The organism is uncultured Pelagimonas sp., from assembly GCF_947498515.1.
In the GTDB taxonomy this organism is placed as follows: domain Bacteria; phylum Pseudomonadota; class Alphaproteobacteria; order Rhodobacterales; family Rhodobacteraceae; genus Pelagimonas.
The window spans coordinates 111047-222965 of record NZ_CANMKO010000008.1 but is presented as its reverse complement, the minus strand read 5'-3'; the positions used below and the strand labels follow the sequence as shown (position 1 = coordinate 222965).

Sequence of the window (111919 nt, the reverse complement as noted above, 5' to 3'; positions counted from 1 at the left end):
TCTTGGGTGACGGATATTATCGTTGAAAACGCAGCGGAATTTGGCCGTTACCCGGTCAACGAAGGCACGCCGGAATTGCGCGCGGCCATCGCCGATTGGCTCCATCGTCGCTATGGGGTGGCGGTTGATCCTGACACGCAAATCATGGCGCTCAATGGCACCCGCGAAGGGTTGTACAACGCCGGGATAGCGCTTTGCCCGCAAGGCAGCACCGTTTTGATGCCGAACCCGTTTTATCAGGTTTACATGATTTCGGCGATCTCGGCCGAGGCCGAGCCGGTCTTTGTGCCCGCTACGGATGCCAGCGGGCATTTGCCCGATTTTGCCGCCTTGCCGGTGGATCAACTGGATCGCGCCGCACTGTGCTACATCTGCTCTCCGGCCAACCCACAAGGGGTTATGGCCGATGACGCCTATTGGCAGGCCTTAATAGACTTGGGCGAAAAGCACGATTTTCAGATTTTGGCGGACGAATGCTATTCCGAGATTTACCGCGACGCGCCACCGCCCGGTGCCTTGCAGGTGGCCCAAGCTATGGGGGCAAGCCCCGAACGGGTGTTGACCTTCCATTCGCTGTCTAAGCGTTCAAACCTGCCCGGGTTGCGGTCTGGTTTTGTGGCCGGTGGTCCCGAAAGCATCAAACGAATGAAACAATTGCGCGCCTATTCCGGTGCGCCCCTGCCGATGCCGCTTCAGCGGGCGGCGGAACGGCTTTGGGCCGACGAGGCGCATGTGGTGGAGAACCGCGCGCTTTATAAAGCAAAATATGAACTGGCTGATCGCATCTTTGGCAATGTGCCGGGTTACATGTCCCCCAAGGCGGGCATGTTCCTTTGGCTTCCTGTTGAGGATGGCGAGGCCGCGACCCTGAAACTCTGGAAGGAAACCGGTGTGCGTGTGCTGCCGGGGGCCTATTTGTCGCGCGATACGGACGCGGGCAACCCGGGGCAGGGATATATTCGGGTGGCGCTTGTCGCCCCCTATAGTGACACCGAAACAGGTCTGACCCTCATCCGGGACTGCCTGTTTGGACAAGAATAAAAAGACGAGGCACGGTATGGCATCTTTTCAGGCACGGGGACGCGACCCATTGTTCGACACCGATACGGCGGCGACGCTGGAACGACGTGGGCGCGAACTGATTGGTCTGACACTGATTGTGATGGGGCTGATCGCCGCCGCTGCAATCGGAAGCTATTCGCCAAACGATCCTTCTTGGTTTAGCGCCTCTGACGCGCCGATCCAAAACTGGATGGGTCGCCCCGGTGCTTTGTTTGCCGCGCCTCTTTACACAATTTGTGGGCTGGGAAGCTGGGCGATTGCCGTGACGCTTTTGGTGTGGGGCCTGCGGTTTGTTCTGCACCGTGGTGAAAACCGTTTCTTCTGTGCGGTGTTCTCACCGATCTGGATTGCCATGTGCTCGGTCTATGCCGCGGGTCTGCCCGAGGCGGCCAATTGGGGCCATAGTTTTGGCATGGGCGGATTGTTTGGCGATATGGTTATGGGCTCCATGCTCAACATCTTGCCGTTTTCCGCCGCTGTTGGGTTGAAAATCATGCAGCTTCTGCTGGGCGGTGCCATTCTTGCGATGGGGGCCTTCGTGCTTGGCTCTACCCGCGAAGAGCTGCGCCGCATGGCCCGCTTTTTGGTTGTGGGCGTCGTTGTCACCTATGCCACATTGATGAAATTCGCTGGTCGTGGGGCCGTTGGCGCGGTTGGTGCTGCACAGCGTATGCAAGCCGCGCAAGCCGAACGTCGCGAAGCCCGCAAGGCCGAAGAGGCCGATGCCGTGGCATGGGCCGCCGCCCAAGAGGCCGTTCCGGTTGCGCCCCGTGTTCAACGCGCTGACATCCCACAGGATGCGGTGAGTGAGGATGACCTCCTTGTTGATGACGGCGAGTATGACGATCACGTGCCGGTTGCCGCACCGGAGAAATCTGGGTTCCTGTCGCGGATGCCATCGCTAATCCGTCGCGGCGCTGCTGAGCCAATGCCCGAGCCTGAAATGGTGTCCAATGTCATGGATCATGACGTCGAAGCGCCAAGCCAAGACCGGATCAAATCCAAGATCGCCGACGCAGTTAAAACCAAACGCCGTGCCAGCCCGGTTGCCGTGCGTCCGCAACATGACCCCAACAAACCACTGACCAAAGGGCGCGGTCATGGTCCTCAACCCTTGATCGTCGATACCGCGCCGCGTGTCGGTGGCTTGCCGCCTGAACCACCGCTCACAGCCGGAGCCGCGGCCGCCTTTGTGCCCGAGGCCCCAATGATGGATGCGCTTGAAGAGATCGCGCCGTCTGTGCCGCCCATGGCCGAGGTTTTGGCCGAAGAGCCGCAGATTGATCACTATGCGGAAATGGGTGATTTTGACGACTACGGGGCCGAATTGCCCGCGTCAATTCCGGCGGCACCGGTTGCCGAAGAGGTAGCTGAATTGGCCCCCGAACCCGCGCCAGCGCCACGCATGGCCCAACCACATATGCCAATTCCTAAGGCCGAGCCGAAAAAGGCCGTTGTGCAACAGCCAGTGCGCAAACCGATTGTGCCATCCAAACGCGCTCAGGCCGAAGCCCAGCCCAGCCTGAAATTTGACGACAACAAGCCAGATTACGAATTGCCGCCTTTGGGCTTGCTTATGTCGCCGGATCAGATTGAGCGTCACCACTTGAGTGATGAGGCGCTGGAAGAAAACGCCCGCATGCTCGAAGCGGTTCTGGATGACTATGGCGTCAAAGGCGAAATCGTCTCGGTTCGCCCCGGTCCCGTTGTCACTATGTATGAACTTGAACCGGCGCCGGGCTTGAAAGCGTCGCGCGTGATTGGCTTGGCGGATGACATCGCCCGCTCGATGTCGGCCCTTTCTGCACGTGTTTCAACCGTGCCAGGTCGCAGCGTCATTGGTATCGAATTGCCGAATGATTTCCGTGAGATGGTTTGTTTCCGGGAAATCCTTGCGGGGCGTGAGTTTGGTGATGGCAATCACAAGCTGCCACTGGCGCTTGGCAAAGACATTGGTGGTGATCCGGTTGTTGCCAACCTCGCAAAGATGCCTCACCTTTTGATTGCGGGGACCACCGGGTCGGGTAAATCGGTTGCGATCAATACGATGATCCTGTCGCTTCTTTACAAGCTGACACCGGATGATTGCCGGTTGATCATGATCGACCCCAAGATGCTGGAACTGTCGGTTTATGATGGCATTCCGCACCTGCTTTCCCCGGTTGTGACCGATCCGAAAAAGGCCGTGGTTGCCTTGAAATGGGTCGTCGGCGAAATGGAAGATCGCTATCGCAAGATGTCGAAAATGGGTGTGCGTAACATTGACGGCTACAATGGTCGCGTTGCGGATGCACAGGCCAAGGGCGAGATGTTCTCGCGCACGGTGCAGACCGGTTTTGATGATGAGACAGGCGAACCCGTGTTCGAAACCGATGAGTTCGAGCCCAAGAAAATGCCCTATATCGTTGTGATCGTTGACGAGATGGCCGACCTGATGATGGTTGCGGGCAAAGAGATCGAAGCCTGCATCCAGCGTTTGGCGCAGATGGCGCGGGCCTCGGGTATTCACCTGATCATGGCGACTCAGCGTCCTTCGGTTGACGTGATCACCGGTACGATCAAAGCCAACTTCCCCACTCGGATTTCCTTTCAGGTGACGTCGAAAATCGACAGCCGCACCATTTTGGGTGAAATGGGCGCCGAACAGCTGCTTGGCATGGGGGACATGCTTTATATGGCGGGTGGCGCGAAAATCACCCGCTGTCACGGGCCGTTTGTCTCGGATGAAGAGGTTGAAGAAATCGTCAACCACCTCAAGGCCTTTGGCCCGCCGGAATACGTTTCGGGTGTCGTTGCGGGGCCGGATGAGGAAAAAGCCAGCAATATCGATGCTGTGTTGGGGCTAAACACCGGTGGCAACACCAACGGTGAAGACGCGCTTTATGATCAGGCGGTTGGCATTGTGATCAAAGATCGTAAATGCTCGACATCCTATATTCAGCGGAAACTGGGTATCGGTTACAACAAAGCCGCGCGTTTGGTTGAACAGATGGAAGACGAAGGCGTGGTGTCGTCGGCGAACCATGTCGGCAAACGCGAGATCTTGGTGCCAGAGCAATAACGGCGCGTCTACGCACCAAAAAGTTTTGCAAAACTTTTGTAAATTCCGTGCACGGAATTTGGGGCGGTTCCTATTTGGGGCTGCCTCTTTTTCTGACGTTCTTCTCGCCTGAAAAGGGGGCTCCCCCTGTGCCGCTATGGGATATGCCAGAGTTGCAGCTTTAGGCCAATCTCTCCCCTTGATCGGCGCCCTTCCGCCCCTGATATCCTGTGAAAGGTCGATGCTATCGCATATCCGCGTGGATCATGCGACAAAGCAGATAATACGAGCAGAAGGACCCAACGATGATCCGTATTCTTGTTGCTTCACTGGCGTTTATGATCGCGGCTCTGCCCGCTCAGGCGCAGAAGCTTTCTTTGAACGAAATCTCGCGCTATCTGAACACGATCAAATCTGCCGAAAGCAGTTTCACTCAGATTAATGCCGATGGAACAATTTCCACCGGTAAGATTCTGATCAAACGCCCGGGTAAGGTGCGGTTTGACTATAATCCACCTGAACGGGCCTTAGTTTTGGCCTCTGCCGGGGCCGTCTACATCCTTGATCGCAAACTGGGTGGCCAGCCGGAGACCTATCCCCTGCGACGCACGCCCTTGTCGATCATCCTTGCCAAGAAGGTGAACCTTGCACAGGCCGGGATGGTTACAGGCCACAGCTATGATGGTACAGCGACCATCGTGACCGCCCAAGACCCCAAACACCCCGAGTACGGGAACATTCAGCTCAAGTTCACCGGAAAACCGGTTCAGCTACGTCAATGGGTTATCAATGATGGCAATGGATCAACCACCACAGTGGTGCTTGGTGGGCTGGCCCAAAAGAGCCTGCCCAACCGGATTTTCTATATCGAACCTGAGATTGAAAAACTGAAATAATCCTGACGCAAGCGGCGCGCTGGTTAGCGCGCTGCCCGACAGTTTTGCAGCTGTGACTTGTAGGTGACGGCGCGTTGCCCCACCTCGGACGACACCCGCAACAACCACGCCTTGGAGTTATAGGTGCCGCGGCGATAGCCTCCGCGACCCTCGTGATAGGCGAGGTATTGCTTGCGTGCATCCCAAAGCGGAATGCCAAGTTGGTTTTTGGTGCCAACCATGTACCACCCCATGAAATCGGTGGCATCTTTGATGTTGTTGCGCTTGGCACCACGACGACCTTGGTCCTCAAGATACTCTTTCCAGGTTCCGTCCAACGCCTGACTATACCCATAGGCCGAGCTTTGCCGCCCCATCGGAATCACCCCAAGCTTGTAGCGCAGCGGTGTGCGTGCATCGGACACGAATTTGCTTTCCTGATAGATGGTGGCCATTTGCACATGCACTGGCACACCCCATTTGCGCTCGGCGGCGCGGAAGGCTCTGTAATAGGTTGGACGCTGCTTTAGAATTTCGCATGCGTTATCAAGATTGCGCGGTGCCTGACCCGTACCGCCTCCTCCACAGGAAGCGACGAGTGCCAAAATCACCATTGCGCGAAGCCACTTGCTCATATGCCTCTCGCTTTTTGTATTTGTTCTTTTGGCATAGTTTAGCCGATCCGACAGCGCGTGAAAATCACAATTCCGAAAAGGGTATGGAATCCCGCCGACTGGGCGGGTATCAGGGCAATTCAGTTGCGCTGAAGGATGCCATTCCACACAGTGTTTCCTAAAAAGCAGCCCCAAAAGTTGGACAAGCCACTCGCTTTTTCGGTAAAATAGGGGTTAAAGAGGCGGATGATGCAACATAAACGCGCGAAATATCACCTGGGCCAGGTTGTTCGGCACCGCAAACATCCGTTTCGTGGCGTTGTTTTTGATGTGGATCCTGAGTTTTCCAATACCGATGAATGGTACGAGGCTATTCCCGAGGATTCGCGCCCGGCAAAAAAGCAGCCATTTTATCATTTGCTCGCGGAAAACGATCAAAGTTTTTACGTGGCCTATGTGTCGGAACAAAACCTCGTGGCGGATTATTCCGGTGAGCCGGTTGACCACCCGGACATTCCCGACTTGTTCGGGGCGTTCCACGATGGCAGCTATGAGCTGCACTTTCAGCTGAACTGATCGCTGTGGTGGGGTAAAACCCCACCCTACATCACGGTTTTAAGTTTGGTCAAAAACGTCTCGGCCCCGGTTTGTCCAATCGACCAATCGCACACCAGACGCCCGGCTACGATTGTATCGTCCGGCCCGCTGTCATCACCCATCAAGTAATAGGTCGCGCCCGCGGCGAATAATGCTTTGTGCTGGCCAAGGGTCAGGTTGAAAAAGATCACATTTGCCGGGGTTTGGGTGATCACCTCAACACCAAGCTCTTGTAAGCCAGCATAAAGACGCGCGGCCGTGTCGTTGGCTTGTTGTGCCAAGTCGCGCCAGAGATCATTGGCCAGATAGGCTTGCATCTGGGCGGCCAAAAAGCGGTTCTTGGAAAACAAATGGCCACCGCGCTTGCGGCGCAGTTCGAACTCATAGGCGCGTTTGGGGTCAAAGATCACCACCGCTTCAACACCCATCAACCCGTTCTTCGTACCGCCAAACACCGCAACGTCGATCCCGAGCTTCCAACTCATCTCGGCCGGGGTACAGTTCAGCTTGGCACAGGCTTGGGCAAAGCGCGCCCCGTCAAGGTGAACGGGCAGGTCAAATTCCTTGGCCACGTCACACAGCGCGCGCATTTCTTGCAGGGAATAGGTATTCCCGAGCTCCGCCACATTGGTGATCGACACCGCGCCACGTTGCGGTCCATGTACGCCTCGGTTTTCTTCGGCTTTGATTGCGGCGCGCAATTCGTCCGGAGTCATCTGATCACCGGACCCAACAAGCGTTAGCTTGGCCCCGCCGGTGTAAAACTCCGGGGCGTTGCATTCATCTTCGTGGATGTGGGCACGGGCCGAACAGAACACCGTGTCAAAGGGCTGACACAGGACCGCCAAAGCCAACGAATTGGCGGCGGTACCGGTGGCGACAAAGTAAACTGCGGCGTCAGGAGCTTCGAACAACGTGCGAATCTGATCAGATGCATCGCGGGTTAGATCATCGTTGCCGTAGCCCAAAGTATAACCTTGGTTGGCGCGGGCGAGGGCCTCCAAAACGGATGGATGCGCCGGGCCGGAATTGTCAGAGGCGAAAAACATCACACAGGCTCCTCGATGATATGATCTTCCCAGTCCTCATCGGCGATGTCGAACTCGGACACTGTTTGGCCCTGCATTGACACGCCCGCCTCGTGCACGCTTTCGGCGCGACCGGTCAACAATGGGTGCCAATCGGGCAGGGCATCGCCATTCCAAACACGCTTGTAGGCGCAGGTCTCAGGCATCCAATACAGGTTCTTTTCGATGTTGGACGGGCGCAGCACGATACATTCGGGCACAAATTGATGCCGAATTTCATATTGGGCACACAGACATGTGGCATCGTCGAGCAAGCGACAGGCCACGCGGGTTAGGGCGACCTCACCGGTGTCCTCGTCTTCCAACTTGTTCAAACAGCACTTGCCACAGCCATCACAAAGCGCTTCCCATTCCGCGTTGTTCATCTGATCCATACGTTTTTGTTCCCAAAAACGTTTGCCCAGACCGTCGCGGTTGATTTGGTCGCTCATAGCGCGGCCAGAATGGCGCGGGCCTGATCACAATCGGCGTCCATCTGGGTGACCAAGGCGTCCAATCCGTCGAATTTCAGCTCGGGGCGTAGGTAGTCGACCAAAGCTACCGAGAGGGTGGCGCCATAGAGATCGCCAGTGAAATCGAACACAAAGGTTTCGATATTGGGGAATTGCCCGTCAAACATCGGGCGAACCCCGACCGAGGCCGCGCCGTGATAGGTGCCCTTGTGGGGGCCATCCATGACTTCGACCAACACGGCGTAAACGCCAAATTTCGGCGGATGTAGCCCGTCGATTGACATGTTGGCAGTTGGATAGCCAAGCTCGCGGCCGCGTTGTTCGCCGCCGATGACCTCGCCCTCGATGCGGTGCCAATGGCCCAATTGTTGGGCGGCGTCGCGTGGGCGGCCCTCGCTGAGCGCGGTTCTAATCGCAGTGGATGACACCTGAACGCCTCCGGTTTCCAAAAGCTCGGCGATGGTGACGCCAAATCCCATGTCCTGACCAAAGGCTTTGAGGTCTTCAACCGTACCTTGCCGGCCTTTGCCAAAACAGAAATCAGCCCCGACCACGATATGGGACAAGCCAAGCCCGTCGCAAATGACGTTTTGGGCAAAGTCGCGGGGTGTCAAAGATGCCAATGCCGTGTTGAAGTTCAGCTGAAACAGATGATCAACGCCCAGCTTGGCAAGGCGCGAGGCGCGGGCCTCGGCGCTCATCAAGCGAAAGGGCGGCGCATCCGGCGCAAAGTATTCACGCGGGTGCGGTTCAAAGGTCATAACCCCAAGTGGCGCATCGGGGGCCGCCCGTCGCGCAAGGTCAATAACCGCCTGATGGCCAAGATGCACACCGTCAAAATTGCCGATGGCTGCGCTTGCGCCTCGGTCTTTTGGGGTGGTGAATTGATAGTCTCTGATAATCCGCATGTGGGGGGCTTAGCCTTGCTTTTTCTTTTGCGCAAGCGCTGTCCCGATGCGCGCGATACCTTCTTCGATACGCTCCGTTGGGATCGAGCTATAGCCGAGCCGGTAATAGTTATGTGGCCGATTTGGTCCGGCGAAAAACGCCTCGCCTGGTTCGATCAACACCCCTTGTTCGCGAAGCCGTTCGGCAAATTTTCGGGTGTCGCAATTTTCGGGGGCCTGCATCCATAGGGCAGAGCCGCCATGTGCACCTTTGCCCGCAATCTCTAGCCCATGGGCCATGATTGCCGATTCCATGGCCCGGCGACGTTCGGTGAGTGTCAGACCAATGCGGCGGACAAGCGCATCGTAATGCCCAAGGGATAGGAAATAGGCCGCAGTGCGTTGGATATGGCCGGGCGGGTGACGCAGTACACTGGCGCGTAGGGCGCGGGCCTCGCGGATAAACTCAGCGGAACCAACCATGTAGCCAAGCCGCAACCCCGGAAACAGCGATTTGGAAAAGCTCCCGACATAGACCACCCGGCCATCTTCATCGAGACTTTTGAGTGCCGGACTAGGGGGCGCGAGAAAGGACATTTCGAACTCGTAGTCATCCTCGACGATGATTGCGTCGATTTCAGCGGCGCGTTTAAGCAAGGCGTCGCGCCGATCACGTGGCAAGGTGGATGACGTCGGGCATTGGTGGCTTGGCGTCGTGAAAATTACCCGGCTGTCTTTGGGGATCGCGTCGGGCGGCAACCCTTTTTCATCCACCGAAACAGGGGTGATTTTGGCGCCTGTTTGGCGCAGCAAGCTGCGCAGCTCAGGATAACAGGGGTCTTCGATCGCAACCTTGCGCCCATCCGAGGCCAAAAGTTGCGCCGCCAGCCAAAGCGCATTTTGTGCGCCAAGCGTGATCAGAATCTCTTCCGGCCCGGCGATGATACCCCGACGCGGAAGGCTATGACGGGCAATAAAGGTGACAAGTTCTGGATCATCAAGGTCAAACTGATCTTGGGTCAGCGACACAAAATCCTTGGCCCCAAGCGCCTGCATCGCGCACAGCCGCCAATTGGCGTGATCAAAAAGCTTTTGATCGGTTTGGCCATAGATAAACGGGAATCGATAGCGCGCCCAGTCACTTGGCCGGGCAAGGCCCAAGGGCCGGTCCGATGCAAACCGCCGGGCAAGGGCACTGTCCCAATCGACCTTGTCCTCGACTTGGGTCAGGGGGCCAAAATCGGGGGGCTCTGGGGCGTTGTCACTCACGAAATAGCCGGAACGACCGCGCGAAATCAGGTAATCATTGGCCAGCAATTCCGTATAGGCCAAGGTCACCGTGATCCGGCTAACGCCAAGATGCTTGGCCAATTGCCGCGTCGAGGGGAGCTTTTCTCCACGCCGAAACCGCCCCGACAAAATCCCCTCGGCGACCATCTGTTGGATGCGCGCCTGAAGGGTGCCTTGGGTGTTTTGCGACAGAAAGAATGTTTCGACAGGGATGGCCATTCGATCAAGATAAGCTGGCTTTAAACCGGCTGCAATCTGGATATACGTTTAGGCGTCAGGTTTTACCCGGTCACCAAAAATCGCCGAACCGACACGTATATGGGTGGCGCCAAAGGCGATCGCCTGTTCGAAATCGGCACTCATTCCCATCGACAATCCGGTCAATCCATTGCGTTCGGCGATCTTGCGGAGCAATGAGAAATGCAGGCTTGGGGTTTCTTCGGCGGGTGGGATGCACATCAACCCTTTGATCGGAAGGTCGAGCGCGCGGGCCTCAGAGATAAAACCATCGGCATCGGCAGGGAGAATGCCGGCCTTTTGCGGCTCTTCACCGGTGTTCACCTGAATAAATAGATCGGGGCAATGGCCAAGCTCTTGGGCAAGGCGGGCGATTCCATTGGCCAGCTTAGGGCGATCAACCGAATGGATTGCGTCGAACAACTCCATGGCTTGTCGGGTTTTGTTGGATTGCAGTGGCCCAATGAGATGAACCGAGACATTTGGGAAGCGAGCTTTGAAATCGGGCCACTTGTCGGCGGCCTCTTGAACGCGGTTTTCACCAAATAGGGTGTGGCCCTGTTCCAAAACCGCTTCGACGCGGTCAAGGGGCTGGACTTTGCTGACTGCGATAAGTTCGACCTCAGACGGGGCGCGGCCGACCTCTTGGCAGGCGTTGGCAATGCGGTCGCGAATATCCATCAGTCCCATGTCAGCTCTCCGTCGTCAGCTTGATTTGACACATCAGCTAAATGGCTTTGCCCCAAAAGAAAAGAGCGGGCCGAAGCCCGCTCTCTCTTAGTCTAAGTCAAGCAGTCCTTAGAAGGACATTGCCAGACCCAAGGACCATGTGCTGTCGTCGATCGAGTCGCCGTCGAGCTCGATTTTCGAGTCGCCGTAACCGAACTGAGCGGACAGACCGCCACCGAGGTCGTAGTCTGCTGCCAGACCCCAACCGGAGGCTTTCAGATCTTCCAGACCCAGGAAGTTTTCGTACTCACCGTAGTTAACACCAACGGTCAGAGCGTTCATGCTGTAACCGAACGCCAGACCCCAATGGGATTCGGAGTTGCCGGTGAACTCAGCAAGGTCGCCGCCGTTGTTGGCTTCAGCGTATTCTGCAACCGAGTAGTTGAAGATGGCCTGAATGCCGTTGTTGAAGGTGGTGCCGAGCGACAGACCCCAAACGGAGCTACGTGCAGCCGCACCCAGATCGCCAATTACGTCAGACAGTGTGTCTTCGGAGTCGATTTCTGCGCCAACAGTGTCAAAGATCGAGCCGTACTGACGCTCTGCGTGATCTTCGTCACCGGACTGGTAACCAAGGCCGATGTTCAGAGCAGTGCCGCCGAGGTCGGCAGTGTACTTAACACCAACACCCCAGATAGGCGAACCGTACTCTTCGTCGTCCGATGCGTCGAGCCAGCCAGCGTCGTCTAGTTCAACCGACAGATAGCCGGTGAAGCCAGAAGCAGAGTAAGCGAACTGAGCGATCTGACCGTCATATGCACCGTCAAGACCACCGTTACCATTGTAACCGATGTGCTCGTGGTTGTCGCCGATCGAAGAACCGATGATGGCTTCTTGCATTGCTGCGTCGAATGCGCCGTCAACGTCGCCCATGGTCAGCTTGGCTGGACCGTATGCGATGAAGATGGTTTCGCCACCTTGGGTGGATGCACCGAATGCGTCTGTGTCGTTGGACTCGTCCAGATCGATCGAAGCACCGAATGTCAGACCGTTGTCGGACTCACCAGTCATGGTGAATGTGACGTCGATGTCTGTGTGGAATTGGGTCTCGGTGTGTTCGCCACCGGCGATGCCCATTTCAGCGGAGCCGGACAGCGCGATTTCTGCCGAAGCAACGCCAGCGGTTGCAACCAGTGCAGTGGTGGCAAGCAGGATATGTTTCATTGTTTCCCTCATGTGTTCTAAAGGCACTACCAGGCCGACAGTCCGGCCCTGATGCGTGATCTATGCGCTTGCTGACCCCCGCAATGCAACCCGTCTGAAATTGAGAATGGCCAACAAGCAATGCAGTGATGCGCAATTGTCACAAGGTTTTCCGCCCATCTCGGTTTTTCACTGTCCCTTGCGCAACTTCCTGCCGATCGGCCCCTGATACCAGCATGTCATAATGACGACTTGCCGCTTTGGCGCGCCCCGAGTATTGAAAGGGAAACATCCTCGGTGGGAGAAAAGGCGGATGAGCATGTCGCGAATCTTATTAGGTATCGGTCTTGCAGTGGCTTTGCTTGTTCAATCAGGCTGTGGGTCGTCAGCTAACCGCGCCCCGGTGGACACGCCGCCGGCTGATGAGCTGATGGATGAGATTCTCTATGCAGATGATCCAAAGCCACGTGGCACCGTCTGGGATATTTTCCGGGCGCGCAAAGATCAGGGCCAAATTGGCGCTGTGAACAAGTATATATGGAACGCGTCATTGGATACGTTGGATTTTCTACCGATCCAGACCGTTGATCCCTTTACAGGTGTGATTGTCACCGGTTTTGGCACCCCGCCGGGCGGTGGCCGCGCTTATCGTGCCACTATACATGTGAATGACCCAGCCTTGGACGCGCGGTCGTTGAACGTTGCCTTGATGACAAAGTCCGGTCCGGCCAGCGCCGCAACGGTCCGCGCCATCGAAGACGCTATCCTAACGCGGGCCCGGCAATTGCGGGCGCAAGACAGCCGTCTGTAACGACGCTTCTAGTCGCTTGGAAAAGCAAAACCTCGACTTGCTTGAGCAGGTCGAGGTTTTTTCTTGGTTTATCGCGGGGTGCCGCAGGTCAATCGAGAACGGGGCGGGGCTCTAGTTTCGACAAGCGATCAACCCAATCCAAATGCTGTGGCAGGCAAATGCTCCGTAAATCGTATTTCTCTCGGATGAATTGGCGCGCGGTGTCACCCATGCGGGCGCGCGTTTCAGGATCGTCCAAAAGCGCGCAGAGCCGTTCAACCAGTGCATCCTTGTCAAAGAAGTCGGTCATCCACCCGTTTTCGCCCTCGGTCATGACTTCGCGCACCGGGGCGGTGTTGCTCGCTAGAATCGCACAGCCTGCGCTCATGGATTCGAGCAGCGACCAAGAAAGGACAAAGGGATAGGTCAGATAAACATGGGCGCGGCTCACCTGAATCATCGACAGGTAGGTGTCATAAGGAACGCGCCCCATGAAATGCACCCGGTTCCAATGGGGTGTTGGAATGCGTCCGCGCACCTCATCGATGAAAATCTGTTTCCAAGTCTGCCCTTTGGGGGCCTTGGCTCCATAAGATACCTCGTCCCCGCCAAGCAAAACAACATGGGCATTGGGCCGCTTTTTCAGGATCTCGGGCAACGCGCGCATAAAGATGTGATAGCCGCGATAGGGTTCGAGGTTGCGGTTGATAAAGGTGATCACCTCATCATCCCGTGTCAGGGTCAAATCATCGGACACCTTTAAGGCAGCGTCGGCATTGGGACAGACGAGATCGGTATCGACCCCGTCATGGGCAACGGTTATCCGGTCGCGCCACCGCTTAGGGAAGGTATCGGCCTGAAACTGCGTCGGGCTAAGGCCGGCATCCATGATTTCCTCATGAAGGCGGTTGTTCATGTTCTTCATCCGAATCCGCAGCTTGTCTGCTTCGGGGCTTTTGGACGGAAATTCCGGATCGTAGTTCAGGAAATCCCCACCGGTCAGATGGTAAAGCTCGCAATAAAGACCAAGGCGCGCGTTGGGCCAGACATCTTTAAGGAACATCGGTTCGCCCCACCCGTGGTGGGCGCAAATGACATCCGGCTCAAACCCCTGATTCTTGAGGGACATGGCCCCGCGATAGCAGGACGTCGCGCGCAAAAGCTTGGTCTCAAAATCCGACAGCCACGGGTGAATGTTGGGTGTCGAGCCACCTTTGACCTCGTAGGGGACAATTTGAACACCCTGCCATTGGGTGGGCTGTTTCACCTTACAGGTCAACGCAACAACTTGATGCCCTTGTTTCACGAGGGCAGGGGCCAAGTGTTTATATTGGCCGGGGAAATTCTGGTGGATCAGAAGAATTTTCATCCGTATCGCCTCAAATGCTCTTTTTCGTTGTTTTGCCATGTGTGGCTGCCCGCGCCAATGGTTTGCACCAGATTGTCTGAATTGGGTTGCCAAAAAGACGCCAAAGACTGGACGATTGCGCGCCATGCGCCTATCACAGCGGCAAAATCTGCCCTTTTGGGCCTGCCCAAGCCCGTATGAGGAAACCACATGTCCGTTTATGATCCCGCATCCATAGAACCAAAATGGCAATCCGCTTGGGATGAGGCCGGTACATTCACCGCCACCCGCGAAGGCGACAAGCCCAAGTATTACGTGCTGGAAATGTTCCCCTACCCGTCGGGCCGCATTCATATTGGCCATGTGCGCAACTACACGATGGGCGACGTGATTGCGCGTTACAAGCTGGCCACCGGTCATAACGTCTTGCACCCAATGGGGTTTGACGCCTTTGGCATGCCGGCGGAAAATGCCGCGATGGCGATTGGCGGGCACCCCAAAACCTGGACCTACGAAAACATCGACACCATGGTTGGCCAGATGAAGCCGCTTGGTTTTGGCCTTGATTGGTCGCGTATGTTCGCGACTTGTGACCCGGAGTATTATGGTCAGCAACAGGCGCTGTTCATTGATTTCCTTGAAAAAGGTCTGGTCTATCGCAAAAACGCGGTGGTGAACTGGGATCCGGTTGATATGACCGTTTTGGCCAACGAACAGGTCATCGACGGCAAGGGCTGGCGGTCGGGGGCCGAGGTTGAGCGCCGCGAGTTGACCCAGTGGTTCTTTAAAATCTCCGATTATTCCGAAGAGTTGTTGGAAGCGCTCGACACGCTCGACAACTGGCCCGCCAAGGTGCGGCTGATGCAGGAAAACTGGATCGGCAAATCGCGCGGTTTGGAGTTTGGTTTTGAACGTGTGGACGGCGAAGAGCCGATCACCGTTTACACCACCCGTCCTGATACATTGATGGGCGCGTCATTTGTTGGCATCTCGCCCGATCACCCGATTGCAAAACAGCTTGAGGCACAAAACCCCGAAATTGCGGCGCAAATCGCCGAGATGCGCAAAGGCGGCACCACCGCAGAAGCCCTTGAAAAGGCCGACAAGCTTGGCGTTGATACCGGTATTCGCGCCAAACACCCGCTTGATCCCAACTGGGAATTGCCGGTTTGGATCGCCAACTTTATCCTGATGGATTACGGCACCGGCGCGATTTTCGCTTGCCCGGCCCATGACCAGCGCGACTTTGAATTCGCAACAAAATACGACCTGCCGATCATCCCGGTCTTTGGCGAAGAAGAGATTTCCGAGGCCTATGTGCCCGCCAAAACCGATAAGGTCACCTTCCTGCGCGGGTTCGCCGGAGAGACCGAGCAAACCGGCGACCAAGCCGTGGACGCCGCCATTGATGCCGCCGAAAAGGACGGTTGGGGCACGGGTGTGACCAAGTTCCGCTTGCGGGATTGGGGCCTGTCGCGTCAGCGGTATTGGGGCTGTCCGATCCCGGTTGTGCATTGTGATGATTGCGGCGTTGTTCCTGAAAAGAAAGAGAACTTGCCGATCGAACTACCCGATGATGTGTCTTTTGACATTCCGGGCAACCCGCTTGATCGCCACCCAACATGGCGCGATTGTGCCTGCCCCGCTTGCGGCAAACCGGCCAAGCGTGAAACCGACACGATGGACACCTTTGTCGATAGCTCGTGGTATTTCGCCCGCTTCACGGCGCCAGATGCAACAACGCCAACCGATCCAGAGGCCGCAGCCTATTGGATGAACGTCGATCAATACATCGGCGGCATCGAGCACGCGATTTTGCACCTGCTCTATTCGCGCTTCTTTGCCCGCGCGATGAATATCTGTGGCCACTTGCCCGATACCGCGCGCGAACCGTTCAATGCGCTGTTCACCCAAGGCATGGTGACCCACGCGATTTATCAAACCACCGGCGACGATGGCCGCCCGGTTTATCACTACCCAGAGGATGTTGAGCTGCGCGACGGTGGCGGCTTCCTTAAGGATGGCACACAGGTGAAAATCATCCCCTCGGCCAAGATGTCGAAGTCCAAAAACAACGTGGTCGATCCGGTTGAGATCATCAAAGCCTTTGGTGCCGATACCGCGCGTTGGTTTGTACTCTCTGATTCTCCGCCCGAACGTGATGTCGAATGGACAGCATCGGGGGCCGAAGCGGCCAGCAAACATTTGGCGCGGGTTTTCCGCATCTGTTCGGAAATCGCGGGTGGCGATGTACCGTCGACCAAAGAAGACGACCCGCTTTTGCGGGAAACCCACAAAGCCATCCATGATGTGACAATGGGCGTTGATAGCTTTGGCTTTAACGCCTCGATTGCCAAACTGTACGGTTTCACCAATGTTTTGCACAAATCGCGTGCTGGTTCCGAAGTGAAAACCTTTGCGGCGAAAACGCTTGTGCAGCTGATGTCACCGATGACGCCGCATTTGGCCGAAGAGCTGTGGTCGCTTTTGGGCGGCGAGGGCCTTGTAGCCAACGCGCCTTGGCCCGTTGCCGATGAGAAGATGCTGGTTGAGGATAGTGTTACACTTCCGATCCAGATCAACGGCAAACGCCGCGGCGAAATGAAGGTTCCGCGCGATATGCCCAAGGAAGAGGTTGAAAAAGCCGCCCTTGCGCACGAAGCTGTTGTTAAGGCGCTCGATGGTGGGCAGCCCAAAAAGCTTATCGTGGTACCGGGGCGGATTGTGAATGTGGTTGTCTGAACGACGTAAATTTCTCGGGAAATGTCTGGGGGGGATGGCTTTGGCCTCCCTGTCTTTGACCGCCTGTGGTTTCACACCTGTTTATGGGCCGCAAGGAACCGGCGATCGGCTACAGGGTAAGATCACCCTTCAGGCCCCTGAAACGCGTGACAGCTATCAGTTCAATCGTCATTTCGAGACACGCATGGGGCGTCCGGCCAATGCGCCCTATGTGCTCAAGGTGAAACTCAGCACCGAAGAGCTCGACCAAGGTGCGACGTCGACCGGGAACACCACACGATTCAAGGTGACGGGACATGCGAATTATGTCCTATCCGAAGGAAAGACCCAGCTTTTGAGCGGTTCGACCAGCGCCTTTACCGGTTATTCAAACACCGGATCAACGGTTGCGACAATGGCATCCGAGAATGACGCCTATGAGCGTTTGATGGTCATTCTTGCCGATCAAGTGATCGACGATCTGATCTTGTCCGCGGGTAACCTGCCGGAATGAAGCTGTCTCCGCGCGACGCAAATGGGTACTTCAAAAAGCCAAATCCCGATTCCGCCGGTCTTTTGATCAGCGGCGAAGACACCATGCGCGTGGCGATGAAACGCCAAGAGGTTGTGGCCGCCTTGGTTGGCCCCGAGGGCGAGGCCGAAATGCGGCTCACCCGGATACCGGCGGCGGATTTGCGCAAAGACGCGGCGGCGTTGTTGGATGCGGTCAAGGCGCAAGGGTTTTTCCCCGGTCCACGGGTGGTTTTGGTCGAAGAGGCCACGGATGGTTTGTCCAAAACCTTCAAAGCGGCGCTCGAAGATTGGCAGGCGGGGGACGCGCAGATCATTGTCACCGCCGGGCAGCTAACGGCGAAATCTGCGCTTCGCAAAGTGTTCGAGGGCGACGGGCGCACCTATGCGGCAGCGCTCTATAACGACCCAATGGGGCGGGCCGAGATCGAATCCGAACTGGCCCGTGCCGGTTTGAAAGAGCTGGATCGCGACGCGATGGGCGCTTTGGAAGAGCTGGCCCGAGGTTTGACGCCCGGTGATTTTCGACAGGTTCTGGAAAAGATCGCCTTGTACAAGCTGGACGATGCGACGCCTTTGACCCCGCAAGAGGTTGAGCTTAATGCACCGGCGTCGATTGAGGCCGAAATAGACCAGATTTTTCACGTCTTGGCAGAAGGGCGTACACCCGAGATTGATCCGGTCATGCGAAGATTGACCGCGCAGGGTGTCAATCCGGTGACCTTGTTGATCATGGGGATGCGCCATTTTCGGACATTATACGCGTTGGCAGCGGCCCCCGGCGGGCCCGCACAGGGTATTTCACGGATGCGCCCGCCAATCTTTGGCCCGCGCCGGGACCGGATGTTACGACAGGCACAACGCTGGTCGGTTGAGCGGCTCGAAGATGCGTTGGATGTGTTAATGGAAACTGACCTGACCCTCCGCTCAGCGGGGCAAAAGGCCCCGGCGGGGGCTTTGGTCGAACGCGCATTTGTGAGGTTGGCCTATCTTGCGCGCCGCTAACGGCACTGCCACGTTGTGATCAACACAACAAAAGAGAGCGAGCCGTATGAGCTACACACTATATGGAAGCCCCAAAAGCCGAACGTTTCGGGTGATGTGGATGATGGAGGAGTTGGGGCAGGAGTATGACCTTGTGCCTGCGGCCCCGCAATCCGATGAAATCCGGGCGGTGAGCCCGCTCGGCAAGGTGCCGGCTCTCAAGGCGGGCGACGAGGTGATTCCAGATAGCTCTGCGATCCTGACTTATTTGGCCGACAAACACGGGGCACTTACTGCCCCGGCGGGAACCGTGGCGCGGGCCAAACAGGATGCCATGACCTTTCGCATTCTGGACGATATCGAGGCCCAGCTTTGGACCGCGGCGCGGCATAGTTTTATTCTACCCGAAGGGGAGCGCGTTGCGGAGGTCAAACCCACGTGCCGGGCCGAGTATCAGCGCAATGTCGACAAGCTGATGGCGGAAGTGGATGGGCCATTTTTGATGGGCGAGACGTTCACAATCCCCGATATCATCCTAACTCATCTCGCCAATTGGGCGATCAGCGCCAAGTTCCCCGAACCATCGGCGGACTTCGCAGCCTATCTGAAACGCACACGGGCACGCCCGGCGTTTAAGGCCGCGCGCGACAAGCAATAAACGGACAGGGCGGGGTTATCCCCCGCTCGCTTTCATTCTTTGTCGGTAACGTTTTCTTTGAACGCGACCTCAAAAGCCGCCTGCTTTTCCGGGCTGGCGGCGGATTGGTGGCTGTTCTTCCAGTCATCATAAGGCATACCGTAGAAAGCCTCGCGGCCTTGGGCCTTGTCCATGTCGATGCCACGTTCATTGGCAGCTTCTTGGTACCAGCGTGACAGGCAGTTGCGGCAAAATCCGGTCAGGTTCATCATGTCGATGTTTTGCACGTCTTTGCGGTCTTCCATCAGATGTTGGCGCAGGCGGCGGAACGCAGCGGCTTCAACCTCAATCCTTGTTTGATCATCCATGTCTGTCTCTCCCTTGTGGTGTTGTGCCCAAATTCCGTTCACGGAATTTGCAAAAGTTTTCATTGAAAACCTTTTTGCGCCCGGCCTGACGCAAAGCGTTATTCTGGAACCTGTCGCAACGCATCTTCGAGCAATGGCGCAAGGCGTTGGCCCCAATGCTGTTGTTGCTCGGCGGTTTCGATCAAATCGTTGCGCAACTCGATCAGTGTATTGTTGCGCCCGTGTTTCAACGCATGCCGATCAACCGCATCACCGGGCAAATGCCCCGGATAGGGTTCATTGCGACCAACGGTCAGGTCCGGTTCCGCCTCAAGGGCGGCGATAAACGGGTCGCTCAAGCGGCTGTCCCACGCGTGTAGGATGCCAACATGCCACGGTCGAGTCGGGCGACCGCGCAATTGTCGAGTAAAGGAGTGCACAGCAACAATCACCGTGTCCTCTTGGGCCGCGGCGAGTTTTGCATAGGTGTCATGGTAGGGCCGGTAGTAGGCGTTCAATCGGCGTTCCCGTTCGGTATCATCTGCATGACGGTTTCCGGGAATGACCGACCCATCATAAAGCTTCATCAGCAGCGTCGGGTCGTCTTCGCCCCGGTTGGGGTCAATCACGAGCCGAGAGAAGTTCCCCAGCAAAACTGGCGCGCCGAGGGCTTCGCCAAGCGCCAGTGAGACTCCTTCGGCTCCGGGGTCAAAGGCAATGTGGCGTTCCATGTCAGAATCGGGCAAGCCCAATGTCCCACCCAAATCCGGCGGAACGGTATTGCGCGCATGGTCACAGGTGATGAGCCAGCGGCTTTTGCGGCTGGCACCTTCGATATGATAGGGGTGATATGTCATGGTGTCGTCATCTCTTGTTGCCAAGACATAGGGCAGTTGCGCGGTGAAGGGAAATAGGCAATAAGCACCATGAACCGTTACCGCTAACAAATAGTGGTTTATGAATACGCTGACCGCACGGCAATTACGGCAGGCAATTGATGCCGCCACATGAGGAACTGGGGAAAAACATGAAGCGCAATCGCAAGATCAAAATCGTGGCCACATTGGGCCCGGCATCGTCAACATACGAAATGATCCGCGCATTGCACGAAGCGGGGGCCGATGTCTTTCGCCTGAATATGAGCCACGGTAGCCACGACGAGATCTCGGAAAAGCACAAGATCATCCGTCAGGTTGAAAAGGACCTTGATAGCCCAATCGCGATTCTGGCAGACCTTCAGGGGCCAAAACTGCGTGTTGGAACATTTGCGGATGGGCCGCAAGATTTGGAATGGGGCGAAAACTTCCGCCTTGATCTTGACCCGACGCCCGGCGACAAAACCCGTGTTTCCCTTCCACATCCCGAGATTTTTCAAGCGCTTCAGCCTGGCTCGCATCTCTTGGTCAATGACGGAAAAATTCGTTTGCGCGTAGAGGATTGCGGTGATGATCACGCCAATTGCACGGTTGTTACCGGCGGTGTGATTTCCGACCGCAAGGGTGTGAATGTTCCTGATGTTGTGCTGCCTTTGGCGGCGCTTTCGGAAAAAGACCGTGCCGATTTGGAATTTGTCTGTGCCTTGGGCGTTGATTGGCTAGCGCTGTCCTTTGTTCAGCGTCCTCGCGACGTTTGGGAAGCCCGCGAATTGGCCGATGGCCGCGCGGCGATCCTCTCCAAAATTGAAAAACCTCAAGCCGTCGAAAGCTTTGATGAGATTCTAGAGGTCTCGGATGGCATCATGGTCGCCCGTGGTGATCTGGGTGTTGAACTTCCGGTTCAGAATGTTCCGCCAATCCAGAAACGCTTGGTGCGCAAATGTCGCGCCGCCGCCAAACCGGTGATCGTGGCGACGCAGATGCTCGAATCGATGATTGAATCGCCGATGCCAACCCGCGCCGAAGTGTCGGATGTGTCCAACGCCATCTACGAAGGCTCGGACGCGGTGATGTTGTCGGCGGAATCGGCGGCGGGCGATTACCCAATCGAAGCCGTGAGCACCATGGATGCCGTGGCGGTTGAGGTCGAAGCAGACCCAACCTATCGCGATATCATCGAAGCCAGCCGCAAAGCCGAGCGTCATTCGGTGGCCGATGGGATCGTTGCTGCCGCGCGTGAGATCGCTGAGACAACAGACATCAAAGCCATCTGCTGCTTTACCTCTTCAGGGACCACCGCCGCCAAAGTATCGCGTGAACGCCCACGGGTGCCGATCATTACAATGACGTCATCGCGCGGCACGGCCCGTCGTCTGGCCCTAAGCTGGGGGACCCATTGTGTCATGACCGGTGATCTTGAGCGGTTCAAACAGGCGGTGGTGAACGCCGCCCGCGCCACGCGCAAGGCCGGTTTTGCCGGAGAAGGTGATCAGATCGTTGTGACCGCGGGTGTGCCATTTAACATCCCCGGAACAACCAATATCTTGCGCGTTGCACCCTGCGATGAACGTTTGATTTATAGCACCGATCCGGAATAACCTGTTCTCAGGTTAATCACGGGGGTCTGGTGTTATGGATCCAGATATTTCATTGGTCGCAGGGTTGATCCTGGCGGTTTTAGCGCTGCCAGCGGTCGTCTCTGCGTTTTCAGATGGCCGCACCCCTCGGGTGGCGGCCATTGTCATGATTGCGGCTGGCGGGTTGGTGGTTTTTGCCCTTACCAACAAGCCCGGTGGGTACCAAATGCAGGACATTCCACAGGTGTTTTTCCAAGTGGTTGGCAAATTCACCAATTAGGCCCTTGAATCCCGTGTGAGTATCGATTCAAGGCTTGCCAATAACGCGATCCGCCCCTATACGGCCCGTCTAAACCGCGCGTCCGGCTCAAGTGGCATGCCGAGTCGCGCAAAAAGACGGAGACCGAAATGCCCAAGATGAAGACGAAGTCGAGCGCCAAAAAGCGCTTTAAGGTCACTGCGACCGGTAAAGTGATGGCGAGCCAAGCTGGTAAACAGCACGGCATGATCAAACGCACCAAGAAATTCATCCGCGACGCTCGCGGTACCACGACATTGTCTGCTCCTGATGCGAAAAGCATCAAGCAGTTCATGCCGTACGACCGCTAAGAGGAGATTAGAACATGTCCCGAGTAAAAGGCGGAACCGTCACACACGCGCGTCACAAGAAGATCGTCAAGCAGGCCAAAGGTTACTACGGTCGTCGCAAGAACACCTTCAAGGTTGCAGCTCAGGCCGTTGATAAGGCCAACCAGTACGCAACACGCGACCGTCATAACCGCAAGCGCAACTTCCGCGCTCTGTGGATCCAGCGTATCAACGCTGCTGTCCGTGCCCATGACGAAGCCCTGACATATTCCAAGTTCATCAATGGTCTGAATCTGGCCGGTATCGAAGTTGACCGTAAGGTTCTCGCCGATCTTGCCGTTCACGAGCCCGAAGCATTTGCTGCGATCGTGGATCAGGCCAAAGGCGCGCTGCCAGCGTAAGCTGACCCGCGTTGAAAAGATTAGAAAAGCCGCTCGATTTGGGCGGCTTTTTTCGTTTCTTGACGCCAAGTTGGGCATGCAAACATAATTGTTGGCTAGGGCAGGAAAACGTGTCCAGATTGGCCTCTTTGGGAATGCCTTGTAAGGTTTCTCATGCCGTTTGGATCAGTATTGCCAAGAACCTATTCTTTATCGAATTCTCTTGTGCGATCGATACAGATAGGCTCCGATCCTAAAATGTCTGACCGGCCACTATCCGGTGTGGGCCTTGCCCTTGGATGTTCGAGACAAGGCCGAAAACAAGCGCCCATCCGTCACAGCAAAGCCAAGTGCGATGATGGCAAAGCCAATCCACGCTTCGAAGCCCATGTCTTCTCCTAGAAAAAGAACACCAAGCCCAATTGCAACGGCGGGGATGAGCAAAGTAACCAAAAGCAAATTGGCGGCCCCGGCACGTGCAAGGATGGCAAAGTAGAGAACGTAGGCCAATGCCGTCGACACTGTCGCCAAGCCCAACAGAGCAGCCCATGTTGTTGCAGAAAGGTCGACACTTGGCCGACCATCAAAGATCAACACAATTGGTATCATCAATGCCGTGCTGCCAATCAACATACCAAGCGCATTCATAAGAGGCGGCTGGCTGGCCAGAGCGGTCTTTCCCCAAACACCTGCAAAGGCGTAGGATAGTGTCGCGCCAAGGATGGCGAGCTGGGCAAGGTTACTGGGATTAAACTCGGTCAACGCGCTTGGCCCCATGATGAAAGCCACTCCGGCTATACCCAAGGTCGCGCCGATAATCTTCTTTGCAGTCAATGGTTCATCACGAAGCAATAGGCCCGCCACAACGGCGGCAAACATTGCGGTTGTCGCGTTTAGTATCGAGGCCAATCCACTTTCGATTTGGGTTTGCCCCCAAAAAATCAACGAAAACGGTAGGGCGTTGTTGAGTGCACCCATCACAAGATAGGCGCCCCAAATCCGCGGTGACCGCGGGAGCGGAGTTTTGTTGTAGACCGCAATCGATGCCAAAAATGGCAAGGCCCACATCACCCGATGAAGGGTGATTGTGAGCGGTGGAACCTCGCGGAGAGCGAGCTCTCCTAAGAAGAATGACCCGCCCCACATCGCGGCCAACACCAGCAACATGAAGGTGGATTTTGCATCCATTTTAAGTGTTGGGGGTTTTGACATGCCGCGAAATCCAAATCAGGTTTCTCTCTTTTTGTCGCATTATTATCCGACGTGGCGACCCGTTTCCTGCGGTTTTAGACGGAAGGGAACACATCTTGCCCTGTGATCTCTGCGCTTGCGCAAAAGAGTCAGGTCGCCAGAATATCGGTTATCAATATCTTTGGGGTGAAGATCCGGCACAATCGTTTCGGTATGGCGGCGCGACATCTTCCCCAAACACCACTTTCACAACGCCGACGTTTGCAAAGCGTGGCGAGCGGCGGTGAAAAGCGCGCCTATTGGGTGGGATGGCAGTATGGCCAGCGCTTCTGACGGCTCAATCCCAAGGCAAGCTTGAGACGTTCCGGTCCGCTGTAAAAGCGGCCATCTCTGCTACACTGCCTGAACTCGTTTTAGCGGTGGCCTGCCTTACCCGACGATCAGCTGCTTCAGTTTCAAGGCCTCGTATTCCAACGTTTTCAGGCGATGGTTGACCACGTCGCCAATCGAAATCATGCCAAGCAGCTGCCCGTCTTTCAGGACCGGCATGTGGCGAAAACGCCCGTCGGTCATTCGGCGCAACACACTTACAAGCAATTCATCAGGCGTGGTGGTTTCAACCTTGGCTGACATCAGCTGATCAACCTTTTGCGGCAGTGTTTGACCGGGTGTTTCCGCCAAACGACGCACGATGTCGCGTTCTGACAAAATGCCAACTAATTTGCCGTCATCGTCCGTGACGACCAATGCGCCGATCCGCTTCTCAGCGAGAATGGCGACCGCCTCCGAAACCGCATTTTGCGGACCGATCCCGAATAGTTCGCCGCCCTTGTCCGACATAACCTCGGCAACAGAGGCCTGTGCCACCGATACGTTGGTCTCTAGTGACTGACTATGAGTGGCCTCATTCGCGTCACCTCGGGTCTTGGGTTTATATGATCCGACCATGGCAATCCTCCCGTGTCCTGACTATAGGATAAGGAGAAATGCCTGCGGGTAAACAGTTTCTGCCAAAAAGGGACGAAATGACAGACCTGACCCTGACACCCGGTATCGCAACGGTGCTGTTCACAGTTGCCTGTTTGGCGGGCTATCGCTATCGCCGAGTATGGAAGGCCGAAGGGCCGCGCAGCCAGTTGTGGCTATCGGGATTGGTCGCGGCAGGGACGCTTTTGATACTTGGGTTTGTTCCGCTATCAAGCGGGTAAAGTCAGCCTGCAGCGCGTTCTGCGGCTTCGCGACGCGCACGCTGGCGAGGGCATTCCAACCGTTCGCGCAGCGGGCTGTTTGGGTCGATTTCCTTTTTGCAGACCAAACAATGGTCCGCACCTTCGACGGCGTTCAATCCGCCACAGCTGCCTTTGATCGTACGACCCGACAGAATGACACCGATCGCCATGCCCACCATGACGATGGAAAACAGTCCAAAGGCTAGGATAAAGGTCGACATGGCGCAGTGCCTTTCCCGCGTTATGCGGTCAGTGAGGTGAACTTGTCCGATGCAGTGGGTACAAGACCCTTGGATGCATCAGCCGAGCGTTCGATAAACAACGCCGCCAGTCCGCGTTCATTGGCGAGCGCAAGACCACGGTCACGACCAAGAACCAGCAGGGCAGTTGCCCAGGCGTCGGCCAGCATCGCGTTGTCGGTCAACACGGTAACCGAAGCGGTATTGTGGGTGACGGGACGCCCGGTTGTGGGGTCAATCATATGCGAATAGCGCTGACCATCGACCTCAAAGAAGTTGCGATAGTCACCCGAGGTCGCCATGCCCATGTTCGACAGGCCTACGACCTGCATCACGCCACGATCAAAGCTTTGCGGTGTTTCGATACCAATTTGCCACGGCTGGCCTTCGGGATTCTTGCCTGCGGTGACAAGATCGCCACCGATTTCGACCATATAGTCGGTGATACCATGAGCCGCCATAGTTTTTGCGACGAGGTCCACGCCAAAACCTTTGGCAATGGACGACAGATAAATCTGTGCACCGTCGTTCAATTTGCCCAAGGCACCATTGTGCAACGCGATCGATTGTTTCTGACCGCAGCAGCCCAGAGCGTCCGCGATTTGGGCATCTGTCGGCATGGAACCGGTGTTGTGCTTGGTACCAAAGCCCCAAAGATCGAACAATGCACCGGCGGTGACGTCGAAACGCCCGTCGCTGGCGGCGTTCACATCAGCAGCGGACTGCATAACATGATAGAATTCAGCAGAAACGGTCAGGCTGTCGCCAGCGGAAGCCGCATTGAAACGCGAGATTTCCGAGGCATCATCCCAGTTCGACATCTGGGCAGTCACACGCGCCAGAGCAGCATCGACATCGGCCTGCAGTGCCGCTTGGTCCACCGCTTGGCTGTGGTCGATGGCGACAATCTTGTAACCGGTGCCCATCGTCAGTCCGGCCAATTCTAGTACGGACCAGCCCTTCTTACAGGCGGCTGCAAAAGCAAGCGGCATTACCAAGAAGCTACGGCGAGAAAATAGAAGAGGGTTCGACACGGGCGTCTCCGCTGGGTTGCGCATTTCCACTGTAAGATCGGCACGCTTCTGAGGCAGATCAGCAAAAAGTTCAACAGAGTTTTGAAAGTTTGCGCTCACACACCTTCCAAAACCTGTCCTTTTCTCGCATAACGCAGCCGAAAACCGACAGGACACATGTGACGTGCAGCAATTCAAATTGAAAAAAGGTCTGAACGTGCCGGTGCTGGGGGCGCCTGGTGACGGGATAGAAGACGGAGCCGATATCCACACTGTAGCGGTGTTGGGACAGGATTTTATCGGTTTGAAACCGCGCCTTGCCGTACAGGAAGGCGACGTGATCGCCGCCGGTGCGCCGATCTTTGCCCACAAAGATACGCCCGAGGTTCAGGTGACCGCGCCTGTTTCAGGGCGAATCAAGGCGATCAACCGTGGCGCGCGTCGTGCGCTAATTAGCGTTGAAATCGAAATCGACCCCGCCGCGGCCGAATCAGTAGACTTCTCGCAAGTGGGCGATGACAGCACCGCCGATGGGATAAGCACCCGTCTTTGTGCCGCCGGTCTGTGGACAGCGTTTCGCACACGTCCCTATTCCAAGGTGCCCGGAGCCGAAGACCGCCCCGCCGCAATTTATGTGACTGCGATGGATAGCGAACCGCTGTCTGGCGATACAGCTGTGATCATTGGGGATGACCCGGCGGCCTTTGCCCGTGGTTTGGAGACCATCGCCAAGCTAACCGAAGGCGCGACCTATCTGTGTCAGGAAACCGGGGCCGACATTCCGGGAGCCGATGTGGCAGGCGTCACCGCCGTTGGATTTTCCGGGCCGCATCCGGCTGGCTTGGCTGGCACGCATATGCATTTCCTAGAGCCGCCACGCGGTGACAAAACCGTCTGGACCATTGGCTATCATGATGTGATCACCATTGGCCGCCTGATGCAGTCGGGAACATTGGACAGCCGCCGCATTATTGCGCTGACGGGACCGATGTGTTCGAACCCGCGTCTTGTACGGACGGTTGCCGGTGCCTCGATGATTGACCTTTGTGCTAACGACTTAAAGGGCGAAACGCCGATCCGCGTGATCTCTGGCTCGATCCTGTCGGGCGCTGCGGGCGCGGGACCAACCGCCTATTTGGGTCGCTATGCGCGCCAGATCACCCTTATTGAAGAGGATCACAAGCAGATCCCGATGGGGTGGATCCGGCCGATGTTCTCGAAATACGCCTACCAACCGGTTCTAGGTTCGGCCATGTCCAAACGGTTGCATGCCTTGACCTCGAACTTGAACGGCGGGCGCCGAGCCATGGTGCCGATCGGGACGTTCGAAGAAATCGTTCCACAGGATTTCTTGCCAACGCAGCTTCTGCGCGCGCTGTTGGTGATGGACACTGACCAAGCTCAGGCGTTAGGTGCGCTGGAACTGGACGAAGAAGATTTGGCCCTGTGCGGTTTTGCCTGCCCAGCCAAGTATGAATACGGTATCGCCCTGCGCGACAGCCTCACCAAGATCGAGAAGGAGGGGTAGGGCCGATGGGGCTAAGAGCATTCTTCGACAAAATCGAGCCGAGCTTCACCAAGGGCGGCAAGTATGAAAAGTATTTCCCCATCTATGAGATGGTCGAAAGCTTTATCTATACGCCCAAAACGGTGACCACGGCCGCGCCTCATGCGCGCTCTTACGTGGATATGAAGCGGATCATGACCTATGTGGTTCTGGCGACTGTGCCCGCGATCCTGTTTGGTCTTTATAATACCGGTCTGCAGACCAATCAGGCGATTGCCGAATATGGTCACTCAGGCTGGCGTGCCGCAATTATCGAGACGTTGGGCATTGGCTTTAATGCCAACAACCCGGTGGCCAACATGCTGCACGGGCTTTTGTATTTCCTCCCGATTTACATCGTGACGCTGGTCGCGGGTGGCATCTTTGAGGTGATCTTTGCGGTCGTGCGCAAGCACGAAGTGAACGAGGGCTTCTTGGTGAGCTCGATGCTCTACACGCTGATCCTGCCCGCTTCGACGCCTTTGTGGCAGGTGGCTTTGGGCATAATCTTTGGCGTTGTCATCGGCAAAGAAGTGTTTGGCGGTACCGGCAAGAATTTCTTGAACCCGGCTCTTGTTGGCCGCGCCTTCCTATACTTTGCCTATCCGGCGCAAATGTCAGGTGAATCGGTCTGGACGCCGGTCGATGGCTTTACCGGGGCCACCGCACTGGCGGTAAGTGCTGCGGATGGGGTTGCCGCTTTGCCCGAGCGTGGGATCGAATGGATGGATGCGTTTGTTGGTGTCATCCAAGGCAGCATGGGGGAAACCTCGACGCTCGCTATCATGATCGGCATGGTGTTCCTTTTGGCGACCAAGATTGCCAACTGGCGTCTGATTGTTGGCTGTCTTGGTGGGATGATCGCCTTTTCGAGCCTGCTCAACTGGATCGGGTCGGACACAAACCCAATGTTCGCAATGCCATGGTATTGGCATCTCGTCATCGGCGGCTACGCCTTTGGTTTGGTCTTTATGGTGACCGAGCCGGTTTCGGCGAGCCACACAAATACGGGCCGCTTTATCTATGGCGCTCTGATCGGCTTCATGGTCGTGATGATCCGCGTCGTTAACCCGGCCTTTCCCGAGGGCATGATGCTGGCGATCCTATTCGGCAACGTCTTTGCTCCGCTGATTGACCATTTTGTCGTCCAAGCCAACATCAAGCGGAGGGCCAAGCGCAATGCCTGAAGCAACTGAAAATAAAGGCGTTCTGCGCCGTTTCCTAGATGCCCCGCCTGACAGTGTCGGCAAGACGATCTTCGTTGCAGTGACTCTATGTCTGGTGGCGTCCATGGTGGTGTCCGCCGCCGCTGTCGCCCTGCGTCCGGTGCAAGAGGCCAACCAGCTCAACGACAAACGGGTGAACATCCTGCAGGTTGCCGGGGTATATAACCCCGAGGTGCCTGTCGCCGAGGCCTTTGCCGCCTTCGAGCCGCATGTGCTGGATTTGGCAACTGCAGAGTATTCCGACCAATTCGATATCGACACCTTTGACGCGCTGGCCGCCAGCGGCGATGCGTCGGTGATGCGTGTGCTTGAGGACGATCCCGCCGGATTGGGCGGCCAGATGCAAGCCTATCGCATGGTGTATCTGCTGCGCGACGAAACCGGCGCGTTGGACAAAGTCATCTTGCCGATCGAAGGCTACGGGCTGTGGTCGACGCTCTATGGCTTTATCGCCTTGGAAGAGAACGGCAACGACATCTTTGGCCTGCAATTCTATCAGCACGGCGAAACCCCCGGCCTTGGTGCCGAGGTGGACAACCCACGTTGGAAAGCACTGTGGAACGGCAAGCAGCTGTTCTCCGAAGATGGCGCGCTCGCGATTACCGTCGCCAAGGCCGCTCCGCCTGCCGGGGCTGAGCACCATATTGACGCGCTGGCCGGCGCAACGCTGACCACCGTTGGAGTGGATAACCTTGTACGCTTCTGGATGGGCGAAGCCGGTTACGGTGCCTTTCTGGAACGACTGAAGGCAGGAGAGGCAGGCTAATGGCACAGACATACCGGTCCCAACTGATTGACCCGTTGGTCGACAACAACCCGATCACGCTTCAGGTGCTGGGCATTTGTTCGGCGCTGGCGGTGACGTCATCAATGAAAGTGGCCTTTGTTATGGCCATCGCGGTGACTTTGGTTACGGCATTTTCGTCGATGTTCATCTCGATCCTGCGCAACCAAATCCCGAACTCGATCCGTATCATCGTTCAGATGGTGATTATCGCGTCGCTGGTGATCTTGGTTGATCAGGTGCTCAAGGCTTATGCCTATGAGATTTCCAAGACCCTGTCGGTCTTTGTTGGCCTGATCATCACCAACTGTATCGTGATGGGCCGCGCCGAGGCCTTTGCGATGAAGAACCCGCCAATGGCCAGCTTTGTCGACGGTGTCGGCAACGGGCTGGGTTATGGCGCGCTGCTTATGGTGGTGTCCTTCATCCGTGAATTGTTCGGCTCGGGCTCTTTGTTCGGCATCACGGTGCTCGAGACCGTGAACAACGGTGGCTGGTATCTGCCTAACGGCTTGCTGCTGCTGCCTCCTTCGGCATTCTTCGTGATTGGCCTGTTGATCTGGGCCATCCGGGCGTGGAAGCCCGCACAGGTCGAAGAACGTGAATACAAGATCCAGACGGTGGAGACGCACTGATGGAAGACCTCCTTTCTCTCGCGGTCAAGGCGATCTTCGTCGAAAACCTTGCGCTGTCCTTCTTTCTGGGGATGTGTACTTTTCTGGCGGTCTCCAAGAAGATCCCAACGGCCATGGGTCTTGGTATCTCGGTGATGATCGTTCAGGCGATCACTGTGCCCGCCAACAATTTGATCCTGACCTATCTCTTGGCACCCGGTGCGCTGGCTTGGGCTGGCTTTCCGGATGTGGACCTGACCTTCTTGGGGTTGATCAGCTATATCGGTGTGATTGCCGCGCTGGTGCAGATCTTGGAAATGGTTCTCGATAAGTATTTCCCACCGCTTTACAACGCGCTGGGTGTCTTCTTGCCGTTGATCACAGTGAACTGCGCTATCTTGGGTGGATCGTTGTTTATGGTTGAACGCAGCTATGACTTTTCCGAAAGCGTCACCTATGGCGTGTCTTCGGGCTTTGGTTGGGCGCTGGCAATCACCGCTATGGCGGGTGTGCGCGAAAAGCTGAAATACTCCGATATTCCGGATGGGCTGCAGGGTCTTGGTATCACCTTCATCACCGCGGGATTGATGGCGATGGCCTTCATGTCCTTTAGCGGCGTGAAACTGTAAGGGTAGGGGCTAGACATGGCGACTTTCGGACTTGGCGTCCTTCTCTTCACTTTGATCGTCATCGCCTTGGTGATGATCATTCTGGCCGCGCGCTCCAAACTTGTGAGCACGGGCAATGTGGACATCACCATCAACGGTGAAAAGACCATCTCGGTTCCGGCCGGTGGGAAGCTGTTGCAAACACTGGCGGCGGAAAAGCTCTTTGTGCCGTCGGCCTGTGGCGGCGGCGGTACCTGTGCGCAGTGTCGTGTGCGGGTACATTCGGGCGGCGGGTCGATCTTGCCGACCGAAGAAAGCCACATCACCAAACGCGAAGCGGCCTGTGGCGACCGCCTGTCTTGTCAGGTGGCCGTCAAACAGGACATGAACATCGAAGTTCCCGAAGAGGTCTTTGGCGTCAAAAAATGGGAATGCACGGTTCGCTCGAACGAAAACGTGGCGACCTTTATCAAGGCCTTGATTTTGGACCTGCCCGAGGGAGAAGATGTGAACTTCCGCGCCGGTGGCTATATTCAGATTGAGGCCCCAGAGCACCAGTTGAAATACACGGAATTCGACATCGAAGAAGAGTACCGTGAGGACTGGGACAAGTTTAATCTGTGGCAATATGAGTCGACCGTGACTGAACCGGTCGAACGTGCCTATTCCATGGCCAACTACCCGGATGAAAAGGGCATGATCATGCTCAACGTCCGTGTGGCCAGCCCACCACCCGGATCATCCGGTATCCCCGCGGGCCAGATGTCGTCCTATATCTTCAACCTGAAGCCGGGTGATAAAGTGACCATTTCGGGCCCGTTCGGCGAGTTTTTCGCGCGTGAAACCGAAAAAGAGATGGTGTTCATCGGTGGTGGCGCGGGTATGGCTCCGATGCGCAGCCACATCTTTGACCAACTCAAACGTCTGAAGAACAAAGATCGCAAGATCACCTTCTGGTATGGCGCACGTTCCAAGCGTGAGATGTTCTTTGTTGAAGACTTCGACGAGCTGGCCAAGGAATTCCCCAACTTCACTTGGCACGTGGCCCTATCCGATGCCATGCCTGAGGATGATTGGGATGGCTATACCGGCTTCATCCACAATATTCTTTACGAAGAGTACCTCAAGAACCACCCGGCCCCCGAGGATTGCGAATTCTACATGTGTGGCCCGCCGATCATGAACAGCTCAGTCATCAACATGTTGTTGGAACTTGGCGTAGATCGCGAAGACATCATGCTAGACGATTTCGGCGGCTGATCACGGGTTTAAGACGTTGGAAAGGGGGGCGGTTTCGGCCCCCTTTTTTGTTATCCCTCGAACACCTAAACCGGGCTAGAAAAGATCTCTCTCATTGGGGCAAACGTTCACGTGGACCTCACCCAATCAAGACGATCAAGTTCGGCTTTTAAGCAAGCCGTGTTTCTCATAGGGGTAGTTCTTCGATTTCTTAGAACCGGAAGACTTCGACAAGATCGAAGGATGAGGCCCAATGTAGAATTTATCGGGAAACGGGATAGGATCGGCCAGTTAGGGCATGACCCAATCCGCATTTTAGACCAATAAGAAAGGATGGCGCGGTGCTCTCCACAGTAGAGCGGGGTTAAAACTTCGCTTTGCATGTGTTCAGGGACCCTATCGTTGGAAGCCGAGCCACCGGCCTGACCAGAAGATTGGCCGTGAAAAATTATTATCGCGACCCATCAGGACCTCAGGAGCTTGAGGGCAAGCCGGCCAATTGGAACCGGCTGAGTAGATGCTGGCCTTTTACAGCGCTTCCATGGACTGTGCCGACGTTTTTTTCATCACCCAGATGAGGCGCAATTGTTCCCCCAGTCCAGAATGACACGGGCCATCCTCGGTTACCTTTTGGAAATTTCAAACACGCTTGTCGGGGCTTTAAGGTGGGGTGCGGTGCTCCAACCCTTGCAACCAACTCCGTCCTGCGCCATCTAGCATGCAACGCAACCGCAACTGGCGGAGGATAAAATTATGTTGGAACTGGGTGGCGCCGCACCTGTGGCGGGTGACTTGATCAAGGATGTGACCGAAGCGGACTTCATGAAAGAGGTTGTTGATGCCTCGATGGAGACCCCGGTCATCGTTGATTTCTGGGCCCCTTGGTGTGGCCCGTGCAAAACGCTTGGGCCCCAGCTTGAGGCGGCGGTGACGGCGGCAAATGGCGCGGTCAAAATGGCCAAGATCAATGTCGATGAGGCACAGATGATCGCCGGTCAGTTGCAAATTCAGTCAATCCCGACGGTCTATGCCTTTTGGCAGGGGCAGCCTGTTGATGGTTTCCAAGGCGCGGTGCCTGAGTCTGAGATCAAAGCCTTTGTTGAGCGTGTGGTTGAAGCCGGTGGCGGGGATGCCTCCGGTGGTCTTGATGCTGCATTGGATGCAGCGGACGAAATGCTGGAAGCCGGCGAAGCGTCGGATGCGGCCCAGACATATGCGGCCATCCTTGGCGAAGATGCCAATAATGCGCGCGCCTATGCGGGCATGGTTCAAGCGCATCTGGCGCTGGATGATCTCGATCAGGCCGAAGCGATCCTGAATGGCGCGCCTGCCGAAATATCCAATGCACCCGAGCTTGAAGCCGCCCATGCGCAGCTTGAGCTGGCCAAACAGGCCGCTGATGCCGGCCCTGTGGCCGAGTTGAGTGCGCAGGTTGAGGCCGAGCCGGACAATCATCAGGCGCGTTTTGACCTTGCTCAGGCGTTGCATGCCAATGGCGATGCCGAAAACGCCGTCGCGCAGTTGTTGGAATTGTTCCGTCGTGATCGCGAATGGAATGACGGGGCGGCCAAGGCTCAATTGTTCACAATCTTTGATGCGCTCAAGCCTAACGACCCGGTGGTTTTGAACGGTCGGCGCAAGCTAAGCTCGATGATCTTTGCCTAACGCCGTGCCTGCGCTAGATTGATTGGTATGACACGTCTCAAAGACCTGCCTCAGACCTTACCGGTCTTTCCGCTTCCGGGTGCATTGATGTTGCCCCGGGCGCGGTTGCCGTTGCATATATTTGAACCGCGCTATCTTGCGATGCTGGATGATGCGTTGAAATCTGACACGCGGTTGATTGGCATGATCCAACCCTGTCCAACCCCAGAGTCCCAAGAACCGCGTCTTCATAGCATCGGCTGTGCCGGGCGGATCACCCAGTTTTCGGAAACCGAAGACGGGCGATATATGATTACCCTGTCGGGCATTTCCCGCTATCGCGTAGTCGAAGAACTTGAGGGCTTTCAACCCTACCGGCGCTGTCGCGTTTCTTGGGATGGGTTTGAGCGGGATCGTGAAGACGCAGAGGCGGATCGTGGTTTTGATCGCCGTGGTTTTATGAGCTTGTTGGAACGTTATTTCGATGTTCAGGAACTGTCGGTTGATTGGCCGACCCTGAAAGAGGCAGATGATGAATTGTTGATCAATTCCTTGTCGATGTTGCTGGACCTAAGCCCGGAGGACCGGCAAGCCTTGTTAGAGGCTCCGTCTTTGACGACCCGCCGCGAAACCCTTGTAACACTGATAGAATATTCTCTGCGTGGCGGAGAAGAGGATTTGATTCAATGAGCCCCAACACCACAATTGACCGCCGCATGTTAGAAGCGCTGATTTGCCCTGTGACGCAAGGCGGCTTGACCTACGACGCGGATAAGCAAGAGCTTGTGAGCCGCGCGGCCAAACTGGCTTTCCCGATCCGCGATGGCATTCCGGTGATGTTGGTTGACGAAGCGCGCCAGTTGGACGACTAAACGCGCCGCTTTTTCTAGAGCGTTTGTAGCGCGCGTGCGAAGGTCTCGGGATCAACATTTCCACCGGAAATCGTGGCGATGATCGTGTCGCTTTCGATCTCTTGGGCGTGAAACAACGCGCAGGCCAGCGCAATGGCTCCTCCGGGTTCGGAGACCACCTTGAGATGGCGAAATGCTAACGCCATGGCCTTTTGAGCTTCGGCTTCGCTGGCCACCAATCCGGGACCACAGAGGCGCGACATGATCGGAAAGGTGATCTCGCCGGGCATCGGTGTGAGGATGGCGTCACACAACCCCCCGGCTTCTGTGGCATTGCGTTCCCGCGTGCCGCTCTGCAAGGATCGCGCCACATCGTCGTAGCCTTCGGGTTCGGCGGGGTGAACGCGCATGCCCGGAGCCGTGGCCGCGAGCGCAAGCGCGATCCCGGAGGTGAGGCCGCCTCCACCGCAACACACCAAAACATCGGCCTTTGTGACACCCAACTCTGCCGCTTGCTCTGCGATTTCCAATCCACAGGTGCCTTGCCCGGCGATCACTTCGGGTTCGTCAAAGGGTTTGATCAAGGTGAGACCACGCTCTTTGGCAAGATTTTTGCCAATGGTTTCGCGGCATTCCCGCGCCGCACGATCATACAAAACCACCTCGCCGCCAAGCATCTTGGTGCCTTCGATTTTGAGGGCGGGGGCGTCGGCGGGCATGATAATCACCGCAGGGATGCCAAAGGCACGGGCAGCGGCGGCGATACCTTGCGCGTGGTTGCCCGACGAAAAGGCGATCACACCCTTTTTGCGGGTTTCTTCATCTAGCGCCGAAACGGCGGACCAGCCACCACGGTATTTGAAGCTTCCGGTGTGTTGCAGGCATTCCGCTTTGACCAAAATGCGCTTGCCAGCGATGGCGTCCAGCGCCGGGGATGACAACAATGGTGTGCGGCGCACATGGCCTTGGACCCGCGCGGCGGCGGCGGTGATCATGTCAAAATTCATGGCTTTGTCCTGCTATTCTCGCGTCGTTAATGGGCCTCATGATCTCCAAACTGTCAACGGGTCTTGAACCTCTGCCGCGCATTGGGCAGCTTGCCGATATGATCGAACGCCATGCCGACCAAGACAGCCAGCGCAGCACCGCTTTTTATTCGCCCTGCGAGACCTATCGCTATGGGTTGCGGCGGGTTTGGGCGGCAGGACCCGAGTTGATGTTTGTGATGCTCAACCCGTCAACCGCGACCGAAGAAAAGAACGATCCGACGATTGAACGATGTCAGCGGCGCGCCATGCAATTGGGGTTTGGTGGGCTGCGGATTGCCAATCTGTTTGCCTATCGCGCAACCTTGCCGACGGATTTGCGCAAGGCCGCCGATCCCGAAGGGCCAGAAAACGCTGCATTGTTACGTGATTGGTCCGGGTGCTGTGCGATGACGATTGCCGGGTGGGGAACGCATGGGGCCTTGCTGGGGCAGGGGGCAAAGGTTGCGCCCGAGTTGACGGGAGATGTGCACCATCTCGGTTTGACCAAAGAGGGCCACCCGCGTCATCCCCTATATGTATCATATGCAACACAACCTGTTCCCTGGCCCCGAGAGCGCCGCTATGCTTAAACTGCTAGGAACACCAAATTGATGAAATTGCCATGCTTTTCAGAAGGTACGTGTTAACCACAGAGTGTGAATTTCGTTGAATGAGCCGATACAATCTGGGATATTCCAGATGGCTCCGTGTGAGGTTTGATACGATGTTCTTTCTTGCTGGTCTTCTTGGGATGATGGCTCTCGGCTCTGTTGTTGTGGTCAGCACGACCATGCCAGAAGACGAAGTGTCCGATGAGGATGACCATACTCAAGAAAGTACGACTGCCGAGGCAGATAGCCAAACCGGGTCGCTATTTGAGCAGATGGGTTTGATCGAAAGCGGGTCCGAAGGTGATGACACCATGGCCGGTTCTGACAATACAGATGTTCTGATCGGCATGGACGGCGACGACGTTATTGAAGGCGGCGGCGAAGACGACGAACTTCACGGCAACGATGGGACCGATACGGTTCTGGGTGGCGACGACGACGACACCATTCACGGCGAAGACGGTGATGACCTTCTAGATGGCGGCGATGACGATGATGATCTTTATGGCCATCATGGGGACGACGCGATGCAAGGCGGGGACGGCGACGACCACCTAGTTGGCGGGCTTGGCAATGATATTATGGATGGTGGCATCGGTGACGATGCCCTTGGCGGTCGCGAGGGTGAGGATACCCTGCATGGCGGATTGGGGTCTGACACGCTCTTTGGCGGGTTTGACAACGATCTGGTCAATGGTGTGGTCCGTGGTGAGACCGGCGAAGACATTGATGATCAGGATTTCCTAAACGGTGGCGATGGTGACGACACTATTGCGGCCGGATCCGGTGACATTGTCACGGCTGGCGAAGGGGCCGATACCTTTGTGCTTGGCGATTGGATCACCGGCGATGCCGCCCAATTCATGGATTACGACAATAGCGAGGATCAGCTTGTTATCGTCTATGACGATAGCATGGGTGGCGAAGACCCGGAGCTTGATATTCGCGTGTCCGCCGATGATCCAAATATGACCGAGGTTGTTGTTGATGGGGCGGTTCTGGCCACGATGGCAAGCGAAAACGCGCCGTCTATCGACTCTGTTGTGCTTGTCGGTGAAAGCATGGCCGACGAATTGGCGGTTGCCTAACGGATTCTATTTCGTTTTTGGGGCAACCCTCACAAACTCCCTTTCCTTTTGATCAGGAATCGCGTATCCGCAGCCATCCGCTTTTGCGGATATCTCCACGGGCCTTGCTGGACGACATCCCGGCTTGCGCCATAACCTTTATCTTCTGAAAGGAGACCCCGATGTCGATTACGCCCGAAGAAAAAACACGCTTGATGAAAGAATTCGGCACCAAAGAAGGCGACACAGGTTCGCCCGAAGTACAGGTTGCCATCCTCACCTCGCGTATCTCGACACTGACCGAGCACTTCAAAACCCACAAGAAAGACAACCACTCACGTCGTGGTCTTCTCAAGTTGGTTGCTCAGCGTCGTAAGCTGCTGGACTACACCAAAGCCAAAGATGTGGCCCGTTATCAGGACCTCATCAAGCGCCTCGGCATCCGCCGCTAAGCCAAGCTGGGTTCGCCCAACTTGTAGACATAGAAACGCCCGCTCTGGACTAGAGCGGGCGTTTTTTGGTTTAGAGCATCTTTTTGATCAAAGCTTGATCATCTTGCCATGCGCGTTGCGTGGCAGGGCGAGCCATCATGCGATTGTGCCAATCTTGAATGCCGGTGTGATCGGGCAAGAGGTCGGGCATCCACGAAAAGGACGAATGCACGATGATGTCGGCAACTGTGAACCTGTCACCCATCAACCAATCGGAGCCGTCCAATGCCGTTTCAAGACGGCCGATCACCTCATCCCAGCCCCGGAACGAGGATTGCAGGCCAGGATGTTCGATCCCAGAGAGCTTGGCGACCAGAACAGGTTCAACAACTCCGGCATTCCAAGCCAGCCATTGAAGACAGGCCCCGCGCTCAGGCGTGCCGACCTCTGGCATCATGGCCGCCTTGGGGAACAGATCGCATAGGTGAATCGCAATCGCGATGCTTTCCGTGATCACCGTGCCATCGTGGTCAAGAACCGGCACCTTCTTTTCGGGGTGTGGGTTGTCGGGGTCAACGGCCCCTTGGCCGTCGCGTCGTTGAACATTGACGATACGAATATTGACAGCGTCACGCGCGGACAGCTCATCAACCAAAGTCACCAACCGGGTGGAACGGGACATGGGCGCGTGGAACAGGGTAAGCATATGTGTGCCTTTCATGAGGTTATGGGCACGGCTTACCGATAGAGGCTGGCAGAAACTGTCAGGAGCCTGCCAGCCGCAAGGATATAACCGCTAGACCAAGTCAGGTTCGCGACCGACCTTATTGGCCAGTTTCGCAACAGTGAGGCCCTGAACGATAATCGAGAACACGACGACCACATAGGTGGTGGTGAGGATCAGCGGTTTCCATTCGTTTTCGGGTAGGGATAGCGCCAAGGCCACCGAGATACCGCCCTTGAGGCCGCCCCATGTCATGATCTGAATGACACCGGGGCCAAAGGTGCGGAACGGTTTGAGCATCAAAACCGGCACGGCGACGGCCGCCAGACGGCCAACCAAGGCAAGCGCAATCGACATGACCCCAGTCAGAAGGAAGCTTTGATCCAGCTGCACGGCAAAAACTTCGATCCCGATCAATAGGAACAAGACAGCGTTGAGAATCTCGTCGACCAACACCCAAAACTTGTCGACATATTCGCGGGTTTCGCCCGACATGCCGTGTTTTGCGCCAATGTCGCCAATCAACAGACCGGCACAAACGGCGGCGATGGGGGCGGAGACATGCAGCCAAATGGCCAACTCGTAGCCGCCAAATGCCAGCCCCAAGGTCAAAAGAACCTCAAGCGAATAGTCGTCGATCAAACGCATCACCCGGAAGACCAGCCAACCAAGCGCGATGCCCAAAACGGCTCCGCCCAGCGCCTCTTGGAGGAAGAGTTTGGCGATCGCTGCGGCCCCGCTTTCGTGATGGGCGTCACCCGGAAAGGCAAGACCAACAAGCACCAGAAACACCACGTAAGCAACACCGTCATTAAAGAGGCTTTCCCCGGCGATCTGAGTCTCCAAAGACTTGCGCATGTTGGCTTCTTTAAGAACGCCAAGCACCGCAACCGGATCAGTAGGGGTGATCAGCGCGCCAAATACCAACGCGATCATGATCGGTGCACCGGTCATCCAGCTAAAGCCAAAGCCAACAATCGCCGTGGACAAACCAACCCCGATTGTGGCCATCAACAAAACGGTCGGCCACACGGCTTTGAGGTCCGATAATTTGACATGCAGCGCCCCGGCAAAGAGCAACAGACCCAACATGCCTTCGAGCAGGGCATCGGAAAAATCAATGCCCAGAACGACGCTCCGTACTTGATCGGAAATGCCCCATTCGGGAACAATCAAATCAAAGCCCATCGTCGCCATCGAGGCGAGCAAAGCCACGACCAAGATGCCAATGGCAGAGGGCAGTTTGAGGAAAAGATAGTTAATGGTGCCGAAAACCCCGGCCATAACAATCAACAAAGACGCAATTTGCAGAATATTCATAACAGTCCCGGAAATCTGAGTTTCAAACGCCTGTTAACACGCCCGGCTGCTATTGGCAGGGGGAAATTGGTCGTGGTTCTGCGGCTATTGGTGCCTTTATTGATATTGGGCCGAGGTGATGAACTCCGAAAAAGCCTCGCACCAGATAACAACGGTGGTGTAGTCGGCCACGTTGATACCGTCCGGAATAGTCAGGATCGCCCCGTCAAAGCTTTTGACGCCCCCGATGCGGGCGGATTGGCTTTTGATGGCCACAAACCCGGCTTCGTCATCGACAAATTCCGATGTTAGATAAAGCATGTAATCCGGCCCCGGAGCCAATTTGCCCATATGCACGATTTCCGTGTCGGACAGGCTTATTGTGCCTTCGCCCCAGTGCAAAAAATCGCTTCCGGCGCGGTCGCGATCAAACGTGCCGCTGAAACTGGCCGATTTGGCTTTTTCCTCAAGCATCGCAATGTCGGGCGCGGGGGGCGCGGTTAACACCGGCAATAGATAAACGCCCAAAGCAAAACCGAACCCAACGGCCAGAAGGTGGGACAACACTAAAAGGATACGACGCATGGGACCTCCGCAACAAAACGATAGCGGAAAGGATGACGCAAACCGGCGCTTTGGTCCAGCAAAGGCGCGAAAATCGGCCTTTTAGTGTTGGGGATTTCACGATGGGTTCACAAGTTGATCCCTTTCAGCTATGGACGCGCCATCTGAGACGTGACGCATTGACCCCGGCGCATGACAGGATGAAGGGGTCGGCGGCAATGGGGCCGTCATGCAAACGGGAGACCCGGAGGGCCGGGTGTGCTCCCAGACAGGATACGATGATGTTCAAAGAAACCAAAAAATCCATGCAGTGGGGCGAAGAAACGCTCACACTGGAAACCGGCAAGGTTGCCCGTCAGGCAGACGGTTCCGTGATCGCGACGCTGGGCGAAACCAGCGTCATGGCGAACGTGACATTTGCCCGCAAGCAAAAGCCGGGTCAGGATTTTTTCCCTCTGACCGTTCACTACCAAGAAAAATACTATGCCGCCGGTAAAATCCCAGGCGGTTTTTTCAAGCGTGAAGCACGCCCAACCGAAAAAGAAACACTGACCGCGCGCCTGATCGACCGTCCGATCCGCCCGCTGTTTGTGCCCGGCTTCAAAAACGAAGTTCTGGTCATGTGTACCGTTCTGAGCCACGACCTTGTCAACGACCCTGACGTTGTTGCGATGATCGCGGCCTCTGCTGCTCTGACCATCTCTGGTGCGCCATTCCGTGGCCCAATCGCTTGTGCCCGTGTTGGTTTCGAAGAGGGTGAATACGTTCTCAACCCAACCGTCGAAGACATGGATCAGCTGCGCAACAACCCCGAGCAGCGTCTCGACCTTGTTGTTGCAGGCACCAAAGACGCCGTGATGATGGTTGAATCCGAAGCGTACGAGCTTACCGAAGAAGAGATGCTGGGGGCTGTTGTTTTCGCCCACGAGCAGATCCAGCCGGTTATCGACCTGATTGTTGATCTGGCCGAAGATTGCGCCAAAGAGCCGTTTGAATTCGAAGCGCCCGATTATTCCGAGCTCTACGAAGTTGTCAAAGCCGCTGGCGAAGAAGGTATGCGCGCAGCCTATGCCAACACCGACAAGCAAGAGCGTGTTGCCGCCGTGTCCGCAGCCAAAGACGCCATCCTTGCCGGTCTGACCGAAGAGCAGCTTGAAGATGCGAACCTTGGTTCCGCTATCAAAAAACTGGAATCGGTTGTTCTACGCGGTGACGTTGTCAAAAACGGTCGTCGTATTGATGGTCGTGCGCTAGATCAAATCCGCCCGATCGTTTCGGAAACTGGCCTGCTGCCACGGACCCACGGTTCGGCTCTGTTCACCCGTGGTGAAACACAGGGTCTGGTTGTGACCACGCTGGGCACCGGTGACGACGAACAGTTCATCGACGCGCTGCACGGCAACTTCAAATCCAACTTCCTGCTGCACTATAACTTCCCTCCCTATTCGGTTGGTGAAGTTGGTCGTGTGTCTGGCCCCGGCCGCCGCGAAATCGGTCACGGCAAGCTGGCTTGGCGCGCGCTTCAGGCGGTTCTGCCTGCGGCAACGGATTTCCCATACACCATCCGCTTGGTGTCTGAGATCACTGAATCCAACGGCTCGTCTTCGATGGCGTCGGTTTGTGGTGGCTCGCTGTCCATGATGGACGCTGGCGTTCCGCTCAAAGCGCCGGTTGCCGGTGTTGCGATGGGTCTGGTTCTGGAAGACGATGGTGATTACGCGATCCTGTCCGACATTCTGGGTGACGAAGATCACCTCGGCGACATGGACTTCAAAGTGGCCGGTACCGAAAACGGCATCACCTCGCTGCAGATGGACATCAAGGTTGCGGGCATTACACCTGAAATCATGTCCAAAGCCTTGGCTCAGGCCAAAGCCGGCCGTCTGCACATCCTAAGCGAGATGTCGAATGCCTTGACCGAAGCGGGTGAATTCAGCGTTCACGCGCCACGCATCGAGACCATGCAGGTTCCAACCGACAAGATCCGTGAAGTTATCGGTTCTGGTGGTAAAGTGATCCGAGAGATCGTCGAAGTGTCGGGTGCCAAAGTTGACATCAACGACGACGGCATCATCAAGATCGCATCGCCAGATGGCGAAAGCATCAAGAAGGCCTATGAGATGATCCACTCGATCGTCGCTGAGCCGGAAGAAGGCGCGATCTACAAAGGTAAAGTTGTCAAAATCGTCGACTTCGGCGCATTTGTTAACTTCTTTGGCAAGCGCGACGGTTTGGTCCATGTGTCCCAGATTGAAAACCGCCGCCTGAACCATCCTTCGGACGTTCTGAAAGAAGGTCAGGAAGTCTTCGTCAAGCTCTTGGGTTTTGACGATCGCGGCAAAGTGCGTTTGGCCATGAAAATGGTTGATCAGGCCACCGGCGAAGAAGCCGCGCCTGAGCCTAAGAAAGAAGACTAAGTCAAAATGGCAGGGCCGGAGCAATCCGGTTCACCATCTGATTTTAAAAGGGCATCCAATTGGGTGCCCTTTTTGTGTTTTTGTGGGAAACCCGTTGTTTTGAATGGGTTTAAAGGGGGGATTTGGCTATCCTCTTCAATTCTGTTTCATCGAAATTCGCAAAAGCAGGGACGGACAATACGAACGTTTAAAACTGTAGACGGCCCCTGCTGATATCAAAGCTCTCCGCTGTTCCCACACTGGCCTCTGCCTCGATAGGAGGCGCTGGCTGCGTCAAGGAACTATCGGTGACGGACCCTATCCTGACGGATAGCTAGGGGGGAAGTTAAGGTTTTGTTTACCCCTGAAGATGTATTTCCTTTGTGTCAAAAGACCGCATCGGTTGCGGTTCCTTTTACACACTCACGGGATGCGCCGCGGGGGTTTTGGACAGGGGTTCAAAACCCCCAAATCGTTTCTGGGGCTTGTTTGGCCCGACGCGCGCCGCTAGGCCGGGGGCATGAACGTTCTGGAAAACATCATCTCGGACCGTGGATCGCGCTACGCGGTATCAGGCGGACCATGTGCCTCGGAGGTTGAGGCCAAGGCCTTTCTAAAAGAGCTGAAACGCCGCAAGAAATTTGCCAAAGCTACGCATAACACTTGGGCCTGTTTGACGGATGCCGCACGGTTGAAGAATGACGACGGAGAAAGCGGTGCCGGTATGGTGATTTTGCGCATGCTTGAGCGTGAAGAGCTTCGAAATCACATCATTGTTGTCACGCGTTGGTATGGTGGCAAGCATCTAGGCGGGGATCGGTTTCGCCATGTTCAAGATGCAGTACGGATTTATCTGGGCGAAATCGATGTCTAACCATGACCTCTGAGGTAATTGATTGAGCGCATCGCAATAGCGAAACCTTGCGGCATATGTCGCGAAAGGAAACGCTATGAGTAAAAGCACGATGGCCAAATGGGCCCTTGGGGCGAATGCCACTTTTTCTGTTCTCTGTGGGGGGCTGCTGTTGGTCATGCCCGATACTGCTGCACGGACAATTCTCGCTGATCCCGCGGGATGGGGAAAGGGCGCGGCGGTTGCACTTGGCCTTGGACTGCTTGGGTTTGCCGGGCTTTTGGCCGCGTTGGTCAAGGGCAAGCACCTATCAGCCCGCCGGGTGAATGAGGTTGTCTGGGCTGATATCGCTTGGGTGTTGGCGACGGCAATTTTTGTCACTGTTGGTGCTGATATCTGGACATCTGCCGGGCGCCTGTTGGCTGTTGACGCAGCTTTGGTTGTTGCGGGATTTGCGCTTTGGCAGTGGATCGGCGCACGGCGTTTGCCCGAAGTTCTTTCAATGGTTTCGGTGACGTTGCGCCAGGGCGAGATCATCGCCGAACTGCGCCGTCCGGTACAGGCCCCGTCAGCGGTCATATGGCGGGTGATGACCGACCATGGCCGTTACTCAGAAGTCGCCAGCAACATTCGCAAAAGCGAGGTGTTAGAAGGTGAGGGGGTGGGTATGATCCGCCGGTGTGAAGGCCCCAAGGGTGAAAGCTGGACTGAGGTTTGTGACGGCTATGAGGAGGGCAAATCCTATAGTTTCCGCATCAACACCGAGGCCAAGGATTACCCCTATCCCTTTGCCAAACTGCACGGACAGTGGACGTTGCAACAGGGGTCGGATGCGCCGATGTTCTCGATCAAAATCAGGGCGACACCCAAGGGCGGTGCGTTGACGGCCATAATGATGTTCACGCTGTCCAAGGCCAGTTTCCACGGCATTCTGATTGACCTCGGTGAAGCATGGGCGGTGCGTATGGAAAAGGAAGCTGAAGACGGTTGGAGCAATGCGTCAAACGCGGGTTTGGCGACGGCCTAAAGGGGGCCATCGATTGGGCAAAAAAAGGCCGGGCACAAAGGCCCGGCTTAGTCCAACAGGGAGGTGCATGTGATAACCCGCACATGCGACGGGAACTGTTCTTGACCTTGATAAAGATGTACGAAGCGTATCTCTTTGATCTGGGTCAACTAAGTTAACCCTAGGTCAAAAGGGTTAATTTTAAGCTACTAAGCGATACCCACCCGATTCAGTGACCAACAAACGGGCATTTGAGGGATCGGGCTCAATCTTTTGGCGCAGGCGGTAGATGTGGGTTTCCAGCGTGTGGGTGGTGACCCCGGCGTTATAACCCCACACCTCATGCAGCAGCATATCGCGCGGAACGACGCCTTCGGTCGAACGATAGAGGAACTTCAGAATGTTGGTTTCTTTCTCGGTCAGACGGATCTTGCGATCGTCCTCTGTCACCAACAATTTCATCGATGGTTTGAACGTGTAAGGGCCGACGGTGAACACGGCATCTTCGGATTGTTCATGCTGACGCAGCTGGGCACGGATGCGCGCCAAAAGAACCGGGAACTTGAACGGTTTGGTGACGTAGTCGTTGGCACCGGCATCAAGGCCCAAGATGGTATCGGCATCGGTGTCATGCCCGGTCAGCATCAGGATCGGTGCTTTGACGCCCTGTTTGCGCATCAGGCGGCACAATTCGCGGCCGTCCATATCGGGCAACCCAACGTCAAGAATGACCAGATCGTAAATCTGCTCTTTGGCACGCGCCATGGCATTTGCGCCATTTTCGGCTTCAAAGACCTCAAAATCCTCGGTCATGATCAATTGCTCGGCCAATGCCTCGCGCAGGTCGTCGTCGTCATCGACCAAAAGGATGTTCTTAAGCTGTGCCATTTGCTGGGCTCCCGTGTTGCCTTTTTGGGCAGATGTGCTCATTTTGGCACCTCGACAAGGATTGCTGCAACCACTTCACGCGCTCGTGTCCGATCTGGGTGAATGTTTCAGGATTTAGGCCGAATTGTTACAAGGAGATAAGGCCTTGGGGCTGGGACCGGAGCTAAACGATATTCTGGCGCGTGCGCGGGCCGATCTGCGCATGGGCGTACCTGTGATCCTAACCGGGCACGGGCAGGCTTTGATTGTGATGGCGGCTGAAACGGCTGGCCATGATCGGTTCGAGCTGTTGCGCAGCACTGGTTCGGTCGATTTGGTTCTGACCGGACGGCGGGCCGAAACGCTCAAGGCACGGGCTTATGATGGCGATGTGGCGCGTGTTGTTCTTCCGGATGGGGCGCAATTGGATTGGGTTCAGGCCTTGGCAGATCCGGCGGACGATTTGCGCGTTCCGATGAAGGGGCCATTGCACACACGCCGCGATGGCAATTGCGATTTGCACCGATTGGCGATCACTCTGGTGAAATCGGCGCGCTTGCTTCCGGCGGTTTTGGTCCAAGATACCGGCGAGGCGATTGCCCTAGCGGCGCGCGAGAACCTCACCTTGATCCCCGGTGAGGCGGCAACGCCCCATGTCATGGAATTGGCAACGCTGAATAATGTGGTGGCGGCGCGGGTTCCCTTGCAGGCCGCCAACAATGCCCGGCTGCATATTTTCCGCCCCGAGGATGGCGGCGAGGAACACTATGCCGTCGAAATTGGTCGCCCGGATCGCAGCAAGCCCGTTCTGGCGCGGTTGCATTCGGCTTGTTTCACCGGCGATGTCTTGGGGTCTTTGAAATGTGATTGCGGGCCGCAATTGAACGCCGCGCTGGCGGCAATGGGCGACAACGGTGCCGGCGTGTTGTTGTATCTCAACCAAGAGGGGCGGGGTATTGGCCTTGCCAACAAGATGCGCGCCTATGCCTTGCAGGATCAAGGGTTTGATACGGTAGAGGCCAATCACCGGCTTGGGTTTGAAGATGATGAGCGTGATTTCCGCCTTGGAGCGCAAATCTTGCAAAAGCTTGGCTTTTCGAGCGTGCGTTTGCTCACCAACAACCCCAAAAAGATCGCGATGATGGAACGCTGTGGCGTCGCGGTAACCGAACGGGTGCCGCTCAAGGTTGGCAAAACCGATGAGAACGCCAACTACCTTGCGGTCAAGGCGGCAAAGTCCGGCCATCTGCTATAAGGAGCGATCATGTCCGACATGGTTTTGACCCGAATGGGGCTGCGGTTTCGCGGACGAATGTGGCCGTGTACCATTGGCAAAGGTGGTATTCGGACGGACAAGCGGGAAGGTGATGGAGCCACGCCCGTAGGGACCCATCAGATTGTTGGCCTACTTTACCGGCCTGATCGGATGGCGCGACCGGCCCCATGGGCTTTGCCCATTCGTCCGGGTGATTTGTGGTCTGATGATGTGCGGGATGCCGGCTACAACCAACTTGTGCGCGCGCCCTATAAGCCGAGCCATGAAACCCTGCGCCGCGCTGATCCACTTTATGATTTGATTTTGCTGACCGATTGGAACTGGCCCAACGCCGAACCGGGGCGGGGATCGGCGATTTTTCTGCATCGGTGGCGACGACCGGGGTTCCCCACCGAAGGTTGCGTGGCGTTTCGACCAGACCATTTGCGCCAGATTGTGCGCTTTGCCGAACCGGGCACCAAGGTGGTTGTGCCCGAAACCCTCGCTTAACTGACGCTCCGTTAGCGCTAAATTCCAGAAAACCAAAGAATCGGCCTTGGGATATTGTTCTGTTTTGCCGCGCCAATATGACGATTTACGCTGTGAAATGCCGCAAATCTGCGCGCATGACCCGTAAACGCCAATTGTCAGAGCATTTTTTACCGAATTGGTTGCAACGACAGCCCGGACAGGGTTTAGTTTGCCCTTAAGACAGCGGAGAAAATCCGCGGATACATAGGGAGTGTGCCTTTGGCCGATTCGGGAAACAGCGACGCGTTTGTCGCATTTGAACGCGTGCAAAAGAGCTATGACGGCGAGGTGCTTGTTGTCAAAGATCTGAACCTCTCGATGCCTAAGGGCGAATTTCTGACGATGCTTGGGCCCTCGGGGTCGGGCAAGACCACATGCCTCATGATGTTGGCCGGTTTTGAAACCGCCACCCATGGCGACATCCTTTTAGATGGCGTTAGTATCAACAACATCCCACCGCACAAACGCGGCATCGGCATGGTGTTCCAAAACTACGCTTTGTTCCCGCATATGACGATTGCAGAGAACCTCAGCTTTCCGCTTGAGGTGCGCAAGATCGGCAAATCCGAGCGCGAGCAAAAAGTCAAACGCGCGCTAGATATGGTTGAAATGGGCGCCTTTGGCGGCCGTCGTCCTGCCCAACTTTCGGGTGGTCAGCAGCAGCGTGTCGCGCTTGCCCGTGCTTTGGTGTTTGAACCTGAGCTGGTGTTGATGGACGAACCGCTTGGCGCGCTGGACAAGCAGCTGCGGGAAAAGATGCAGTTCGAAATCACCCATCTGGCGCATCAGCTTGGCATTACAACCGTTTACGTGACCCACGACCAAACCGAAGCTTTGACCATGTCGGACCGTGTTGCGGTGTTTAACGATGGCCGTATTCAACAGCTGGCTCCACCTGATCTGCTTTATGAAAAGCCCGAGAACAGCTTTGTTGCCCAGTTCATCGGTGAAAATAACACGCTTGAGGGTGTGGTGACTGAGATCAAGGGCGACACATGCGTAGTGCGTCTTGATGACGGCGAGGAACTTGATGCGACGCCGGTCAATGTGACCAAGGTGGGCGAGAAAACCCGCGTGTCGATCCGCCCCGAACGGGTAGAGATCAACAAAGATCGTTTGCAAGAGGGCGTGCATACGCTCAAGGCCGAAGTGCTTGAATTCATTTACATGGGTGACATTTTCCGCACCCGCTTGCGCGTGGCTGGCAACGACGATTTCATCATCAAAACGCGGAATGCGCCGGATCAGGTTAAACTTGAGCCCGGTACAATGATCGACATTGGCTGGCTGCCCGAAGACTGCCGGGCTTTGGACGCGACATAACGATAGTAGCCCTGCGCCCAACGTGGTGCGGGGTTTTGCGGAGAGGTCAGATGTGCTGCCCGTGCTCTGATTTCCACTCATCAAACGGGTAACTAAGGGAGTAATCCATGAAACTCACCAAAACTCTTATGGCGACAACGGCTCTGACCGTGGCTGCGAGCGCAGCTGTCGCCGAAGATATGGCAATGGAAATGACACTTGTGTCTTGGGGGGGGTCCTATCAGGCCAGCCAGCACAAAGCCTATGTAGAACCCTATTTGGCGGCGAACCCCGGCGTCACAGTTACATGGGACGAAAGCTCGGCCGAAGCGGTTGCCAAGCTGCGCGCCATGGACGAAGCGGGTAACGTAACCTGGGATCTGGTTGACGTTGTTGCGTCTGACTCCATGCGCCTGTGCGACGAAGGTCTGGCGATGGAACTGGACGCGGACACCGATCTGGCCGATGCGCCTGATGGCACCAAAGCCTCTGAAGACTTCGGCGACCTGCTGGTTTCTGAGTGCTTTGCGCCTCAGATCGTTTACTCGACCACATTCGGCTACCGTACCGATCTGGTTGGCGACACGGCTCCAACAGACATCTGCGCGATCTTTGATCTCGATGCCTATCCTGGCAAACGTGCGCTGCAGAAGCGCCCTATCGATAACATGGAATGGGCTCTGTACTGTGATGGCGTAGAAAAGTCGGCCATCTATGACACGCTGGGCACAGCCGAAGGTGTAGACAAGGCTCTGGCCAAACTCGACACCATCAAAGACCAAGTTGTTTGGTGGACCGCTGGTGCGGAAACACCTCAGCTTCTGGCCGATGGCGAAGTTGTGATGGGCTCGACATTCAACGGTCGTCTGTTCTCGGCCATCGCCGAGCAGAACCAGCCGATTGGTATGCTCTGGGACATGCAGTCCTTTGACCTTGACGGTTGGGTTGTTCCTGCAAACCTGCCAGCAGACCGCAAAGCGCGCGTGATGGACTTCCTCAAGTTCGCCACCGACACTCAGCGTCTGGCAGATCAGGCCAAGTACATCTCCTACGGTCCTGCGCGTAAGTCGTCCGCACCACTGGTTGGTCAGCACGCCGAGCTGGGTATCGACATGGCACCACATATGCCAACCGATCCAGCAAACGCCGGTAACGTGCACATCTATGACTACGAATGGTGGGCAGACAACCGTGATGATCTGGATGCGAAATTCCAGTCTTGGTTGGCCAAGTAATCCCATTCGGGAGGTGAGGCATACCCTCACTTAGCAACATTCACCCGGCGGTTCGCTGCCGGGTGATCGACCAGACGGAGGCCACACATGCCCAAGGGTTACATCATCGCTCACATCACAGTGAAAGAACCAGAGGCCTACAAGGAGTACGTCGTCAAAGACACGCCGATCCTTGAAAGCTTTGGGGCAAATTTTGTGGTCCGTGGCGGGCAATCGCAAACCGTCGAAGGCGACGCACCGGCCACTCAGCGCCACGTTGTCATTGAATTTGAAAGCTACGCAAAGGCGCTCGAGGCGTATAACGACCCGGATTATCAGCAAGTTGCCGATATTCGCCGTCGCACCGCCGATAGCCTGATCTACGTCGTTGAGGGCGCATAATGAGCAAAGCTGAACCTATGCTGGCGGCTGATGGCACGCCGCTAAAGAAATCTCTGGCCCGCGCCCTGCGCCGCCAAAAAATGCGCGCGTTGATGCTTATTGCTCCGCTGCTGCTGTTTATCTTGCTGACATTCATTCTCCCGGTGGCGGACATGCTGTACCGGTCGGTCGAGAATGGCATTGTCTCTGAAACCCTGCCGCGCACCGTTGTTGCGCTGGCCGATTGGGACGCTGACGGGGGGGAACTCCCGGACGAGGCGGTTTATGCGGCCATGGCGGCCGATCTTCATGATGCGGCCAACGCCAAGACACACACCAAGGTCGGTGTGCGATTGAACTATGAACAACCGGGTATCTCATCACTGTTCCGCAAGGCGGGTCGCAAGGCCAAAAAGTGGGATCCGGTTGCCGATGGTCCGTGGAAAGACCAGATGATCGATCTGCACAAGGGCTGGGGTGATCCGGCGATCTGGCGCACGATCCAAACCTATTCGCCTCCTGTGACCCAGGGCTATTATCTAAACGCGGTTGATATGCGGGTTGGGCCCGATGGGGCCGAAATGCGCCCGGAAAACGAACAGATTTACGGTATTCTGTTCGGCCGGACGATGAAAATGTCACTGATGATCACGCTGAGCTGTATCATGCTCGGCTATCCAGTGGCCTGGTTGCTGGCCAACCTACCGGCCCGCAAGGCCAACATGTTGATGATTCTTGTGCTTTTGCCATTCTGGACCTCTCTGCTTGTGCGGACCTCTGCTTGGAAAATCATGCTGCAACAGCAGGGGGTGATCAACGATGTGTTGGTTTGGATAGGGCTAGTGGCCGATGAAAACCGGCTTGTGATGATCAACAATCAGTTCGGCACCGTGGTTGCGATGACGCATATCCTTCTGCCATTCATGATCTTGCCGATGTATTCGGTGATGCAGACCATTCCGCCAAGCTATCTGCGCGCGGCCAAATCGCTAGGCGCGACCAACTGGACAGCGTTCTGGCGGGTGTATTTCCCTCAATCTGTGCCGGGTATTGGCGCGGGGTCGATCCTCGTCTTTATCTTGGCGATTGGCTACTACATCACCCCGGCCTTAGTCGGCGGCACAACCGGGACATTCATTTCCAACCGGATTGCTTTCCACATCTCGACCTCGCTCAATTGGGGCCTTGCGGCGGCACTTGGTGCAATCCTGCTCGCTGTGGTTTTGATCCTGTATTGGGCCTATGACAAAATCGTCGGCATCGACAACGTAAAGCTAGGGTAACTGATATGAGCGGAATTCCTCCTTATGCCACGATGCCCCAACGGGTTTGGTACTATACGTTTCGGGTGATTTGCGGGCTGATCTTTGCCTTTTTGATCACGCCTATTCTCGTGGTGATGCCCCTTAGCTTTAACGCTCAGGACTTCTTTACCTTTACGCCTGAAATGCTCCGGCTTGATCCTGAAGGTTACAGCCTCAAACACTATCGCGATATGCTCGGGGATGATGGCAATCCGTGGACCGGCCTATGGATTGGTTGCGCCCTTGGGGTGGCTTGGGCGGCTTTTGGTGTATATCGACGTGGGTCTGTTTCGCTGATGTCGCTTCTTCCGGTTGTGGTCCTAAGCTTGTTTGGGCTTATCATCGGCAAACTGACCGGCGCGACGGGCGACTGGATGGTGGCTCTGCGCAATTCTCTGTTGATTGCACCGGTTGCGACGGTTCTGTCGGTTGGGTTTGGCACTTTGGCGGCAATTGGTCTTAGCCAACCGCATGTGCCGTTCCGACGCGCGATCATGGCGATCATGATCTCTCCGATGATTGTTCCGCTGATCATTTCCGCGGCTGGCATGTACTTCTTCTATAGTCGAATTGGCTTGCAAGGCGAGTATCTCGGCGTTGTTCTGGCACATGCCGCTTTGGGAATTCCCTTTGTGATCATCACGGTTACGGCAACCTTAGTTGGTTTTGATCGCTCGCTCACCCGCGCGGCGGCCAATATGGGGGCTGATCCGGTGACGACGTTCTTTCGGGTGCAAATGCCACTAATTCTGCCGGGCGTGATTTCCGGTGGTCTATTCGCCTTCATCACATCCTTTGACGAAGTCGTGGTGGTGATTTTTGTCGGGTCGGCCAAACAACAGACGCTGCCATGGCAAATGTTCACGGGACTACGAGAGCAAATCAGCCCAACGATTCTAGCGGTTGCAACGGTTTTGGTTGGAATTTCAATTTGTTTGCTCGCAACGGTTGAGTTTTTGCGCCGCCGGTCCGAACGTCTGCGCGGTATGAGCCCAAGTTAACGCCGCGCCGTTACATTCAATTGTCGGTAAAATTTAGCCGCAGGTCCCAAGTCGGGCCTGCGGTTTTCATTTTTTCGAAAGGCTTGCAGGGGATGTTTCTGGGAAACCCGTGTCTGAGGAACCTGCAATGACCGAACTGAACCCCCAATTCGCTGCCGAGGCAAAAGCAACCACCTCGGAGGCGATGTTTCAATTGTCCGAGCTTTTTTACACGCGGACGGATGAGCGTGGGGTTATTGAGGCCGGCAATACCATTTTTCAACGCGTTGCAGGGTACGAATGGGATGAGCTGCTTGGTGCGCCGCATAAACTTGTCCGCCATCCGGATATGCCCAAGGGCGCATTTCAGCTTGTTTGGGATGAGCTAAAGGCCGGGCGAACCGTTGCGGCATATGTGAAAAACAAACGTAAGGACGGGCGCTTCTATTGGGTTTTTGCGTTGATGTCACCGGCGGGGAATGGGTTCATTTCTACCCGTATGAAACCCAGTTCTGAACACTTGCAAACCATGACCGGCATGTACCAAGACATGTTGGCCGAGGAAGAAGGTGGTCTTTCGCCCAAAGCAAGTGCTGAGCTGCTGCTAAGCAAGTTGGCTGAGAATGGATATTCGAATTACGCGGCATTTCAAGCGACAGTGATTGCGGCAGAGTTTGAAATGCGTGCGCGTAGCCTTGGCCGCCCCGTTGATCAACTTCAAAAGCGCTTTTTGGATATGTCTCGGGCGATTGAGCAAGTCGAAACTGAAACCACGGAAATGACCGAGGCTTTTAAGGCGATCCGAACCGTTCCTATGAACATGCGTATCATCGCGTCGCGTTTGGAAAATGCCGGAGGCCCGATTAGTGCGATTTCGGTAAACTATAGCCAGATGCTCGAAGAAATGTCGACTTGGGTCTCCACCTTTGTGGACGGAGATGCCTGTGTCTTCGCCCGAATTCGGGATGCGATCTTGCAGGGCCAATTCCTAGGCTTTGCCATGGCGCTAGAGCAAGAAATGATCGAAATTCTTAAAGGGAGCGGGGCAGAATACCCCGAGCAGGTAAATCTACAGGAAGAAACGAAGATGCTAGAAGGCATGCGAGCCAAATACCTTGAACAAACCAGTGACGCATTGAGTAGTGTTGAAAATGAAGCCAAGCGTTTTGGGCGCAGCGTTCTAGACATGAAACGATACGTGACGGGCCTAAGCTCGACCCGGATGATGTGTAAGATTGAAAGCGCGTCACTATCCAACTCTGGAACAGCCCTTTCGGGGATCGTAGATCAATTGGACGCCTGCCAGAACGAAATTGAGCAACGCCTTGCACGTATTGTTGAGCTGAACTCCGTCATTCAAGGCAATACGTCAATGCTTCGTTCCTTGATCTAAGTAAGCATACAGGCAACGAAAAAGGGCGGGGAAATCCCCGCCCTTTGCGTGTTTAAACCGTTTAGCTACGAACAAGTTTCTCGTAGCTATCAACGATATCTTTGGTTAGGTCACCGACCTCAAACATGTACTCGCCGATCTGACCAACGGGTGTGACTTCGGCTGCGGTGCCGGTGAGCCAGCACTGTTCAAAGCTTGCCAGTTCATCGGGCATGATGTGGCGTTGATGAACCTTGATCTGTTTTTCTTCCAGCATCTTGATGACCGTCTGACGGGTCAGCCCGTTCAAGAAAACATCGGCTTTGGGTGTGTGAACTTCCCCGTCCTTAACGAAAAAGATATTCGCCCCGGTCGCTTCGGCTACATAACCGCGATAGTCCATGAACAAGGCGTCCGAACAGCCTTTGGCCTCGGCCTCATGTTTGGAGATCGTGCAAATCATGTACAGACCAGCGGCCTTGGCATGCACGGGAATGGTCTCGGGGCTTGGGCGTTTCCATTTCGCTATATCGAGCTTTGCACCCTTGAATTTGGCATCGCCATAGTAGTTGCCCCATTCCCAGGCGGCGATCGCCAAGCGAACCGGGTTGCGCGCAGACGCGACACCCATGTCTTCACCTGCGCCGCGCCAAGCTACCGCGCGAACATAGGCATCGGTCAAACCGTTGACCTTCAACACCTCGGCTTTGGCAGCTTCAATCTCATCAACCGAAAACGGAATTTTGAAATCCAATTCACCGGCAGAAAAATGCAATCTTTCGGAATGCTCGCGTGACAAGAAAATCTTGCCATTATAAGCGCGCTCTCCTTCAAACACCGAGCTGGCATAATGCAACCCGTGCGTCAGGATATGTACGTTCGCCGCGCGCCAGTCCACCATCTCGCCATCCAGCCAGATTTTTCCGTCGCGGTCGTCATATGCTCCATCAGCCATCCTGTGTCTCCTCAGGCTACAATTTGCGAATGTTGCGCTCAATCGGTCCACTTCGGACATAAAGTTGCGCAAAAACTGAGATTCGCTACCAGTTCCGTCTTGGAATGTCAACAAGGCTGACTTAAAATGAGGCAAACGACAAACTATGAGGTCCACGATGGCAGATCAAAATACCAACAGCGGTGAGACTCTGCTTTTCCTGACTGACGAACAATTGCGGCAAGGGGCAGAGGCTATGTTCTTTGCTTATCGCGGGTTTACTGCCGATCCCGATCGCATTTTGGCCGGGCTTAGCTATGGGCGGGCGCACCACCGTGCATTACACTTCATTCACGCGGGCCCCGGCACGACAGTCAATAACCTATTGAATATGCTGGGCGTGACCAAACAATCGCTTAATCGTGTGTTACGCACGATGATTGATGATGGTCTCGTCGAGAGCAAGGTTGGGCGCAACGATCGGCGCGAACGGCATTTGTATCTAACCGAAGAAGGGGCGGCCTTGGAACGTCAATTGTCCGATGCGCAGCGCGCCCGTATGCGCGCGGCCTATAAACAAGCGGGCCCCGAAGCCGTTGCCGGTTTTCGAAAAGTGCTTGAGTCGATGATGGACCCCGAGATGCGTAGACAGTATCACCGTCTGAGGGAGGGTCGATCATGAGTGAACTCGACGCACATTTGTTGATTGTTGATGATGATGAACGCATCCGCACCCTGTTGCAGAAGTTTCTGATCCGGAACGGTTTTCTTGTCAGTGCCGCGCGAGATGCGGCGCATGCACGACGCATTTTGTCAGGTCTCGATTTTGATCTGATTGTTTTGGATGTGATGATGCCCGGCGAAGATGGCGTGAGCCTGACACGCGGCATTCGCGAAACGTCGGGTACACCGATTCTGTTGCTAACCGCGCGGGCAGAGACCGAGGATCGCATCAAAGGGTTGGAAGCAGGGGCCGATGACTATCTCGCGAAACCGTTTGAACCCAAAGAGTTGCTGTTGCGGATCAATGCCATCTTGCGTCGCATGCCGGAAACCACGTCTGATGATGCGGTTCCCAAGCTTCTGAATTTGGGCGATATTCGTTACGATATCGAACGTGGTGAAATGTGGCGTGGTGAGGACCTTGTGCGCCTGACTGCCACAGAAAGCCAGTTGATGCGGATTTTTTCCGCCCGTCCCGGAGAAGCAGTGAGCCGCGCCAATTTGGTCGAAGAGCTTGGCCGCGACAAAGGCCAGGCCCAAGAACGTGCAGTCGACGTTCAAATCACACGTTTGCGTCGCAAGCTCGAGGCAGACCCAAAACAGCCGCGTTACCTGCAAACGGTACGCGGCGCTGGCTACATGCTGGCACCTGATTGAACTCAAAACACCTAGGGGATACGTCATGATGACTGCACTCATCACGCATGCTGATTGTCTTGAACATGTGACGCCAGATGGCCACCCGGAACAGGTGGCCCGGTTAGAGCATATTTTACACGCTTTGGCGGGGCTTGATTTGGAACGGGTCGGGGCACCTTTGGCCGAAGATGGAGACATTTTGCGGGTCCATCCACAGTCTCATATTGATCGTATCAAGGCGGCGTTGCCCGGTGCGGGACATCATCAATTGGATGCGGATACATGGTTGTCGCCGGGGTCGGTTACAGCGGCCTATCGTGGTGTTGGGGCTGTGGTCAAAGCCGTCGATATGGTTTTGGCCGGTGAAGTACAAAACGCGTTCTGTGCTATTCGACCGCCCGGGCACCACGCGGAAACGCAAACGCCGATGGGATTTTGCCTGTTTGGCAATGCGGCTTTGGCGGCGAAATATGCGTTGGATCACCACGGCCTAACCCGCGTTGCGGTTGTTGATTTCGATGTGCATCACGGCAATGGCACTCAGGATTTGCTGTGGGATGAAGAGCGCGCCTTGGTTATCACCAGCCAACAGATGCCGCTTTGGCCGGGCACGGGCGATCGCAATGAACGAGGCAAACACGGTCAGATCGTCAATTTCCCTTTGCCGCCTGAAAGCACCGGCACCGAGATGTGGGCCGCCTATGAGGCCAAGGTTTTCCCGAAGCTGCGGGAATTTGCGCCTGAGCTGATTATTATCTCTGCCGGTTTTGACGCCCATCAAGATGACCCTTTGGCCCAGTTGAATTGGTCTACTGACGATTTCCGTCGGCTTACGCAAGAACTGTGCAAAATCGCCGGAGAATGTGCACAAGGGCGCGTGGTATCGACTTTGGAAGGCGGGTATGATTTGCAGGCCCTCGCGGCGTCAACTAAGGCGCATGTTGAGGCATTGATGGAGGCAGGCGCATGAGCGACGACACATTGGCAGAGATGACATTTGAACAGGCCATGGCCGAGTTAGAACAGGTGGTTGGCCAATTAGAGCGCGGCGATGTGGCGCTTGAGGCGTCGATCAACCTCTATGATCGCGGGGCAAAATTGCGCGCCCATTGCGAGGCCAAGCTCAAAGAAGCCGAAGAAAAAGTTGCCGCGATCACTTTGGATGGCGATGGCAATCCGGCGGGCTTGAAACCATTGGACGCTGGGTGACTCCTTGGACAAGCTTACGATCAAGCGCGTGCCTGACATTACCGCGCTTCCTTTCCAAGACGCTTTGAAATTGGCTCAGGCGCATGCCCAAAGCCAGACCGATTTGCGCCTGAGTGGCGTACAAAGCCAAGTTGCGGAGGCGATGCGTTATTCTTTGGACGGCGGGAAGGGGTTACGTGCCTTTCTTGTGATTGAGGGCGCGCGGTTGCATGGCTTCGATCGCGGAGCGTCGGCCCCGGCGGCCGCAGCAATTGAAGCGTTGCATGCTTATTCATTGATACACGACGATATGCCGTGCATGGATGATGACGATTTGCGTCGGGGCAAACCCACTGTTCACAAAAGATGGAACGAAGCCACCGCTGTTTTGGCTGGGGATGCGCTGCAAGCCTTTGCCTTTCAATTACTTTATTCGGTAGACTGTTCAGCGGAACAGCGCTTGAAACTGTGTTTCGACCTTTCTGTTGCTGCCGGCGTTTGCGGTATGGTGGGCGGTCAGGAAATGGATATGGCGGCTGAAATTGCCGACACCCCGCTTAGTTTGGATGACATCACCCAGCTGCAAGCGGGTAAAACCGGCGCGTTGATCACGTGGTCTGCGACTGCAGGGGCGGTGATGGCTGGTCAAAATGGGAAACCGGTTCGCGGCGGTGAACTAAAAGAATATGGCGATGCTCTCGGCCTTGCCTTTCAAATCTGGGACGATGTCTTGGATGTTGAGGGTGACGCCGCCGAAATGGGCAAGGCCGTGGGCAAGGATGCGGGACGTGGCAAGGCGACATTTGTCTCCCACCTTGGTCTAGACGGGGCGAAAAGCCGCGCTTCTGATCTGGTGACCCAGGCCTGTGATGCGCTATCTGTTTACGGTGATGATGCCGAATGCTTGCGAGAAGCGGCGCGCTTCGTTATCTCGCGACGTACCTAACGCCACCCCGGAGGCAGCCATGTCAACCAAGCCAGAAACCCCGCTTTTGGATCGCGTGCATGTGCCCGCCGACCTCAAAAAGTTCTCTGATGCAGAGCTGACACGGCTGGCGCATGAATTGCGAGCCGAGACAATTTCGACGGTCTCCGAAACCGGTGGCCATTTGGGCGCGGGGCTTGGAGTGGTCGAATTGACCGTCGCCTTGCACGCCGTGTTTGATACCCCACAGGACAAGATCATCTGGGATGTGTCGCACCAATGTTACCCGCATAAAATCCTGACCGGGCGACGCGATCGGATGAAAACCATCCGCCAAGAGGGCGGTATTTCCGGCTTTACCAAGAGGAGCGAAAGCCCCTATGACCCGTTCGGCGCGGCGCATAGTTCAACCTCGATCAGCGCGGCTTTGGGCTTCAAGGTTGCCGCCGATTTGGGCGGGCATAGCGCCACGGGCCACGGTGACGCGATTGCGGTGATCGGCGATGGCGCGATGACCGGCGGCATGGCCTTTGAGGCGATGAACAACGCCGGGCACCTGAAAAAGCGCATGTTTGTGGTGCTGAACGACAATGAAATGTCGATTGGCCAACCCACCGGCGCGCTGTCGTCTTACCTGACGCGGCTCTATTCCGAAGCACCCTTGCAAGATTTCAAGGCCGCTGCCAAAGGCGCGGTAAGCTTGTTGCCGGAACCCTTCCGGGAAGGGGCGAAACGGGCCAAAGAAATGCTCAAAGGCATGGCCCTTGGCGGAACTTTGTTCGAAGAGCTAGGCTTTAGCTACGTCGGGCCGATTGATGGCCACGATATGGATCAGCTTTTGCCGGTTCTGCAGACCCTGCACGCCCGCGCCACCGGGCCGATCTTGCTGCATATCGTCACCAAAAAGGGCAAGGGTTATGCCCACGCGGAACACGCGCCCGACAAGGGACATGCCCGTGCTAAATTTGATGTGGTGTCCGGAAAACAGCACAAGTCACCGTCAAATGCGCCAAGTTACACCAAGGTTTTTGCCGACCAGCTGATCAAGCAAGCCGCTGATGATCAACGCATTTGTGCGATCACGGCGGCGATGCCGGATGGCACCGGGCTTGATCTATTTGCCGAACGCTATCCTAGCCGAACGTTTGACGTTGGGATTGCCGAGCAACACGGCGTGACCTTTTGCGCGGCCCTCGCGGCGGGTGGGATGAAGCCGTTTTGTGCGATGTATTCGACGTTTTTGCAGCGTGGATATGATCAAGTTGTGCATGATGTCGCGATCCAACGTTTGCCCGTTCGCTTTGCGATTGATCGCGCCGGACTGGTGGGCGCCGATGGCGCGACACATGCCGGATCTTATGACATTGCCTATATGGCCAACCTGCCGGGCATGGTGGTGATGGCGGCGGCGGATGAGGCCGAGCTATGTCACATGGTGGCGACGGCGGCGGCCCATGATGACGGGCCAATTGCCTTTCGCTATCCGCGTGGCGAAGGTGAAGGCGTGGATATGCCCGAACGCGGCGAAGTCTTGGAAATCGGCAAGGGCCGGATGATCCAAGAAGGCGCGCGCGTTGCGATCCTGAGCTTTGGAACGCGATTGGGTGAAACCCTTAAGGCTTGTGAGGCGCTTGAGGCGCGCGGGATCAAACCCACCGTTGCCGACGCCCGTTTCGCCAAACCGCTGGATCGCGACATGATCCTACGCCTCGCACGAGAGCACGAGGCGTTGATCACCATCGAAGAGGGTGCGGTTGGCGGCTTTGGCAGCCATGTGGCCCAACTTTTGGCGGACGAGGGCGTATTTGATCGCGGGCTGAAATATCGTTCGATGGTTTTGCCCGATACCTTCATCGATCAAGCCAGCCCCAAGGCGATGTATGATGTCGCTGCGATGAATGCCGAACATATCGAAGCCAAGGTGCTCAACGTTTTGGGTGTCGAGGTGTTGGACAAACGCGCCTAAGAGCGCAAGCTCATAACGGCAACGCCGAGCATTGCATGGATCGCCAGAGTGAAACTGCTACGCAGGCGTTTGACCCTTTTGATCACAAAATCATCCCCAAGGATGTAGACGGGGAGCCGTTGAGGTGCCGTGATGCTGAGCCATTGGATGTGGCTCATTTCATTGAACCAGTTCGGAAATGGCCATCCACCTAGTCGTTCGCCGAGGCTTTGGTCTTGCATGATCGTGTCGATAGCGTTCGGGTATGTTTTGCGAATATGCCGACGCAGTCGCCAAAGCGTGAATAGGTGGAACAAGGACAGAAGCGAGTTGATAAAACTCATGGTGTTTCGGATCGAAGCAGCGCCGTCAAACCGCTTTTGTAGTCCGGATAAAGCAAATCGACACCCAGCTCTTCTTTGATCCGGGTGTTTGAGACTTTCTTGTTTTCCGCGTAAAAGCTTCGCGCCATGGGCGACAGATTGGCGGTTTCAAAGTCGACCTCTTCGGGGAGCGGCAGGCCCAATAGTTCGGCGGCATAGGCGATGACGTCTTGCGGCGGGGCCGGATCATTGTCGCAGACGTTGTAGATTGCGCCGGGGTTTGGGGCGTTGATCGAAGCCGCAAGAACCTGGGCAATGTCATCCACATGGATGCGGGAAAACACTTGATCCTTTTTGATAATGCGCCGCGCCGTTCCTGCGCGCACCTTGGCGAACGGTCCGCGACCGGGGCCGTAAATCCCGGCGAGGCGAAAGATATGGAGCGGCAGGTCGGGGATGGATTGCCATGCGGCTTCGGCGGCGACCCGGATGTCACCTCGATGCGTCGACGGGGTGAGGGCGGTGGTTTCATCCACCCAGGCCCCATCGTGATCGCCATAGACGCCGGTTGTCGATAGATACCCGACCCAAGTCAGCGCCTTTGCGCGGGTTTCTATGTCGGTCCCAATTGTGTTGAGCGTTGGATCGCCCGCGTCATCCGCCCCGGCAGAAATCAACACATGGCTGGCTTGGTCCAAAGCCGCGGTCATGTCTTTGGGCGTCCAAAGAACCGGCTCGACGCCTTGGGCGCGGACAGAATCAGCTTTGTTTGGGTCGCGTATCGTTCCGAGCACGCGCCAGCCTTGTGGGATCAATCGGCGGGCGAGAGCGCTGGCGGTGTAGCCATGGCCCAAAGAAAAAAGTGTTTTGGTCATAGGACATAGGTGGCCTGAAACAGGTTTCGTTGCAAGTGTTACGAAAAATGCTTTTCAGATTGGATTTCGTAACATATCCTATCGAGGAAGGTTTAGGAGGAAAGCCGCATGTACTCCCAGGGATTGATCGGTGCAGACGGATCTACTGAGGAAACTCAAGAGTTTCTGGATGCGTTTCAAAAACGCATCGACGCAGAAGAGAAAATTGAACCCAATGATCCGATGCCGGAAGGGTATCGGCGGACATTGGTGCGCCAGATTGGCCAGCACGCGCATTCCGAGATTGTTGGCATGCTGCCTGAGGGCAATTGGATCACCCGCGCGCCGTCACTACGCCGCAAGGCCGCGCTGTTGGCCAAGGTGCAGGATGAGGGTGGGCACGGGCTTTACCTCTATTCAGCGGCTGAAACGCTGGGCGTGAGCCGGGAACAGATGACCGAGGAACTTTTGAGCGGGAAGGCGAAATATTCGTCGATCTTCAACTATCCAACGTTGAGCTGGGCGGACATGGGCACCATTGGCTGGCTGGTGGATGGCGCGGCGATCATGAACCAAATCCCGCTGTGCCGGTGTTCCTTTGGGCCCTATGCGCGGGCGATGATCCGGGTGTGTAAGGAAGAGAGTTTCCACCAGCGTCAGGGTTATGAGATTGTCATGTATTTGGCGCGGGGCACCAAAGAGCAGCGCGACATGGCGCAGGATTCATTGAACCGCTGGTGGTGGCCATCCTTGATGATGTTTGGCCCACATGATGCGGATAGCGCCCATTCCGAACAGTCGATGGAATGGAAAATCAAACGCTTCTCGAATGATGCACTGCGTCAGAAATTCATTGACGCGACCGTGCCGCAAGCAGAGTTCCTTGGCCTGACGCTGCCTGATCCGGACCTGAAATGGAACGATGAAAAGGGCGGATATGATCACGGCCCGATCGATTGGGATGAGTTTTGGCGTGTCGTCAAAGGCGACGGTGTGATGAACCGTGACCGGGTCAAAGCGCGCAAGAAAGCTTGGGATGACGGTGCTTGGGTCCGTGAGGCCGCATTGGCACATGCCGTCAAGCGCGAGGCCCGCATGCAGGCGGCTGAGTGAATTTGAGATGGCTGGGTGACGTGCGTGTAAACACGACACCCCACCCGCCATCCCGCAGCGGCATCACACGCCGTCGATTATAGAATTTGGGAAGAGGATAGAGGTCATGGCAAACGAAACGCCACTCTGGGAAGTATTCATTCGGCCACGCAACGGGTTGAGCCACAAACATGTTGGGTCGCTTCATGCCGCGGATGAGGTTTTGGCGCTAAATGCCGCGCGTGACGTGTACACCCGTCGCAGCGAAGGCACGTCGATATGGGTTGTACGGTCGTCACAGATCGTTGCAAGCGACCCCGATCAGGCAGAAGAAAACTTTGAGCCAACAGGTGACAAGATTTACCGCCACCCAACGTTTTACGACATCCCCGAAGAAGTGGGGCATATGTAATGGCCCTGTTTGATGCGGTGTTAGAGCTGGCCGATGATCATCTGGTGCTTGGCCATCGGATTTCGGAATGGTGCGGTCATGCGCCGATGTTGGAAGAAGACCTTGCCATGCCGAACATGGCGCTGGACCTGATTGGGACTGCCCGGGTGTTGTACGACCATGCCGGCAAGCTTGAAGGGCAGGGCCGGGACGAAGACGTGTTGGCCTATACACGCGGCGAACGCGAGTATCGCAATTGCCTTTTGGTGGAACGCGAGAACGGTGATTTTGCGGTCACCATGTTGCGCCAATTCTATTTTGCCGCCTTCATGGAGCCCTATTGGCAAGCCGCTGCCAATAGTTCCGACGCGGTGATCGCCGGTGTCGCTGGCAAGGCTGTGAAGGAAATGGCCTATCACATTCGCCATGCGGGTGAGTGGGTGATCCGCTTGGGCGATGGCACCGAAGAAAGCGCCGCCAAAATGCGCGATGCGGTTGATGAATTGCACCGCTATACCGGCGAGCTTTTCGAAGAGGGCGCTGCCGAGGGCGAGGACGCGTTGCCAAGCCGCGCGTCGATCCGCCCGGCGTGGGAGGCCACGGTTGCGGGTGTCTTTGCCGAAGCAAATCTGGAAATGCCCGAGGTGCGCTATGCACAGACCGGTGGCCGAAACGGCATTCACGGCGAAGCTTTGGGTCACATGCTTGCCGAGATGCAGGTCTTGGCGCGGGCGCATCCGGGCGCGGTTTGGTGATCGCAACCGACACCAGACAGGTGGCATGGGAGGCCGCGGCGGCGGTGCCCGACCCTGAAGTGCCTTGTGTGACCGTCGCCGATCTGGGCATTTTGCGCGATGTGCAGATGCAAGACGGCGTGGCGGTGGCGCAAGTCACCCCGACCTATTCGGGCTGCCCGGCGACCTTGGCAATCGAGTTGTCGATCGAGGCCGCCTTGCGCGACGCTGGGTTTGAGGCGCGGATCGAGCGGGTGTTATCGCCCGCTTGGACCACCGATTGGATTACGTCCGAAGGCCGAGACAAGCTACGCAAGTTCGGAATTGCTCCGCCCCAAGATGGGCATGGCAAGGCCGCGCTGTTTTCGGCCCCCGAGGTCACATGCCCACGCTGTGGAAGCCAAAACACCCAGCGTATCAGCGAATTTGGTTCGACTGCCTGCAAGGCACATTACCAGTGCAAAGCCTGCGCCGAACCCTTCGATTATTTCAAATGTATCTGAGGAGAGATGCATGTTTCATGATCTGAAAATTGCCGCCATCCGCCCCGAGGGCGAGAATGCGGTAGCCGTTTCTTTTGACGTGCCTGACACCGCCGCCGAGGCGTTTCTATTTGCGCCCGGTCAATACCTGACCCTACGTGCCGATGTAGATGGGGCCGACACGCGTCGCAGCTATTCCATCGCCTCGGCCCCCGGTGCGCCGCTGACCGTTGGTATCAAGCAGGTCGTTGGCGGGGTGTTTTCCACCTTTGCACAATCGCTTAAACCCGGCGATAGCCTTCAGGTTATGCAACCCGAAGGCCGGTTTACCTACAAAGGTGAGGGCAAGGTTGTGCTGATCGCCTCGGGATCTGGTATCACTCCAATGGTCTCGATTGCTGCGCAGGCGCTAGAGCAGGGGGCCGAGGTCGCGCTGATCTATGGCAACCGCAACAGCGGCACGATTATGTTCCGCGATGCCTTGGATGATCTCAAAGATCGCTACGTTGACCGGTTCACCCTGATCCACGTACTTAGCCGCGAACCACAGGATGTGGCCTTGCTTAATGGGCGCATTGATGGCGACAAGGTGATGGCGCTGTCGAAGGCTGGGGCCATTGATCTGGCTGGTGCGGATGGCGTCTTCCTTTGTGGTCCGGGGGAGATGATTGAAAACGTCACCGCCGCGCTGGACGATACCGTGGCATCGGACAAGGTCCATCACGAGCTGTTCTACACCGAAGAGGGGTCCCGCCCCGAACGCTCAGCTGCGGCCCAAGCCGCCGCCGAAGCCGGAGTGACGGTTGAGGTGGTTTTGGATGGTGCCCGCCGCGCCTTTCAGGTCGAGGCACAAGATGATGACGTTGTCTCTGCCGCCGCTCGCCAAGGGTTGGAACTGCCCTTTAGCTGCAAGGGCGGCATGTGCTGTACCTGCCGTTGCAAGGTCGTCGAAGGTTCCGCGGAAATGGCCACCAACTATTCGTTGGAACCATGGGAGATGGAGGCGGGCTTTACGCTTGCCTGTCAAGCACGTCCGACGACGGACAAGCTCGTTCTGGATTTCGACGCCGCCTAAGAGCGACCGTTTGCCCTGCCATCTTGCCGGTCAAACACTGGCGGGATGTCTTGGGGCTAACGGGTCTTTCCGGCACAATCGGCAAGGAACGGCTCAGCCAAAAACCGCTGACTGAAACAGGATCAAAGATGACCTATGGTCAGCTTATGTACCCTCACGTGTTCTTGGTCGGTGCCTTGGTTCTAACCGCATGTTCCAACGCACCAAGTATGTCCCAATCGGTGCCAGAGCCCGTCCCTGCTCTGGCACCAACCCCTTATAACCCCCCGCTTTATCCTAATGAAACGCCGGAATTGCGGTCGCAGATCAACACATGGGCGGATCACTATGATCTGCCGCGTAGCTTGGTTCACCGCCTTGCCATTCGTGAAAGCACCCATCGGCCTTGGGCGCGCAACGGCCCGTACTACGGGTTGTTTCAAATCCTGCCGCAGACGGCCCGAACCATGGGCTATCAAGGCTCCGCCGAAGGTTTGTTGGACGCGGAAACCAACCTTGAATTTGCGCTGAAATATCTCAAAGGGGCCTATCTTGTGGCGGACGGTGATCCGGACGCGGCTATCCTGTGGTACGCCAAAGGCTACTACTACGAGGCCAAGCGCAAAGGGCTTTTGGTGGAAACCGGGTTGCGCCCGGGGTGATCCGCCTAAATCGGCCCTGAACCATGCACTTTCGCCCCAAAAATAGATGCGTCAAATCGAGCTCCACAATGGTGGAGCTAAGTAGAAATGACGCCTATCTACAAAGGAAGCGAGAGCTGCGCCTTGTTGCGTGTTTGCGCTATGGTTTCAAAGGGTTGCCCAAGGCGCTCTTCGGCAAGCAACACAACCTCGGCCGAGGCGCGCGCATCTTCGCCAGCGTCGTGATGGGTAAATTCTAGATCAAGCGCCGTTTTTAAATGGCCAAGCCCGTGCCCGCCATTTCCTTTGAACTCGGGCCAAGCGGCACGTGCAATCCGGACACTGTCGCTCCAACTTAGGTCGGGGCTGGGCAATCTGTATTGACGACAAGACGCAGCAATCGCTTTGCTGTCGAATTTGCTATGCTGGACAAGGTGATAAGGCGTCAGAAACGGCAAAAGATGACCCCAGATTTGTGGAAAAGTCGGGGCTCCTGCTACGGTTTCAGGCCCAATCCCGTGCAGTTGAATATTGAACGCATCAAAGCGGGTTTCAGGGTCGACATAGGTGACGTAGCTGCGAACCTGATTTCTGTGATCGACACAGGCCAAACCGATTTGACAGATGCTGGCCGCTTGGCCGCAGGCGGTTTCGACATCCAAGGCAATGAAACGAAAAGGGCCAGAGGGCAGGGGGGCGATCATGGGCAGGGTCTTTCTCTGTCTGCGCATTGCCATAACATACGTGGGTAAAAATACAGCCTACGGAAGTGGTCAAAGCGAAAATGTGCCATCTCGGTGGTGTTCCCACTCGGAACGCGGCGTTTTGACCCTTGACCTTCCAGTGACAGGAAGCCCTACCTTCCAGTCAAAGGAAGCCCATACTCGGGCTGCAATCCAAGGTGCACCATGACCACATCACACACTATCACCTTGCCGGTGTCCGGCATGTCTTGCGCGTCTTGCGCGGGCCGGGTCGAACGCGCTTTGTTGGCGGCCGACGGCGTGACCGACGCTTCGGTCAACCTTGCATCCAAAAGCGTGTATGTGACGTATCAGACCCCGGCCGACCTGGCGGGATTGACCAAAACACTGGACACAGCCGGATACCCCGCCCGTCTCGGCGAAACCACTCTGGCGATTTCCTCGATGTCCTGTGCGTCTTGTTCCGGACGGGTTGCGCGCGGGTTGTCCGCGTTGCCCGGCGTGGCCGACGCGCATGTGAACTTAGCCACCGAAACTGCAACCATTCGCTTTGTTCCTGGCACAACAAGCCCGACAGAACTGGCCCGATTGGTGACGGAAATGGGGTATCCGGCTCAGGTCAAAACCGATGCGACCCCGCCGCAAGGGAATGGCGCAGAGGATGAGGTCTCTCGCCTGGGACAGCTCACACTGATCGCGGCGCTCTTGGCTTTTCCGGTTTTTGTGATCGAAATGGGCGGGCACATGTTCCCGGCGATGCATCACTGGGTCAATCAAACCATCGGCGTTCAAACCAGCCGCGTGTTACAGTTTGTCCTAACAAGCGCTGTTCTCTTTGGCCCCGGTTTGCGTTTTTACCGAACCGGCATCCCTCAATTGCTCAAGGGGACGCCGGACATGAATTCTCTGGTCGCCTTGGGAACGGCCGCGGCCTATGGGTTTTCTGTCGTGGCAACCTTCGTGCCGGGCCTCCTTCCTGAAGGGGCCAATCACGTATACTTTGAAGCGGCAGCGGTGATTGTTGTGTTAATCCTTTTAGGCCGCTGGTTAGAAGCGCGTGCCAAAGGGCGAACCGGCAGTGCCATTCGCAAGCTGATTGGATTGCGCGCCAAAACGGCTCGGGTGTCGCGCGGTGATGATGTTATCGAATTGCCAATCGATGAGATTATTGTCGGAGATGAAATTCACACCCGTCCGGGTGAGAAAATCGCCACGGATGGGACGGTTTTGACTGGCACATCCTTTGTTGATGAAAGCATGATCAGCGGTGAACCTATCCCGGTTGAAAAGACCACAGGTGCAAGCGTTGTTGGCGGTACAATCAATGGTGCCGGCGCATTGGTCTTTCAGGCCACCAAAGTAGGCAAAGACACCATGCTGGCGCAGATCGTTGCCATGGTTGAACAAGCGCAAGGGGCCAAGCTGCCCATTCAAGGGGCGGTGGATCGTATCACAATGTGGTTCGTACCCGTGGTTATGCTCGCTGCTGTTGTGACCATTGCGGTATGGTTGCTTTTCGGGCCATCCCCGGCGCTTAGCCATGCCTTGGTAGCAGGGGTCGCCGTTTTGATTATTGCCTGCCCCTGTGCGATGGGGTTGGCCACCCCAACATCTATTATGGTCGGGACAGGCCGCGCCGCCGAGATGGGGGTGTTGTTTCGCAAAGGCGATGCGTTGCAATCCTTGCAAAACGTGAAAACCGTAGCATTCGACAAGACCGGAACACTGACGGCTGGGCGTCCTGAACTCGTTCACATCCTGCCTGCGTCGGGGTTTGACACATCGCGTGTTTTGTCCCTTACGGCGTCGGTCGAAACCCTGTCCGAACACCCGATTGCCGGGGCGATCTCCCGCGCTGCAAATGCTCAAAACGTGCCATTGTTTGCGGTCACAGAGTTTGTTTCGGAAACCGGCTATGGCGTGTCGGCCCAAGTTGATGGCCATTTGGTTCATGTGGGGGCTGACCGGTTTTTGCAGTCTAAGGGCATCGATTTAGGCACCCTACAAGACCAAGGCACGGCGCTCGGCGACAAAGGTAACTCGCCGCTCTATGCGGCGGTAGATGGACATGTTGCGGCGCTGTTTGCCGTGGCCGATCCGATCAAACCCGGCACACCGGCGGCGATCCGGGCATTAAAGGGCATGGGGCTTCGCGTGGCGATGATCACCGGTGACAATCAAGGCACCGCCAATGCAATTGCCGATGAGCTTGGGATTGACACCGTGGTGGCCGAAGTGCGTCCGGACGGAAAAATCACTGCACTCAATGGGTTGCGCCAAGAGGGTAAGCTGGCTTTCGTGGGGGATGGCATCAATGATGCCCCCGCTTTGGCCAGCGCGGACATCGGCATTGCGATTGGTACGGGGACCGATATCGCAATCGAGGCCGCCGATGTGGTTTTGATTTCGGGTGAATTGTCGGGGGTGGTGAATGCGTTTGATATGTCGGCGCGCACAATGCGCAATATTCGCCAAAACCTGTTTTGGGCGTTTGGCTACAACATCGTGTTGATCCCTGTGGCCGCTGGGGCGTTGTATCCTGCGTTCGGAATGATGTTATCACCGGTTTTGGCCGCTGGAGCCATGGCGCTTAGCTCGGTCTTTGTGCTATCAAATGCGCTGCGATTGCGGTGGGTGCCCTCAGCGACCGAGCATCATGATATTTCTGATGTGAAACCGACTGAGACGTTGGCGCAGAGCGGTGAAAACAGGGAGGCGCGGATATGAACCTGACAATAGGAGATGTTGCCAAGCGTATCGGATTGCCGGCAAAAACCATACGGTACTACGAAGAAATCGGGTTGGTGGATCCGCTGCGTGACAGCAATGGCTACCGGGTTTTTCGCGATAGCGACCTGCACAAATTGACATTTTTGGGCCGGGCACGGGCCTTGGGGTTTACAATCAACGACTGTCGCACCTTGTTGGCGCTATACGAAGACGAAACCCGCGCCAGCTCGGATGTTAAAGCAGTTGCCCAAAAGCATTTGGCCGATATCGAAGCCAAGATCACTGATCTGCAAGCCATGCACGCCACCCTTAGTCACTTGGCGCAAGAGTGCTCCGGTGACGGGCGGCCCGATTGCCCGATCTTAAAAGGGTTGAGCGGCGGCTAGGTTGCGTTACGCGCTTTTTCGAAACGCGTCATCAATTTCGCCGGGGCTGGTGGGGGAGACTATGACAAAACCCTTCGTCGCTTGGACAAGATTGCTAGCTTCGGACAACAAGGTATGACCTGCATCCGACGTATTTGTTAGCATGGCCGAATTTTGTTGAGAATCCTTGTCCAGTTTCAACACCGTGGTGCTGAGTTCAGAGAGCCAAACAGACTGCTCGCCAGTCGACGTAGACACTTCATTCACCTTGTCTGCGGCTTTGTCGACAGACCCCCGAATGGTTTGAAGGGCCGCGCCGGTTTCTTTGACCAAATTCACACCATTTGTGATCTCTACGCTGCTCTCGGCGATCAAATTGTTAATGTCTTGAACCGCATCAGCCGCTTGCTGAGCAAGCTGCCCGACTTCCAATGCAACAACAGAAAACCCTTTGCCAGCCGTGCCGGCGCGCGCCGCTTCGACATTTGCGTTAAGAGCCAAAAGGTTGGTTTGGAAAGATATTTCCTCGATCATATTGGTAATGCCAGAGATCTTGCCGGATGTTTCCTCTATTCTGGCCATCGCCGCTATGGTGCGATCGGCTATATCGACCGTGTTTTGGGCCAAGTTTTGGGCCTCGACGACGAATTCCTTTGCATGGGTTGAAAACTCGGCCGAGTTGCGGACTGAATCATCCAAGGTGCTCAGCGCCGCTGCAGTTTCTTCCAGCGAAGCTGCGTTGACTTCGCCCCGCCGGGACGCCTCCTCAGTCGCTGAGGCAATTTTATCCGAGGTTGTCCGCAACAATTGGCTGCTATTTGCGAGTTGTGCAACCATGCCGCGAAGATTGTGAGTCAGGTTATCAACTGCCGACGAAATGTCTTCGAACACACCGTTATGACCGCTGGGCATATGCTGGGTGAGATCGCCATCGGCAATGTTCTGCAAGACCTCTAGAACATCGCCAAGCCCTCTTTCAGTGACGTCGCCAATGGCATTGACACCTTCGACAAGCTCTTGAAAACCGACATTTTTGTCCGAAACACTGATGCGTTTAGAAAAGTCGCCATTGGCACAGCTTTCAATGACAGTTGTCAACTCCGTGGTGAGTTCAGCTTTCTGAATTTCGCCCGCTCGAAATTCTTCAACCGCGTTTGTGATGGACGAAATTTCGATGATACGCGATTGCTTCAACGGTTCTGAAAAGTCGCCTGACATCATTTTTGTCAATGTGATACTCAAGCGCTTTAATGGCCCTGAGATCGCATTACTCAGCAGCATCGCAATGATCAAAAAGGCGATTGCCCCAATCCCCCCTACAATCAATGCATCGCGGCGAAACCTCTGGTCGCTTGTCATAGCCGCCTCGGATATTGAGCTGATTTTGGTGTCTGCAAAACCACGGATTTCGTCGAAAATGGGTTGTGTCAAGGCAAAGCTATTTGAAAGCACGCGCCTCAAATCTTGTTCTTGAAAGGTGCCTGTTACAAATTCGGCAAAGGACGTTTGATAGGTCAGCACAAGGTTGTTGATCTCTTGGTGTTGCCCCGAGCTTTCAAACATACTGAATGGGAATAGTTGAAATTCTGCGACGCGGGCGTCCAAACGGTCCTTATATTTCGTATCGACCCTTAGGATGAAATCCTTCTCATGGCGACGCATCATAAGGATTTTGACATGCATTTCCGGGTGGTTATTGTCTTTGATGCTGCTTTCAACATCTTTCACAGCCTTGCGAAGGCGACCTTGAAGGCCCGAGTTTTCGTCTAAGCCCAAGCTCTGGTGGCTTGCGACCAGACTTGCAAATCCGTTTGTGTAAGTGTCTGTCGCTTGGGAAAGTTTTTCGACGTTGCTTTGGTCTTCACCAAGCTGAAACATCAAGTCTTCAACAGTTGTCAAATCTCGTCGAACGTCTTCCATAATGCCTGTATGGCGCTCAACATATTTTAGATCACGGCGCAACAAGAAGTCCTTCTCAGCGCGCCTTGCTTGCAGAAATGAAATTTGAAGCTGGTTGAGTGCTTCGTTCAGAGCAGAGCTGATTTGAACATCTGCTTGCATTTTCGCCCGCGTAAAATTTGCATACTCTGACAGGCCAATCTGACCAAACATTGCGGCGCTGGCAAACAACACAATGGCCAGCAGGGCCGATTTGATTGACAAAAAGGATTTTGCGGCGGGTTTTTGTGCTTGCGTCATATTCTAAGGCCTAACCCTGAAAACCTTAAGGATATCCTTGCATAGGCGCCTTTCTCGGAACATTTTGGGGCGTTGAAATTTAAAAAGATGACAGTTCTAGACCGGACATGTCACGATGATTTAGCTCCCAAGTGTGCGTTCAAGACATAAGCGTAGTGCTGCCCGTTGCGTGTTGGATATCGCGGCCAAAATCTGGTTTTCCACTTCTAAAACAAGGGTTTGCCCCTGCTGCAGCCGGGTCTCTCCTTTGGGGAGCAAAAACAACGCCTTGCTGCGTCGGTCCCCGGGCATATCGCGCCGTTCAATTAGGCCGTGGGCCGCCATTCGATCAACCATCCGACCGAAGGTGCTGACGTCAAACCCCAGCTGTGCGGCACATTCCTTTTGGCTTTGCCCCGGCTCAACCGCCAGCCTGATCAATGTCGAAAACTCTCGAAGTGGAAGATCGATGTCGCATAATGCGGCGCTGGTTTCAGTTTCGAACCGGCGCGCCAAATGATGGAGCAAACTTCCTATCGGGAGCTGGGCTTTGGACGCGGCTATGGTCATGGTTTGAACCCTCTGCATTTACGCACGCTTTCGGCGCAAGCATGATCAATTGATATAATGTCATATGACATTAATTTGGAGCGAAGACAAGATCAACCATACGGTGGAGAGTACCCACCTCAGGAGATATCCAATGTATCAGATCAGACATGCCGACGACCGGGGCCTCGCTGATTTTGGCTGGCTCAAAAGCCGTCACAGCTTTTCCTTTGGCCAATACTACGACCGAAATCACATGGGGTTTGGCCCATTGCGGGTGATTAATGATGACCGGGTTGCCGCTGCGCGCGGTTTCGATACCCACCCACATGAGGATATGGAAATCCTCACTTGGGTTGTGTCCGGCGCGCTGGAGCATCGCGATTCAATGGGGGAAAGTTCGATCATTCGCCCCGGTGATCTGCAACGGATGAGCGCCGGGACCGGGGTCACCCATAGTGAATTTAACGCGTCGCAAACCGATCCGGTGCATTTCTTGCAAATTTGGATTTCGCCCGAGGCACAAGGTCTAAAACCTAGCTATGAACAGCGTCATTTTGATGATCTCGACGGGAATTTCCGCCTCATCGCGGCGCGGGATGGGCGGGACGGCGCTTTGACCGTGCATCGTGATGTTGACCTCTATGCCGGTCAACTCGACGCTGGTCAAAACGTGCAGCTGCCGTTGAGCGATGGGCGGGGCATGTGGCTTCAGATGATCTCGGGCCAGGTGACAGCCCATGGTCAAAAATTGACGACAGGCGACGGGTTTGCATTGATACAAGAGCCGGAATTGACCCTAACCGCCGATGAGGACGCGGCTTTCCTCCTCTTTGACCTCGACGCATAGGAGACGAAAAATGAGCTGGAACCCCGCAATTGAACCCCATCACCCCGATGCAGGTCAGGTGGATGACATCGAAACCCTCATCATCCCCCGCGCGCGCGACTTGGGCGGGTTTGAGGTCCGTCGTGCGCTGCCTTCGGCCCGTCGTCAAATGGTTGGCCCCTTTATCTTTTTTGATCAAATGGGCCCCGCCGAATTCATCACCGAGGGCGGCATCGACGTGCGCCCGCACCCCCATATCGGCATCTCGACGGTCACCTATCTTTACCAAGGTGAGTTCGAACATCGCGACAGCACCGGCGCACATCAGATGATCTATCCCGGCGAGGTCAATCTGATGACGGCGGGGCGCGGTGTCACCCATTCGGAACGCACAAGTGCCGCCACCCGCAACACCCGCCATTCGCTGTTTGGTATTCAAACTTGGATCGCCCTTCCCGATGAACACGAAGACACCGACGCGACGTTTGAACACCATGGAAAAGACGCGCTGCCCTTTCTGGAAGGGGAGGGCAAAGAAGTGCGTCTGATCCTTGGTAATGCGTGGGGTGAAAAGGCCCCCGCGCGAAGCTATTCCGACATGTTTTATGCCGATGCTACGCTTTTACCCGGCGCCAAACTTCCGCTTCCGGATGATCACGAAGATCGCGGGATTTACGTGACCCAAGGGGCCATTTCCGTGGCGGGGCAAAGCTTTGACGCCGGTCAAATGATGGTCTTTCGCCCTGGTGACGCCATCACGGTCACCGCCGGAGATCAGGGCGCGCGGCTCATGCTGCTTGGTGGCGCAACGCTCAATGGTCCGCGCCATATTTGGTGGAATTTCGTTGCCTCAAGTCAAGAGCGCATCGAAGAAGCAAAACAGGCGTGGGCCAAGGGGGATTGGCAAGATGGCCGCTTTCATCTGCCTCCCGGTGATGATCAAGAGTTCATCCCGCTACCCTAAAGTCTGGAAAGCCTGTCTTGTTTTCCGGGCATTGGCTCCATAGCGTTGAAAGGGCGGGGATGTCCCGCCCTTTTGCGTTGAGGCACAAAGTGACCCAAATCTCTGCCGCCCCCACGTTGGGCCATCACATGTTGGTTGATTTCTGGGGGGCCAATCATCTCCACGATCCCGCCCCGGTCCACGCCGTTCTTCATCGCGCCGCAAGGGTGGCGAGGGCGGTGGTGCTTGACATCAATCTCCATGATTTTGGCGATCGGGCCGGGTTCACCGGCGTGGCGCTTTTGGCGGAATCCCATATCTCGATCCACACATGGCCCGAACATGGCTTTGCCGCCATCGACATTTTCATGTGCGGAGATTGTGACCCCGCGGCTAGTCTTGCGGTTCTGCGCAGGTATTTCGCTCCAACCTCGGAAAACGTCCAATCCTGCCACCGTGGCCAAATGCGCCCCGCGCCCCAAAGGCATCCCGCCTAAATCACAACCACAGGCCCCTTCGCTTCTTCTTTCCCCAAATATCCCGGAGTGAATTGCCGCTTGCGGCAAGAGGGGCTGGCCCCTCCTGCATCAACCTATCTCTGCTCCAGCGAACTCTCCCAGTTGCGCAGGAAACTGGCGCGCTTGAGTTGATCCAAAAACACCAAAAGCCCCGGTCCAAACCGAATGGGACGCAGCGCAGTATTGGATTGAAACGAAGCGCTGTCGATTGCGGGCAACCCGGTGGCCGCGATCAAATCGGGGCGCTGGTTGTAGCTTAGCAAGAAATCAATCATCGCGCGCGCGCCGTCTTCATTTTCGACTGTTGCCGGGATTAGCGCGGTGCGTGACATGACATTGGTGAAATCGCTCATTTCCACAATGTGGAACCCCGGCATATCGACCGCCTGTGCCTCCGCATAGCTCCCCAGAACGTTATACGCCAAGGCGAGCCGCCCCTCGGCCACATCGCGGATCATGTCGCTCGAACAACAATAAAGCCGTGCATTCAAACGCCCCATTACCTCCATCAGACGCCAAAACGCCTCGGAATTGCGGCTGTCTTGGGTGGCCATCAAGTATCCAAACCCGGATCGACGCACATCATAGGTGCCGATTTTGCCATCAAACCGCTCTGGGCTGTCGCGCAGCATGGCGATGAGATCATCGCGGTTGCGTGGGGCTTCGCCTTTGCCAAAAAACGCGTCCGACACCACCAAAACCGCCGGCTCTTGGGTAAAGGCAAAAAGCTGGTCGCGCCATGTTGCCCAAGCAGGAAGGTTCACAATTGCCGGTTTATAAGTCACCGCATAGCCGTCATTGGCCAGCTTGGTTTGCAAATCCATCGCCGAGGAAATCGCCACGTCAAAGCCCGCACCTTCATCATAGATCGCTTGCATCACATCCGATGTTCCGGTGACGGTATAATCAATGCTGACACCCGGATAGGCGGTTTGAAAAGCCTGCAACACCGGTTCAAAAACTGCCAAATCCGCAGTGGAAATCACCCGCAAAACCGATAATTCAGGCTCGGCTCGGTAAAACCGTTGATCCTCGATTTCAAAGGCCTGAACCACCGTCGCAATCAGGGTCGCGATTAGAAAACCAATGATACGCATGCGCCGCCCCCGTCCCCGTTTTCTGCAATCTCCAACCGCCCACCATGCACCCGTGCCACCTCATCCGCGATGGTCAGCCCAAGACCGGACCCAACAACATCACCAACATTGCCGCCGCGCGTGTATCGTTTGGTGATTTGCTCCGGATCGGCCCCGCCAAAGCCACGCCCTTGATCCGAAATTTCAAGCCGGATCACATCGCCCTGCGTCAGGCGCACCGAAATATCGCTCTCGTCCGGCGAATATTTGATGGCGTTGTCGAGAATGTTCTGCATGGCCGCCTGTAGCAAAATTCCGTCGCCTTGAATGGTCACCGGGTTAAGCGGCAAATCGCGATCCACGGCAATATCCTTTAGCTCAGCAGTTGGCCCCAAACGGTCACAGGTTTCGGTGACCAGCGCGCGCAGGTCCAGCACATCGCGCGCCAGACTATCGGCGCGAAAGGTCACCATCGCATGGTCAAGCATCTGCCCCGCCGAGCGGGAGCTTTCGTCGATGGCCCGGATCATCTCGCGGATCGCTTGTTTGTGCTCTGGTTTGTTAAGCTTTCGATGGGTGATCTCCGCCTGCGCGCGCACCGTGGCCAAAGGCGTGCGCACCCGGTGCGCGGCCTCGGTGATGAAATCTTCGGTCCGCGACAAGGACGCGCGCAGCCGCCCCATGAATGAATTCAGCGCCTCTACCAAAGGCACCAGTTCCTCTGGGGTTTGTGCCCGCACCGGGCGCAAATCGCCGGGGCCGCGCCGGGTCATTGACCCTGTCATCCGGCTGATCGGGGCAAGGGCTGAGTTCGCCGCCCAAAGGCTAAGCGCCGTTGCCAAAAGCAAAAACACAAGGCCAACCCCGGTCGCGGTTAGGGTGATTTGTCGTGAAATCGCCTCAAGCCCAAGGCGGGTTTGCGCCACGGTGATTACGGCGGTTGTCGCATTGGTCGCCGGGCCGATCCGACGTGACACCGACACCATGCGCACCGCTTCGCCACGATACTCCAGCGTCGTCAACACCCGTGCACCCAGCAATGGCACCAGATCAGGCAGGGGCAAATCTTCATACCCTGTTAGGGTCATTCCGGCGACGCTAACCCGGTAAAATACCCGATCTTGGTTAATGGTGCCCAGCATGGACAGCGCCGAGTATGGCAAGTCGAGCGTCACACCATCGCCTTCGCTGCGCAGACTATCGGCGATGGCGGTGGCCGAGGCGGTCAAAATATCGTCCTGCGTGCCCTCGGCGGCGCGTTCCGCCACGCCGCGCACCACCAAAATGAACACCAACGACAGGATCGCCGCCACCCCGGCTAGCTGAAAAAATAACCGTCTGCGGATCGAGCCATGCGCCTTCACGCGGGCACCATCCGATAGCCCAATCCGCGCACGGTTTCGATTCTCGTTCCCGATCCCTCAAGCCGTTTTCGCAGCCGCCCGACATAGACCTCAATCGCGTTTTCCGACGCCTCGTCAGACAATGAAAACAGCCGGTCCATCAGATGTGATTTGGCAAAAACCTGGCCGGGGGCGTTGAAAAACACCTCCAGCAATCGCAACTCTCGGTTGCGAAGGGCAATCACCTTGGTCCCGAATCGAAGCTCGGCACTGGCCGAATCAAGCACCGTCCCTTCATAGGTCTTTTGGTTGTCAGCGGCCCCGCCCTGACGCCGCAAAACCGCCCGGCATCGCGCCTCAAGCTCGGAAAAATCGAAAGGTTTGGTGATATAATCATCCGCCCCAAGGTCGAGTAATCCAACCCGATCTGACACCGCAGAACGCGCCGTGACCACAATCACCGGTACCCGTTCCTTGGCCTGTCTGTGGCGTTCCAAAAATGTCCTGCCATCGCCATCTGGCAACATAATATCAAGCAAAATCAAATCAAAAGACGCCACCGCCATCAAATCATCCGCCGCCTCAAGCGTGTCGGCATGATCCACTGCATGGCCATCCAGCTGCAAGCGCTCGACGATATTGGCCGCCAGCTGCATGTTATCTTCGATCAGCAGAAATCGCATCCGGGGGCCTTTTTCGCCAAGTTTTGAGGGGGTGACAGGTTGATGTCAGGTTCAGAGGATTTGCTCAAAGCATGGGCGGATCAAACCGCCATGTCAAACGGGAGGAAACCATGACAAAACGTCTTTTCAAGGCGCTGATGACCAGTGCGGTTTTGACTGCTACTGCAACCACCGCTTTTGCAGCTGAGTGCATCGCGCCTGCCAACCCCGGCGGTGGCTGGGATTTCACATGCCGTCAAATCGGTAAAATCATGCATGACATCGGTGCCGTCGACAAACCTGTTCAGGTTACCAACATGGCCGGTGCCGGTGGTGGTCTTGCCTTCAACCACGTTGTGTCCGAGCGCGGCTCTGACGCTGATCTGATTGTTGCTGCGTCCTCTGCGACCTCGACCCGTCTGGCGCAAAACGCCTATGCCGGCATGACCGCCGATCAGGTGCGTTTCGTTGGTGCCATTGGTGCCGATCCCGGCGTGATCGTTGTGGCCGCCGATAGCCCATACCAGTCGCTGACTGATCTGGTTGACGCGATCAAAGCCGAGCCGGGCAAAATCGCCTTTGCCGGTGGTTCCGCCGTTGGTGGCTTTGACCACATCAAACCTCTGATGGTTCTTCAACGCGCCGGTGTGACCGACGTCAAAGCGATCAAATACATCGGTGTTGACGGTGGTGCGGACGCGATCACCCAAACCGTGGGTGGCTTCACCGCGGCGATGACTGGCGATATGTCTGAAATCGTTGGCTTCCTCAAATCCGGTGACGTGCGCGCCATCGCGGTTCTGACCGAAGAGCGTGTGCCGGGCTTTGAAGACATCCCAACCGCCAAAGAGCAAGGTTTGGACGTTGTCGCCGTGAACTGGCGTGGTCTTTATGTGCCAAAAGACATCTCGGATGATGACTTCAACATGTGGGCCGAGCGTCTGCAAAAAGTTGCAGATTCCGCCGAGTGGCAAGAAGCCATGGCCGCAAACGGCCTTGCGCCCTTCACCAAAGTTGGTGGGGATTTCCAATCTTATGTTGACGGTGTTGTCGAAGAAATTCGCACCCTGTCCAAAGAGATCGGGGTGATCCAGTAATGGCCTCTGACCGCATCTTCGGAGCGGTCGTGACACTGATTGCACTGGCGTATATCGCCAGTGCAACACAGATCCAGACCAGCTTCATGGCCGACCCGGTTGGCCCGAAAACCTTTCCGATCCTAGTGGGCGCAGTGGCCGCCATTTGCGGGATCATCATGTGCCTCAAACCTGACGAAGACCCAGATTGGCCCGAACTGGCAACGCTCGGATCGCTCTTGATCGCCGTTGTTGTGCTTGTGGCCTATGCCTATGCGCTCAAACCTTTGGGCTTTATCCTTCCGACCGCCATCACGGCGGCGATCCTGAGTTATCAGATCAACCCGCGCCCGGCCCATGCCGCGATGGCCGGGGTTGGCCTTTCGCTAGGCCTCTTTGTGATCTTCAAATTCGCACTTGGTCTTAGCCTGTTTGGCTTGCCCAAGTTTGTGACTGGCTAGGGGCCAAATCATGGAATTGCTGTCTAATCTGGCGATCGGTTTCGACATCGCCCTGTCTCCCTTTACCCTGATGTTGGCCGTTTTCGGCTGTTTCATCGGCACAATTATCGGCGCGTTGCCGGGCCTTGGCCCCTCTAACGGCGTCGCCATTCTGATCCCGCTGACCTTTTCGATGGGGCTTGATGCCACCTCGGCCCTCGTCCTGATGACGGCCGTTTATTATGGTGCGATGTATGGCGGGCGGATCAGCTCGATCTTGCTCAACATCCCGGGTGATGAACCGGCGCTAATGACCACGCTTGACGGATACCCGATGGCCAAACAAGGCCGCGCCGGTGATGCGCTGGTGATCTCGGGCGTCGCGTCTTTTGTCGGTGCCTTTCTGTCGACCATCGGCTTGATGCTTCTGGCGCCGATCTTGGCGGGTATCGCGTTTCTCTTTGGGCCTGCTGAATATTTCGCGCTCTACCTGCTGGCATTTGCCACGCTGGGCGGCATCGGATCGAACAACCAAGCCAAGGCGGCGATTGCCTCCTGTATCGGTCTTGGCATTGCGATGATCGGCGTCGATAACAACTCGGGCATGCCGCGTCTGACCGGGGGTAATCTGCACCTTTATGACGGCATCGACTTCCTCGTCGCCATCGTGGGCCTGTTCGCCATTGCCGAAGTCTTCTTCTTCATCGAAAGCCACGGCAAGAACACCTCGATCGGTGTGAAATTGGACAAAGTCACCATCCCGGTCAAAGAAATCATGGGGTCAATGGTGACTATGGTTCGCTCGTCTGTGGTCGGCTTTGTGGCCGGTGTTTTGCCGGGGGCAGGGGCCTCGCTTGGGTCTTTCTTGGCCTATATGACCGAAAAATCCATCGCCGGTGAAAAGGGTGGTTTCGGCACAGGCGTCGCCAAGGGCGTCGCCGCACCCGAGGCCGGGAACAACGCCGCCGCCGGTGGCGCGCTTGTGCCGATGTTGACGCTGGGTGTGCCCGGCTCTGGCACCACCGCCGTTCTTCTGGCGCTGTTGATGACGCTCAACATCACGCCGGGTCCAACCCTGTTTACCGACCGGCCCGAAGTGGTCTGGGGCCTCATCGCCTCGCTCCTCATCGCCAACTTTGTGCTGCTGTTGATGAACGTGCCGATGGTCAAAATCTTTGTCAAAATCCTGATGGTTCCGCCATGGGTCTTGCTTCCTGGGGTGACCATGGTGTCCTTCGTCGGGATCTATTCCCTCTCAGGAAGCTACTTTGATCTGGTGTTGATGGTCGCCTTTGGTCTGCTCGGCTGGGTGTTGCGCAAACTCGACGTGCCAACCGTGCCAATCATCCTTGGCATCCTTCTGGGTGGCAACATGGAAGACGCACTTCGTCGCGCCATGGTTCTTTCGGACGGCGATTGGACCTATCTGTTTAGCTCTGGCATCTCAATCGGGTTGTGGACTGTCGCTGTGCTTGGCTTTGTTGCGCCAATGTTCCTGCGCCGCTTCCTCACCAAACCACAAAGGGTCTCTGACTGATGGTCAAAGTTCTTATCCCATCCGGGGCGCTTGGCCTTGGCTATGACCGCGCGGCTCTGTCGCGCGGGATCGCCGCCAAACCCGATATCATCGCAATCGACGGGGGGTCCACAGACAGTGGGCCCCACTACCTTGGCACCGGCACCTCGAAATATTCGCGCAATTCCACCCGCGCCGAATGGGCTGAGCTGATGGAGGCCCGCGCCCAAGCTGGTGTGCCGCTGATCATTGGCACCGCAGGCACCTGCGGGGCGGATTCAGCCGTCGACTGGCTTGTCGATATCACCCGTGAAATCGCGGCTGAACGGGGCGAAAGCCTCAAACTCGCCGTGCTCAAAAGCGGTCAATCCGCGGACATGTTGGTCGAGGCTCTCGAAAAGGGCCGCATCACTGACCTCCCCGCCGCGCCAGAGATCAGCGCCGACATCCTGCGCAACTGCACCAATATCGTCGCCCTCGCTGGGGCCGAACAAATCCAAGCCGCGCTTGATACCGGGGCCGATATCGTCATCGCCGGGCGCACCACAGACACGGCGATTATCTCTGCGCTGCCGCTTGCGCGCGGCTGTCACGCCGGGGGCGCATGGCACGGGGCCAAGATCGGCGAATGTGGGGCGCTGGCCACCACAAGCCCGAACTCCGGCACCATTCTGATCGACTTTGACGCCGACGGTTTCACTATGACCCCAATGGGGGACGAGGCCCGCGCCACGCCGCACACCGTTTCGGCGCATATGCTCTACGAGAACTCCGACCCTTACATCCTCTATGAACCCGGCGGGTATTTGGACGTGCGCGGCGCAACCTATACTGCGCTCGATGATCGCTCTGTGCGCGTCACCGGAAGCACATGGGTCCCCTCTGACACCTATACTGTCAAACTCGAAGGGGCGCGTCAGGCCGGGTTCCAAACCGTCTCGCTTGCCCTTGTCCGTGATGCCCGCTATGTTGAACACATCAATGCATGGTGCGACGATATCGTCGAAAAATGCACCGCCAAGGCGCAGGCGCGTGTTGGCGGAGAGTTCAACATCGAACTGCGGGTGATCGGCCAAAACGCAACGCTCGGCGCGCTCGACAACCATGCAACAATCGGCACCGAACTGGGCGTCATGGGCATTGTCACCGCCGAAACCGAAGCGTTAAGCCGCGAAGTCGCCAAGATGCTTAACCCCTACCTCTTGCACCATCCACTGACCGAACAAGAGGAAATGCCAACCTTTGCCTTTCCCTTTTCGCCACCCGAAATGCCACGCGGCGCGATCCACGAATTCTGCCTCAACCACGTGCTAGAGCTGGACGATCCCATGCAGGCGTTCCGCCTCACAACCGAGGAGATCGGCGCATGACCCGACTTGCTGACATCGTTCCCAAAATCCGCTCCAAGAACGCCGGACCGTTTTGGCTAACTGTCGACATCTTTTGCGGTAACGCTAACGTTTTTGATCGCGTTAGCGCTGCAATTCATAGCGAAAAGGTTGCTGAACTATTTCAAATGCAACAGGATCAGTTGAAACGCTTTGACATATCTGACCTTCATGTCGTCAAATTCAGCCTGCCGCGCCCACAGGTGCAGGGGGTACAGGCTGATCGTGATATGCATGGGGCGTCGTTTGCTAACCTATTGGCCGAATTGGACATCTGACACAAAGTCGTTCCCGCGTCACTTTGACAAGGCTAACAGACTAACATATCAGTTCCCCTGCGCTCACTTCTGCGACAGGACTGTCCCACCATGCCATTGAACGACCCCGACCGTCTCTTCCCCTATGACGATGCGTTGCGCGGGCTTGCCCGCGTGATCTACGGATCCATCAAAGACCTTCCGATCCTAAGCCCCCACGGCCATTGCGATCCACGTTGGTTTGCCGAAAACAAACGCTTTCCCAACCCGGCCGAACTCTTTGTGACGCCCGATCACTATGTGTTTCGGATGTTGGTATCCCAAGGCGTTTCGATGGACGACCTGGGCATTCCACGTATTGATGGCGGAGCTATTGAACAGGACCCGCGCAAGATTTGGCGGCTCTTTGCCAAGCATATCAACCTGTTTCGTGGCACCCCGTCAGGGATATGGCTCAACCATTCCTTTGAACATGTCTTTGGCTTCCTTGAGCCGCTGACCGCCGACAATGCCGATGAATATTACGATCACATCGACAGCACCTTGGCGATGGATCAATTCCGCCCGCGTGCGATGTTTGATCGGTTCAAAATCGACTGCCTCGCCACCACAGAAGGGGCGTTGGACGACCTGCGTTGGCACAAACAAATCATCGAAAGCGATTGGTCGGGGCGGGTGATCACCACTTATCGTCCGGACGCGGTTGTTGACCCGGAATTCGAAGGGTTCGACGCCAACATCGACGCTTTCGGGGCCCTAACCGGCGAAGACATTGCCACTTGGGCGGGCTATCTCAACGCGCATCGAATCCGCCGCGCCTACTTCCGCGACCATGGGGCCACTGCTACCGATCATGGCCACCCAAGCGCTCGGACCGAGGACCTTCCGCAGGATGAGGCCGCCGCTCTTTACGCCAAAATCCTAACCGGCGATTTCACCGCTGACGAGGCCGATGCCTTCCGTGGTCAGATGCTCACCGAAATGGCGCGGATGAGCGTTGAAGACGGCATGACCATGCAAATTCATGCCGGCTCAACCCGCAACCATAGCGCGCAAGTCTTTGCCAGCCATGGACGCGACAAAGGGTTTGATATTCCGCGCCGCTGTGATTTCGTTGATGCGTTGAAACCGATGCTTGATGCGGTTGGGATGGAACCTGATCTCACCATCCTGTTGTTTACGCTGGATGAAACCACCTATGGTCGTGAACTCGCGCCGCTGGCCGGGGCCTATCCGGCCCTGAAACTCGGCCCGGCATGGTGGTTCTTTGATAGCGCCGAAGGCATTCGCCGTTACCGGGAATTCACCACGGAAACCTGTGGGTTTTACAACACCGCCGGTTTCAACGATGACACCCGCGCCTTTTGTTCGATTCCGGCACGCCATGATGTGTCCCGCCGTGTTGACGCCAGCTATCTGGCCGAACTTGTCGCCACCGGCCGTCTGAACGAAGACGAAGCCCTTGATCTAGCGCGCGTTCTGACCACCGATCTGGTGAAATCCGCCTATAAACTCTGAGGCCTCTATGAACACCGTCCCCCGTTTGACCCGCCAAACCTCTGCGCCCAAGCCGGGGATTGTTCATCTTGGGCCGGGGGCGTTTTTTCGGGCGTTCAACGCGATTTATACCGCTGATGCCATGGCTGTTGACGGTGGCGATTGGGGCATCATCGCCGTCTCCTTGCGATGCCCTACGGCGCGTGACCAATTGGGGCCGCAGGGCGGAGTTTTCACCGCCATCAACATGGCCCCTGATGGGGCGCAATACCGTCAGATTGACAGCATCGTTGACGTTTTGGTCGCCCCGGAAAAACCCGGCGCAGTGATCGATGCGATGGTGGCCGCGACCACGCATATCGTGTCCCTCACCATCACTGAAAAGGGCTATTGCCATGCGCCGTCGACGGGTGCGCTTCAGCTGGATCACCCTGATATTCAACATGATTTGGTCAATCCCTCTGCGCCAAAATCGGCCCCCGGTTTCCTTGTCGAGGCTTTGGCGCGTCGCCGCGCGGCCGGGCATGCCCCCTTTACGGTGCTGAGCTGTGACAACCTTCCAGACAATGGTCATTTGGCCCGCAAAATTGTAATTGCATTGGCAAAAGAACGTGACCCTGAACTGGCCGATTGGATCGCCCAAAACGTTCCGTTTCCCGCGACTATGGTGGATCGGATCACCCCCGCCACCACCGATGCCGACATTTCTGCGCTTGCCGAAGCACAGGGTTATCAAGACCCGGCTTGCGTTGCCCATGAACCGTTTCGTCAATGGGTGATTGAAGATACTTTCGCCGGTCCGCGCCCCGCTTGGCAGGCTGCCGGGGCGCAGTTTGTCGGCGATGTTGCCGCACATGAGGCGATGAAATTGCGCTGTTTGAACGGCACCCATTCGGCGCTGGCTTACCTCGGGTACCTTGGCGGGCATGAAACCATTTCCGACACGGTGGCCGATCCGGATTATGCGCGCTTTGTCCAACATCTTTGGGCAGAGGAAATCTTGCCTGCCGTGGTTCAGCCCGAGGGCGAGGATCTAGCGGCCTATACGGCGGCGCTTTTGGAGCGCTATCGCAATCCATCCATCCGCCATCGGACGTGGCAAATCGCTATGGATGGTTCGCAAAAACTCCCGCAACGTCTGCTTGGAACCATCTCGGAAAACCTCGCCGCTGGTCGTGACTGTTCGGGCTTGATGCTCGTTGTGGCGGGGTGGATGCGCTATGTTGGTGGTGTGGATGAGGTCGGCGCGGCGATTGATGTGCGCGACCCCTTGGCGGATCGGCTTCGCACAGCTTCGGATTCTGCGCCAGATGCCGCTGGCAAAGTCGCGGCGCTTTTAGCGATGCGCGATGTCTTTGATCAGGAGCTGGCAGAGACCCCAAGCTTTCAGGCAGGTGTCTCGGCGGCCTATACATCGTTGATGGATCACGGGGCCAAGGTTTGTGTGGCAGCGATTGCTTAGCGGTTAGCTAAACAGCCACCATAAAACGCTTCCCCAAAATCCAATCGCAAACACAACTCCGATAGGGACCCACCATCCGTGTGGTAACTCTTGAGTGTTTCCCCGTTTGACCTCGGCCGGTTGGGCGTGGGTCGGAGACGCTTGCGTCCCGTCATAATACGAGGCAGGTAGGGAAACCGCAGTGGTGGACAGGTTGTTTTGCACGAAATTCCCCTATGATTGCTCGTGTCACTTTAGCAACCATAGGGTGAATTTTTGGTTAACGGTATGGTCTATTCCGTATAGGGGTTGACGCGAATGGGCATCAAAACCTTAACGCCCCATCCAGCCGCCATCGACGACCAAGACCTCACCATTCACATAGTCAGAAGCCTTTGACGCTAGGAACACGGCTGGGCCGCCGAAGTCCGCTGGTGTGCCCCAACGACCTTGGGGAATCCGTCCCAAAATCGCCTCTGATCGCTCCGGATCATCTTGTAATGCTTGGGTATTGTCTGTGGCGATATAGCCCGGCGCGATGGCGTTCACGTTCACGCCTTTGCCCGCCCATTCATTGGCCAAAGCCTTGGTCAACTGACCAATGCCGCCCTTAGAGGCCGCATAGCCGGGCACTGTGATACCGCCCTGAAAGGTTAACAGAGAAGCAGTGAAGATGATCTTGCCGCTACCACGTTCAATCATGCCGCGGCCAATTTCCCGGCTCAACACAAACTGCGCCGACAGGTTGACCTCAATCACCTCATCCCACCACTCATCCGGGTGTTCGGCGGCGGGTTTGCGTTTGATGGTTCCGGCGTTGTTGACCAGAATATCCGCCTTAACCCCATCAGCTTCTAGTTGAGCCGCCAAGCCGCGCACCGCAGCGCGATCACTGAAATCACACTGATACGATTTGAACGACCGGCCCATCGCCGTAACCGCCTGTTCCACCTCGGAACCGGGGGCCAATGTGGCCGAAACCCCAACAATATCGGCCCCAGCGGCGGCCAATGCTTCGGCCATCCCCCGGCCAATACCGCGTTTGGCACCGGTGACAATTGCGGTCTGGCCGCTTAGATCAAACATCTGGCTCATACGTCTTTTCCTACTTTAATCAGGCTTTTCATCGCGGTTGGGTTGCGATCAAGCGCCTCAAACGCGGCTTGGATGTCATCCAAAGGCGCAACATCGGTGATAAAGGTCTCGGCATCGACACCGCCCGAGGCGATGATCGCAATCGCCTTTTCATAATCTTCGGGTTCGTAAACCCGCACGCCGACCAGCTTCAGCTCGCGCCAGAAGAACTGGAACATATCGACCGTTGGCTTTTGCGCGTGGATGGCGACCATAACAATGCGCCCGCGCGTCGCCGCCACAGTGGTCATCGCGTCAACGCCCGGCTGGCTGCCAGACACCTCAAATACCACTTCGGCCCCTTTGCCGCCGGTGCGGGCATTCACAAACTCGACCAGATCGGTCTCGATGGGGTTCACCGTGTCAAACCCCATCTTTTGCGCAATCGCCAGACGGTTTGGATTGACCTCGGAGATCACAACATTGCCCCCGGCGTCGCGGGCCACCATGGCCACAAGAACCCCAATCGGGCCGCCGCCGATAACAACAACGTCTTCGCCTTCTTTCAAATCCGATAGGCGCACGTCATGACATGCTACCGCCACCGGTTCGATCAGAGCGGCGTGATCCAGACGCATATCATCGGGCAAGGCATGGACAGTATGCGCCGGAACAACCCAGATTTCCTGCATCGCGCCATCGGTATCAATGCCAAGGAATTTCAGCTTGTGACAGATATGGGTATGGCCGGCTTCACAGGCGGGGCACTCGCCACAGTGATCCAGCGGTCGCACCACGACCTTTTCGCCAAGGTCAAAACCTTCGACGCCTTCGCCCACCGCTTCGACGACGCCAGACATTTCATGGCCGATGATGCGGCTTTCGCCGACGCGGGCATCCATATTGCCGTGATAGATATGCATGTCGGTGCCGCAGATGCCGCAATAGGCGATGCGGATCGCAACTTCGCCGTCACCCGGCAGGGGCGAGGGCGCAGGTTCAACCACAAAGCTTTTGTTGCGGCGGTAATAGGCGGCGTTGATTTGGTTGCTCATGCGTGATGCTCCTGATGGGCGGCGTGGAGTTTGTCCCAGTTAAATGTGACCCCGATACCGGGCACGTTGGGGGCGACGGCCAGATGGTTTTCCACCACCAGCGGCCGGGTTGTGTATTGGTCAATCGGGAAACTATGCACCTCGAGCCACCCGCCGTTGGGCTGGGCCGAGACAAGGCTGACCTGCAATTCCTGCATCCCGTGGCTACAGACCGGGATATTGTGTTTGCGGCTCAGGTCGGCGACCTGAAGCCATCCGGTGATGCCGCCGCAATTGCTGGCATCGGGTTGGATGTAGCTGAGCTTGGCATCGTCAAAGGCGTATTCGAATTCATGGATGGTATGCAGGTTCTCACCCATCGCCAACGGCATGCCGGTGGCCTCGGCAATCGTGCCAAAGCCTTTGTAGTCGTCGGGGATGGTTGGTTCTTCGAACCACGTAATGTCCTGATCCTTGATTGCATCGGCCAAGGCAATCGCCTGATCAACGCTCAGCGCATAGTTGGCATCGATCATAAAGGTTACATCGGGTCCGATTAGATCGCGCACCGCTTTGATGCGGGCGATGTCTTCGGCGGGGTCGGGTTTGCCGATCTTGATTTTGACGGCGTTAAACCCGGCGTCCAAATAGCCCTGAATATTCTTGAGCAATTTCGGCAAAGGGAAGTTCAGATCAATGCCACCGGCATAGGCCTTGCAGCGATCCGAAGCGCCGCCTGCCATCTGCACCAAAGACTGGCCCGTGGCCTTGCCGCGCAGATCCCAGAGCGCGATATCCACAGCCGAAATGGCGAAACTGGCGATGCCGCCGCGGCCAACATAGTGAATGTGCCATTGCATGGCTTCATACAATGTTTCGATGTCACCAGCGTCCTGACCGATCAAAAACGGCGCAAGATCATGGTCAATCATGGCGGCAATCGCCCGCCCACCTTTGCCACCAGTATAGGTGTAACCGGTGCCGGTTTGCCCATCATCGGTGCGAATCGTTGCCGTAATAAGCTCAAAATGCGTGTGATCGCCGTGTTTTGCGTCGCTCAGCACCTCTTCCAGAGGCACATCAAACACCTGAACATCGATAGAATTGATCCGCGCCATGGCGACTCCCCCCAAGATTCCCCTCCGAATCTGGTATACCATTTTTTAAGGGGGTGCAATTCTGGTATACCATTTAACGGAAATTTTCGGTTTTGGTAAGATTTGGCGCGGTTTATGTTAATAATCGACCAAATTAGATCGCATTTTCACGGTCTTCGATGTGGTTTAACGCAATATTGGTTTTTTTCTACAAATCTCCGTTCGAACGATCACAGGCGGAGAAAGATATGAGCATTCATTCGTCCATGGAAAACAAGTCCGATCAGGGCTTCATGGCGAGCTATCTTGATGCACTCGGGCTGGTGGAACGACTCCACCGACTATTGCTTGATGTCATCAAGGATGAGTTCGAAAGACTAGGTATTATCGACGTGAACGCGGTACAGGCTTTGCTGCTGTTCAACATCGGTGAAAACGAAGTGACGGCGGGCGAGCTTAAATCGCGCGGCTACTATCAGGGCAGCAATGTAAGCTACAACCTGAAGAAGCTGGTCGAGATGGGCTATATGCATCACCAACGCTGCGAAATTGATCGCCGCTCGGTGCGTGTGCGTCTGACCCAGCGCGGTCGCGAGATTTGCGACATCGTCGAAGAACTGTTTTCGCGCCATGCCGACGGGCTACAGTCTAAGGCGGTGTTGAACACAGATGGTATTGACGAAATCACCACGGCGCTGCGCCGGGTGGAACGTTACTGGACCGATCAGATTCGGTACATCTACTGACTGCCACACGCCCTCAGACGCGCGTTCCAGAACCGGACGGGCAAGGGCGGGTTATGGATTGCGAGACAGGACCAGAACGGTCAGCTCGCGTTTCAACTTGCGGCTCATGGCGGATTGATAGTCGTCAAATCCGGTCGCAACTTCGACAAAGGCATCTGCACCTTGAATAACATATGTCCGAAAATAGGCGCTTAGCGCTGAGACTTCGGTTTCCTGACTATCCCCCCCAATCACCAACCCATTTATTGTGACACCCGGCGGGGTCACGTCCTGAGGTCGTGGACCAGTATTGGACTCCCCGTCACCAGAAATGTCGAGTACGTGGCGCCAGCATGTTGGGTGTTGCGCCAATAGGGTTGCGCCAAAGGCTTTGGACCGTCCTAACGCGGTTGATGGTTCGCGCAAGGCCCGACCGGTATTGGTCAAACGCGTTGCTATCTGGGCCAAATCCTCACGACTGCGAATCTCTGTCCAGCGCTGCACGATCCGCTGAGACGTCGGGCCGCTCCATTCGTAAATCACCAGACGGGCAGGGGCGTCGGGCATACTCAGAAAGGCCGCGACCACCTCTGGATCCAACAAGGCACCGGCCAACCCATCTAGCTGCAATCGATATTCGCGCTCATCAACAGAGCCCGACACATCAAGTCCAAGGGCCAAGGCCTGCCGACAATCGGCCTGAGCCATCCCGGCCCAAAGACTAATCGCGATCCAGAGCCAGCGCCGCATCCCCAACCACCCGTGTTTCAATTTCACGATAAAGCTTGCGTGTCATCGCCCGCTCATACCCCGCATAGCCCTGCGCGGTTTCAATAAACGCGCCGGGGCCGTGCAACACCTCATAGGTGAAATGATCGACCACATCCGGATCGGCCCCCAGAACCGCCAGCGCATTCACCGTGATACCCTCAAACGGAAAGTGTTTATACGCTAACTCGGGCCAGAACCCGTCATTGGTGATCCCGTCACCCGAGAGGTCAATAACTTTACGATCACACGCGGGCGCGCGCGCCATCACCCCGGCCCCATAGCCAAGCGCATAACCCAAAGCCGTTGGAAATTTGTGATTTGACCGCGTGGCCTGCAACACATGGGCGGCGGCGGCATCAACATCCGCCTCCGAACGCAGCATGACCCAATCCAAGATCACCTTGGATTGCCGACGCCCGCTCCATTCATAGATCGCCAGAGCAATACCGCCGCCCTGAACAATCGCACCTTTGACATCATCAGATCGCAGCGCCGCGGCAAGGCCATTGCGCTGCAAAACATATTCATCGGCATCCACGGACGAAGACACGTCCTGCGCCAAAACCAACGCCAGCGGACAAGCCTGCGCCATGGTCCCAAGGGACCAAAGCGCAAATGCTGCCGCTGTGCGGATCACCAGTGACCCACGTTTTCCATGCTGGTCCAAGGTTCCGCAGGTTCCAGCGCCTCACCTTCTTGCAAAAGCTCAACCGACACGTTGTCGGGCGAGCGGACAAAGGCCATGCGCCCGTCACGCGGCGGGCGGTTGATCACCACGCCATTGTCCATAAGATGCTGACACGCCTCATAAATATTGGGCACAGAGTAAGCCAGATGGCCAAAATGGCGCGAATCCGACGGCAATTCGTCATCACCGTCCCAGTTATAGGTAAGCTCAACCGGGCAATCTTCTTGGCCTTCGGGGGCCATAAAGATCAGTGAAAAACGTGCTTCTTCAACGTCGTGACGGCGGGTCTCTTTCAGACCCAGCAATTTGTAAAACGCCATCGAGGCCTCAAGGTCTTTGACCCGGACCATGGTGTGCAAGTAACGGATACCCATTGGAAATTCCCCTCATTTGCCGCGACTCACACTGTGTGAGCGCAAACAATCCGGCCTCAGAATACCGATTTGATGCCAAGCCGCAAATCAGTACTTTCCGTTTCGTAAATCCCGTAATTTGACCCCCGATCACGGTAGGTTAGCCCGATTTCCGGGGCAAACCCGTAAAAATCGACCTTGGGCAAAAGCACATCAATCGACGCGCTCCATTCCTGATCGTGGCGGGTCATGTCGGTCAGGAAGGAAAACGGCGCATTGTCATAATCAATATCGCGATAGCTCAGCGCGACGCGGGGCAACATGCCCTTGATGGGCCGCGCTTTGGAAAAGCTAAGCCGCGCCCCCTTGGTTTCGTTGGCGACCATATAAAGGTCGGAATTTGTGTCACTAAACCAGGTGTCAAACCGCAATCGACCGCTGTTGAATTGCTTGCCGATGGCCACTCCAAATTCGCTTGTGTGTAGGTCACGATCCTTGGCCTGAACCAAGGTTTCGTGACGCCATTCGGCCCGCGTGCTCATGGTGAGGCCGGGGGCCAGCATCCGGCCATAAAACAGTCGCAGCGCCGCGACATTGGAAAACCCTTCGCCGCGCCGCATGTTGTGTTTCAAATCAACCCCAGCAGTGGCCAGCCAACCGGTTTTGCCGCGCGCTTCGTAGTCGAGCGACACGCCAAAACTGTCTTCGCGATAGTCATTGTTTTCTGCGTTCGGGTCAATCTTGCGGGCATCATCGCTAAGCTCGGCGCGGGTGACTTCGATATCGGCGCCAAACTTCAATCGGCTGGTCCGGCTTAGTGGCACGCGATAGCTGAAATCGGCCTTAAGTCCATAGCGCAGCCCGCTAAGTGGCCGGGTGCCGGGAAACACCGTGATGCCGTTGATATCGGTGCTCTCGTTTTTGGCCCCGCCATTCAAATTGTCCGAAGGCTCAAAGGTTAGCGCAAGGTTGAGCCGCCAGGGCGTCGCCCGGCGCACCCGGCGCAAATCATGCACCGCCGCGCCGCGCATCTGATCTTCGGGGGCGATATGGGCGGCACGGCGTAGCCAGTATTGCGCGACGCCTTTTTGCCCGTTCGACGCCGAAGTCCCGGCCTGAACCATCGCGGCAAAAAACTTGTCTCGCTCGGTTTCCGATGTCCGCCACGCCAGTTTCGCCGATCGGCGTGCGTCTTGGTGCTTGCCCAATTCCTGCAAGGCCCGCGCCTTGAGCAACAGCCCCTGAACATCGCCCGGCGCACCCAAAAGCACGCCTTCGGCCAAGATCAGCGCCGCCTCGGGTTCCCCAATCTGCAACATCTTTGCCGCTGCCGCGCGCGCCTCGTCCAAAGACAGGCGCACTTCTTGGGCAAAGGAAATTTGGGTGCTCGCGGCGACAAAGGCGCAGGTTAACGCCAGTCGCCGCAGCAAGGGGAGGAGCATTCGCATCGCTCTACCTAGTGGCAATAAAGCCGCCGGTTTCGCGGACTTGCACCTCTACATAACTGCCGGTGTCGGGGTCGATGCCAATCGGGCCAGAGCCCTCAACAACAACCACACCAGCAATTTCTTCGCCATTTGGTCCGGCAAACAAGCCATCCCAAGAGCCGCTGGCACCCGCCGTTGTGCCATTGTCGGTGTAGACCGTCGCATCGGCCGAGGCGATCGTCCAGTTGTCAAAGTTGATGTCGGTGTCGGTCAAGGTGATAAAATCGCCTACCCCATCAAGGTCGCTGATTTGCACGCCATTGGCGTCAAAGAACGAGCGATCCGCGATATAGCCGCCGACAACACCGGTATCATCAAAATCCTCGGTGTCGACGCGCAATGTGGCCGTGCCCGATACATATTGCATGATCGATCCGCTATCGGGATCAATGACCGTCCGCACAGCCGCATATTCACCAGTAAACACATAGGTTTGCTGATCATCGGGGAGCGCGCCAGAGCCGCTCAAACGCTGTGCCGCCGCGGCGCCGTACCCAAAGCTTACATAGCTTTCGGTGCCTGCGGTTCCGACCTGGCTATAGCCGCTGTCCGATACTCGAAAGACGGCGAAATAGCTCGCTGGGCCGCTGGCATTTCGGTAGACGTTAAAGTTCGACGACCCGAAATTGTCCGAGATTGTCTTGTCGACTTCATAGATATTGTCGTCGCCGTCAAACGGCATGTTGTTCAGCACCAGTTCGCCGGTGTCTGCATCAAACGACATCTCATTCGCGGTCAGCCGATCATTGTTCAGGCTATCCCCGAACACATTTGAGCTGTCCTCGCCATCCCCGTCGCCGGTCGTCGGCTCATCGGGGGTGGTGTTTTCGTCGATAAGGGTAGTGTCATCGGGATCCAGATCGGTGATCGGATTCGATCCTTCCCCACTTGCACAAGCGGCAAGGACGCCCGCACACGCGAGCGCTACTAAATTGCGATACATCTGACTGCCTCAGGTCTTGCCCGTTTTATATTTTGTAAACAGCCTGCCTGCCCAACCCCCCGTTAGTCAATCATCTTTGCCGCCTTAGGGCCATGATTTCGCCGCAACTGAGGCAAATCTGTCGCCCATATATCGCGTTCCCCCACCCGCTCCCCCCATATATAGTGCCACACGACTCATCTCGTGGGAAAGGAATCGCCATGCCCGTCTTGCCCCAACAACAGGCCCCAAGGTCTGTCTCTGGCGCAGGCTTGGCCTTTTCTTTCTGCGCCGATTGGATGATGTCCGATTTCAAAATCACAAAAGGCGAGGGTCAAGTTGCAGCAATATCATGACGCTTTAAAAACCATTCTGGACTTAGGCGAAGAGTCGAGCGATCGCACCGGCACCGGCACTCGGTCCTATTTTGGCATGCAATCGCGCTACCGGTTGGCGGATGGCTTCCCTTTGGTCACCACCAAAAAGCTGCACCTCAAGTCGATCATCCATGAGCTGTTGTGGTTTTTGTCCGGCGACACCAACGTGCGCTATTTGCAGGAAAACGGCGTATCGATCTGGGACGAATGGGCCGATGAAAACGGCGATCTGGGGCCGGTCTACGGATATCAATGGCGCAGTTTTCCAGCGCTGGAACCCACCGATCAAACGCGAGATGGCGCGCCTCTTTATGCGGCCGGTCGCGTCGATCAAATCGCTCAACTTGTTGATATGATTAAAAACGCCCCCGATAGCCGCCGCTTGATTGTCTCGGCTTGGAACCCCGCCGATGTGCCGCGCATGGCGCTGCCTCCGTGCCACACCATGTGGCAGGTGCGCGTGCTCAACGGCAAATTGCACCTGCAACTCTATCAACGCTCGGCCGATATGTTTCTTGGCGTGCCCTTCAACATCGCGTCTTATGCCCTGCTGCAGGTGATGCTAGCCCATGTGACCGGCTACGAACCCGGTGATTTTATTCACACTTTGGGCGATGCCCATATCTATTCCAACCATAGGGATCAGGTGGAGCTGCAACTATCTCGCACGCCAAAACCGCTCCCCAGCCTGCGGATCAAACGCGAGGTGGCATCGATTTTCGACTTCAAATACGATGATTTTGAAATCAACGGCTATGATCCCGACCCCCTGATCCGCGCCCCGGTTGCGGTATAAGAGAGGCGGTAAAACTATGATCACACTTATCGTTGCTCGCGCCCTAAATGGCGCCATTGGCCGGGACGGAACCATTCCTTGGCATGTTCCCGAAGATCTCAAATCGTTTCAACGCGAAACCCTCGGTGGCGCGCTGATAATGGGGCGCAACACATGGGATAGCCTACCGGTGAAACCCCTGTCCAAGCGCCTGAATATCGTAGTGTCTTCCCAACCTGACGCGGCTGAACTTGTGGTTCCGTCCATTGCTGATGGTATCAAGTTGGCCTCGGATCGCGGCTATGATCGGGTCTATGGCATTGGCGGTGCACGCATTTACCAAGAGATGCTGGCGATTGCCGATCGTCTTCTGATCTCCGAAGTTGATCTTCAGGTGCCCGATGCCGACACGTTTTTCCCCGATTTCACAGCCGATGACTGGCGGGTTGCCAACGAACGGGTTTTGCGCGCCAGTGATCCAAACTGCATCGTAAAAGAGTATTTGCGCCGCGCGATGTAGCCCCTTTGTTGGGCCAAAACAGGGCGGCAGCCCCCATCCGCTGCGACATGACTTCCGTCGCTGCGGGTTGTGATTGCCAGCCCAGCCCTTTTCCCCCAAACGTGACCCTATTCGAATTCAAAGGTTGCGATATGAAACTCTTTCTCCTACCTGCCGCCGCGCTTGCTTTGTCTGCTTGCCAGATGTCCGTCACGGATGAGCCGCTTCCCAATAACCCCGAAGCGTTGATCGGCCGCACTTTGGTACACGAAGACGGCAATCTTACCATCAATCCCGATGGCACCCTTGGGGGCGACATTGAAGGCACGTGGGAGATCAGAAACAACCAATGGTGTCGTACCATCACCAAGCCCGAGCGCTTTGCTGATTCCAAATGTCTTGATGTTCGCGTCACTGGAAACAACGCACAAATCACTCGTGATACCGGGGCGTCCTTTACACTGCCGCTGAAATAAACACCCGGCGTCAAAGCGTACCCCAACTCCGTTTTTTCGCCCCCGTTAACCAAAAAAATCCAAGGTCGGTGTTTTGCCCGTGTGTTTCCTATCTGCGCTCGGGCAATCCCTCCTAAACTCGGATAGAATCGGACATATCGGCCAAGGGGGCTCCTCTGGGGCCCCAAAATCGCGGGGCCCAATCTCCCCCAAATGCGCTCTGTTTTGTACCAATTCGGCGTTGCTCTAGGGGCGAACCGTGCCATTTACCCGACCGTTCTGACCGCTAACGCCCTCTTTAATGCGCCGCGCAGGTCTGTCATAATGACCCCAAGCAACAGCAAAAATGAGCAGCATAAATGGCCGAAGATCTCCTGTCCGGTGGTGAAACTCCCGAATATGACGCCTCCTCAATTGAGGTGTTGGAAGGGCTGGAGCCCGTCCGGAAACGCCCCGGCATGTATATCGGCGGCACCGATGAACGCGCGCTGCATCACCTTGTGGCCGAGGTGCTTGATAACTCGATGGACGAGGCCGTGGCGGGCCACGCCAATCGTATCGAAGTCACCTTGATGGCGGACTATGCCGTTGAAATAAAAGACAATGGGCGCGGCATCCCAATTGACCCGCACCCCAAGTTTCCGGGAAAATCCGCGCTCGAAGTCATCCTCTGTACGCTGCACGCAGGTGGTAAATTCGGCGGCGATGCCTATGAAACCTCGGGCGGTTTGCACGGGGTTGGCGCATCGGTTGTGAACGCCTTATCCGATAGTATGGTCGTGCAGGTTGCGCGCAATAAAGAGCTTTTTGAACAACGGTTTTCACGCGGGATTCCCCTTGGTGGAGTCGAGAAAATTGGTGCCGCCCCCAACCGTCGCGGCACCACAGTCACCTTCCACGCAGACGAAGAAATCTTTGGTTCTCATAGGTTTAAGCCTGCTCGCCTCATGCAGATGGTGCGCTCTAAGGCCTATCTTTTCTCTGGAGTTGAGATCCGTTGGAAAACCGAAATTGATGATGGCACTACGCCAACGGAAAAGACATTTCACTTCCCTGGTGGTCTTGCGGACTACCTTACCGAAACGCTAGGTAAATCAACAACATATGCCGAGAAACCATTTGCCGGCGTTGTGGATTTTAAAGAGAAGTTTAACACGCCGGGCAAGGTGGAATGGGCCATCAACTGGACCCCATCGCGTGACGGGTTCATCCAATCCTATTGTAACACCGTCCCAACCCCCGAAGGCGGCACCCATGAGGCCGGTTTTTGGGCGGCGATCCTCAAGGGAATTCGCGCATATGGCGAGTTGGTGAACAACAAAAAGTCCAGTCAAATCAATAGGGATGACCTGATCACCGGCGGCTGCGCCCTTGTGTCCTGTTTTATTCGAGAACCGGAATTTGTTGGCCAGACCAAGGACCGGCTTGCCACAGTCGAGGCCCAGAGATTGGTCGAAAACTCGGTCCGCGACCATTTCGATAACTGGTTGGCATCAGATACAAAATCCGCTGGAGCGATCCTCGATTTCCTTGTTCTGCGCGCCGAAGAACGCCTGCGCCGTCGTCAGGAAAAAGAAACCGCGCGCAAGACGGCCACCAAAAAACTACGTCTTCCCGGTAAGTTAACCGACTGTTCCTCCAAGTCGCGGGAGGGCACCGAGTTGTTCATCGTCGAGGGTGACTCGGCCGGTGGCTCCGCTAAGGGCGCGCGCAACCGCGAGACCCAAGCTCTTTTGCCGCTCAAGGGTAAAATCCTGAACGTGCTTGGTGCAGCGTCAAACAAAATCGGGTCCAACGCCGAAATTCGTGATTTGTGTGAAGCACTTGGCGTCAGTGTCGGAACCAAATTCAACGTCGATGATCTGCGCTATGACAAGATCATCATCATGACCGATGCGGACGTTGACGGGGCCCATATCGCGGCGCTCTTGATGACGTTTTTCTACACTCAAATGCGCCCGATGATTGATACCGGACATCTTTATCTTGCTTGTCCGCCACTTTACCGACTGACCCAAGGGGCCAAGCGCATTTATGTGGCTGATGACGTGGAGAAAGAACGCGCATTGGAAAAAGGCCTTGGTGGCAAAGGGAAAATAGACGTGCAGCGGTTTAAGGGTCTTGGTGAAATGGACGCCAAAGACCTTAAGGAAACCACGATGGATCCGAAAACCCGCACCCTGATCCGGGTCACGATTGATGAGGATGAACCGGGAGAAACCGGTGATCTGGTCGAACGCTTGATGGGAAAAAAGCCAGAGCTGCGCTTCCAGTACATTCAGGAAAACGCCCGTTTCGTAGAGGAACTGGACGTTTAAGCGTGCGCCTGCATTGAACCGCTTGCCATTGCGTCTGTCTTAGGGGAACGTTGCGGCATGCGGTATATGTTGCTTTTTCTACTGGTTTTGACGGCGTGTGGGCGAGTGCTCACCCCGAACGAAACCGCTTATTTGCGCGCGATTCAAGGCGATCAGCTCGACACAAAACCGATCCGGATTACCAATGGCCATTTTGCCGGATCGGTTACTTATCAAATCCCAGTGCGGCCGCGCACGACGTGTCAGGAACGTATATGGCCGCCGCAGGACAAGGCGAAAACAGTCACTGTTTCACCGGCGGCATCGGTCGTCTTTAACAAAATCCTTTACCGCAAAGACCTTTATGCAAAGGATTTCATGCCCGGCTGGCCGGAAAAGATTGATCTGTTTTACGCGATGCTTTTTGCCCATGAGGCCACGCATGTCTGGCAATGGCAAAACCGGGACCGAACCGGATATCACCCGATCAAGGCATTGAAAGAACACGCAAATAGCGCCGACCCTTACTTGTTCGATCCTGACAATACCAAGGGGTTTCTTGACTATGGCTATGAGCAGCAGGGCTCAATCGTAGAGGAATACGTGTGCTGTCGTTTGCTTGACCCGTCGGCCCCACGCACAGCCCGGCTGCGCGCGATGATTTCCGATGAAATGCCGATTGACGGACTTGATCGCGCCTTGGGGCAGGGAGTGGTTAGACTCCCCTGGGACGGTGTTGAAACCGATGGAATTTGCCGTCAGACGCCTTAGTAACGATCACTCAACGCGTTGTATTTCCTTGATATACGCAACCAAGTCGACAACCGGTTGTGAGGTCAAAACCGGTTGCCCGGACGGTGCTTTCATCGGCACATCAAAGCTACCTTCGAAATAGTCCCCATAGACCGGCATGGGCGAGCCGTGGCTCACCAAGGGGTCACGCCCATCAATGCGTTTGACAACGCGTTCCAGCGGGAAGACCCCGCCATTTGCCGCCGTAAGCTCACGCAAATTGACGGGTTTAATCATCAAGACACCGGCCATCGGGCCATCACCGCGGCCTTCGAGGCCATGACAGGTGGCACAATGGGTGTGGTAGTGTGATCGACCAATATCAGCATCCTGAGCGATGGCAGGGGTCGTCAGGGCAAGTGTTGATAGGGCCAATGTTGACAGGGCCAGTCCGAGTAAAATGCGCATGGGTCATCCTCCTGTTCCACAGCTCACTATGGAGGAGGACGCATTAGGGTGCCTTGATCGGAGTCAAACCGCCCAAGCTAGGGGTGCGAAAAGAAATGCACTTTTTATCGAATTGGGTGAACCAGCCGGAGCAGGGAATGCCCCGGCTTACTCACACAATGCACCTGCGAAAGCGCAGCTACAGCTACCCGATACCGCCCTCGTTACCCGGCACGATGCCCTGAAAATGGGTTTTCGTGCAGCACAAGATGGGACTGTTAAAGACCCGAGAGCAAACTCCCGGTGGAACCTACATCAACCACCTTGTGATCACTTAAACAGGCAAGTGTTGAAATCTTCCTTACGGGCTTGGTGAAAGCCGATCCTGTCTTTGGAAGAGGGGGTGGCTGGCCGGTCCGAAGGGCCATGTAAATATCTATAAAACAACTACTTAAGGGTGGTTTTTCCCCAAATATCCGCTGTTCACCCAAGCGCAACAATGGCCGCAATGAGGCACCTCTGGTCACAAATACCACTATCTTTGCTCAAGAGTTCCGCATTCGTGCCGAAATCAGGGCGTTTCTAACACGTGAGAAAAGCCGTTTTCAGAACGGCTGGCCACGCAATGTGGTGGGTATTGAGGTTAGGAGCGCTGACATGGCGACGTATACGGTTACAACATCGAACTGGAATTCCACGGCTTTTTGGTCTGGGATCAACGAAGGCTCAGGCGGGCATACGTTGGACTTTTCCGGTTTGGGGTCGGGCTATAGCGTCGAATTTGATGTGTTCAACGGCGATATCACGCTATCCGATGGCACCGACACCTTTGTTGTCGGTGACGCGATTTCAAGCTCGGCCGACGCCTATATGGGCGGCTCAACGGTATTGACCAATTTCTCGACCGTTCTAGGGAGCGAGGGCGAGGATACCCTGATCTCTGGCACCGGAAGCGACACGCTCATTGGTGGCGGCGGGTCGGATACCTTTGTTGTTGGGGCTGGCAATGAAACCATCACTGGCGGTGAAACCGGCACTGATATGGACGTTGTCGATATCAGCGGTGCCGATGATGCTTTGAGCGTGACCTTTACCGGTAACGAAGCCGGGACATATAGCGATTCCGATGGTGATAGTGGTAGCTTTTCCGAGGTCGAAGGCTTTTTCCTTAGCTCTGGCGACGACAGCATCGATGCCTCGGCGGCGACAACGGATGGCGTCTTTGCGGTTGGACGCGATGGTGACGATAGCCTTACTGGTGGCGGCGGGGATGACACTTTCGTTGGCGGGGCCGGGGCCGATAGTCTAACCGGCAATGACGGCGCAGATAGCCTTTCGGGTGGTTTGAACGGCGATACGATTAGCGCGGGCGACGGGGCCGATAGCGTTGATGGTGGCTCTGGGAGCGACGATATCACCTTGGGCGCAGGCGATGACATCGCCGCAGGTGGGTCAGGGCGCGACACCATTTCAGGCGGTGAAGGCAACGACACGATTTATGGCGAGGATGCGGACATCGGGATTGATGCGGGCACCTTGGCCAGTTTTGATTTCTCGACCATTTCCGACAGCGGCAACACCGGCACCGGTGTGATTGGCGAATATGCCGTCTATGACAATATCGGTACAACCAGCGACGGCACCGTGGTTCAGGCGCGGATGACCGTATTGGACGCAGATGATCCCAGTATCGAGATAGATTTCCGTACCAACTCTGTTTACCTGAACGAAAATGCCGAGAGCGCAGCAGGGAGCGGCGTGACCTTGGGCTTTGAGTTCTTTGATCAGGCAACCGGCGAACCGATCCAGATCAGCGGCGGTTTTACCTTCCACGATGTAGACACCACAGCGGAAAGCGTCACCGCTTTGTCGGCCGATGTGACCTCGGTCACCCTGTCGGCTTCGCCGGTGTCCAACCTCACCGCGTCGGATAGCGGGGAGCAATTGTCAGCCGCCTCTGACAGCACCAGCTCTGGCAATGAGGACGAAAACCACTGGGCGCAGTTTACCTATGAAGGCCAGCAGCAGCTGGTGTTTGAGGTCACGTCGCGCGGGGCAGGCACGAACTACGCCTTTTCGACGGATGGGTTTTCCAACCCGGGCATAACCACCTATGCGACCCCTGAAAACCAGGACGACAGCATTGATGGCGGGGCCGGTGATGACCTCATCTATGGCATGGCCGGCAATGACACGTTGAATGGTGATGACGGCCAGGACACGCTGAATGGCGGTGTCGGTGACGATGAAATCGATGGCGGTGCCGACGCGGATGTCATCACCTTTGAAGATGGGTTTGGCGATGACACCGTAGCCGGTGGCGAATCCGTGACCACAGGCACAGATTTTGACCGCCTCGACCTTAGCGGTATCACCGGGAATGGCGTGAGCGTCACCTATAGCGGCGGCGAAGCGGGGGCGGTGACCTCGGGCACGGATAGCATTGATTTCACTGAAATCGAGGCCATGACCTTGACCGATCAGGATGATGTCGTGACCGGAGGGGCTGGGTCCGAAGTGATCGATGCAGGCGCGGGCGATGATAGCCTGAGCGGCGCGGCCGGGGCCGATGACCTAAGCGGTGGTGCGGGTGATGACAGCCTTGATGGCGGTCTGGACAGCGACACATTGGATGGCGGTGCCGGGCAAGATACGTTGATTGGCGGCGGTGGTGACGATGTCATGACCGGCGGTGACGATCAGGATACGTTCCGCATCGAAGATGGTTTTGGCAATGACACCGTAACCGGTGGCGAAGGCGGCACGGACGATGACACCCTTGACCTTTCGGCGCTCACTTCCGGTGCGACCGTCGACATGGGCGGTTCCGAAAGCGGCAGCGTTACCAGCGGCGCAGACACCATTAGTTTTGCAGAAATCGAACGCGTCGATCTTGGCGCGGGGCGTGACACGGTTGTTCTTGCCGATGGATCAGGCAGCGACACGGTTGGTGCCTTTGACCTGACCGATAGCGGCGACGGCAGTACCAATGATCAGTTGGATGTCACCGGCCTGACAAGCGACGGAGGCACAACGCCCGTCAATGTCGGCGATGTCGTGGTGAGCGATGATGGCAGCGGCAACGCGGTTCTAACCTTCCCCGGTGGTGAGGCGATCACCTTGGTGGGCGTCGCCCCGGCGGATGTGGATAGCACCGACGAATTGGAAAGCATCGGCATTCCGGCGGTTCCCTCGGCCTATGATTATGTGGTCGAAGGCACCGCAGCCGACGACACCATCGACAGCACCTATACCGGTGATCCGCAGGACGACATGATCGACGCGGGTGATCATTCCGATAGCTCCGACGCCGATCTGGTTTATGGCTATGACGGCGATGATCTGATCCAGTCCGGCGCAGATGCCGATACGGTTTATGGCGGCACCGGTGCCGACACGATCGAAGGCGGCTTGGGCGCGGATGACCTGCATGGCGATGCGGGGGACGACAGCATCAACATTGGTGGCGGCGACACGATCACCGGCGATGATGGCGACGATTTCTTTGCCGCTGATAACGCGCTTTTGGATGGCACAAGTGCCACGGTCACCGGCGGTGAAAACGCCGAAACCGGTGGCGATACGCTAACCTCGGGCGATTACACCGGGTCGGTCACGGTCAACCTTGCAGCGGGTGATCCCGAGGCGGGCACCATGCAGCTTGGCACAACCACGGTGAATTTCTCTGAGATCGAACATATCGACACGGGTGATGCCGGTGATAGCATTGTGGGCGGCAGCGGTGATGACACTGTGGCGACCGGCGACGGGGCGGATACCGTCGAGGGCGGCGCGGGCGATGATAGCTTTGATATCGGGGCCGGAGATGGTGAGGATGATCTGATCCGGATGAGCGACGGGGATGGCAATGACACCATCACCGGGTTCGAAGCGCCCACCGCGAATGGTGATGGCACTTATAGCCCCAATGATCTGTTGGACCTGAGCGGCTTGACGGATGATAGCGGCAATCCGATTTCAACCGAAGACATCGACGTCACCGACACAAATGGCGACGGTACGGGCGACGCGATCCTGAACTTCCCGGATGGCACGTCGCTCACGTTGGCCGGGGTTCCGGCGGCGGATGTCGAAGACAAGACCCAGCTTTTCGCCATGGGTGTGACTCTGTCACCGGGCGATTTCATTGTCGAAGGCACCGGTGGCGATGACCTAATTGATGAGGCTTATTCCGGTGACCCGGAGGGGGATTACATCAACAACAACGACCATTCCGACGGGTCGAATGACGATGTGGTCTATGCTGATGGCGGCAATGACACGGTGTTGTCGGGGGTCGGCGATGACAGCATCGAAGCCGAAGAAGGCGACGACAGCGTTGTGGCCGGGGATGGCGATGACACGGTGCGCGGTGGCGACGGGGCCGATACGGTTCTGGGCGGTGACGGCGATGACAGCGTGCGCGGCAATGATGGCGACGACAGCCTGATTGGTGGCGAGGGCAGCGACTCTCTCTATGGCGAGGTTGGCGAAGACTACGTCGAAGGCGGCGCGGGTGATGACACGCTCGAAGGCAATGAGGGCCAAGACACCCTTATTGGCGGGGCCGGCAATGACTGGATGCGCGGGTCCTATGACAACGATGCGCTTTATGGCGGCGAAGGCGACGATTTCCTTTGGGGTGGTTTTGGCGACGATACCTTCCACATCGAAAACAACTTTGGCAACGATACGGTGGATGCCGAAGGGGTCGCCGAAACCGATGGCGACACGCTTGACCTCTCTGCGGTGACGGACGCCCTTCGGATTGATCTCAGCCAAGCAAATGCCGAAGCGGGAACCGTCAGCGATGGCACCAGCACGCTCAACTTTGATGAAGTCGAAAACATCGTTCTAGGTTCGGGGACCGATACGTTGGTTCTCAAAGATTTGGGTGGGAGCGACACTGTCTCCGGTTTCGCCAGCCCAACCGACAACGGCGATGGCACCTATGGCGGTAATGACCTTTTGGATGTGACCGGCCTTCATGACGACGACGGCAATCTGGTGAACACCGATGATGTTGTGGTCAGCGATGATGGCAGCGGCAACGCGGTCCTGACCTTCCCCGGCATGGTGGTTTTGACGCTGGATGGCGTGGCCCCGACTGATGTGGCTACCCCGGCTCAGTTGAACGCCATTGGCATTCCGATGGGCAGCGTTCCTAGCAACGACTATGTGGTGTCCGGCACCGCGGCGGGTGAGGTGATCGACGCCGCCTATGGTGACGATCCGCATGGTGACATGATCGACAACGCCGATCATTCCGACGGCTCGGATGATGACAGCGTCGAAGCCGGTGACGGGGATGACACCATCCTTGCCGGTGCAGGTGACGATACGGTTCATGGTGGAGGCGGCGATGACGTCTTTGTATCGGATGCCGGTTTGGACAACGACAGTCTGATCGGTGGCGAAGCGGGTGAAACCGACGGAGATATTGTTGATCTGAGTGCGATCAGCGATGATCTGACGGTGGCCTTTAGCGGTGACGAAGTCGGAACCGTAACCGACGGCTCCGATACGCTCAGCTTTGAAGAGATCGAACAGATCGAATTGGGCGCGGGCGACGATAGCGTCACCGGCTCGGATGGCGCGGATAGTATTGCCGGGAATGGCGGTGCCGATACGATCACCGGCGGTGCCGGTGGTGATACGATTGCGCTGGGCGCAAGTGATGGCGTCAATGACGAGCTGATCCTGGATGATGGGTTTGGTGATGACATCATCGAAGACTTCGAAGCCCCAACCGACAACGGCGATGGCACCTATGGCGGCAATGATCAGCTTGACGTGTCGGCGCTTACCGATGCGGGCGGTGATCCTGTTGATACCGATGATGTCACCGTGGGCGATACCAATGGCGATGGCACCGGTGATGCGGTTCTGAGCTTCCCGAATGGTGAAAGCCTAACTCTTGTTGGCGTGCCCGTGGGCGATGTGAATAGCCCCGAACAATTAATCGCGCTTGGCATTCCGCTTGCGGCGGCCCCGGCGGACTATGTGGTGTCCGGCACCTCGGCGGGTGAGGTGATTGACACCGCCTATGGCGACGATCCGCATGGCGACATGATCGACAACGCCGATCACTCGGATGGCTCGGATGATGACAGCGTCGAAGCCGGTGACGGGGATGACACCATCTATGCCGCGCAGGGCGATGACACTGTGCATGGCGAAGGCGGCGATGATCGTTTCAACATCGAAGGTGGGCTGGACAATGACAGCCTGATCGGTGGCGAGACCGGCGAGACCCTTGGGGATGAAGTCAACCTGTCCGACCTCACCGATGATCTGACCGTGGCCTATAGCGGCGATGAGGTTGGAACCATCACTGATGGCAGCGACACCACAAATTTTGCGGAAATCGAACGGGTTGTTCTGGGCGCGGGCGACGATAGCGTCACTGGCTCGGATGGCGCGGATAGTATTGCCGGGAATGGCGGTGCCGATACGATCACCGGCGGTGCCGGTGGTGATACGATTGCGCTGGGCGCAAGTGATGGCGTCAATGACGAGCTGATCCTGGATGATGGGTTTGGTGATGACATCATCGAAGACTTCGAAGCCCCAACCGACAACGGCGATGGCACCTATGGCGGCAATGATCAGCTTGACGTGTCGGCGCTTACCGATGCGGGCGGTGATCCTGTTGATACCGATGATGTCACCGTGGGCGATACCAATGGCGATGGCACCGGTGATGCGGTTCTGAGCTTCCCGAATGGTGAAAGCCTAACTCTTGTTGGCGTGCCCGTGGGCGATGTGAATAGCCCCGAACAATTAAACGCGCTTGGCATTCCGCTTGCACCAACCGATCCGGGCCCAGTTGTCCCAAGCCCTGGTATTGTCGAAGGAGACGGCACGGATAATCTGATTGACGATGCCTATGTCGACGATCCCGATGGCGACATGGTCGATCATGGGGATGGCCCAAGCGGTGGCGACATTGACACGATCACCGCCGGTGCGGGCGATGATACTGTTCTTGCTGGCGACGACGACGATAGCGTTCTTGGTGAAGCTGGTGACGATGTTCTGAACGGCGAGGCCGGTGATGACACGCTCGACGGCGGCGATGGCCGCGATACCCTAAATGGGGGTGCGGGCGACGACGAGATGTCGGGCGGGGCCGAAGAAGACTTCTTTACCCTGTTGGATGGTTTTGGCTCCGACACGATTGACGGTGGCGAAACCGGAACCGACCAAGACACCATTGATGCCTCGGGCCTGAGTGGGCCACTGACCGTGACCTACACAAGTGACGAGGCCGGGACGATCAGCGACGGCACCGACACCGCAACCTTTGGCAATATCGAAACCATTCTGTTGAACGGCGGTGATGACGATCTGGACGGATCGGGCACAACCGAAGGCATCGGCGTCGAAGGCGGCGACGGCTCTGACCATGTGAGAGGCGGCGTCGGCGAAGACACCCTTGCGGGTGACGACGGTGATGACAGGGTTTCGGGGCTGGATGGCGACGATACGCTAACGGGTGGCGCGGGTCTTGATACCATCGACGGTGGCGAGGAAAACGACCTTGTCGACGGCGGAGATGACGACGATCTCTTGGACGGCGGCCATGGTGATGACACCGTGCTTGGCGGATCAGGCGATGATACCCTGATGGGGTCGGGTGGCGACGATCTGCTAGATGGCGGCGACGGGGATGATACCCTTTCGGGCGATTCTGGCGCAGACACCGTGAGCGGCGGCGCGGGGGATGACCGCTTGTTTGTTGGCGCGGGTGATGATGCCAGCGGCGGAGACGGGGACGATACCTTTAGCGCCACCGCGAGTAGCATGGCAGGCGGTGACGCAACCGTGACCGGTGGAGAGGGCGGTGAAACGCTCGGCGATACGCTGAACATCTCCGGCCCTGCAACGATCACCATGACCGGAGACGAGTCCGGCAATGTGGAATGGATGGATGGGTCAATGCTGACCTTTTCCGAGATCGAGGAGGTCAACTACGTGCCCTGTTTCACGCCGGGAACCTTGATCAAAACCGTCCGCGGTGAGGTTGATGTGGCCGAGATTGCCAAGGGCGATGTGATCCTGACGCGCGACAACGGCTATCAAACCGTGCGCTGGGCCGGGGCCAAGGTTTTGGATGGCAATGACATCGCCACCAATCCGGCGCTGCAACCGATCCGCATCGCCAAAGGCGCGCTTGGCAAAGGCATGCCAGAGCGGGACATGGTCGTCTCCCCGCAACACCGCGTGGTGATGTCTGGCTACGCGATTGAGCTATTGTTCGGCGAAGACGAAGTTCTAGTTGCGGCGACGCATCTAGTGGGTCGTCCGGGCATTAGCCGCGAATGCCCCACGGTTGGCGTGACCTATGTGCACTTTATGTTTGATCGCCATGAATTGGTGATGTCGGATGGCACTTGGACCGAAAGCTTCCAACCCGGTGATCTGTCTTTGGCGGGGCTTGATATGGACCAGCGCGAAGAGTTGTTGATGCTCTTCCCACAGCTCGTGTCCCCCATGGGGCGCGAGGCTTACGGCGCGGCGCGCATGTCACTCAAAGCCTATCAGGCGCGCCTTTTGGCCGAGGTTTAATCACTGTCAGATACACCCAAAAGGGGCGGGGGAAACCTCGCCCCTTTTGGCTTGTGTTTGGAGGCGGCACGCGTAGTTTGCTGCCATGCCAGTGCCTCAGGGATATCAAGAAACCGATCCGCTTCCCGCCAGCGGGGCCGAGACGTTTTGGACCTATGTCGCAAGCGAGGTCGGCCAGACTTTGATCTTGCCGGATGGGCGTTGTGACGTGATTTATCATGGGCGTTTACAAGGTGATGTCATTGTCGACGCCACCCCGGTTTTGACCGGCCCGGCCACAACCAGCTTTCCAGTGACCTACCAACCCGGAGATGTCTGGGTCGGTGTTCGCTTGCAACCTTGGATGGCTTTGTCGGTTTGGGGCGCGGGGCTTGCGGGCGCCCGTGATCAGGTTTTGCGCGGGCCCGACGCCACTGCGGCCTTGCCGGCGCTGACCCCGCAAAACCAGCCCGAAACGATTGCCGATCTGCAAACCGCATTGGAAGCGTTGGAGAACAAGTTGGAACGGGCAGGGCGCGGCGACCTTCCTGAAAATGCGCTGTCGTTGATCCGCTTTTCGGGCGGGCAAATCGCGATACATGATCTGGCTGCACAATTGGGCCTGTCAGAACGTCAATTGAACCGCCGGTTTGCGGCGCAAGTGGGATTACCCCCCAAGCTCTATGCCTCGATCATCCGGTTTCATCGTGCGCTGCGCCTGATCCGCGATCTTGGCCTATCGGCAAGTGAGGCGGCCTATGAGGCGGGCTATAGCGATCAGGCCCATTTGATCCGCAGCTTTCGGCGTTTCGGTGGGTTTTCCCCCGCGCATATTCCCACCGCGATGAGCCTGCCGGGGTTTTCCAAACTCGCATAAATCGGGTGCGATATGTCCGAAATCTTCAATCGGGTACTGCTTGGCTTTGTTAAAAAACCATTATGAAACTTGGATATACAATCATTTACGTCACCGACGTGCCCGCAACGGTCGCGTTTTATGAAACCGCATTTGGGCTAAAACAGCGTTTTATGCACGACAGCAAAACCTACGCCGAAATGGAAACCGGTGCGACGGCTTTGGCCTTTGCAGATGAAAGCGCGGTTGAGCTCAACGGTTTGGCCGTCGCGCCCAACCGCTCCGGCGCTTTGGCAGCGGCTTGGGAAATCTGTTTGATCCCCGATGATGTTTTGACAGCTTTTGATCGCGCGATCGAAGGCGGGGCAACCCCGGTGGCAGCGCCCCAGCAAAAGCCGTGGGGGCAAACCGTGGCCTATCTTCGCGACCTGAACGGGTGCATTGTTGAACTGGCATCTGAAATAGATGGGGACAATTTGGGCTAATGGATAAGACGGTCGAAAAAGAGTTGGACGCGGCAGTTGTCGAGATGGTGCTCGAAATCTGCCCCGATGTGGATTTTGTCCCGAAATATGGCGGTAAGCTATTTGAGGCCGTGGCCGGGGACGCCGACAGCCAATTTGGTGGCTATTTCTTTTACAAAAACCACATGAGCATTGAGTTCACCCATGGGGCCGATTTGCCAGACCCGAGCCATATCCTGCAAGGGTCCGGCAAATTTCGCCGTCATGTCAAAATCACCACGTTGGCCGAGCTGGAAAACCCTGCCATCCGCCAGCTCATCACGCTGGCGGCCAAGGTTTAACGCAGCATCGACAAAAGCGATGGTGATGGGGTTCCGGTGATCGGCAAACCCTTAGATTTTTCAAACCCGCGAATGGCCGCTTCGGTTTTCTTGCCGATGACCCCATCGGGGCGACCTGCGTCAAAACCGGCGCGGGTCAACCCGCTTTGCAGGGCCTTGCGCTCTTCCAAAACCAAACCGTATTTGTCGCGGCCAAAGGGCGTTTTCAAAGGCCCGCCACCGGCCAGACGGCTTGCCATATACCCAACGCCTAACGCGTAGTTGTCGGACGGGTTGTAACGTTTGATCATGTTGAAGTTGTGGAACACCAAGAACGCCGGTTTGTCGCGCCCCATCGGGGCAAGGATCGCCGCCGAACCGTGATCAGGAAGGCCACCACCAGCCGCCGCTTTGACCCCCAAAGACCGCCAGCTATCAACGCTGCGCTTGTTGCGATGGCCGATCCCGGCGTCAAAGCCCGAAGGGAGTCTGACCTCAAGCCCCCAAGTCCGCCCTTTTCTCCACCCGGCTTTTTGCAAGAACCGCGCGGTGGTTGCAAAGGCATCAATCGGGTTGTTGCTCCAAATGTCGCGCTTGCCATCGCCGTCAAAATCAACCGCATGTGATTGATAGGCATCAGGAATAAGCTGGGTATGCCCCATGGCCCCGGCCCAACTGCCAACCAATTGGCTTGGCTTGGCGTCGCCCGATTGCACGATCCGCAAGGCGTTCATCAGATTGCTTTCAAAGAAGCGCCCGCGCCGCCCTTCCCAAGCAAGGGTCGAGGTGGCCGAGATCACCGGAATTGTGCCGCGTTTGGTGCCAAAATAGCTTTCAAGGCCCCAGATCGAGGCGAGAAATTCAGACGGAACGCCATAGCGCGCTTCGACCTGAGCAAGCGCTTGGCGTTGTCCGGCATAGGCATTGCGCCCAATGCTGACCTTTTCTTCGGGGGCGACAATGGCAAGGTAATCTTCGAGCGAGCGTTTGAATTCGGTCTGGTTGCGGTCGCGGTCGATCACGCCAGGCAAATAGCCCTGACCCCGAAATGCTGCGGTCAATGTCGCGTTGGAAATCCCGCGCGACGCCGCGCGTTTTTTGAAGGCGGCAACCCATTTGTCATAGGACGCATTGGGTTGCGGCAAGAACGCCGGATCAACCTTGCTAGAGGATGCGACCTGCGCGGTGCCGCCACCGCTACAGCCGGTCAGGACAAGGGCCGAAGCCCCCAAAGTGAACGTGCGTCGTGTGACCTGCATGATGTGCCCCGATACTCAAAATACCTGTTTCAGAAATAGGTTATCACAGCTCGGTACCGGGACGGAATCCGCAATCATAGGGCAGGCGCACGGAAAGCGGCGGAAATATGCTTAGCCGTTGGCGGCGATCCGGATGATATCGGCAACCATAGGTTCATGTTCCGAGGGCGATGGTTTTTGCTGCGAAATCCACTGGTAAATGTCTTGATCATTTTCATCCAGAAGCGCCTCATAGGCGTCGAGTTCCGCATCGGATAGATCGGCCAACCGTTCCGCCGAATAGCGCATCAACAAGATGTCCATTTCCTTGGTGCCACGACGCATGGAACGCATATTTAATCGGCGCAGGCGGGTGTCGCGGGTCTCAGACATTGGTCGTTTGCTCCTTTAGCAAAATGCGCAGTTTCTTTTCCAACAACCCCAACCGATCGGTACGCGATTTGAATTCGGCCCGAAGCGATCGGATTTCGGTCAGCACAGCGTTGACATCAGGGGCGATTGTTTCCTCTTCACCCGGCTCAGAGACGCCTTCGCCTTCGCCGGTGATCAGCCAGACCATCGACACGTTTAAAATCCCGGCCATCATCGACAAACGGTTGGCGCGTGGTTCTGAGAGGTCCTCTTCCCAGTTTTGCAGGCTCTTGAGCTTGACGCCCAATCGTTTGGCCAATGCGCCTTGTGTCATGCTGGCGGCTTCGCGGGCGGCGGCAAGCCGGTCGCCAAAGGTCGCGGCCTCCGGCCCATACCAATCGACGTCTGTATCAGGGGCTAATGGATCAATACTGTCGCTCATGGTGAAAAATTCTCCGTTTCGGACCGCTTGATCGGGACCCGGTGGCAAACTATGACATGAACGGCATTTATACAAACAGGTGACCTATGTCCTTTCTGTCGCAGACCCTTGACCGCGTGAAACCATCTCCAACGGTGGCGGTGACGCAACTGGCGGCCGAGCTTAAGGCCGCGGGGCGCGACGTGATCGGGCTTGGGGCCGGTGAGCCGGACTTTGACACGCCGGACAACATCAAGGCCGCTGCCGTGGCCGCGATTGAAGCGGGCAAGACGAAATACACCGCCCCCGACGGGATCATTGAGCTGAAAGAAGCGATTTGCGCCAAGTTCAAGCGTGAGAACGGGTT

Annotated in this window: 113 protein-coding genes (2 of these 113 cut by a window edge); 73 read left to right on the top strand and 40 right to left on the bottom strand. The window is 56.4% G+C overall.

Translation table 11 applies throughout. The features are described 5' to 3' along the window. The 3 genes from Q1A43_RS16325 to Q1A43_RS16315 form a co-directional block, all read left to right on the top strand. A protein-coding gene (locus Q1A43_RS16325; protein ID WP_299936888.1) for an aminotransferase class I/II-fold pyridoxal phosphate-dependent enzyme crosses the window boundary here: on the top strand, positions 1-1041 show its 3' portion. The gene continues 129 nt to the left of window position 1, outside the view; only the last 1041 of its 1170 coding nucleotides appear in the window; its start codon lies beyond the left edge, outside the window; its stop codon occupies positions 1039-1041. 16 nt (positions 1042-1057) lie between these two features. Further along, positions 1058-4123: a DNA translocase FtsK gene (locus Q1A43_RS16320; RefSeq protein WP_299936886.1), complete on the top strand. Its 3066-nt coding sequence runs from the start codon at positions 1058-1060 to the stop codon at positions 4121-4123. A gap of 284 nt (positions 4124-4407) precedes the next feature. Next, a complete protein-coding gene (locus tag Q1A43_RS16315; protein WP_299922538.1) occupies positions 4408-4998 on the top strand; it encodes an outer membrane lipoprotein carrier protein LolA in 591 nt (196 codons plus the stop codon). A gap of 23 nt (positions 4999-5021) precedes the next feature. Here Q1A43_RS16315 and Q1A43_RS16310 read toward each other — a convergent pair whose 3' ends face one another. Further along, the gene (locus tag Q1A43_RS16310; RefSeq protein WP_299922539.1) at positions 5022-5612 is read right to left on the bottom strand and encodes a transglycosylase SLT domain-containing protein; all 591 of its coding nucleotides are present in this window, start codon (positions 5610-5612) and stop codon (positions 5022-5024) included. A gap of 228 nt (positions 5613-5840) precedes the next feature. On the opposite strand from Q1A43_RS16310, the gene hspQ reads away from it, so the two are divergent. Further along, complete coding sequence (gene hspQ, locus Q1A43_RS16305) at positions 5841-6167, top strand: heat shock protein HspQ (RefSeq protein WP_299922540.1); 327 nt, start codon at positions 5841-5843, stop codon at positions 6165-6167. A gap of 26 nt (positions 6168-6193) precedes the next feature. On the opposite strand, the gene Q1A43_RS16300 is transcribed toward hspQ, so the two are convergent. From Q1A43_RS16300 to Q1A43_RS16275, 6 genes are all read right to left on the bottom strand, one after another. Next, on the bottom strand, positions 6194-7237 hold the full coding sequence (locus Q1A43_RS16300) for a low specificity L-threonine aldolase (RefSeq protein ID WP_299936884.1): 1044 nt from the start codon (positions 7235-7237) through the stop codon (positions 6194-6196). Beyond that, positions 7237-7707: a YcgN family cysteine cluster protein gene (locus Q1A43_RS16295; RefSeq protein ID WP_299936881.1), complete on the bottom strand. Its 471-nt coding sequence runs from the start codon at positions 7705-7707 to the stop codon at positions 7237-7239. Before Q1A43_RS16295 ends, Q1A43_RS16300 begins: the two co-directional genes overlap by 1 nt. After that, a complete protein-coding gene (locus tag Q1A43_RS16290) occupies positions 7704-8636 on the bottom strand; it encodes a bifunctional riboflavin kinase/FAD synthetase (protein ID WP_299936878.1) in 933 nt (310 codons plus the stop codon). Before Q1A43_RS16290 ends, Q1A43_RS16295 begins: the two co-directional genes overlap by 4 nt. Before the next feature lie 9 nt (positions 8637-8645). Next, a complete protein-coding gene (locus Q1A43_RS16285; RefSeq protein ID WP_299936876.1) occupies positions 8646-10124 on the bottom strand; it encodes a PLP-dependent aminotransferase family protein in 1479 nt (492 codons plus the stop codon). 48 nt (positions 10125-10172) lie between these two features. Beyond that, positions 10173-10832, bottom strand: a complete 660-nt coding sequence (locus Q1A43_RS16280; protein WP_299936874.1) for a YggS family pyridoxal phosphate-dependent enzyme — start codon at positions 10830-10832, stop codon at positions 10173-10175. Between the two features lie 108 nt (positions 10833-10940). Further along, the gene (locus Q1A43_RS16275; RefSeq protein WP_299922552.1) at positions 10941-12035 is read right to left on the bottom strand and encodes a porin; all 1095 of its coding nucleotides are present in this window, start codon (positions 12033-12035) and stop codon (positions 10941-10943) included. Positions 12036-12333: 298 nt separating this feature from the next. On the opposite strand from Q1A43_RS16275, the gene Q1A43_RS16270 reads away from it, so the two are divergent. Then, the gene (locus tag Q1A43_RS16270) at positions 12334-12825 is read left to right on the top strand and encodes a DUF3576 domain-containing protein (RefSeq protein WP_299922808.1); all 492 of its coding nucleotides are present in this window, start codon (positions 12334-12336) and stop codon (positions 12823-12825) included. Between the two features lie 88 nt (positions 12826-12913). Here the strand turns inward: Q1A43_RS16270 and Q1A43_RS16265 are convergent, their stop codons facing one another. Beyond that, positions 12914-14173, bottom strand: a complete 1260-nt coding sequence (locus Q1A43_RS16265; RefSeq protein ID WP_299922553.1) for a glycosyltransferase family 4 protein — start codon at positions 14171-14173, stop codon at positions 12914-12916. A gap of 189 nt (positions 14174-14362) precedes the next feature. Here Q1A43_RS16265 and leuS point away from each other — a divergent pair, with 189 nt between their 5' ends. The 4 genes from leuS to Q1A43_RS16245 are packed head-to-tail and all read left to right on the top strand — an operon-like array spanning position 14363 to position 19046. Further along, positions 14363-16894, top strand: coding sequence for a leucine--tRNA ligase (gene leuS / locus Q1A43_RS16260; RefSeq protein WP_299936872.1), 2532 nt, complete (start codon positions 14363-14365; stop codon positions 16892-16894). A 34-nt stretch (positions 16895-16928) separates the two neighbouring features. Next, on the top strand, positions 16929-17387 hold the full coding sequence (gene lptE / locus Q1A43_RS16255; protein ID WP_299936870.1) for an LPS assembly lipoprotein LptE: 459 nt from the start codon (positions 16929-16931) through the stop codon (positions 17385-17387). Beyond that, positions 17384-18409, top strand: coding sequence for a DNA polymerase III subunit delta (gene holA, locus Q1A43_RS16250; RefSeq protein WP_299936869.1), 1026 nt, complete (start codon positions 17384-17386; stop codon positions 18407-18409). The genes lptE and holA overlap by 4 nt, the downstream gene beginning before the upstream one ends. 46 nt (positions 18410-18455) lie before the next feature. Further along, positions 18456-19046: a glutathione S-transferase family protein gene (locus Q1A43_RS16245; RefSeq protein WP_299936867.1), complete on the top strand. Its 591-nt coding sequence runs from the start codon at positions 18456-18458 to the stop codon at positions 19044-19046. A 32-nt stretch (positions 19047-19078) separates the two neighbouring features. Here the strand turns inward: Q1A43_RS16245 and Q1A43_RS16240 are convergent, their stop codons facing one another. Next, the gene (locus tag Q1A43_RS16240; protein ID WP_299922563.1) at positions 19079-19393 is read right to left on the bottom strand and encodes a DUF1244 domain-containing protein; all 315 of its coding nucleotides are present in this window, start codon (positions 19391-19393) and stop codon (positions 19079-19081) included. Between the two features lie 98 nt (positions 19394-19491). Next, positions 19492-20229 carry an N-formylglutamate amidohydrolase gene (locus Q1A43_RS16235; protein WP_299936864.1) on the bottom strand — a complete coding sequence of 246 codons (738 nt, stop codon included), beginning with the start codon at positions 20227-20229 and terminating at the stop codon, positions 19492-19494. A 170-nt stretch (positions 20230-20399) separates the two neighbouring features. On the opposite strand from Q1A43_RS16235, the gene pyk reads away from it, so the two are divergent. The 4 genes from pyk to rplT all read left to right on the top strand — a co-directional run bounded on the left by pyk (position 20400) and on the right by rplT (position 22813). Continuing rightward, the gene (gene pyk / locus Q1A43_RS16230; RefSeq protein WP_299922567.1) at positions 20400-21845 is read left to right on the top strand and encodes a pyruvate kinase; all 1446 of its coding nucleotides are present in this window, start codon (positions 20400-20402) and stop codon (positions 21843-21845) included. A 34-nt stretch (positions 21846-21879) separates the two neighbouring features. Continuing rightward, positions 21880-22104 (top strand): hypothetical protein, encoded by a 225-nt coding sequence (locus tag Q1A43_RS16225; RefSeq protein WP_299922569.1) that lies wholly within the window; start codon positions 21880-21882, stop codon positions 22102-22104. A 128-nt stretch (positions 22105-22232) separates the two neighbouring features. Further along, positions 22233-22433, top strand: coding sequence for a 50S ribosomal protein L35 (gene rpmI, locus Q1A43_RS16220; protein WP_299922571.1), 201 nt, complete (start codon positions 22233-22235; stop codon positions 22431-22433). A 14-nt stretch (positions 22434-22447) separates the two neighbouring features. Next, positions 22448-22813: a 50S ribosomal protein L20 gene (gene rplT / locus Q1A43_RS16215; RefSeq protein WP_299922573.1), complete on the top strand. Its 366-nt coding sequence runs from the start codon at positions 22448-22450 to the stop codon at positions 22811-22813. Between the two features lie 252 nt (positions 22814-23065). On the opposite strand, the gene Q1A43_RS16210 is transcribed toward rplT, so the two are convergent. Beyond that, positions 23066-24004, bottom strand: a complete 939-nt coding sequence (locus tag Q1A43_RS16210; protein ID WP_299936862.1) for a DMT family transporter — start codon at positions 24002-24004, stop codon at positions 23066-23068. Between the two features lie 102 nt (positions 24005-24106). On the opposite strand from Q1A43_RS16210, the gene Q1A43_RS16205 reads away from it, so the two are divergent. Beyond that, positions 24107-24316 carry a hypothetical protein gene (locus tag Q1A43_RS16205; protein ID WP_299936860.1) on the top strand — a complete coding sequence of 70 codons (210 nt, stop codon included), beginning with the start codon at positions 24107-24109 and terminating at the stop codon, positions 24314-24316. Between the two features lie 96 nt (positions 24317-24412). Here the strand turns inward: Q1A43_RS16205 and Q1A43_RS16200 are convergent, their stop codons facing one another. After that, positions 24413-24931, bottom strand: a complete 519-nt coding sequence (locus tag Q1A43_RS16200; RefSeq protein ID WP_299922577.1) for a CBS domain-containing protein — start codon at positions 24929-24931, stop codon at positions 24413-24415. A gap of 77 nt (positions 24932-25008) precedes the next feature. Between Q1A43_RS16200 and Q1A43_RS16195 the strand changes: the two genes are divergently transcribed. Next, positions 25009-25191 (top strand): hypothetical protein, encoded by a 183-nt coding sequence (locus Q1A43_RS16195; RefSeq protein ID WP_299922579.1) that lies wholly within the window; start codon positions 25009-25011, stop codon positions 25189-25191. A gap of 2 nt (positions 25192-25193) precedes the next feature. Here the strand turns inward: Q1A43_RS16195 and nqrM are convergent, their stop codons facing one another. After that, positions 25194-25433: a (Na+)-NQR maturation NqrM gene (gene nqrM, locus Q1A43_RS16190; protein ID WP_299922581.1), complete on the bottom strand. Its 240-nt coding sequence runs from the start codon at positions 25431-25433 to the stop codon at positions 25194-25196. Positions 25434-25453: 20 nt separating this feature from the next. Further along, positions 25454-26485 (bottom strand): FAD:protein FMN transferase, encoded by a 1032-nt coding sequence (locus Q1A43_RS16185; RefSeq protein ID WP_299936857.1) that lies wholly within the window; start codon positions 26483-26485, stop codon positions 25454-25456. 163 nt (positions 26486-26648) lie between these two features. Here Q1A43_RS16185 and Q1A43_RS16180 point away from each other — a divergent pair, with 163 nt between their 5' ends. The 9 genes from Q1A43_RS16180 (at position 26649) to Q1A43_RS16140 (ending at position 34997) form a co-directional block, all read left to right on the top strand. Then, complete coding sequence (locus Q1A43_RS16180) at positions 26649-27992, top strand: Na(+)-translocating NADH-quinone reductase subunit A (RefSeq protein ID WP_299936854.1); 1344 nt, start codon at positions 26649-26651, stop codon at positions 27990-27992. A 5-nt stretch (positions 27993-27997) separates the two neighbouring features. Continuing rightward, complete coding sequence (locus tag Q1A43_RS16175) at positions 27998-29197, top strand: NADH:ubiquinone reductase (Na(+)-transporting) subunit B (RefSeq protein ID WP_299922587.1); 1200 nt, start codon at positions 27998-28000, stop codon at positions 29195-29197. Beyond that, complete coding sequence (locus Q1A43_RS16170; RefSeq protein WP_299922589.1) at positions 29190-30002, top strand: Na(+)-translocating NADH-quinone reductase subunit C; 813 nt, start codon at positions 29190-29192, stop codon at positions 30000-30002. The genes Q1A43_RS16175 and Q1A43_RS16170 overlap by 8 nt, the downstream gene beginning before the upstream one ends. Beyond that, a complete protein-coding gene (locus Q1A43_RS16165) occupies positions 30002-30655 on the top strand; it encodes an NADH:ubiquinone reductase (Na(+)-transporting) subunit D (protein WP_299922591.1) in 654 nt (217 codons plus the stop codon). The genes Q1A43_RS16170 and Q1A43_RS16165 overlap by 1 nt, the downstream gene beginning before the upstream one ends. After that, positions 30655-31263 carry an NADH:ubiquinone reductase (Na(+)-transporting) subunit E gene (nqrE, locus tag Q1A43_RS16160; RefSeq protein ID WP_299936852.1) on the top strand — a complete coding sequence of 203 codons (609 nt, stop codon included), beginning with the start codon at positions 30655-30657 and terminating at the stop codon, positions 31261-31263. The genes Q1A43_RS16165 and nqrE overlap by 1 nt, the downstream gene beginning before the upstream one ends. A 15-nt stretch (positions 31264-31278) precedes the next feature. Further along, positions 31279-32502: an NADH:ubiquinone reductase (Na(+)-transporting) subunit F gene (nqrF, locus tag Q1A43_RS16155; RefSeq protein WP_299922595.1), complete on the top strand. Its 1224-nt coding sequence runs from the start codon at positions 31279-31281 to the stop codon at positions 32500-32502. Between the two features lie 732 nt (positions 32503-33234). Next, positions 33235-34146 carry a thioredoxin gene (gene trxA / locus Q1A43_RS16150; protein ID WP_299936849.1) on the top strand — a complete coding sequence of 304 codons (912 nt, stop codon included), beginning with the start codon at positions 33235-33237 and terminating at the stop codon, positions 34144-34146. Between the two features lie 27 nt (positions 34147-34173). Then, entirely contained in the window at positions 34174-34815 is a 642-nt protein-coding gene (locus Q1A43_RS16145) for an LON peptidase substrate-binding domain-containing protein (RefSeq protein ID WP_299936847.1), read from the top strand. Next, the gene (locus Q1A43_RS16140; RefSeq protein ID WP_299922602.1) at positions 34812-34997 is read left to right on the top strand and encodes a Trm112 family protein; all 186 of its coding nucleotides are present in this window, start codon (positions 34812-34814) and stop codon (positions 34995-34997) included. Before Q1A43_RS16145 ends, Q1A43_RS16140 begins: the two co-directional genes overlap by 4 nt. A 14-nt stretch (positions 34998-35011) precedes the next feature. On the opposite strand, the gene Q1A43_RS16135 is transcribed toward Q1A43_RS16140, so the two are convergent. Continuing rightward, positions 35012-35983: a threonine/serine dehydratase gene (locus Q1A43_RS16135; protein WP_299936844.1), complete on the bottom strand. Its 972-nt coding sequence runs from the start codon at positions 35981-35983 to the stop codon at positions 35012-35014. Between the two features lie 98 nt (positions 35984-36081). Here Q1A43_RS16135 and Q1A43_RS16130 point away from each other — a divergent pair, with 98 nt between their 5' ends. From Q1A43_RS16130 to rpsO, 3 genes are all read left to right on the top strand, one after another. Then, positions 36082-36594, top strand: a complete 513-nt coding sequence (locus Q1A43_RS16130) for a DUF1643 domain-containing protein (protein WP_299937024.1) — start codon at positions 36082-36084, stop codon at positions 36592-36594. A gap of 134 nt (positions 36595-36728) precedes the next feature. Then, positions 36729-37703, top strand: coding sequence for a calcium-binding protein (locus Q1A43_RS16125; protein ID WP_299936842.1), 975 nt, complete (start codon positions 36729-36731; stop codon positions 37701-37703). 161 nt (positions 37704-37864) lie between these two features. Then, complete coding sequence (gene rpsO / locus Q1A43_RS16120) at positions 37865-38134, top strand: 30S ribosomal protein S15 (protein WP_299922608.1); 270 nt, start codon at positions 37865-37867, stop codon at positions 38132-38134. A gap of 70 nt (positions 38135-38204) precedes the next feature. On the opposite strand, the gene Q1A43_RS16115 is transcribed toward rpsO, so the two are convergent. From Q1A43_RS16115 to Q1A43_RS16105, 3 genes are all read right to left on the bottom strand, one after another. Continuing rightward, positions 38205-38834: a glutathione S-transferase family protein gene (locus Q1A43_RS16115; RefSeq protein ID WP_299936841.1), complete on the bottom strand. Its 630-nt coding sequence runs from the start codon at positions 38832-38834 to the stop codon at positions 38205-38207. Positions 38835-38909: 75 nt separating this feature from the next. After that, on the bottom strand, positions 38910-40157 hold the full coding sequence (locus Q1A43_RS16110) for a sodium:proton antiporter (RefSeq protein ID WP_299936839.1): 1248 nt from the start codon (positions 40155-40157) through the stop codon (positions 38910-38912). 96 nt (positions 40158-40253) lie between these two features. Beyond that, the gene (locus Q1A43_RS16105) at positions 40254-40721 is read right to left on the bottom strand and encodes a DM13 domain-containing protein (protein WP_299936837.1); all 468 of its coding nucleotides are present in this window, start codon (positions 40719-40721) and stop codon (positions 40254-40256) included. A gap of 260 nt (positions 40722-40981) precedes the next feature. On the opposite strand from Q1A43_RS16105, the gene pnp reads away from it, so the two are divergent. The 3 genes from pnp (at position 40982) to Q1A43_RS16090 (ending at position 44976) form a co-directional block, all read left to right on the top strand. Further along, a complete protein-coding gene (gene pnp, locus Q1A43_RS16100; protein WP_299922614.1) occupies positions 40982-43117 on the top strand; it encodes a polyribonucleotide nucleotidyltransferase in 2136 nt (711 codons plus the stop codon). A 499-nt stretch (positions 43118-43616) separates the two neighbouring features. Beyond that, the gene (locus Q1A43_RS16095) at positions 43617-43970 is read left to right on the top strand and encodes a YigZ family protein (protein ID WP_299936836.1); all 354 of its coding nucleotides are present in this window, start codon (positions 43617-43619) and stop codon (positions 43968-43970) included. Between the two features lie 76 nt (positions 43971-44046). Then, positions 44047-44976, top strand: a complete 930-nt coding sequence (locus tag Q1A43_RS16090; protein WP_299936832.1) for an SRPBCC family protein — start codon at positions 44047-44049, stop codon at positions 44974-44976. A gap of 180 nt (positions 44977-45156) precedes the next feature. Here Q1A43_RS16090 and Q1A43_RS16085 read toward each other — a convergent pair whose 3' ends face one another. Further along, positions 45157-45843 (bottom strand): response regulator transcription factor, encoded by a 687-nt coding sequence (locus tag Q1A43_RS16085; RefSeq protein ID WP_299922814.1) that lies wholly within the window; start codon positions 45841-45843, stop codon positions 45157-45159. A 145-nt stretch (positions 45844-45988) separates the two neighbouring features. On the opposite strand from Q1A43_RS16085, the gene ribA reads away from it, so the two are divergent. From ribA to Q1A43_RS16045, 8 genes are all read left to right on the top strand, one after another. After that, positions 45989-47077 carry a GTP cyclohydrolase II gene (gene ribA, locus Q1A43_RS16080; RefSeq protein WP_299936830.1) on the top strand — a complete coding sequence of 363 codons (1089 nt, stop codon included), beginning with the start codon at positions 45989-45991 and terminating at the stop codon, positions 47075-47077. Between the two features lie 9 nt (positions 47078-47086). Further along, the gene (locus Q1A43_RS16075) at positions 47087-47587 is read left to right on the top strand and encodes a L,D-transpeptidase family protein (RefSeq protein WP_299936827.1); all 501 of its coding nucleotides are present in this window, start codon (positions 47087-47089) and stop codon (positions 47585-47587) included. A gap of 240 nt (positions 47588-47827) precedes the next feature. Continuing rightward, entirely contained in the window at positions 47828-48931 is a 1104-nt protein-coding gene (locus Q1A43_RS16070) for an ABC transporter ATP-binding protein (RefSeq protein WP_299922623.1), read from the top strand. Between the two features lie 107 nt (positions 48932-49038). Continuing rightward, positions 49039-50145, top strand: coding sequence for an extracellular solute-binding protein (locus Q1A43_RS16065; RefSeq protein ID WP_299922624.1), 1107 nt, complete (start codon positions 49039-49041; stop codon positions 50143-50145). Positions 50146-50232: 87 nt separating this feature from the next. Continuing rightward, entirely contained in the window at positions 50233-50526 is a 294-nt protein-coding gene (locus tag Q1A43_RS16060) for a DUF1330 domain-containing protein (RefSeq protein WP_299922625.1), read from the top strand. Next, on the top strand, positions 50526-51788 hold the full coding sequence (locus Q1A43_RS16055) for an ABC transporter permease (protein WP_299922626.1): 1263 nt from the start codon (positions 50526-50528) through the stop codon (positions 51786-51788). The genes Q1A43_RS16060 and Q1A43_RS16055 overlap by 1 nt, the downstream gene beginning before the upstream one ends. Before the next feature lie 5 nt (positions 51789-51793). Continuing rightward, positions 51794-52810: an ABC transporter permease gene (locus tag Q1A43_RS16050; protein ID WP_299936824.1), complete on the top strand. Its 1017-nt coding sequence runs from the start codon at positions 51794-51796 to the stop codon at positions 52808-52810. Between the two features lie 127 nt (positions 52811-52937). Next, a complete protein-coding gene (locus Q1A43_RS16045; protein WP_299936822.1) occupies positions 52938-54182 on the top strand; it encodes a PAS domain-containing protein in 1245 nt (414 codons plus the stop codon). A 61-nt stretch (positions 54183-54243) separates the two neighbouring features. Here the strand turns inward: Q1A43_RS16045 and Q1A43_RS16040 are convergent, their stop codons facing one another. After that, positions 54244-55116, bottom strand: coding sequence for a branched-chain amino acid aminotransferase (locus tag Q1A43_RS16040; protein WP_299922632.1), 873 nt, complete (start codon positions 55114-55116; stop codon positions 54244-54246). 157 nt (positions 55117-55273) lie between these two features. On the opposite strand from Q1A43_RS16040, the gene Q1A43_RS16035 reads away from it, so the two are divergent. The 6 genes from Q1A43_RS16035 to dxs all read left to right on the top strand — a co-directional run bounded on the left by Q1A43_RS16035 (position 55274) and on the right by dxs (position 60536). Next, positions 55274-55777 (top strand): MarR family transcriptional regulator, encoded by a 504-nt coding sequence (locus tag Q1A43_RS16035; RefSeq protein ID WP_299922633.1) that lies wholly within the window; start codon positions 55274-55276, stop codon positions 55775-55777. After that, the gene (locus Q1A43_RS16030) at positions 55774-56475 is read left to right on the top strand and encodes a response regulator (RefSeq protein WP_299922635.1); all 702 of its coding nucleotides are present in this window, start codon (positions 55774-55776) and stop codon (positions 56473-56475) included. The genes Q1A43_RS16035 and Q1A43_RS16030 overlap by 4 nt, the downstream gene beginning before the upstream one ends. Before the next feature lie 25 nt (positions 56476-56500). After that, on the top strand, positions 56501-57427 hold the full coding sequence (locus tag Q1A43_RS16025) for a histone deacetylase family protein (protein WP_299936820.1): 927 nt from the start codon (positions 56501-56503) through the stop codon (positions 57425-57427). Continuing rightward, positions 57424-57666 carry an exodeoxyribonuclease VII small subunit gene (locus Q1A43_RS16020; protein WP_299922640.1) on the top strand — a complete coding sequence of 81 codons (243 nt, stop codon included), beginning with the start codon at positions 57424-57426 and terminating at the stop codon, positions 57664-57666. Before Q1A43_RS16025 ends, Q1A43_RS16020 begins: the two co-directional genes overlap by 4 nt. 70 nt (positions 57667-57736) lie before the next feature. After that, positions 57737-58591, top strand: a complete 855-nt coding sequence (locus Q1A43_RS16015; protein WP_299937022.1) for a polyprenyl synthetase family protein — start codon at positions 57737-57739, stop codon at positions 58589-58591. A gap of 19 nt (positions 58592-58610) precedes the next feature. Next, the gene (gene dxs, locus Q1A43_RS16010; RefSeq protein WP_299936818.1) at positions 58611-60536 is read left to right on the top strand and encodes a 1-deoxy-D-xylulose-5-phosphate synthase; all 1926 of its coding nucleotides are present in this window, start codon (positions 58611-58613) and stop codon (positions 60534-60536) included. Here dxs and Q1A43_RS16005 read toward each other — a convergent pair. Together Q1A43_RS16005 and Q1A43_RS16000 are read right to left on the bottom strand one after the other, a co-directional pair. Next, on the bottom strand, positions 60533-60859 hold the full coding sequence (locus tag Q1A43_RS16005; RefSeq protein WP_299936815.1) for a hypothetical protein: 327 nt from the start codon (positions 60857-60859) through the stop codon (positions 60533-60535). The genes dxs and Q1A43_RS16005 overlap by 4 nt on opposite strands. Then, positions 60856-61713 (bottom strand): SDR family oxidoreductase, encoded by an 858-nt coding sequence (locus Q1A43_RS16000; protein WP_299936812.1) that lies wholly within the window; start codon positions 61711-61713, stop codon positions 60856-60858. The genes Q1A43_RS16005 and Q1A43_RS16000 overlap by 4 nt, the downstream gene beginning before the upstream one ends. A gap of 108 nt (positions 61714-61821) precedes the next feature. Here Q1A43_RS16000 and paaA point away from each other — a divergent pair, with 108 nt between their 5' ends. The 6 genes from paaA to Q1A43_RS15970 all read left to right on the top strand — a co-directional run bounded on the left by paaA (position 61822) and on the right by Q1A43_RS15970 (position 66107). Beyond that, complete coding sequence (paaA, locus tag Q1A43_RS15995; protein WP_299936809.1) at positions 61822-62805, top strand: 1,2-phenylacetyl-CoA epoxidase subunit PaaA; 984 nt, start codon at positions 61822-61824, stop codon at positions 62803-62805. A 106-nt stretch (positions 62806-62911) separates the two neighbouring features. Next, complete coding sequence (gene paaB, locus Q1A43_RS15990; RefSeq protein WP_299922649.1) at positions 62912-63196, top strand: 1,2-phenylacetyl-CoA epoxidase subunit PaaB; 285 nt, start codon at positions 62912-62914, stop codon at positions 63194-63196. Beyond that, positions 63196-63930, top strand: coding sequence for a 1,2-phenylacetyl-CoA epoxidase subunit PaaC (gene paaC, locus Q1A43_RS15985; RefSeq protein WP_299936806.1), 735 nt, complete (start codon positions 63196-63198; stop codon positions 63928-63930). Before paaB ends, paaC begins: the two co-directional genes overlap by 1 nt. Beyond that, positions 63927-64412 (top strand): 1,2-phenylacetyl-CoA epoxidase subunit PaaD, encoded by a 486-nt coding sequence (gene paaD, locus Q1A43_RS15980; RefSeq protein ID WP_299936803.1) that lies wholly within the window; start codon positions 63927-63929, stop codon positions 64410-64412. Before paaC ends, paaD begins: the two co-directional genes overlap by 4 nt. Positions 64413-64422: 10 nt before the next feature. Next, the gene (locus Q1A43_RS15975; RefSeq protein WP_299936801.1) at positions 64423-65466 is read left to right on the top strand and encodes a 2Fe-2S iron-sulfur cluster-binding protein; all 1044 of its coding nucleotides are present in this window, start codon (positions 64423-64425) and stop codon (positions 65464-65466) included. A gap of 209 nt (positions 65467-65675) precedes the next feature. Next, positions 65676-66107, top strand: a complete 432-nt coding sequence (locus Q1A43_RS15970; RefSeq protein ID WP_299937020.1) for a lytic transglycosylase domain-containing protein — start codon at positions 65676-65678, stop codon at positions 66105-66107. A 98-nt stretch (positions 66108-66205) separates the two neighbouring features. On the opposite strand, the gene Q1A43_RS15965 is transcribed toward Q1A43_RS15970, so the two are convergent. Next, positions 66206-66790, bottom strand: coding sequence for a 3'-5' exonuclease (locus Q1A43_RS15965; RefSeq protein WP_299936799.1), 585 nt, complete (start codon positions 66788-66790; stop codon positions 66206-66208). Positions 66791-66994: 204 nt separating this feature from the next. Here Q1A43_RS15965 and Q1A43_RS15960 point away from each other — a divergent pair, with 204 nt between their 5' ends. Further along, positions 66995-69517, top strand: coding sequence for a heavy metal translocating P-type ATPase (locus Q1A43_RS15960; protein ID WP_299936796.1), 2523 nt, complete (start codon positions 66995-66997; stop codon positions 69515-69517). Between the two features lie 2 nt (positions 69518-69519). Beyond that, entirely contained in the window at positions 69520-69906 is a 387-nt protein-coding gene (gene cueR, locus Q1A43_RS15955; RefSeq protein WP_299922819.1) for a Cu(I)-responsive transcriptional regulator, read from the top strand. Positions 69907-69912: 6 nt separating this feature from the next. Here cueR and Q1A43_RS15950 read toward each other — a convergent pair whose 3' ends face one another. Both Q1A43_RS15950 and Q1A43_RS15945 read right to left on the bottom strand, forming a co-directional pair. Further along, a complete protein-coding gene (locus Q1A43_RS15950; protein ID WP_299936794.1) occupies positions 69913-72084 on the bottom strand; it encodes a methyl-accepting chemotaxis protein in 2172 nt (723 codons plus the stop codon). A gap of 120 nt (positions 72085-72204) precedes the next feature. Continuing rightward, entirely contained in the window at positions 72205-72633 is a 429-nt protein-coding gene (locus tag Q1A43_RS15945) for a MarR family transcriptional regulator (RefSeq protein WP_299936791.1), read from the bottom strand. A 133-nt stretch (positions 72634-72766) separates the two neighbouring features. On the opposite strand from Q1A43_RS15945, the gene Q1A43_RS15940 reads away from it, so the two are divergent. From Q1A43_RS15940 to speD, 3 genes are all read left to right on the top strand, one after another. Beyond that, positions 72767-73462: a pirin family protein gene (locus tag Q1A43_RS15940; RefSeq protein WP_299936789.1), complete on the top strand. Its 696-nt coding sequence runs from the start codon at positions 72767-72769 to the stop codon at positions 73460-73462. A 10-nt stretch (positions 73463-73472) separates the two neighbouring features. Next, positions 73473-74405: a pirin family protein gene (locus tag Q1A43_RS15935; RefSeq protein ID WP_299936786.1), complete on the top strand. Its 933-nt coding sequence runs from the start codon at positions 73473-73475 to the stop codon at positions 74403-74405. Between the two features lie 89 nt (positions 74406-74494). Then, the gene (gene speD, locus Q1A43_RS15930; protein ID WP_299936783.1) at positions 74495-74881 is read left to right on the top strand and encodes an adenosylmethionine decarboxylase; all 387 of its coding nucleotides are present in this window, start codon (positions 74495-74497) and stop codon (positions 74879-74881) included. Positions 74882-74976: 95 nt separating this feature from the next. On the opposite strand, the gene Q1A43_RS15925 is transcribed toward speD, so the two are convergent. Genes Q1A43_RS15925 through Q1A43_RS15915 form a run of 3 tightly spaced genes read right to left on the bottom strand, consistent with a single transcriptional unit; the run spans position 74977 to position 78004 of the window. Next, positions 74977-75999 carry an ABC transporter substrate-binding protein gene (locus tag Q1A43_RS15925; protein WP_299936780.1) on the bottom strand — a complete coding sequence of 341 codons (1023 nt, stop codon included), beginning with the start codon at positions 75997-75999 and terminating at the stop codon, positions 74977-74979. After that, entirely contained in the window at positions 75978-77342 is a 1365-nt protein-coding gene (locus tag Q1A43_RS15920; protein ID WP_299936778.1) for a sensor histidine kinase, read from the bottom strand. Before Q1A43_RS15920 ends, Q1A43_RS15925 begins: the two co-directional genes overlap by 22 nt. Next, positions 77339-78004, bottom strand: coding sequence for a response regulator transcription factor (locus Q1A43_RS15915; protein ID WP_299922672.1), 666 nt, complete (start codon positions 78002-78004; stop codon positions 77339-77341). The genes Q1A43_RS15920 and Q1A43_RS15915 overlap by 4 nt, the downstream gene beginning before the upstream one ends. 110 nt (positions 78005-78114) lie before the next feature. On the opposite strand from Q1A43_RS15915, the gene Q1A43_RS15910 reads away from it, so the two are divergent. From Q1A43_RS15910 to Q1A43_RS15880, 7 genes are all read left to right on the top strand, one after another. Further along, positions 78115-79080, top strand: a complete 966-nt coding sequence (locus Q1A43_RS15910) for a tripartite tricarboxylate transporter substrate-binding protein (protein ID WP_299922674.1) — start codon at positions 78115-78117, stop codon at positions 79078-79080. Next, positions 79080-79520: a tripartite tricarboxylate transporter TctB family protein gene (locus Q1A43_RS15905; RefSeq protein ID WP_299922676.1), complete on the top strand. Its 441-nt coding sequence runs from the start codon at positions 79080-79082 to the stop codon at positions 79518-79520. The genes Q1A43_RS15910 and Q1A43_RS15905 overlap by 1 nt, the downstream gene beginning before the upstream one ends. 10 nt (positions 79521-79530) lie before the next feature. Continuing rightward, positions 79531-81036 carry a tripartite tricarboxylate transporter permease gene (locus tag Q1A43_RS15900; RefSeq protein ID WP_299936775.1) on the top strand — a complete coding sequence of 502 codons (1506 nt, stop codon included), beginning with the start codon at positions 79531-79533 and terminating at the stop codon, positions 81034-81036. After that, positions 81036-82385: an acyclic terpene utilization AtuA family protein gene (locus Q1A43_RS15895; protein WP_299936772.1), complete on the top strand. Its 1350-nt coding sequence runs from the start codon at positions 81036-81038 to the stop codon at positions 82383-82385. Before Q1A43_RS15900 ends, Q1A43_RS15895 begins: the two co-directional genes overlap by 1 nt. Beyond that, positions 82382-82681, top strand: a complete 300-nt coding sequence (locus tag Q1A43_RS15890) for a DUF4387 family protein (protein WP_299922682.1) — start codon at positions 82382-82384, stop codon at positions 82679-82681. Before Q1A43_RS15895 ends, Q1A43_RS15890 begins: the two co-directional genes overlap by 4 nt. A gap of 90 nt (positions 82682-82771) precedes the next feature. Continuing rightward, positions 82772-84178, top strand: a complete 1407-nt coding sequence (gene uxaC / locus Q1A43_RS15885; RefSeq protein ID WP_299936769.1) for a glucuronate isomerase — start codon at positions 82772-82774, stop codon at positions 84176-84178. Between the two features lie 7 nt (positions 84179-84185). Then, the gene (locus Q1A43_RS15880) at positions 84186-85619 is read left to right on the top strand and encodes a mannitol dehydrogenase family protein (protein ID WP_299936766.1); all 1434 of its coding nucleotides are present in this window, start codon (positions 84186-84188) and stop codon (positions 85617-85619) included. 312 nt (positions 85620-85931) lie between these two features. Here Q1A43_RS15880 and Q1A43_RS15875 read toward each other — a convergent pair whose 3' ends face one another. The 3 genes from Q1A43_RS15875 to Q1A43_RS15865 are packed head-to-tail and all read right to left on the bottom strand — an operon-like array spanning position 85932 to position 88824. Beyond that, positions 85932-86693: an SDR family oxidoreductase gene (locus Q1A43_RS15875; protein WP_299922688.1), complete on the bottom strand. Its 762-nt coding sequence runs from the start codon at positions 86691-86693 to the stop codon at positions 85932-85934. Continuing rightward, positions 86690-87727: an alcohol dehydrogenase catalytic domain-containing protein gene (locus Q1A43_RS15870; RefSeq protein WP_299936764.1), complete on the bottom strand. Its 1038-nt coding sequence runs from the start codon at positions 87725-87727 to the stop codon at positions 86690-86692. The genes Q1A43_RS15875 and Q1A43_RS15870 overlap by 4 nt, the downstream gene beginning before the upstream one ends. Continuing rightward, on the bottom strand, positions 87724-88824 hold the full coding sequence (locus Q1A43_RS15865; RefSeq protein ID WP_299936762.1) for a mandelate racemase/muconate lactonizing enzyme family protein: 1101 nt from the start codon (positions 88822-88824) through the stop codon (positions 87724-87726). Before Q1A43_RS15865 ends, Q1A43_RS15870 begins: the two co-directional genes overlap by 4 nt. A gap of 227 nt (positions 88825-89051) precedes the next feature. Here Q1A43_RS15865 and Q1A43_RS15860 point away from each other — a divergent pair, with 227 nt between their 5' ends. Beyond that, positions 89052-89549 carry a winged helix DNA-binding protein gene (locus Q1A43_RS15860; protein WP_299922693.1) on the top strand — a complete coding sequence of 166 codons (498 nt, stop codon included), beginning with the start codon at positions 89052-89054 and terminating at the stop codon, positions 89547-89549. 51 nt (positions 89550-89600) lie between these two features. Here the strand turns inward: Q1A43_RS15860 and Q1A43_RS15855 are convergent, their stop codons facing one another. Genes Q1A43_RS15855 through Q1A43_RS15835 form a run of 5 tightly spaced genes read right to left on the bottom strand, consistent with a single transcriptional unit; the run spans position 89601 to position 93770 of the window. After that, entirely contained in the window at positions 89601-90278 is a 678-nt protein-coding gene (locus Q1A43_RS15855) for a DUF1194 domain-containing protein (RefSeq protein ID WP_299936760.1), read from the bottom strand. Beyond that, entirely contained in the window at positions 90250-90966 is a 717-nt protein-coding gene (locus Q1A43_RS15850) for a DUF1194 domain-containing protein (protein WP_299936757.1), read from the bottom strand. The genes Q1A43_RS15855 and Q1A43_RS15850 overlap by 29 nt, the downstream gene beginning before the upstream one ends. Next, positions 90933-91361 carry a VOC family protein gene (locus Q1A43_RS15845; RefSeq protein ID WP_299936755.1) on the bottom strand — a complete coding sequence of 143 codons (429 nt, stop codon included), beginning with the start codon at positions 91359-91361 and terminating at the stop codon, positions 90933-90935. The genes Q1A43_RS15850 and Q1A43_RS15845 overlap by 34 nt, the downstream gene beginning before the upstream one ends. Before the next feature lie 56 nt (positions 91362-91417). After that, a complete protein-coding gene (locus Q1A43_RS15840; protein ID WP_299936753.1) occupies positions 91418-92788 on the bottom strand; it encodes a surface lipoprotein assembly modifier in 1371 nt (456 codons plus the stop codon). Positions 92789-92792: 4 nt separating this feature from the next. Continuing rightward, positions 92793-93770, bottom strand: coding sequence for a hypothetical protein (locus tag Q1A43_RS15835; RefSeq protein ID WP_299922698.1), 978 nt, complete (start codon positions 93768-93770; stop codon positions 92793-92795). Between the two features lie 318 nt (positions 93771-94088). Between Q1A43_RS15835 and Q1A43_RS15830 the strand changes: the two genes are divergently transcribed. The 5 genes from Q1A43_RS15830 (at position 94089) to Q1A43_RS15810 (ending at position 98923) form a co-directional block, all read left to right on the top strand. Continuing rightward, on the top strand, positions 94089-94922 hold the full coding sequence (locus Q1A43_RS15830) for a thymidylate synthase (RefSeq protein WP_299922699.1): 834 nt from the start codon (positions 94089-94091) through the stop codon (positions 94920-94922). Positions 94923-94938: 16 nt separating this feature from the next. Beyond that, positions 94939-95421, top strand: a complete 483-nt coding sequence (locus Q1A43_RS15825; protein ID WP_299936751.1) for a dihydrofolate reductase — start codon at positions 94939-94941, stop codon at positions 95419-95421. A gap of 131 nt (positions 95422-95552) precedes the next feature. Then, complete coding sequence (locus tag Q1A43_RS15820; RefSeq protein ID WP_299936748.1) at positions 95553-95876, top strand: hypothetical protein; 324 nt, start codon at positions 95553-95555, stop codon at positions 95874-95876. Positions 95877-96214: 338 nt separating this feature from the next. After that, positions 96215-98173, top strand: a complete 1959-nt coding sequence (parE, locus tag Q1A43_RS15815; RefSeq protein WP_299922702.1) for a DNA topoisomerase IV subunit B — start codon at positions 96215-96217, stop codon at positions 98171-98173. A gap of 57 nt (positions 98174-98230) precedes the next feature. Beyond that, a complete protein-coding gene (locus tag Q1A43_RS15810) occupies positions 98231-98923 on the top strand; it encodes a hypothetical protein (RefSeq protein ID WP_299936745.1) in 693 nt (230 codons plus the stop codon). A gap of 6 nt (positions 98924-98929) precedes the next feature. On the opposite strand, the gene Q1A43_RS15805 is transcribed toward Q1A43_RS15810, so the two are convergent. Beyond that, a complete protein-coding gene (locus tag Q1A43_RS15805; RefSeq protein WP_299936742.1) occupies positions 98930-99352 on the bottom strand; it encodes a cytochrome c in 423 nt (140 codons plus the stop codon). A gap of 636 nt (positions 99353-99988) precedes the next feature. On the opposite strand from Q1A43_RS15805, the gene Q1A43_RS15800 reads away from it, so the two are divergent. The 4 genes from Q1A43_RS15800 to Q1A43_RS15785 all read left to right on the top strand — a co-directional run bounded on the left by Q1A43_RS15800 (position 99989) and on the right by Q1A43_RS15785 (position 109542). Continuing rightward, a complete protein-coding gene (locus tag Q1A43_RS15800) occupies positions 99989-107902 on the top strand; it encodes a Hint domain-containing protein (RefSeq protein WP_299936739.1) in 7914 nt (2637 codons plus the stop codon). An 85-nt stretch (positions 107903-107987) separates the two neighbouring features. After that, entirely contained in the window at positions 107988-108758 is a 771-nt protein-coding gene (locus tag Q1A43_RS15795) for an AraC family transcriptional regulator (RefSeq protein WP_299936736.1), read from the top strand. 62 nt (positions 108759-108820) lie between these two features. Further along, positions 108821-109222 (top strand): VOC family protein, encoded by a 402-nt coding sequence (locus Q1A43_RS15790; RefSeq protein ID WP_299936733.1) that lies wholly within the window; start codon positions 108821-108823, stop codon positions 109220-109222. After that, on the top strand, positions 109222-109542 hold the full coding sequence (locus Q1A43_RS15785) for a DUF1801 domain-containing protein (protein ID WP_299922709.1): 321 nt from the start codon (positions 109222-109224) through the stop codon (positions 109540-109542). The genes Q1A43_RS15790 and Q1A43_RS15785 overlap by 1 nt, the downstream gene beginning before the upstream one ends. Here the strand turns inward: Q1A43_RS15785 and Q1A43_RS15780 are convergent. The 3 genes from Q1A43_RS15780 to Q1A43_RS15770 form a co-directional block, all read right to left on the bottom strand. Continuing rightward, positions 109539-110780, bottom strand: a complete 1242-nt coding sequence (locus tag Q1A43_RS15780) for a lytic murein transglycosylase (RefSeq protein WP_299936731.1) — start codon at positions 110778-110780, stop codon at positions 109539-109541. The two genes, Q1A43_RS15785 and Q1A43_RS15780, sit on opposite strands and share 4 nt — an antisense overlap. A gap of 111 nt (positions 110781-110891) precedes the next feature. Beyond that, positions 110892-111152: a succinate dehydrogenase assembly factor 2 gene (locus Q1A43_RS15775; RefSeq protein WP_299922712.1), complete on the bottom strand. Its 261-nt coding sequence runs from the start codon at positions 111150-111152 to the stop codon at positions 110892-110894. Next, positions 111145-111573 carry a helix-turn-helix transcriptional regulator gene (locus tag Q1A43_RS15770; RefSeq protein WP_299922714.1) on the bottom strand — a complete coding sequence of 143 codons (429 nt, stop codon included), beginning with the start codon at positions 111571-111573 and terminating at the stop codon, positions 111145-111147. The genes Q1A43_RS15775 and Q1A43_RS15770 overlap by 8 nt, the downstream gene beginning before the upstream one ends. An 86-nt stretch (positions 111574-111659) precedes the next feature. On the opposite strand from Q1A43_RS15770, the gene Q1A43_RS15765 reads away from it, so the two are divergent. Continuing rightward, a protein-coding gene (locus tag Q1A43_RS15765) for a pyridoxal phosphate-dependent aminotransferase (RefSeq protein ID WP_299936729.1) crosses the window boundary here: on the top strand, positions 111660-111919 show its beginning. 943 nt of this gene lie beyond the right edge of the window; only the first 260 of its 1203 coding nucleotides appear in the window; it begins with the start codon at positions 111660-111662; the stop codon falls past the right edge of the window.

Excerpts from the sequence above, each read along its gene's own strand:
- Q1A43_RS16320 (WP_299936886.1), top strand. The coding sequence starts at position 1,058 with ATGGCATCTTTTCAGGCACGGGGACGCGACCCATTGTTCGACACCGAT.
- Q1A43_RS16315 (WP_299922538.1), top strand. The coding sequence starts at position 4,408 with ATGATCCGTATTCTTGTTGCTTCACTGGCGTTTATGATCGCGGCTCTG.
- Q1A43_RS16310 (WP_299922539.1), bottom strand. The coding sequence starts at position 5,612 with ATGAGCAAGTGGCTTCGCGCAATGGTGATTTTGGCACTCGTCGCTTCC.
- hspQ (WP_299922540.1), top strand. The coding sequence starts at position 5,841 with ATGCAACATAAACGCGCGAAATATCACCTGGGCCAGGTTGTTCGGCAC.
- Q1A43_RS16300 (WP_299936884.1), bottom strand. The coding sequence starts at position 7,237 with ATGTTTTTCGCCTCTGACAATTCCGGCCCGGCGCATCCATCCGTTTTG.
- Q1A43_RS16295 (WP_299936881.1), bottom strand. The coding sequence starts at position 7,707 with ATGAGCGACCAAATCAACCGCGACGGTCTGGGCAAACGTTTTTGGGAA.
- Q1A43_RS16290 (WP_299936878.1), bottom strand. The coding sequence starts at position 8,636 with ATGCGGATTATCAGAGACTATCAATTCACCACCCCAAAAGACCGAGGC.
- Q1A43_RS16285 (WP_299936876.1), bottom strand. The coding sequence starts at position 10,124 with ATGGCCATCCCTGTCGAAACATTCTTTCTGTCGCAAAACACCCAAGGC.
- Q1A43_RS16280 (WP_299936874.1), bottom strand. The coding sequence starts at position 10,832 with ATGGGACTGATGGATATTCGCGACCGCATTGCCAACGCCTGCCAAGAG.
- Q1A43_RS16275 (WP_299922552.1), bottom strand. The coding sequence starts at position 12,035 with ATGAAACATATCCTGCTTGCCACCACTGCACTGGTTGCAACCGCTGGC.
- Q1A43_RS16270 (WP_299922808.1), top strand. The coding sequence starts at position 12,334 with ATGTCGCGAATCTTATTAGGTATCGGTCTTGCAGTGGCTTTGCTTGTT.
- Q1A43_RS16265 (WP_299922553.1), bottom strand. The coding sequence starts at position 14,173 with ATGAAAATTCTTCTGATCCACCAGAATTTCCCCGGCCAATATAAACAC.
- leuS (WP_299936872.1), top strand. The coding sequence starts at position 14,363 with ATGTCCGTTTATGATCCCGCATCCATAGAACCAAAATGGCAATCCGCT.
- lptE (WP_299936870.1), top strand. The coding sequence starts at position 16,929 with ATGGCTTTGGCCTCCCTGTCTTTGACCGCCTGTGGTTTCACACCTGTT.
- holA (WP_299936869.1), top strand. The coding sequence starts at position 17,384 with ATGAAGCTGTCTCCGCGCGACGCAAATGGGTACTTCAAAAAGCCAAAT.
- Q1A43_RS16245 (WP_299936867.1), top strand. The coding sequence starts at position 18,456 with ATGAGCTACACACTATATGGAAGCCCCAAAAGCCGAACGTTTCGGGTG.
- Q1A43_RS16240 (WP_299922563.1), bottom strand. The coding sequence starts at position 19,393 with ATGGATGATCAAACAAGGATTGAGGTTGAAGCCGCTGCGTTCCGCCGC.
- Q1A43_RS16235 (WP_299936864.1), bottom strand. The coding sequence starts at position 20,229 with ATGACATATCACCCCTATCATATCGAAGGTGCCAGCCGCAAAAGCCGC.
- pyk (WP_299922567.1), top strand. The coding sequence starts at position 20,400 with ATGAAGCGCAATCGCAAGATCAAAATCGTGGCCACATTGGGCCCGGCA.
- Q1A43_RS16225 (WP_299922569.1), top strand. The coding sequence starts at position 21,880 with ATGGATCCAGATATTTCATTGGTCGCAGGGTTGATCCTGGCGGTTTTA.
- rpmI (WP_299922571.1), top strand. The coding sequence starts at position 22,233 with ATGCCCAAGATGAAGACGAAGTCGAGCGCCAAAAAGCGCTTTAAGGTC.
- rplT (WP_299922573.1), top strand. The coding sequence starts at position 22,448 with ATGTCCCGAGTAAAAGGCGGAACCGTCACACACGCGCGTCACAAGAAG.
- Q1A43_RS16210 (WP_299936862.1), bottom strand. The coding sequence starts at position 24,004 with ATGTCAAAACCCCCAACACTTAAAATGGATGCAAAATCCACCTTCATG.
- Q1A43_RS16200 (WP_299922577.1), bottom strand. The coding sequence starts at position 24,931 with ATGGTCGGATCATATAAACCCAAGACCCGAGGTGACGCGAATGAGGCC.
- Q1A43_RS16195 (WP_299922579.1), top strand. The coding sequence starts at position 25,009 with ATGACAGACCTGACCCTGACACCCGGTATCGCAACGGTGCTGTTCACA.
- nqrM (WP_299922581.1), bottom strand. The coding sequence starts at position 25,433 with ATGTCGACCTTTATCCTAGCCTTTGGACTGTTTTCCATCGTCATGGTG.
- Q1A43_RS16175 (WP_299922587.1), top strand. The coding sequence starts at position 27,998 with ATGGGGCTAAGAGCATTCTTCGACAAAATCGAGCCGAGCTTCACCAAG.
- Q1A43_RS16170 (WP_299922589.1), top strand. The coding sequence starts at position 29,190 with ATGCCTGAAGCAACTGAAAATAAAGGCGTTCTGCGCCGTTTCCTAGAT.
- Q1A43_RS16165 (WP_299922591.1), top strand. The coding sequence starts at position 30,002 with ATGGCACAGACATACCGGTCCCAACTGATTGACCCGTTGGTCGACAAC.
- nqrE (WP_299936852.1), top strand. The coding sequence starts at position 30,655 with ATGGAAGACCTCCTTTCTCTCGCGGTCAAGGCGATCTTCGTCGAAAAC.
- nqrF (WP_299922595.1), top strand. The coding sequence starts at position 31,279 with ATGGCGACTTTCGGACTTGGCGTCCTTCTCTTCACTTTGATCGTCATC.
- trxA (WP_299936849.1), top strand. The coding sequence starts at position 33,235 with ATGTTGGAACTGGGTGGCGCCGCACCTGTGGCGGGTGACTTGATCAAG.
- Q1A43_RS16145 (WP_299936847.1), top strand. The coding sequence starts at position 34,174 with ATGACACGTCTCAAAGACCTGCCTCAGACCTTACCGGTCTTTCCGCTT.
- Q1A43_RS16140 (WP_299922602.1), top strand. The coding sequence starts at position 34,812 with ATGAGCCCCAACACCACAATTGACCGCCGCATGTTAGAAGCGCTGATT.
- Q1A43_RS16135 (WP_299936844.1), bottom strand. The coding sequence starts at position 35,983 with ATGAATTTTGACATGATCACCGCCGCCGCCGCGCGGGTCCAAGGCCAT.
- Q1A43_RS16130 (WP_299937024.1), top strand. The coding sequence starts at position 36,082 with ATGATCGAACGCCATGCCGACCAAGACAGCCAGCGCAGCACCGCTTTT.
- Q1A43_RS16125 (WP_299936842.1), top strand. The coding sequence starts at position 36,729 with ATGTTCTTTCTTGCTGGTCTTCTTGGGATGATGGCTCTCGGCTCTGTT.
- rpsO (WP_299922608.1), top strand. The coding sequence starts at position 37,865 with ATGTCGATTACGCCCGAAGAAAAAACACGCTTGATGAAAGAATTCGGC.
- Q1A43_RS16115 (WP_299936841.1), bottom strand. The coding sequence starts at position 38,834 with ATGAAAGGCACACATATGCTTACCCTGTTCCACGCGCCCATGTCCCGT.
- Q1A43_RS16110 (WP_299936839.1), bottom strand. The coding sequence starts at position 40,157 with ATGAATATTCTGCAAATTGCGTCTTTGTTGATTGTTATGGCCGGGGTT.
- Q1A43_RS16105 (WP_299936837.1), bottom strand. The coding sequence starts at position 40,721 with ATGCGTCGTATCCTTTTAGTGTTGTCCCACCTTCTGGCCGTTGGGTTC.
- pnp (WP_299922614.1), top strand. The coding sequence starts at position 40,982 with ATGTTCAAAGAAACCAAAAAATCCATGCAGTGGGGCGAAGAAACGCTC.
- Q1A43_RS16095 (WP_299936836.1), top strand. The coding sequence starts at position 43,617 with ATGAACGTTCTGGAAAACATCATCTCGGACCGTGGATCGCGCTACGCG.
- Q1A43_RS16090 (WP_299936832.1), top strand. The coding sequence starts at position 44,047 with ATGAGTAAAAGCACGATGGCCAAATGGGCCCTTGGGGCGAATGCCACT.
- Q1A43_RS16085 (WP_299922814.1), bottom strand. The coding sequence starts at position 45,843 with ATGGCACAGCTTAAGAACATCCTTTTGGTCGATGACGACGACGACCTG.
- Q1A43_RS16075 (WP_299936827.1), top strand. The coding sequence starts at position 47,087 with ATGTCCGACATGGTTTTGACCCGAATGGGGCTGCGGTTTCGCGGACGA.
- Q1A43_RS16065 (WP_299922624.1), top strand. The coding sequence starts at position 49,039 with ATGAAACTCACCAAAACTCTTATGGCGACAACGGCTCTGACCGTGGCT.
- Q1A43_RS16060 (WP_299922625.1), top strand. The coding sequence starts at position 50,233 with ATGCCCAAGGGTTACATCATCGCTCACATCACAGTGAAAGAACCAGAG.
- Q1A43_RS16055 (WP_299922626.1), top strand. The coding sequence starts at position 50,526 with ATGAGCAAAGCTGAACCTATGCTGGCGGCTGATGGCACGCCGCTAAAG.
- Q1A43_RS16050 (WP_299936824.1), top strand. The coding sequence starts at position 51,794 with ATGAGCGGAATTCCTCCTTATGCCACGATGCCCCAACGGGTTTGGTAC.
- Q1A43_RS16045 (WP_299936822.1), top strand. The coding sequence starts at position 52,938 with ATGACCGAACTGAACCCCCAATTCGCTGCCGAGGCAAAAGCAACCACC.
- Q1A43_RS16040 (WP_299922632.1), bottom strand. The coding sequence starts at position 55,116 with ATGGCTGATGGAGCATATGACGACCGCGACGGAAAAATCTGGCTGGAT.
- Q1A43_RS16035 (WP_299922633.1), top strand. The coding sequence starts at position 55,274 with ATGGCAGATCAAAATACCAACAGCGGTGAGACTCTGCTTTTCCTGACT.
- Q1A43_RS16030 (WP_299922635.1), top strand. The coding sequence starts at position 55,774 with ATGAGTGAACTCGACGCACATTTGTTGATTGTTGATGATGATGAACGC.
- Q1A43_RS16025 (WP_299936820.1), top strand. The coding sequence starts at position 56,501 with ATGATGACTGCACTCATCACGCATGCTGATTGTCTTGAACATGTGACG.
- Q1A43_RS16020 (WP_299922640.1), top strand. The coding sequence starts at position 57,424 with ATGAGCGACGACACATTGGCAGAGATGACATTTGAACAGGCCATGGCC.
- dxs (WP_299936818.1), top strand. The coding sequence starts at position 58,611 with ATGTCAACCAAGCCAGAAACCCCGCTTTTGGATCGCGTGCATGTGCCC.
- Q1A43_RS16005 (WP_299936815.1), bottom strand. The coding sequence starts at position 60,859 with ATGAGTTTTATCAACTCGCTTCTGTCCTTGTTCCACCTATTCACGCTT.
- Q1A43_RS16000 (WP_299936812.1), bottom strand. The coding sequence starts at position 61,713 with ATGACCAAAACACTTTTTTCTTTGGGCCATGGCTACACCGCCAGCGCT.
- paaA (WP_299936809.1), top strand. The coding sequence starts at position 61,822 with ATGTACTCCCAGGGATTGATCGGTGCAGACGGATCTACTGAGGAAACT.
- paaB (WP_299922649.1), top strand. The coding sequence starts at position 62,912 with ATGGCAAACGAAACGCCACTCTGGGAAGTATTCATTCGGCCACGCAAC.
- paaC (WP_299936806.1), top strand. The coding sequence starts at position 63,196 with ATGGCCCTGTTTGATGCGGTGTTAGAGCTGGCCGATGATCATCTGGTG.
- Q1A43_RS15975 (WP_299936801.1), top strand. The coding sequence starts at position 64,423 with ATGTTTCATGATCTGAAAATTGCCGCCATCCGCCCCGAGGGCGAGAAT.
- Q1A43_RS15970 (WP_299937020.1), top strand. The coding sequence starts at position 65,676 with ATGTCCCAATCGGTGCCAGAGCCCGTCCCTGCTCTGGCACCAACCCCT.
- Q1A43_RS15965 (WP_299936799.1), bottom strand. The coding sequence starts at position 66,790 with ATGATCGCCCCCCTGCCCTCTGGCCCTTTTCGTTTCATTGCCTTGGAT.
- Q1A43_RS15960 (WP_299936796.1), top strand. The coding sequence starts at position 66,995 with ATGACCACATCACACACTATCACCTTGCCGGTGTCCGGCATGTCTTGC.
- Q1A43_RS15950 (WP_299936794.1), bottom strand. The coding sequence starts at position 72,084 with ATGACGCAAGCACAAAAACCCGCCGCAAAATCCTTTTTGTCAATCAAA.
- Q1A43_RS15945 (WP_299936791.1), bottom strand. The coding sequence starts at position 72,633 with ATGACCATAGCCGCGTCCAAAGCCCAGCTCCCGATAGGAAGTTTGCTC.
- Q1A43_RS15940 (WP_299936789.1), top strand. The coding sequence starts at position 72,767 with ATGTATCAGATCAGACATGCCGACGACCGGGGCCTCGCTGATTTTGGC.
- Q1A43_RS15935 (WP_299936786.1), top strand. The coding sequence starts at position 73,473 with ATGAGCTGGAACCCCGCAATTGAACCCCATCACCCCGATGCAGGTCAG.
- Q1A43_RS15925 (WP_299936780.1), bottom strand. The coding sequence starts at position 75,999 with ATGCGTATCATTGGTTTTCTAATCGCGACCCTGATTGCGACGGTGGTT.
- Q1A43_RS15915 (WP_299922672.1), bottom strand. The coding sequence starts at position 78,004 with ATGCGATTTCTGCTGATCGAAGATAACATGCAGCTGGCGGCCAATATC.
- Q1A43_RS15910 (WP_299922674.1), top strand. The coding sequence starts at position 78,115 with ATGACAAAACGTCTTTTCAAGGCGCTGATGACCAGTGCGGTTTTGACT.
- Q1A43_RS15905 (WP_299922676.1), top strand. The coding sequence starts at position 79,080 with ATGGCCTCTGACCGCATCTTCGGAGCGGTCGTGACACTGATTGCACTG.
- Q1A43_RS15900 (WP_299936775.1), top strand. The coding sequence starts at position 79,531 with ATGGAATTGCTGTCTAATCTGGCGATCGGTTTCGACATCGCCCTGTCT.
- Q1A43_RS15895 (WP_299936772.1), top strand. The coding sequence starts at position 81,036 with ATGGTCAAAGTTCTTATCCCATCCGGGGCGCTTGGCCTTGGCTATGAC.
- Q1A43_RS15890 (WP_299922682.1), top strand. The coding sequence starts at position 82,382 with ATGACCCGACTTGCTGACATCGTTCCCAAAATCCGCTCCAAGAACGCC.
- uxaC (WP_299936769.1), top strand. The coding sequence starts at position 82,772 with ATGCCATTGAACGACCCCGACCGTCTCTTCCCCTATGACGATGCGTTG.
- Q1A43_RS15880 (WP_299936766.1), top strand. The coding sequence starts at position 84,186 with ATGAACACCGTCCCCCGTTTGACCCGCCAAACCTCTGCGCCCAAGCCG.
- Q1A43_RS15875 (WP_299922688.1), bottom strand. The coding sequence starts at position 86,693 with ATGAGCCAGATGTTTGATCTAAGCGGCCAGACCGCAATTGTCACCGGT.
- Q1A43_RS15870 (WP_299936764.1), bottom strand. The coding sequence starts at position 87,727 with ATGAGCAACCAAATCAACGCCGCCTATTACCGCCGCAACAAAAGCTTT.
- Q1A43_RS15865 (WP_299936762.1), bottom strand. The coding sequence starts at position 88,824 with ATGGCGCGGATCAATTCTATCGATGTTCAGGTGTTTGATGTGCCTCTG.
- Q1A43_RS15860 (WP_299922693.1), top strand. The coding sequence starts at position 89,052 with ATGAGCATTCATTCGTCCATGGAAAACAAGTCCGATCAGGGCTTCATG.
- Q1A43_RS15855 (WP_299936760.1), bottom strand. The coding sequence starts at position 90,278 with ATGCGGCGCTGGCTCTGGATCGCGATTAGTCTTTGGGCCGGGATGGCT.
- Q1A43_RS15845 (WP_299936755.1), bottom strand. The coding sequence starts at position 91,361 with ATGGGTATCCGTTACTTGCACACCATGGTCCGGGTCAAAGACCTTGAG.
- Q1A43_RS15840 (WP_299936753.1), bottom strand. The coding sequence starts at position 92,788 with ATGCGAATGCTCCTCCCCTTGCTGCGGCGACTGGCGTTAACCTGCGCC.
- Q1A43_RS15835 (WP_299922698.1), bottom strand. The coding sequence starts at position 93,770 with ATGTATCGCAATTTAGTAGCGCTCGCGTGTGCGGGCGTCCTTGCCGCT.
- Q1A43_RS15825 (WP_299936751.1), top strand. The coding sequence starts at position 94,939 with ATGATCACACTTATCGTTGCTCGCGCCCTAAATGGCGCCATTGGCCGG.
- Q1A43_RS15820 (WP_299936748.1), top strand. The coding sequence starts at position 95,553 with ATGAAACTCTTTCTCCTACCTGCCGCCGCGCTTGCTTTGTCTGCTTGC.
- parE (WP_299922702.1), top strand. The coding sequence starts at position 96,215 with ATGGCCGAAGATCTCCTGTCCGGTGGTGAAACTCCCGAATATGACGCC.
- Q1A43_RS15810 (WP_299936745.1), top strand. The coding sequence starts at position 98,231 with ATGCGGTATATGTTGCTTTTTCTACTGGTTTTGACGGCGTGTGGGCGA.
- Q1A43_RS15805 (WP_299936742.1), bottom strand. The coding sequence starts at position 99,352 with ATGCGCATTTTACTCGGACTGGCCCTGTCAACATTGGCCCTATCAACA.
- Q1A43_RS15800 (WP_299936739.1), top strand. The coding sequence starts at position 99,989 with ATGGCGACGTATACGGTTACAACATCGAACTGGAATTCCACGGCTTTT.
- Q1A43_RS15795 (WP_299936736.1), top strand. The coding sequence starts at position 107,988 with ATGCCAGTGCCTCAGGGATATCAAGAAACCGATCCGCTTCCCGCCAGC.
- Q1A43_RS15790 (WP_299936733.1), top strand. The coding sequence starts at position 108,821 with ATGAAACTTGGATATACAATCATTTACGTCACCGACGTGCCCGCAACG.
- Q1A43_RS15785 (WP_299922709.1), top strand. The coding sequence starts at position 109,222 with ATGGATAAGACGGTCGAAAAAGAGTTGGACGCGGCAGTTGTCGAGATG.
- Q1A43_RS15780 (WP_299936731.1), bottom strand. The coding sequence starts at position 110,780 with ATGCAGGTCACACGACGCACGTTCACTTTGGGGGCTTCGGCCCTTGTC.
- Q1A43_RS15775 (WP_299922712.1), bottom strand. The coding sequence starts at position 111,152 with ATGTCTGAGACCCGCGACACCCGCCTGCGCCGATTAAATATGCGTTCC.
- Q1A43_RS15770 (WP_299922714.1), bottom strand. The coding sequence starts at position 111,573 with ATGAGCGACAGTATTGATCCATTAGCCCCTGATACAGACGTCGATTGG.